This is a genomic window from Janthinobacterium sp. 67 (genome assembly GCF_002797895.1).
In the GTDB taxonomy this organism is placed as follows: Bacteria; Pseudomonadota; Gammaproteobacteria; order Burkholderiales; family Burkholderiaceae_D; genus Janthinobacterium.
On the sequence record NZ_PGES01000001.1, the window covers coordinates 1,821,364 to 1,935,568 of the forward strand.

A 114,205-nucleotide genomic window follows, 5' to 3' on the forward strand; every position below is an offset into this window, starting at 1 on the left:
ACAGATACATCAGCCAGGCATTTCCGCCATTGCGCAGCATGCACAGGGCCGGGCCCTGCTCCGCATCCGTGGCCATGGTCAGCCACAGCTCGCACTGGGCCAGCGCACGCGCTTCCAGCAACGCCTGTTCCAGCGCAGCGACGGTGTCAACAACACGCGCTTCGCCATGCAGATTCAATTCCATCGTCATGCTTTTTCTCCGCTCAGGTCATCCATGGCCAGCGCCGTGCTCAGGTACAGCTTGCCGCTCAGGTCGTGCAGCAGGCTGCTCTGGCGCAGGCGGTCCATCACGGGACCCTTTACTTCGGCCAGGTTCAGGCTGATGCCGCGCTTGGCCAGCGTGCTGTTGAGTTCGATCAAGCCCAGCAAGGCCGTGCTGTCGATCTGGTTGACGGCCGACAGCACCAGCACCAGGTGGCGCGCCGTCGGGTGTCCCCGCAGCTCGTCCTCCACCCTCTCCGTGACGGCTTCGACGTTGCCGAAGAACAGGCCCGCATCGATGCGCAGCAGCAAGACGTCCGGCAAGGTTTGCGCTTCATAGCGCTCCACGTTGCGGAAGTGCTCGCTGTTCGGAATACGCCCCAGCACGGCGATGTGCGGGCGGCTGGCGCGCCAGATCAGGGTGCCCATCGACAGCAGCACGCCGATCACGACGCCCGCTTCCACGCCCAGCACCAGCACGCCGGCCGTCGTCGCCAGCAGGGCCAGCGCATCGCTGCGGTCGTAGCGCCACGACAGTTTCAAGGTGTCCCAGTCCAGCAGGCTGCTGACGGCAAAGATGATGGTGGCCGCCAGCACGGGCAGCGGCAACAGGGCCAGCCAGCCCGTGGGCGCCACCAGCGCCAGCGCCAGTAGCCCCGCCGTGATGATGCTGGCCAGCGGCGTGTTGGCGCCCGCCTGGAAATTGACGGCCGAGCGCGAAATCGAGCCAGTGACGGGGAAGCCGCCCGACAGCGCACTGGCCACGTTGGCCGCGCCCAGGCCCAGCAGTTCGCGGTTCGTGTGCAGCTTTTCACCGCGCTTTTGCGCCAGGGTCTGGGCGGCGGACATGCTCATCAAGAAGATGATGAAGGCGATCAGCAGCGCCGGCGACAGCAAGGTGCGCCAGTGGGCGCTCGAGGTGGCCAGGTTCAGGCCGGGCAAGCCGCTGGGCACGTGACCCGTCGTCTGCACGCCCATCGCTTCCAGGCCTCCATAAGCGACCAGCGCGATGCCGGCCAGCACCAGCGCCATCGGCGCCAGGCGCGCGCCCACGTCGGCCGCCACCTTGCTCAGGCCGCAGCGTTGCAGCAGGCGCGACAGATAGCGCTTGGCCAGCCACAGGAACAGCAGGCCGGACAGTCCCAGCACGAGGCTGGGCGTATGCCAATGGGGCCAGGTGGCGCCCAGGAGCGGCGTGATCTGCCCCCAGATGATCAGGATCGCGGCGCCATTGCTGAAACCGCTGATCACGGGGCGTGATAAAAAACTGGCCATGAAGCCCAGGCGCAGCACGCCGCACAGCAGCAGGACGAGGCCGCTGATGAAGGCCAGCTGGGCGGCCAGCACGATGTACAGGGAGGAGCCGGGGTCGGCCAGCGGCGCCAGGGCGGCGGCCGTCATCAGCGAAACGATGGCCATCGGGCCCACCGATTGCGTCATGCTGCTGCCGAACAAGGCGTACAGCACGGGCGGCAGGATGCTGGCGTAGATGCCCACCACGGGCGGCAAACCCGCCACCAGGGCGTAGGCCATGCCTTGCGGCACCATCATCATGGCGACGACAATACCGGCAGTGATGTCTCCGGCCAACAGAGGACGCCGGTATTGCCTGAGCCAGAGCAGCATGGATGATCCCAAAATCTGAAAACCGAAGCCTATCATGCGACGAGGCCGGCTGACAGGGGGACGTGCTTACTCTTGCAGCAATTGCGCCTTCACGGCGTCGAGGATTTCCGCCGATAACACCTCGTCATCGACGCAGCGCGCCAGCACCATGGCGCCCACCATGGCGGCAAACGTCGAAATGGCCTGCTGACGTCGCGCTTCCGGTGCGCCTTCGGGCATCAAACCTTGCAGCAAGGCGAACTGCTGTTGCGTCGCCTTCGTAAACACGGGACGCGCGCCGGGCGACATGCGCGCCGCATCGACGCCCATGGCAGCCGCCGGGCAGCCGCCGCCGGGGTGGTCGCGGTGCCGGGTGGTCAGGTAGTTGTCGATAATCGCCGGCAGCGCCCGCTGCGGGTCGCTGGCGACTTTTGCCCGCCAGCCATCCAGGGATTTCTCCAGGGCATGCTGGCACGCCTCGATCATCAAGTCTTCCTTGGACGCGAAATGGCCATAGAAGCCGCCATGCGTGAGGCCCGCGTTTTTCATCAGGTCGGCCACGCCGATACCGTCGTAACCCTTTTCGCGGAACAATTTGGCCGCCACCTCCACGATGCGCTCGCGGTTCAGCGCCGCCTGCTCCCTGCTTACTTTCATGCTGCCCTCCTACATTTATGTCAACCATCATATAACTTTACGCCCGTTTGCGCCACTCTGTTAGCAAGCGCACCGTTTGATGCGCATGCCGCGCCGATACTGGACCTTCGTTTACAAGGAGGCCAGCATGAACGAGAACAAGGACCAGTCCGCCGGTAATTTGCAGCGCACCATCCAACATGAGCAGGATCAGCACGACAGGCAGCGCGACGCCGCCAAGCCAGGCAAGGAAAGCAAGCAGCCCGTGCAGACGGGCCGCGACAGCCAGCCTGTCCCGCCCCTGCCCGCCCAGCATCTGGACAAGCCGGGCATCGAAGGACAGATGCAGCTCAGACCCCGCTTCCTGGCGCCCGACTACTGCGGCAGCGGCAAGCTGGCCGGCATGGTGGCCGTCATCACGGGCGGCGATTCGGGCATCGGCCGCGCCGTGGCCGTGCTGTACGCGCGCGAAGGGGCCGATGTCGCCATCATTTACCTGAACGAGCATGAAGACGCCCACGAAACCCGCCGCTACGTGGAAGCGGAAGGCCAGAGCTGCCTGCTGATTCCCGGCGACGTGCGCGACCAGGGCTTTTGCCAGCAAGCCGTCAGCCAGGTGATGGCCAAGTTCAACCATATCGACGTGCTGGTGAACAATGCCGCCTTCCAGGAACACGCGGAGTCCTTGCTTGACCTGAGCGAGGAACGCTTCGACCTCACCATGAAAACCAATGTCTACGGTTACTTTCACATGGCCAAGGCCGTGCTGCCTCATTTGCAGCGCGGTGCGTCCATCATCAACACCGGTTCCGTGACGGGCTTGCAAGGCTCGAAGCATCTGCTCGACTATTCCACCACCAAGGGCGCCATCCATGCATTTACCATGGCGCTGGCCGGCAACTTGCTCGACAAGGGCATCCGCGTCAACGCCATCGCGCCCGGGCCCGTCTGGACGCCGCTCAATCCGGCCGACAAGTCGCCGGAGGAGATCGAGACATTCGGTCAGGACACGGACATGCGCCGCCCGGCCCAGCCGGAAGAGCTGTCGCCCGCCTACGTCTTCCTGGCCTCGCCCGCCTGTTCCAGCTACATCAGCGGGATCGTCCTGCCCGTCACCGGCAGCGTGGGGGAATAGACGATGGCGCGCGCGCTGTGGAAAGGCGCCATCAGCTTCGCCCTCGTGCACATCCCCGTCGAGCTGGTTTCGGCCAGCCTCGACCATGAACTGGACTTGTCCATGCTGGACCGGCGCGACTTCGCCCCCATCGGCTACAAGCGCTACAACAAGCAGACGGGCAAGGAAGTCGAGTGGGACGACATCATCAAGGGCTATGAATACAAGACGGACGAGTACGTGGTGCTGTCCGATGAGGATTTACGGCAAGCCAATGTGAAAGCCACACAAACCATCGACATAGACACCTTTGTCGACGCAGCCGAAGTACCGCTGACCTTTTACGAGCACCCGTACTATCTGCTGCCCGCCAAGGGCGGCGAGAAAGTCTATGCCCTGCTGCGCGAAACCTTGCGCAAGGCCAACAAGGTGGCCATCGCCAGCGTGGTCATGCGCACCAAGCAGCATCTGTGCGCGCTCGTATGCGTGGGCAACGCCATCGTCCTCAACACCCTGCGCTATGCCGATGAAATCCGCCCCACGGATGATTTGGACTTGCCGCCCAACACCATGAGGGCGGCAGGTATTTCCGACAAGGAACTCAAAATGGCCCTGTCGCTGGTCGAAGGCATGAGCGAGCCGTGGGAACCCGCGCAATACCACGACAGCTATCGCGAAGACGTGCTGGCGCTGGTCAAGAAGAAAATCAAGGCCAGGCAGACCAAGACCATCACGCCGCCCGCACCCGCGCCCGAAGAAGAGCAAGACAGCAACGTCATCGACCTGGTCGCCCTGCTGCAGCAAAGCCTGGGCAAGAAAGCGCCCGCCGCGCCGGCCCGCAAGCGCGCGGCCTCATCCAGCACGCGCAAATCGGCGCCCGCCAGGCGCAAGGCGGCCTGAACCACCGACGCGGTGCGGGAGAGTCTTCAATGATATAAATGCATTGACTTTGATCAAGCTTCTCGCTACGTTATGCACAGGCCTGCCAGCCGGCAAGCCCTGTCATGCGTGCGGAAAAAATGGATGCCGAGTTAGATCAGCTTATCCTCAGCGGCGCCCCGGGCGGCGTTGTCATCACGAACGAAGACCATGTCGTCGTGCGCTGGACGGTCGGGGCGCAGCGCATTTTCGGCTATGCCAGCGACGAAGCGCTGGGGCACACATTGTGGGAACTGATTTCTCTGCCGGGACAGGCCGAAGCGGCGCCGCTGATCGAGGAACAGCTGACCTTGCACGGCAGCTACGACCGCGAATCGCTGCGGCGGCGCAAGGATGGCGAACTCATCTACGTCGACGTGGCCTGCCAGACGGCACAGGCCGGGGCGGACGCTCCTCGCTACCTGATTTCCACCATGAAGGACACGACCTTGCTGAAGGCGGCGCGCGACGCCCAGTTCGTCGACGTGCGCTACCGCATGCTGTTCGAGTCGACGCCGGACAGTGTCATCATGGTCAATGCCACGGGCGCCATCGTGCTGGCCAACCAGCAGGCGCAGCGCCTGTTCGGCTACGCGGAAGGCGAATTGAATGGCAGGCAAATCGATAGCCTGCTGCCGCAACGGCTGCGCCATTCGCACGTGGCGCACCGTTCGCGCTATTTCGACCAGCCGCGCACGCGCACCATGGGCGCCGACCTGGAATTGCTGGGCTTGCGCAAGGACAACATCGAGTTCCCTGTGGAAATCAGCCTGTCGCCGATCCAGACGGAGATCGGCACCTTCGTCATCAGCGCCATCCGCGACGTCAGCGACCGCCGCCGTGCCGAGCAGAAGTTCCGCGGCCTGCTCGAATCGGCGCCGGACGCCATCGTCATCGTCAACGGCGATGGCGAGATCGTGCTCGTGAACTCGCAAACGGAACGCCTGTTCGGCTACTCGCGCGCGGAACTGCTCGGGCGCAACGTGGAAGTGCTGATCCCGGCCCGCTATGCACATGATCACCCGCGCCACCGCCAGTCCTTTTCCACGGCGCCGCGCGCCCGCTCCATGGGCGCCGGGCTGGAACTGTACGGCTTGCGCCGCGACGGCACCGAGTTTCCCGTCGAAATCAGCCTGTCGCCGCTGGAAACGGACGAAGGCGTGCTGGTCTCGTCGGCCATCCGCGACATCACGGAGCGCAAGCGCATCGAACGCACGCTCAACGAACAGAAGATCGAACTCGAGCGGGCCAGCCAGGCGAAGGACCGCTTTCTCACCAGCATGTCGCACGAGCTGCGCACGCCGCTGAACGCCATCCTCGGCTTTGCCCAGCTGCTGGCCAACGAATCCTTGCCCGCCACCGTGCCGCAAAAGCGCGCCTTCGTGCAAAACATCGTCACCTCGGGGCGCCACCTGCTCACCCTGATCAATGAAATCCTCGACCTGGCGAAGATCGAATCAGGCAGCCTGAGCCTGTCGATGGAAGCGGTGACGCTGCCCGCGCTGATCGAGGAAGTGCGCGTGATGGTGGAAGAGCAGGCGCAGCAGCGCCAGATCCACCTGGTCTTTCCCGCCTGCGAGCCGCTGACCATCAGGGCCGACCATACGCGCCTCAAGCAAGTGCTGCTGAACCTGCTGTCTAACGCCATCAAGTACAACCGCCCGGCCGGCAAGGTGGAGCTGGAAATCTCGCAGCCCGATGCGCAGCGCGTACGCATCGCCATCCGCGATACGGGCAAGGGACTGGACGAGGCGCAGATGGCCGAACTGTTCCAGCCGTTTAACCGCCTGGGACAGGAGGCGGGCAGCGAGGAAGGCACGGGCATCGGCCTGGTCGTCACCAAGCGCCTGGTCGAACTGATGGGCGGCTGCATGGGCGTGCACAGCTGTCTGGGCGTGGGCAGCGTGTTCTGGATCGAACTGGGCACCACGGCCGCGCCGCCCGCCAGCCGGCTACCGGAAACGGAATACCTGCCCGAGCCCGCCGGCGACGCGGACGACGATGGCGGCGGCCAGGCACTGCTGCTGTACGTGGAAGACAATCCGGCCAGCCTGCGCCTGGTGGAAGACATCGTCAGCTTCCTGCCCCACCTGCGCATGATCTCGGCCACCGACGCGCGCCAGGGCATCGCGCTGGCGCTGGAACGCCATCCCGATGTCATCCTGATGGATATCAACCTCCCCGGCATGAATGGCAACCAGGCGCAGCGCATCCTGCGCAACGATACGCGCACGGCGCACATCCCCGTCATCGCCCTGACGGCCAACGCCATGAAGGGCGATATCCGGCATGGCCTGGCCGCCGGCTTTTTCCGCTACCTGACCAAGCCCGTCGAGATTCCCCAGCTCAACGCCGCCATCGAGGAAGCCCTGCAGCTGGCGCGCGCCACCCTGCAGCTCAGGCCGGAGGAGTAAAGCCCAGCTTTTTCATCGCAGAGTCGAGGCCTTTCGCGCTGCGCGCATAGCCGTCCCACGGCGTATTGCCCACGTCGAGCCGGTCGTGCACATTGGCCACGTTCCACTGGTCGCCCGCCGTCAACTCGTCGAGTTCCTCCCAGGCCAGCGGCACGGAAATGCCCAGCCCGGAACGCGTGCGGGCCGACCATGCGCACACGGTGGTGGCGCCCCGGCCGTTGCGCAAATAATCGATGAAAATCTTGCCGACGCGGTTGGCCGGACCACTCTTGACGACAAAACGCGCCGGGATGTGCTGCGCCATGTGGGCCACGATGGCTTGCGAAAACGCCTTTACCGTGTCCCAGTCATGTTTCGGACGGATCGGCACGACCACGTGCAAGCCCTTGCCACCACTCGTTTTCAGCCAGGCGGGCAAACCCAGCTCCGTCAGGAAGGCGCGCAGCAGCACGGCCGCTTCGCGGATGGCGGGCCAGGCCACGCCCTTGCCCGGGTCCAGGTCGAACACCAGGCGGTTCGGCGTGTCGTAGGCGCTGGCCAGCGCATTTTGCGTATGAAATTCCACCACGTTCCACTGCGCCGCCGACAACAAGCCCTGCAAGCTGGCCACTTCCAGCATGGGCGGATGTTCCGGGTCCAGCCGTGCATCGAGCTGTTTGACACCGGGCATGGTCGACGTATCGGCATGTTTTTGGAAAAACAGCTCGCCACCGACGCCGGCGGGCGCGCGTACGAGCGACACGGGCCGTCCGCGCAGGTGCGCGAGCATCAGCTTGCCCACCAGCGCGTAATAACAGACCAGGTCGATCTTCCTGGCGCCACTGTCCTTGTCGATCACGCGATCAGCATGGCTGACCTTGAAACTGGCCGGCAAGACGCTGTCCGGCATGGGTTTGCTCTCCATCCTCTTCTCCTTCTCGATTCGCCGCGCCCGCTCGCGCACGATGGCGGCCGGCTTTTTATCTTCGCGCAAGCCGTGAAACACGGCGTGGCGCACGGCGCCGCCGCTGGTCCATTGCGCAAAACTCACTTCGGCCACCAGCTGCGGCTGGACCCAGATGGGCCTGCGCACGCCGCCCGCCTTGCCCGCGAACGGACTCGTATCGGCAAGCAGTGCGTCGAGCCGGCGCCGCAAGTCGCGCAGGCTGGCGTCATCGAAGCCGCTGCCCACATTGCCCGCATAATGCAGCTTGCCCTGGGCATCATGCACGCCCAGCAAGAGCGAACCGATGCCCTCGCGCGCGCCCTGCGGCGCCGTATAGCCGCCGATGACGAATTCCTGGCGCAGCCCGCACTTGAGCTTGATCCAGTCGCCCGAACGCCGCGTGACGTAGGGTGAACCGCGCCGCTTGCCGATCACCCCTTCCAGCCCCAGGCGGCAGGCGTGGGCCAGCAGTTGCTGCGGCGCGGCATCGAGCGCGTCGCTGAAGCGCACCAGGGGCGACGCGGGCAAGCTCTGCAGCAGCTCTTGCAGCAGCGCCCTGCGCGCCTCGACGGGTTGGCCGCGCAGATCATGGCCATCGAAGTACGGCACGTCGAACAGGTAATACGCGATCTCGCTGCTTGTTTGCGCGTCGAACGCGCGCTGCAAGGCGCCAAAATCCGGGTGGCCGCTGGCGTCGTTGACGACGATTTCACCGTCGTACCAGCCCGGCGGCAAGCCCAGCTTTTCCAGCGCTTGCCGCAGCTTCGGCAATTTCGCCGTCCAGTCGTTGCCATTGCGCGTCATCAGGGCGACATGTTCGCCATCGCAACGGGCGAGGATGCGGTAGCCGTCGAATTTCACCTCGAAAATCCAGTCTTGCGCGTCCGGCGGCGGCGCATCGACGAGGGTGGCCAGCTGCGGCGACAGGGTAGCGGGCAACTCGGCGGCCGGCGCTGCGGAGCCGTCCGCCCTCTTCTTGCGCTTGGGCAGGGCCTTGTTGCTGACGCTGTCGGGGAACTCGTCGACCACAGAAAATTCCGCTGCCGGCCGCGCATACTCGTCTTTTTCCTTGATCAGCAGCCAGGCCGGCTGCTTTTCGCTGCGTTTGTCTGCCCGGCCTTTCATGCGCACCAGCACCCACTTGCCATGCATCTTGTGGCCATGCAGCGTGAATTTCAGCTCGCCGGCCGCCAGCGCCTTGCGCGCATCGGGCGTGGCGGGCTGCGGCTGCCACGTCCCCTTGTCCCAGATGATGACCTTGCCCGCGCCATACTGTTTTTCGGGGATCGTGCCTTCAAAACTGGCATACGCAATGGGATGGTCTTCCACCTGCACGGCCATGCGCTTGTCGCGCGGATCGTAGCTGGGCCCTTTCGGCACGGCCCAGCTTTTCATCGTGCCGTCCAGTTCCAGCCGGAAGTCATAGTGCAAACGGCTGGCCCAGTGCTTCTGGATGACGAAGGTGAGCGCATCGTTCGCGTCCTCGTCGCCACCCGCAGGCTCGGGCGTAACGGCGAAATTGCGTTTGGACCGGTAGGTTTTCAGGTCGGCTTTCATGGTGAACCCAGGCAATATGGATGACTTCGAGTCTAGGCCGCAGCGGACCCTGGCGCGGTACGCCAGCTAACAGAGCGCCTGCCCCGGCAAATGTAAGTGTTTGTAATTCGCAAAAAACGTGTCAACGGTATTGCCGTACGGCGCGTTTTTGGCTCAGTGACAGGGGATTGATCTCCTGAACTACAACCCCACTTCTCGAGGAACTGCACCATGAAAAAAGTAATCGCTACTCTGATCGCCGGCTTGTTCGCTACCGCAGCCTTTGCTCAAACGCCAGCCGCGCCTGCCAAGGCCGAAGCCAAGCACACCAAGGAAGTGGCAAAAGCGGAAGCCAAGGAAACCAAGGCTGTCGTCAAAGCCGATGCCAAGGAAGCGGCCGTCGTCGCCGATGCGAAAGCCGACGTAGCCAGCGCCAAGGCCGACGCCAAAGTCACCAAGGCAAAAGCCCATCACAAAGCGAAAAAAGCCAAGGCCAAGGCTGACGAAGCCAAAACTGAAGCGACCGCGGCAGCAGCCAAATAATTCGCTCCGCGCGTTTCATGCGCCACGCAAAAAGACAGCTTCGGCTGTCTTTTTGCATTTTCGCGCCGCTTTCTTCAATTAACATCGCTTAAATCAGTCGATTGTAAGAAAGTGTAAACAAGGTCAACCGCAAGCTTCCGGACCGCGTTTTCTGCTCAGTGACACGGGAATCATCCCGGCACCAACAGACATACCAGACAAACCACCACTGAGGACTGCACCATGAAAAAAGCAATTGTTACCCTGATCGCCGGCCTGTTCGCAACTGCAGCCTTCGCCCAAACGCCGGCAGCACCTGCCGCCGCTCCGGCAGCTTCGGTTCCCGCGAAAGTGGAAGCGGCCCACACCAAGGCAGTCGTCAAGGCTGACGCCAAGGAAGCGCAAGCCGTCGTGAAAGCCGATGCCAAAGAAGCGAAAGCCGTCGTCGCCGCGAAAACGGAAGTCGCCAGCGCCAAAGCGGAAGCGGCCACCACCAAAGCCAAGGCACACCACAAAGCCAAGCACACGAAAGCCAAGGCTGATGCAAAACTGGCTTCGGCCACCGCTGAAGCAGCGCCAGCAGCAGCCAAGTAATCCCTCACACAATCGCTTGTCACTCGCCAGGAAAATACAATGAAAAAAGTTATCGCCACCCTCATCGCCGGCCTGTTCGCTACCGCTGCCTTCGCCCAAACTCCTGCCGCTCCGGCAGCATCGGTTCCCGCCAAGGCGGAAGCGGCCCACACGAAAGCCGTGGCCAAGGCTGAAGCCAAGGAAACCAAGGCTGTCGTGAAAGCCGATGCGAAAGAAGCGGTAGTCGCCGCCGACGCGAAAGCCGACGTGGCCAGCGCCAAGGCCGACGCCAAAGCCAGCAAGGCAAAAGCCCATCACAAGGCGACCAAGGCCAAAGTGAAAGCGGATGCGGCCAAAGCGGCAGAAGCGGTTCCAGCAACGCCAGCCAAGTAATCGATCGCATTTCCAGAAAAGACAGCTTCGGCTGTCTTTTTTGCATTGCGGGGCAACACAACTGAAAAGCATCGCCCGCCCTCCGCCGGCATCCACGTAAATCCATGTAAAGACAGGAAAAACGGCGCTTTCCAGTCACAAAGTATTTGCTATTCTGGCCATCGCTCAAATAGAATTGCGAATTATTCTCATTCTCATTCAAATTTCCAGGAGCCGTTTCATGCCAGGTCGCCCCCATTCATCTTCCCGCCCCACGCTGTCGCTGCACCCGCTGGCCCTGGCTATTTCGCTGGCGCTGGGCGCCGGCATGGCGCATGCCGCCGATGGCGCTGCCGCCGACGTGCCGGTGATGCAAACCATTACGGTTACGGGCAGCAGCGACGCCATCGCGTACACGACGCGCAAGAGCGCCTCGGCCAGCAAGTTCGACCTGTCGCTGCGCGATACGCCGCAAGCCGTCTCTGTTGTCACGCGCGCGCAGATGGATGATTTCAAGCTCGATAACGCCAGCAAGGTGCTGGCGCAAACCACGGGCGTGACGGTGGAGGCGGTGGAAACGGACCGCACCTATTACACGGCGCGCGGCTACGACGTCACCAATTTCCAGTTCGACGGCGTGGGCCTTCCTTTCGTCTTCGGCAACGTGATGGGCGACCTCGATACGGCGCTGTTCGAACGCGTCGACATCGTGCGCGGCGCGAACGGCCTGATTTCCTCCACCGGCAATCCATCGGCCACCGTCAACTTCGTGCGCAAGCGCCCTGGCGCCGGCCTGGCCGCTTCCGCCGGCGTCACCCTCGGTTCCTGGAACACGCGCCGCCTCGATGCGGACGTCTCCGCGCCGCTCAGCGCCGATGGCAAGGTGGCCGCGCGCTTCGTCGTCGCGCATGAAGAAGGCGATTCCCACCTGGACCGCTACGCGCCGCGCAAGGATGTCGCCTACGCCATCGTCGAAGCGCAACTCACGCCGGACACCAGCCTGACCGTGGGCCACAGCTACCAGAACAACCTGGCCAAGGGCGGCATGTGGGGCGCCCTGCCCATCGCCTACACGGACGGCACGCCGACCAACTACCCGATTTCCACCTCGACCTCGGCCGACTGGTCGCGCTGGAGCATCCTCAACAACAGCACCTTCGCCGAACTGGCGCACCAGTTCAATGCCGACTGGCGCGTGAGCGCCACCGCCACCTACAACCGCTCCACCTCCGACTCGAAGCTGTTCTACGTCTACGGCACGCCGGACAAGGCCACGGGCGACGGCCTGTTCAGCTATCCGTCGCGCTATGGCTCGACCAACAAGCAGCGCCTGCTCGATGTCGCCGCCACGGGAAAATTCATGCTCGCCGGGCGCCGGCATGACCTCAGCATGGGACTGGCGTGGTCGAAATCCACGCTCGACGACGTGTCCTACTATGGCCGCGGCATCGGCACGGCCCTGCCCGATGGCACGGCGTTCGACGGTTCCTACCCCGAACCGGCCTTTGATGCCTCGACCGACGGCAGCGCCTACAAGGATGAACGCAAGAACGCCTACCTGGCCGCCCGCTTCAACCTGGCCGACAACGCCAAGCTGCTGGCGGGCGTGAACACCGTCAAGGCCGACAGCACGGGCAGCGCATATGGCGTCAGCCAGGCCAAGTCGCAAAGCGACACCACGCCGTACGTCGGGCTGGTGTACGACATCGGCCGCCATGTGTCGGCCTACGGCAGCTACACGGAGATTTTCAACCCGCAAAGCAGCATCGACGGCACGGGCCAGACCCTGGCGGCGGCCACCGGCAAGAGCCTGGAAGCGGGCCTGAAAAGCGAGTGGTTCGACGGCCGCCTGAACCTGTCCGGCGCGCTGTTCAAGACGCGCCAGAAGAACGTGGCGGAAGCGGCCGGCACCACGCCCGACCTCAAGACCTTCTACAAGGGCGTCGATTCGGAATCACAGGGCTTCGAACTCGATGCATCGGGCGAGCTGACGAAGGGCTGGCAGGCGAACGCCGGCTATGCGCAGCTGCGCATCAAGGGCAACGATGGCAAGGATGCGCGCACCTTCATCCCGCGCAAGCAATTCCACCTGGCCACCACCTGCCATGTGCCGGCCATGCCTGCGCTGAAAGTGGGCGCCAGCCTGAACTGGCAGGACGCCATCTACAACCGGATCGACGACACGACCACCCTGCACCAGGGCGCGTATGCGCAGCTGGGCCTGATGGCCAGCTACGCCATCAGCCGCAACGTCAGCCTGGCGCTGAACCTGAACAATGTGACGGACAAGAAGCACCTGACCAGCTTGTACTGGACCCAGTCGCTGTACGCCGCCGGCCGCAATGGCAGCGCCACCCTGAGCTGGAAATATTAGGGAGCCGCCATGCGACTGCGTCCTTCGATGGTCGTCCTGCACCGCTGGTTCGGCCTGGCGGTAGCCCTCTTCCTGTTCGTCTCCGGCCTGACGGGCGCCGTCATCTCGTGGGATCACGAACTCGATGCCTGGCTCAATCCGCAGCTGTTCCACGCCGCCAGCGGCGCGGACGCGGGGCCGACAAAAACAGGCCTGGAACTGGCGCGCCAGCTCGAGGAGCAGGACCCGCGCCTGCGCGTCAACTACACGCTCACGGCGCTCGAACCCGGGCACGCGGCGCTGATCTCGGTGGAAGGCCGGCTGGACCCGGCCACCGGCAAGCCGTTTGAAACGGGCTTCAACCAGGTGGCCGTCGATCCCGCCACGGGCGCCATCCAGGGCACGCGCCAGTGGGGCGTCGTCTCGCTGACGCGCGAAAACCTGCTGCCCTTCCTGTACAAGCTGCATTACACCATGCACATCCCCGATGGCTGGGGCATCGAACTGGGCGTCTGGTTCATGGGCATCGTCGGCATCGTGTGGCTGTTCGATTGCGGCATCGCGCTGTACCTGTCGTTCCCGAACTGGCGCAGCTGGCGCAAATCGCTGGCCTTCCGCTGGCGCGAAGGCGGCCACAAGCTGAACTTCGACCTGCACCGCTCGGGCGGCGTGTGGGTCTGGCTGTTGCTGCTGGTGCTGGCCATCACCTCCGTGTCGATGAATCTGCAAACCCAGGTGATGCGTCCCCTCGTGGCGAAGTTGTCCACCCTCAGCACGAACGCCTTCGACAGCCGCTCGCCGCGGCCGCCCGACCACCCCATCGAACCGTTGCTGACGCGCGAACAGGCGGTGGCGCTGGCCAGGACGGAAGCGGCAAGGCGCGGCTGGGCGCTGCCGGCCGGCGGCGTGTTTTACTCGTCGAGCTACGGCCTGTATGGCGTGGGTTTCTTCGAGGCGGACAATGACCATGGCGACGGGGGCCTGGGCAACGCGTGGCTCTACTTCGATGGCCGCGACGGCAAGCCGGCTGGCGGCGTGGTGCCCGGCACGGGCAGCGCGGGCGATATCTTCCTGCAGGCGCAATTCCCGCTGCATTCCGGCCGCATCCTCGGCCTGCCCGGTCGCATCCTGATTTCCGCCATGGGCCTGGTGGTGGCGATGCTGAGCGCGACTGGACTGGTCATCTGGCTGCGCAAGCGCGGCGCGCGGGTGCGGCAAGCCGGCAAGGCTGCCCATGAAGCACACCAGCTTCATGCGACCTTCAGCAAATAGGCTCGGCAAACCGCCACAAGGCGGCGCAATTGGGCGACACTGGCCATCCGCCCATCGCCACGAAAGCCGTCCATGCGCCATCTGCTGCTGATTACCACCTTGTATCTGCCCTTCGCCGCCGGTGCGCAAGACAACCCCGCCACCCTGGAACAAGTCCTGCAAGCCGAGGACGGCGACAGCCATGGCGACTTGCGCGCCGTCGTCGTGCTGCGCGACGGCGCCATCGTGGCCGAGCGCTATTACAACGGCGAGACGGCCGACACCCTGCACGACATCCGTTCGGCCGGCAAGAGCATCACCGCCTTGCTGGCAGGTGCGGCCGTGGCGCGCGGCCAGCTGGCGACGACAAAAACGGTGGGAGACTACTGGCCCGAAGTCGCCGGCAGCCCGGCGGGCAAGGTGATCCTCGACGACTTGCTGACCATGCGTTCTGGCCTGGCCGCCTTCGATGAGGACGAACAGTCGCCGGGCAATGAAGACAAGCTCGATGCGGCGCCCGACCCTGCCGCCTTCGTGCGCGGCGTGCCCGTCGCCACGGCACCGGGCAGCACGTACCGCTACAACTCGCTGGGAGCGTATATCGCGGGCAGAGTGGCGGAAAGCGCCAGCGGCGCCGACCTGGAAGATATCGCGGCCAAGGCGCTGTTCGCGCCGCTGGGCATCACGCGCTGGAGCTGGGGCCGCGACGTGGCCAACCATCCTAAAGGACAGGGCAATTTGTCGCTGCGCGCACGCGACACGGCAAAAATCGGCCAGATGGTGCTCGACGGCGGCGTAGTTGACGGCAAGAGGGTGATCGATACGAGCTGGCTGCAAGCCGCGCTGGCGCCGCGCGTGGCCATCGGCGCCGTCGACCGCTACGCCGACAGCTACGGCTATTTCTGGTACGCGAAGACGCAGGATATCGGGGGCCACAAGATCACCGTGCATTTCGCCTCGGGCAATGGCGGCAACAAGATCTACGTGATACCGGCGCGCCGCATGGTGGTGAGCATCGCATCCAGCGCGTATGGCAAGGGATATGGACAGCGCCGTTCGGAAGACATCCTGAAGGCCATCCTGAAGGCGGATGCAACGCAGATGTAAGCGTTTGTAATGACCGTCAACGGTAACGATCCGGGGCGCGTTTTATGCTCAGTGACACGGGAAACATCCCGGCACCAACAGACATACCAGACAAACCACCACTGAGGACTGCACCATGAAAAAAGCAATTGTTACCCTGATCGCCGGCCTGTTCGCAACTGCAGCCTTCGCCCAAACCCCGGCAGCACCTGCAGCCGCTCCGGCAGCTTCGGTACCGGCGAAAGTGGAAGCGGCCCACACCAAGGCCGTCGTGAAAGCGGACGCCAAGGAAGCGCAAACGGCCGTGAAAGCCGATGCGAAAGAAGCCAAGGCAGTCGTCGCCGCGAAAACGGAAGTCGCCAGCGCCAAAGCGGAAGCGGCTACCACGAAAGCCAAGGCACACCACAAGGCCAAGAAAACCAAGGCCAAGGCCGACGAAAAGCTGGCATCGGCCACCGCCGAAGCAGCACCGGTAACGGCACCTGCAGCAGCCAAGTAATTCCGACACACTTTACCGACCACACATACCAAGGATTTCATCATGAAAAAAGTTATCGCCACCCTGATCGCCAGCCTGTTCGCCACCGCCGCTTTCGCCCAGGCGCCAGCGGCTCCTGCCGCCACCCCGGCCGCTCCTGCAGTGGCAGCCGCACCGGCAGCCAAGGCCGAAGCCCCGGCAGCCGCCGTCAAGCCGGCGACGCACAAGAAAGCCAAGCATCACAAGGCCAAGAAAGCCGCTCCAGCCGACAAGGCAGCACCGGCGGCGCCAGCAGCTTCCGCACCGGTAGCTTCCGCGCCAGCAGCAACGCCAGCCAAGTAATCGCGGCGGCATAAATGAAAAGACAGGGTGCGCCCTGTCTTTTTTTTCGTCCGCTTATTTGGGCATCAGCACCGTGTCGATGACATTGATCACGCCATTCGACTGGTACACGTCATAGGTGCTGATGTTGGCGCTGTTGCCGCCTTCATCCATCACCACGATGTTGTGCATGCCGTTCATGGCGAACATCAGCTTGCCGCCGCTGGCCGTGGCCAAAGTGGCCTTGCCGTCATGCGTCTTGATTTCGTGGGCCAGCGCCTTGAAGTCGTATTTGCCGGGTACCACGTGATAGGTGAGGATTTTCGTCAGGGTCGCCTTGTTTTCCGGCTTGACCAGGGTATCGACGGTGCCGGCCGGCAGCTTGCCGAAGGCCGCATTCGTCGGCGCGAACACGGTAAATGGCCCCTTGCCTTTCAATGTATCGACCAGGCCGGCGGCCTTGACGGCGGCGACCAGGGTCGTGTGGTCGGCTGAATTGACGGCGTTGTCGACGATGTCCTTGGACGGATACATGCTCTGGCCACCGACCATGGTCGCCATGTCGGCGGCAAACGGGGCGCTGGCGGCCAGCATGGAAGCGAGGAACAGTGCTGCGGGAACGAAGGTGCGCATGATGGTATCTCCTGGATGACTGCGTTTGCGTGATTGCAGGAGTATTTACGCGGTGGGTCGGAGATTGGATTCAATTTATTTTTTTGGTCTGGCCTTGATTGGGGGCGCGGGTGGTGTCGGCTTGCGCGCCATGCGCTAAGCCGACCTGCCGCGCCTCGCGCCACCAACGCCACCCCATAAAAAAACGGCGCCGTGCAAAGCACGACGCCGTTCTTGACAGGCTTGTCGCCGCGGATGGGGAACTAGTTGGCCGCGACCTGCGGCTCCGTCTCGCCCCAGCCGCCGCCCAGGGCGCGGATCAGCGCCACCGTGGTGACGGCGCGGTTGCCGCGCAATTGCACGGCGTTGCGCTCGATGGCCGCCAGGTTGCGCTGCGCGTCGAGCAAGTCCAGGTAGCTGGAACGGCCCGCGTCGTACAGCTTTTGCGCCAGGTCGGCCGAACGGCGCGCCGAGACGACGGCTTCGTCGATCTGCTGCGTCTGGCCCGACAGGATGCGCAGGCCGGCCAGGTTGTCTTCCACTTCGGCGAAGGCCACCAGCACGCTCTGGCGATACGTCGCCACCGACTCTTCCAGCTGCGCTTCGCTGCGGCTCACGGCAGCTTTATTACGTCCACCGTCGATGATCGGCATCGACATCAGGGCGCCCAGCAGCCAGGAACGGCTGCTCCACTTGAAGATGTCAGAGAACGTATCGGAGGCACCGCCGCCGGAAGCGTTCAAGGTCAAGGCCGGGAACATGGCCGATTTCGCCACGCCGATGCGCGCATTCGACGCTTCCATGGTGCGCTGCGCCGACGCGATGTCGGGACGGCGCTCCAGCAGCGAGGACGGCATGCCGGCCGGGATCACGGGCAGGAAACCGCTATCCTGCAGCGGGTTGACGGTCGCCGTGAAGCTGGCGGCCGGTTTGCCCAGCAGGACGGCCAGCGCATGTTCGCTGGTGGCGCGCTGGCGCTGCAGGCCGATGGCTTCGGCGCGCGTCGTCGACAGCTCCGTGCGGGCACGGGACAGGTCGAATTCGCCGATGTCGCCCAGGTCATAGCGGCGCTGGTTCACATGCACGCTTTCCTCGCGCAGGCGCACCGTCTGTTCCAGGGTCGCCAGTTCGGCGTCCGTGGCGCGCAGCTGGAAGTAGGTCTGCGCCACGTCGGCCTGCAAGGACAGCAGCACCGAGCGGTAAGTCGCTTCCACGGCCAGCGCATCGCTGCGCGAGGCGCTGACGTTGGACGCCACGCGGCCGAACAGATCGACTTCATAGCTGGCCGTCAGGTTGGCCTGATAGACATTCGTGGCCGCCACCGGCGCGCCATTCGGCAAGCCGAGCGACACGGCGGAAGCCCGGCTGCGCTGGCCGCCCACGTTCACGCCCACTTGCGGGATGCGGTCCGCTTCGGCGATGCCGGCAATCGCCCTCGCCTGCTTGACGCGGGCGGCGGCGACGGCCAGGTTGGCATTGGCCTGCGTGGCTTCGTTGATCAGGCTCGTCAAAGCCGGATCATTGAAGGCCAGCCACCACTCGCCGCGCGCCTGGCGCTCGGCCGGCACGCCCTGCTTCCAGCGCGTGCCGTCGGCCGCCGTCTGCACGGCAGGCACTTGCGCTTCCTTGAAGGCCACCGGCGTCTCGATCTGCGGCTGCTTGAACTCCGGCGCCGCGCACGCGGCCAGCAATACGGCCGCTGCCATGGCGGTCAGCACGGGCTTGACGCGCCAGATGATTTCCTTGGTTTTCAATATATATCTCCTTCCAGGTCCAGCGCTGGCGCGGCGACAGGCTTGGCGGCAACGGCGGCAGGTTTTTTCTCAAAACGCTGCGCCAGGGTGCGCAGCAGTACGTAGAACACGGGCGTCAGGAACAGGCCGAAGAAGGTCACGCCCAGCATGCCGGCGAACACCGCCACGCCCATGGCATGGCGCATTTCCGAACCGGCGCCGTGCGAGAACACGAGGGGCACCACGCCCATGATGAAGGCGATCGACGTCATCAGGATAGGACGCAGACGCAGACGGCACGCTTCCAGCGCCGCTTGCACCACGGTGCGGCCATGCTCTTCCAGTTCGCGGGCAAATTCCACGATCAGGATCGCATTCTTCGACGCCAGTCCCACCAGCACGAACAGCGCGATCTGGGTAAACACGTTGTTGTCGCCACCGGTCAGCTTCACGCCCAACAGCGCGCACAGGATGGACATCGGCACGATCAGGATCACGGCCAGCGGCAAAGTCCAGCTTTCGTACTGGGCGGCCAGCACGAGGAACACCAGCAGCACGCACAGCGGGAAGACATAGATCATCGTATTGCCGGACAAGATGTCCTGGTAGGTCAGCTCCGTCCATTCATACGAAATCCCCTGCGGCAGCACTTCCTTGGCGATGCGTTCCAGCGCCGCTTGTGCCTGGCCGCTCGATACGCCAGGAGCTGCGCCGCCGTTGAAGTCGGCCGCCGAGTAGGCGTTGTAGCGCTGCACGCGGTCCGGGCCATAGGTATCCTTGACGCGCATCAGCGACGACAGTGGAATCATCTCGCCCTTGTCGCTGCGTACCTTCAGCTGCGCGATATCCTGCGCATGCGAACGGAAGGAAGCATCGGCCTGCACGCGCACCTGGTAGGTGCGGCCAAACTGGTTGAAGTCATTCACGTACAGCGAACCGAGATTGATCTGCAAGGTCTGGTAAATCGTTTGCAGCTGCACGCCCATCTGCTTGGCTTTCACGCGGTCCACGTCGGCAAACAGCTGCGGCACGTTGATCTGGTAGCCCGAGAACACGCCCGCCAGTTCCGGCGTCTGGTAAGCCTTGCCGGCCAGCGCCTGCGTGGCGTTGTACAGCGCGTCGTAACCGAGGTTGCCGCGGTCTTCGATCATCATCTTGAAGCCGCCGATGGTACCGAGGCCGTTGACCGGCGGTGGCGGGAAGACCATGATGAAGGCGTCCTGGATGCCGCCCAGGCGCTTGTTGATCTCGGCCGCGATGGCGCCGCCCGACAGTTCCTTGCTGGTGCGTTCGTCGAACGGTTTCAAGGTGGCGAAGACGATGCCGGAGTTCGGCGCATTGGTGAAGTCGTTGATCGACAGGCCCGGGAAGGCGATGGTCGATTCGACGCCAGGCACCGACTTGATCACGTCCGACATGCGGCGCACGACATCTTCCGTGCGGTCCAGCGAGGCGGCGTCAGGCAATTGGGCAAAACCCACCAGGTACTGCTTGTCCTGCGCTGGCACGAAGCCGGCCGGCACGGCCTTGAAGGTGAAGATGGCGGCAACGACCAGCAGCGCATACACGCCCAGCGAAGCGCTCTTGCGGCCCAATACCCCTTTCACGCCCGCTTCATAACGGTGCGAAGCGCGGCCGAAGAAGCGGTTGAACCAGGCGAAGAAGCGGCCGAAGACCATGTCCATGCCACGCGTCAGCGCGTCTTTCGGCGCATCGTGCGGTTTGAGCAGCGCGGCCGACAGGGCTGGCGCCAAGGTCAACGAGCTGAATGCGGAAATCACGGTCGAAATGGCGATGGTCAGCGCGAACTGGCGGTAGAACTCGCCCGACAAACCAGGCACGAAGGCGATCGGCACGAACACGGCGCACAGCACCAGGGCGATGGCGACGATAGGACCGCTGACCTCTTTCATGGCCTGGATGGTGGCGTCGCGCGGCGACAGGCCTTCCTCGATGTTGCGCTCGACGTTTTCCACCACGACGATGGCGTCATCGACGACGATACCGATGGCCAGCACGAGGCCGAACAGCGACAGGGTGTTGATCGAGAAGCCAAAGCCCAGCATCACGGCAAAGGTGCCGACGATGGAGACGGGTACGGCCAGCAGCGGAATGATCGATGCGCGCCAGGTTTGCAGGAAGATGATCACCACCAGCACCACCAGGGCGATCGCTTCGAGCAAGGTATGGATCACGGCTTCGATGGACGAGCGCACGAACTGCGTGGGGTCGTACTCGATCCGGTATTCCACGCCTTGCGGGAAGTCTTTTTTCAGTTCTTCCATCTTGGCGCGCACGTCGGAAGACAGTTGCAGCGCGTTGGCGTTCGGCGCTTCGAAAATACCCATGCCGACGGCCGGATTATTGTTCAGCAGCGAACGCAGCGAGTAGCTGTTGGCGCCCATTTCCACGCGCGCCACGTCCTTCAGTTGCGTCACGGCGCCGTCGGCATTCGTGCGCACGATGATGGCGCCGAATTCCTCGGGCGTCTGCAGACGGCCCTGGGTGTTGACGGTCAGCTGGAAGTCCGAGTTCTTCGCTGGCGAGGCGCCGATCACGCCGGCGGCCACCTGCACGTTTTGCTCGCGGATCGCGTCGACGACGTCATTGGCCGTCATGCCGCGTGCCGCTACTTTCTGCGGGTCGAGCCAGATGCGCATGGCGTAGTCGCCGGCGCCGAAGATCTGGATGTCGCCCATGCCGGGCAAACGTGCCAGCTGGTCCTTGACGTTCAGCACCGCGTAATTACGCAGGTACATATCGTCATAGCGCTTGTTCGGCGAAACCAGATGCACCACCATGGTCAGGTTGGGCGACGACTTGACGGTCGTCACGCCGATCTGGCGCACTTCCTCTGGCAGGCGCGGCAAGGCGCGCTGCACGCGGTTCTGCACCTGCGTTTCAGCCTGCTCGACGTTGGTGCCGATCTTGAAGGTCACGGTCAGCATCATCGCGCCATCGGACGTGTTTTGCGAGGACATGTAGAGCATGTTCTCGACGCCGTTGATCTGCTCTTCGAGCGGCGCGGCCACGGTTTCGGCGATCACTTTCGGGTTGGCGCCCGGGTATTGCGCGCGCACCACCACGGATGGCGGCACGACGTCGGGATATTCGGAGATGGGCAGGCCGAAAATCGACAGCAGCCCGGCCACGAATATGACGATCGACAGCACCGCCGCGAAAATCGGCTTGTCGATGAAAAAGCGGGAAAAGTTCATGTTTATTCCTTGGAAGTCGATGCTGCTTTCGCGGCGATCTTGGCATCTTTTGCTTCAGGTTTTGCAGGAGCGACAGGCGCGGTCGGATCGAAATCCATGGCCACGATCTGCGGCGTCACGGGGGCGCCGGGGCGCACGCGCTGCAAGCCGTTGACGACGATTTTCTCGCCCGCCTTCAAGCCTTCGCGCACCACGCGCAAGCCGTCCGAGGTCGGGCCCAGCTTGACGGCGCGGTATTCGGCCTTGTTATCCGAACCCACCACGTAGACGTATTTGCGGCTTTGATCCGTGCCGACGGCGCGGTCACTGATCAACAGGGCCGTGCTTTGCGCCTGCGGGCCGTTGCCGCCGTCGAGCTGGATGCGCGCGAACAGGCCGGGCACCAGCTGGCGCTCGGCGTTGGCAAAGGTGGCGCGCATGCGCACGCTGCCCGTGGCCGGGTCGAGCTGGTTGTCGACGAATTCCAGCTTGCCTTCGTGCGGGAAGCCCGTTTCGTTGGCCAGGCCTACCTTGACGGTGACGGGCGTGCCCTTTTGCGCCGTGCCGGCCACGCGCAGATACGTATCTTCATCGCCGTCGAAGCTGGCGTAGATACGGTCCGTCGACACCACCGAGGTGAGGATGGCGGAAGCGTCGATCAGGTTGCCGACGGTGATTTCCGCCTTGCTGACGCGGCCGCTGATCGGCGCCTGCACCTGCGTGTACGACAGGTTCAGTTTCGCCGCTTCATACGCGGCTTGCGCCGAGCGGACATTCGCGTCCAGCTCTTTCAGGCCCGAAGCCTTTTCATCGAATTCGCGCTGGGCGATGGCTTTTTCGGCCAGCAGCTTTTCAGCGCGCGACAGTTCCAGCTTGGCCAGTTCCGCCTTGGCGCGGGCCGAGGCTGCCGTGCCTTCGGCGCGCGACACTTCGGCCTGGAACGGGCGCGGATCGATGATGAACAGCACGTCGCCCTTTTTCACTTCGCTGCCCGGCTTGAAATTGACGGCCGTGATGAAGCCGCCGACGCGCGAGCGGATTTCCACGCGCTCGATCGCTTCCAGGCGGCCCGAGAATTCCTGCGTTTCCGTGATCTGTTTTTCAACGACGGCGGCGGCCGAGACGGGCGGGCCGCCGGCCGCTGGCGCGTCGGGCACCTTGCTATTGGCCGAATCGCAGCCGGCCAGGCTCACGGCCACCAGTCCTGCCAGCGCGAGCGAGGCAGCCAGGGGCTTGAGCAGAGTGGAAAATTGTTGAACGTTTTTCATTTTATTTCCCTGTTTTATGAAAATTTCTAATGATATGGGCGGCAGGAAGCAACCCAACTGAAAAAGTGAATGGTGGTGCCATGGCGCCCGACGGCGCTCGATCAAAGATAAACAGGCCGCCAGCCTGGTAAAAGCGGACGGGGACGACGAAGCTGGCTGTGCGAACGCACAACTCAGGCAAGATGGGAACTACACTGCATAGTGTAGCAACCGAAACTCAAAAAGTAAACTGATTAGTGTAAGTTTTTTTGCGGTACTGCGGATGGCGGCGTCATGACTCGGGCTCCTGCCCCAGTCCAGCGACAAAGCTGGCGATTTCACTCAATACCTGCACCTTGCAGGCACACTCATTGCGGGCGCCAGCATCTTGCAGCGGCGCGGCGGCCATGCGCCGCACGGTGGTCTTGATGCCGCAGGCGATCAATTTGCTGCCGTATTGTTCAGCCTCGTCGCGCAATGGGTCGTCTTCGCTGGACAGGATGAGCGCCGGCGGCAGGTTCTTCAATCGGCTCGACTGCAATGGCGACGCGTACGGATGAGTACGATCAGCGGCATTCGGCAGGTAGCCACGGTAGGCGGCGGCGCATTGGTCGGCCACTTCCGCCAGGTCCGGGCAGGTCGGCAAGTTGCGCATCGAGCAGGTCGACAGGCCGGGGTCGAGCATGGGCATGATCAGCACCTGGCCCGCGAGGGGCGGTCCGCCCCGGTCGCGCGACATCATGGCGCACACGGCGGCCAGATTGGCGCCCGCTTCGATGCCCGACACCAGCATCTGCTTGCCCGTCCAGCCCAGCTTGGACTTGTTCTTTTTTGCCCACAGCAGCACGGCATGCGCGTCTTCCACGGCGGCGGGGAATGGCCGCACCTTCGCCAGGGTGTAGTTTGCCGCCAGCACCACGTGGTCGGGGTTGCTCAGCACGAGGCAGCGCAGGAAGTCGTCCGCGTCGTCGAGGTCGCCGTCAACGAAACCGCCGCCATGGAAGAAGACGATCAGGCTGGCCTGCTTGGCGCCCGGCACACCGGCCGTGTAGACGCGCGCGCCGAGCGCATCCTGCGCGCCCTGCACCTGGATGTCGCGTATCTTCAGCGCCTGGCCAGGTGCCAGTTCGGCCACGGTGCCGGCAACGCTCATTGCGCCACCACCGGCTGCACCGCAGCATCGAGTACCGTGTCGTTCAGGCACAACAGGGCGATGCCGCCCACTTCATGGGTCAGGGCGCTATAAGCACTGGCTTCGCTTTGCGCCGCCAGTGAATACGCATCCGTCGATACCATCGCGGCCAGAGCGAGCGAGCTCATAGCGAGAGCGAGCACTGCAAAGATTCCATTCCGATGACCCATGATATTTCTCCTGTGAACTTCCTGCGGCAATCACATTTATGCTGCAGTACAACAACTATAGACTTGATCTACAATCTGATAAAGAGTGCAATGACGAATTGATTGTTCAGGATTCTGAATAATCGCGTCTAAAATGATAGGAATTCAAGTGAACAAGCTGCAAGCAATGGAAGTTTTCATTCAAGTCGTCGATGCCGGCGGCTTTACGCGCGCGGCGGAAAACATGCAGCTGCCGAAAGCCACCGTATCGACCCTGATCCAGTCGCTGGAAGCGAGCCTGTCGGTCAAGTTGCTCAACCGCACCACGCGCCACGTCAGCATCACGTCCGACGGTGCCGCCTATTACGAACGCTGCGTGCGCATCCTGTCGGACGTGCGCGAAGCCGAGGAATCGCTGTCGCGCACGCGATTGAGCCCCAGCGGGCGGCTGCGCGTGGATGCGCCCACGGCCCTGGCAAGCGAACTGATCATCCCTGCCCTGCCCGACTTTTTCGCCCGCTACCCGGACATCTCGCTGGAACTCGGTTGCAGCGACCGCCCCGTCGACCTGATCGAGGAAGGCGTCGACTGCGCCGTGCGCGGCGGCGAACTGGGCGACCTGAACCTGATCGCGCGCCGGGTCGGCGTGCTGCACTTCATGACGTGCGCCTCGCCTGGCTATCTGGCGCACCACGGCACGCCGCTGCATCCGAACGACTTGCCGCGCCACCGGGGCGTGAATTTTTTCTCCGCCAAGACCGGTAAAACATTTGAATGGGATTTTACCCGCGCCGGCGAACGCATCCAGGTCGCCATGCCCAGCCATATCGCCCTGAACGATTCGAACGCCTACACGGCCGCCGGCCTGGCGGGCCTGGGCATCGTGCAAATGACGCATTTCATGCTTGCGCCGCTGCTGGAACAGGGCAAAATGGTGGAATTGCTCAGTGAATGGGAATCCGACCCGCTGCCCATCCACGTGATCTATCCGCCGAACCGCCATCTGTCCGCCAAGGTGCGCGTATTTGTCGAATGGGTCGCCGACATGTTTACCAATCACCCGGCCACGCAACTGAAGGGCAAGAGCAGCCTGCCCAGCGCGCGCGCCACCCAGACCGAGGCCCAGCCATGACCGTAGCAGCAAGCATATCGCCGCACCCGCACCGCATCGTCTTTCTCGACCGCGACAGCCTGATCGCCACCGTGCGCCCGCCCGCCTTCGCGCACAGCTGGCAAGAGCATGCGCACACCAGGGGCAGTGAACAGACGGTATCCCGCCTGCAAGGCGCCACGATCGCCATCACGAACAAAGTGCCGCTGCGCGCGGCCGAGCTGGCGCAGCTGCCCGGGCTGAAGATGATTGCCGTGGCCGCTACCGGCACGGATATCATCGACCTGGCCGCCTGCCGCGAACGGGGCATCGTCGTGGCCAACATCCGCGACTATGCGCGCGCCACCGTGCCCGAACACACCTTGGCCCTGATGCTGGCCCTGCGCCGTCAATTGATCGCCTACCGTGCCGACGTGGAAGCGGGCCTGTGGCAGGCATCGGACCGCTTCTGCCTGTTCGGCCACCCCATCCGCGACCTGGCCGGCAGCCGCCTGGGCTTGCTCGGCTACGGCGCGCTGGGCAAGTCCGTGGCGCAGCTGGGCCGCGCCTTCGGCATGCAAGTCATCGTACATAACCGCTCGCCCATCAAGGACGACGGCGTGACGCAAGTGAGCTTCGACGACTTGCTGGCCACCTCCGACGTGCTGAGCCTGCACCTGCCGCTGACGGAGGCCACGCGCAACATCATCGGCGCGGCAGAACTGGCGCGCATGCAGCCAACGTCCCTCCTGATCAACACGGCACGTGGCGGCCTCGTCGATGAAGCGGCGCTGGCCGATGCATTGACAAACGGCGTGATCGCCGGCGCCGGTTTCGACGTGCTATCGAAGGAACCGCCGCTGCCCGATAATCCGCTGTTGAACTTGCGCCTGCCCAACTTCATCCTCACGCCGCACACGGCCTGGGCCAGTGGCGAAGCCATGCAAAAGCTGGCCGACATCCTGATCGGCAACGTGGAAGCATTCGAGCGGGGTGCGCCCACGAACGTGGTGGCATGAGCGTCTTGCACGAACTGGACGAACTGCTGTGCGGCGACGACGAGGAATACGACCGCCTCGACCTGTTTCACGAGGCGGGCGAGTTGATCGGGCAACTGCGGGCGGCCGACGTGCCGGCGCTGCTTGCCCTGTGGCAAGCGCGCAGCCTGTGCTGGCAACAGCGCTACACGCAAGCGAGCGGCTCCATCGACGGCGCCGTCCTGCGCACCCTGCTGTCCGGTTTGCTGCAGATCAAGGAGACGCCTCACGGCGTGTTCGAATTGATGACTCGCCTGCCTGCGACAGCCGACGCCTCCCCGCTCAGCGACGCCTTGCTCGATTACGCCGAGCAAGCCTGGCATGCGAATCCGGCACGGCAACGGCAAATCCAGATCAGTTGCTGGAGCTGCGGGCTGTCGGGCCGGCTGCTGAAACGGCTGGGGTTTTCCGCCTGGAAGGAAGCGGGACTGTAGTTCTTACGACGCGGCCGGCGTTTCGAATGAAAATCCCGGCGCATACGCATGATAGCCGTCGAAATCGCCCTTGCCGATGGCCGCGCCGGCGCTGCGCGCAATCGCATACGCCATGCCGAAGTGAAAATAGAAATTCGGCAGGATGTACAAATTCAGGTAGTCACCGGCCGGCAGCGCGATGTCGGCAAAGCCGGCGCGGTCGCGGCAGATGCGTTCGGGCGGCCCGTCAAAACGCTCCACAGGTATGTCCTTGAGATAGAGCATGGTCTGCGCGATCTGTTCCTGCAGGCTGGCGGCGGCGCTGAAATCAACCACGTCCAGCCCCGCCAGCGGGCAGCAGCCGCGCAGGGAAAAGCTCACGGCCGCGCGCACCTGCTGGGCGAATGGCAGCATGTCCGGGTGCAAGCGCGCCGCCAGCATGGGCGGCGCGGTGCCGGTCTTGTCGAGCATGGCGGAGAGCTGCGCCAGCGAGCGGCAAAAGATGGTGACGGGACTGATCTGCATGAGGTTCTCTTCCAGTTGAAAATGCTGTGCAAAACCTTGGCTCATGGCACGCCGGCAATGCGCGCATACAGCCAGAAATTGCCGGACCTTCCGCGAATTTGCCGGTAGCAGCGCAGATAACCTTCGCGCTCGAAACCGCAGCGTTCGAGCACGCGGATCGAACGTTCATTGCTCTCCAGCACAGTGGCCTGGATGCGCAGGAAGCCCAGGCGCTGGAAGCCCCAGTCCACGGCCGACGCGGCGATGGACGTGGCCACGCCCTGCCCCCATACGGCGGGAGACAGATCGTAGGCGATTTCCGCCGTGCGATGTTGCGGGGAAATGGCATTGAAGCCGATCGTGCCCACCAGCTGGCCGCCCGCGCGCAGCACGACGGCCAGGCGGATGGACGACGCTGCCTGGGCCGATGCGTAGTCATCGAAGTTGCCCTGCAGATCGTCGATGCAACGCAAATCCCAGCTCGTGTGCTCCACGACAACCGGGTCGGACAGATAGGCATACCAGGCGGATGCGTCGCCGGGTTCCAGGTGGCGAAAAGCTACCAGTGGATGGGCTGAAACGGGTAAGTCGGCAGTCATCATCGCTTGGCATGCTCCTCAATCCAGCGGGCAATCGGCGGCCAGCCAGGATGTAAAGTCATCGGCAAGCCGCTCGAAATCGTCGCGTTGCATGGAACCATGCCCGACCAGGTACACGGCGCGGTCGCCATCATCGAGTGCCAGCATGACGGCGCGCCCGCCGCTGTCGTCGCCGATGGTGATGTAAGCGGGGCAGGATTGCAGCGTGTCATATATCTCGTTGCGTTCGATCAGACTGTCTGCGCCGTACAGCAATACCTGTTCACCGCGCATGCCTTCTTGCCAGTCCTGCAGAAAACGCAGGTAGTGCGCCGGCAAGGCGCGGCCCAGCCAGCGCTCGAGCGCTTCGGTTTCCTGCTGGCTCACGCGGCGCCCTTGCGCCGTGCTTCCCACGTACGCCGCAGCAAGCCGTACAGGGCCGTATCGCTGACGTGGCCCCCGACGATCCAGCGTTCCGGCAAGAAACCTTCCTTGTTGAAACCCTGGCGTTCCAAGGCGCTGGCCGACGCCGTGTTGAGTGGGTCGATATCGGCTTCCAGGCGGTTCAGGTCGCGCTCGATGAACGCGTATTCCAGCAATGCCGACAAGGCTTCCTGCATATAGCCCTTGCCCCAATGCGGGCGCGCCAGCGCATAGCCGATTTCGGCACGGCGGTTCTGGCGGTGCTCGGAAAACAGGCTGCAGCTGCCCATGTATTCGCCCGTCGCCTTCAGCGTGACGGCGAAGCGGAAGAATTCCTCGCTCTCGAAAGCGGCGATGTCCTCGGCAAGCTTGCGCGCGGCGATGCTGGCATCCTGCCATGGCGGCTCGCTGAAATAGCGCATCACTTCGGGATCGGCATGCATGGCGAAGAAGTCCGCTTCATCCGATGGTTGCGGTTTGCGCAGGATCAGGCGTTCAGTGGTGATGGTTTTCGTGTAGGCCATGCGACTCCAATCAAAGGTTCAAAGGGCAATGCTTATTATTCCATGCAACTATAACGATGTGGCAACTTTGTGACTTTGCTTTTTAATGTAGTATGGCAATATTTCACCATATCATAGATGCAACTTCATGATCCGCCTATGCACGCCGTAAAAGAAGCAGCACATACCGACGCCGTCCCGGTGCAGCCGGAGATCTCGAGCAAGCACAAGCGGCCAGTGATCGTCTGGGCCAGCATCGCCTTCTTTGGCATGTGCGCCATGCTGCTTGGCATGACCTTCTGGATCGTCTGGTCTTCGCGCGAAGTGCGCTTGCACGAAGCGCAGGCGACGACGGAACACATGGCGCGCACCCTGGCGACCCAAGCGTACATGGAACTGGAAGTGGCCGATGTGATGCTGGAAGATATCGTCGAGCATATCCGCAACGAAGGCAATAATGACGCTACCGGCGAGCGGCTGCAATCGCATCTGCAGCAGTTGTCGAAAAATATCGTGGAAATTGCCGGCGTCTTCATTTTCGACAGCCGCGGAGACTGGCTGGCCAGCTCGTCCGGCGCCGGGCAGGACGGCAACAATGCGGACCGCGACTACTTTACTTATCACAAGACGCATGCGCAGCTGGGCAGCCGCATCAGCGCGCCCGTGCGCAGCAAATCCAGCGGGCAATGGGTCTTGCCCGTATCGCGCCGAGTGGAATTGGCGGACGGCTCGTTTGCCGGCGTGGTGCTGGTCACCCTGGGGCTTGCCTCCTTCGAACGCATCTACGATAGCCTCAACCTTGGCAATACGGGCACGGCCTTCTTTGCCCTCGATGACGGCACCTTGATCTACCGTCGGCCATTCCAGACCAATGTCATCGGCATGGATATTTCGTCGGGCGCAGTCCTGCGCGCCTACCGCGAAAAAGGGCCGGTCGGCACGGCCATGATGACGGCGAAGGTGGACGAGATCGAACGGCTGTACAGCTATCGCCACCTGCAGCGCTTTCCCGTCATCGTGGCGGCGGGGCTATCGGAGGAAGATATTTTCGCCGAATGGCAACGCTTGAGCATGCAAATCGTGCTGGCGTCGCTGGCGGCAGGCGCGGCGCTGATCTATCTGTTCCGCAAGCTGATGCGGCAAATTGCCATACGCGACCGTATCGAGGCCAGCCTGCGCCTGGCCAGTACGCAATTGCAGCGCGCCAATGCGGACCTGGCGGCGCGGGCGTCGCAAGACGGCTTGACGGGACTGGCCAACCGCCGCTGTTTCGACGAAACCCTGGCGCATGAACTCAAGCGCGCCCAGCGCGACGGACACGCAGTGTCGCTGATCATGCTGGACGTGGATTTCTTCAAGAAATTCAACGACCAGTATGGTCACGTGGCGGGCGACGCCTGCCTGCAGGCAGTTTCCGGCGCCGTGGCGCGCAGCGTCGGCCGGGCCGAAGACCTGGCGGCGCGCTATGGCGGCGAAGAATTCGCCGTGATCATGCCCGGCACGGGCGCGGCTGGCGCCCTGGAAGTCGCGGAAACCATCCGCTCGGCAGTGGAAGCGCTGCAGATACCCCACGCGGCCAGCGCAAACGGCATCGTGACCGTCAGCCTGGGCGCAGCCACAGTCCAGTCCAGCCAGGTACATTGCACGGATAGCAGCGAACTGATACGCCAGGCAGATACCTTGCTTTACCAGTCGAAAAACACGGGCCGCAACCGCGTCAGCGGCGGCGGACCTGCAACATGAAGCCGCCCATGTCCGGAAAAAGAATCGCCCTCACCATGCCGCTGTCCCTCATCGCGCTGGCCGTCTGGCTTGGCTTGAGCATGGGCGGCCGCTGGCTGGAAGCCGCCGGCTACGCCTTGCCGGGCGCAGCCGTCACCGGCCGTATCGGCCTGTCTTGGGCGCTGGCCGCCCTGTTCGCGCTGGCGCTGCTACTGGCGTCAAGCGGACGCCGCGAAGCGGGCCTGGGCGCGCCGCAGCCCTGGAAATCGCTGTGGCTCGTCTGCCCTCCCCTGCTGTATGCGCTGCTGATGCTGTTGCTGGCCTGGGCCGGCGGCTGGCCGCAGCCGCGCGTGCTGCTGATCGTCGCCTGCAATGCGGCGCTGGTGGCCATCTCGGAAGAACTGATGTTCCGCGCCATCTTGCTGCAAGGCATGCTGAACCGCTACGCCGTCTGGCCGGCCGTATTGATGTCATCGGCGCTGTTCGGCCTGGCCCATACGGCCAACGGCCTGGCCACGGGCGACGTCAGCGGCGCCTTGTGGCAAGCCTTGGCCGCCGCCTTGCAGGGCGTCGGCTATGCGGCCATCCGCCTGCGCACCCGCTCGGTATGGCCCATGATCGTCGTGCATGGCCTGTGGGACTACGCGCTGGTGACGGCCACCTTGCCCAACCCGGCCGAAGACGGCGCATCGATCCTGCCGTACATCGCCCTGCTGGCCGTGCTGCCCCTGTGCCTGTACGGTGCCTACCTGCTGCGCCCCAGCCAGCGCGCGGCCATCTTGCAAGCATAAGGAATCCGCATGGCGTTTTTTTCACGTGACTACGAAGTATTCCTGCTGCTGGCCGCGCCCGATGCGGCGCCGCCGTGGCAGGCGGCGCAATGGACGCGCATCGAATTGACGCCACACCTATCCTGATCGGACTCCCATGCGACACCTGCTTTGCGCCACCCTGCTCTGCTTCAGCAACCATGCGGGCGCCTTCGAACTGAGCGGCGCCATCCGCAGCAACGGCGCGCCGCTGCCGCCCGCCATCAGCATCATTGCCGAGCGCATGCACGGCGAGCCGCAGATACATGGCACGGTCGAGAACGGCCGTTACCGCATCGACGTGCCGGAAAACACCTTGCTGGCGCTGGTCGTGCGGGCGCCGCAATGGGAGGCGGAACCGAGACTCATCCACGACGCTGCCACGGCAGGCGCGCCGGATATCCTGCTGTATCGGACGGCGGTGCCGGAAGCGGCGCTGGCGCAGGAATTGCTGGCCATGGAAAAGGAAGACGTGGCCGCACGCACGGATTGGCCGGCGACAGGTGTCGACCTGCAGGCACGGCAGCGCATGCGCGAGACGGATGCGAGGAACGAAGCGCGGCTGCGCCACATCATCGCCAGCAAGGGATGGCCCACGCAAACAATGGTCGGTTACAAGGCGGCGGCCAGCGCATGGCTGATCGCCCAGCATGGATCAAGTGCCTTCCTCAAAAGCAGCCTGGTGCTGATGCGCACGGCGGCCGCGCAAGGTGAAATCACGCCGTCCAGGCTGGCCCTGACGATCGACCGCGACTTGACCAATGACAAACTGCCGCAGCTGTACGGCAGCCAGTTCCAGACGGGCAGCGACGGCAAGAGCGTCGCTTTCCCCATCGCCGATCCGCAGCATCTGGAGCAGCGCCGCGCCAGCGTGGGACTGGAGCCGTTTGCACAGTACCGGCAATTCTTCGAATAGGCACCGGCATTGACAAGGCCGCCCATCGCATGGCATCGTAACGCCATGCAATCGCCATTCCCTCCCCTGCCCACCATTATTGCCGCCATTCCAACGATGGTGGCTTAGCAGCAGTGTGATTGCCAAAGCCGCCTGCAAGGCGGCTTTGATGTGCAATCACTGGTCAAACCGTCTCGCAGGCTTCATTTCTTTTTTAGCGAGCGACCATGACCCCGACTTCCAGCACCGACGCTGCCCCCACCCTGCACCTCGTCTGCGGCAAGATAGCCTCCGGAAAATCCACTTTGACCAGCCAGCTTGCGCACGCGCCGCACACGGTGCGCATCAGCGAAGACACTTTATTGGCGCAGCTGTATCCGGGCCAGATCGCCAGCCTGGCCGATTACGTGGCGTGCGCGGCGCGGCTGCGCGCGGCCATCGCCCCCTTGGCCCTGCAGATGCTGTGGGCGGGCGTGTCCGTCGTGCTCGACTTCCCGGCAAATACGCCGGCCAGCCGCGCCTGGATGCGCGCACTGTTCCAGCAGGCGGGCACGCCGCATGTGCTCCATTACCTCGACGTTTCGGACGAAGAATGCAAGGCGCGCTTGCGCCAGCGCAATGAAAGCGGGCTGCACCCGTTCTCCACCAGCGACGCGCAATTTGATGACATCACGCGCCACTTCGTGCCGCCCGACTCTTCGGAAGGCTTTCACATCGTGCGGATTGCCGCTTAAAACGTGCCCGGCAGCAGGATCTTTTTATCCACCTGCTGCAAGTCGCGCAAGCCGCAGAACGCCATCGTCAAGTCGAGCTCGTTGCGGATGATGTCCAGGCATTTGCTCACGCCCGGCCCGCCCATGGCGCCCAGGCCGTATAAAAACGGGCGGCCGATGTACACGCCTTTCGCGCCCAGGGCCACGGCCTTGATCACGTCCTGGCCCGAGCGGATGCCGCCGTCCATGTGCACTTCGATCTGGCTGCCGACGGCGTCGACGATGGCGGGCAAGGCTTCGATCGACGATTGCGCGCCGTCGAGCTGGCGCCCGCCGTGGTTCGAGACGATCAGCGCGTCGGCGCCGCTTGCCACGGCCAGGCGCGCGTCTTCCGGGTCCATGATGCCCTTGATGATCAGTTTCCCGCCCCAGCGCCGCTTGATCCATTCCACGTCGGCCCACGACAGGCTCAGGTCGAACTGCTGCTGCGTCCAGGCCGACAGCGACGACATGTCGGAGACGGACGTGGCGTGGCCGACGATGTTGCCAAAACCGCGGCGCTTCGTGCCCAGCATGCCCGCCACCCAGCGCGGCTTGGTGGCCATGTTGAGGATGTTGGGAATGGTGAGTTTGGGCGGCGCCGACAGGCCGTTGCGCAAGTCCTTGTGGCGCTGGCCCAGCACCTGCAAGTCCAGGGTCAATACCAGCGCGCCGCACTTGGCCGCCTTGGCGCGGTCGATCAGGCGGTTGATGAATTCGCGGTCCTTCATCACGTACAACTGGAACCAGAACGGTTTCGTCGTGTTCGCCGCCACGTCCTCGATCGAGCAGATACTCATGGTCGACAGAGTGAATGGCACGCCGAATTTTTCTGCCGCCTGGGCCGCGAGGATTTCGCCATCGGCATGCTGCATGCCCGTCAAGCCCGTGGGCGACAGGGCTACCGGCATCGATACGTGCTGGCCCACCATGGTCGAAGCCAGGCTGCGGTTTTCCAGGTTGACGGCCACGCGCTGGCGGAATTTGATCTTCGCGAAATCGCTATTGTTGGCACGGTACGTCGATTCCGTCCAGGAGCCGGAATCGGCGTAGTCGTAAAACATGCGCGGCACCCGTTTCTGGGCCAGCACGCGCAAGTCTTCGATGCTGGTGATGATACTCATGCGTTTCCTCGGTCGATGGCAAGTCAAGCCATGATCGTGCATTTGCCTGTAATTGTCTATCCGGCAGGCAATGCCACGCTTACCAGGCGCGCGCGCCGAGGATCTTCTCGCCCAGTTCCGTCAACTGCGCCTGCGGATAGCGCAGTTTTTCCTTTTCCTCGGGGTCGCCGGGAAACGCATAGCCTTGCGGCGCGCTGCGCTCGCGCCAGCTTTGCACGCGCCAGTCGCGCAGCGACTGATTGTCTTCCTGCGCCGGCGTAAAGGAGATGTATTGCGCCAGGCGCACCTGGTCCGTCGACGTGTTCGGGCGGATGCCGTGCGCCAGCAGGCTGTTGAAAATCAGCAGCTCTCCTTTCTTCATGGCGATGAATTCCATCGGATACGGCACCGTCGCCAGGTCCGGCTGCCATGGATTGCGGTCCGCCGGCACGGTCTTGCGCCACGCCAGCAAGTTGTTGAACAGTTCCGGGTAGCATTGAAAACCGCCGCTCTCGGGCGAGGTATCGGACAGGGCCAGCACGCCTTGCACGTTGACGGGCAGCGGGTCGAGCGTCGTGTCGGCATCCCAGTGGATGAAGCCGCCAAACTTGCGCTTGCCATTGTTGGGCGTGTTCAGGTTGGCGCGGTCAATCGTCACCCACAAATCCTGACGGTCCCAGATGTCGACAAAGGCATCGTAGACGCGCCGGGTCTGGCGGTTATCCCACAGGGTCTGGTTGTGATAGGCCTCGACCATGCCGGAACCGTTGAGTTCCTTCATCGCGTGGTCGCGCAGCTGGTCCCGGTTCCAGGTGGAAGCATCTTGCTGGTCGAGTCCCTGAAATTCCCACAGGAAATCGGTCGTGCGGCGCACCTGCTCTGGCGAGACGGCATCCTTGACGATGACGTAGCCGTAGGTTTGCCAGTGCAAGAAATCGCTGTCGGACAGCACGCGCAGCGGCAGCTGTTTCCGGATGTCGCGCAACTGGGTTTGTTCCGTGTAGGCCACGGACGGGTTGCCGGGACGGTCTTCGCCGTACTGATATCGGTCTTGCATCGCTGTCTCCTGTGTTGGTGTGAGACAGATTGTGCTACGCCGGTGCCGTGTAAAATGCGTGCGCAGCGACCAATACTGATACTATCCTGACTATCCATCATCTTAAAACGTCACGATGACGCCTTTATTCGAACAAGTCACGATCCCGACGGGCCACTCCTGGGGCTTGCTGTGGCGCGAACTCGATGCCATTCCCTTCATCTGGCATTACCACCCGCAATTCGAGCTGACCCTGACCGTGAATGCGCGGGGACAGCGCTACATCGGCGACCATCTGGGCGACTTCGAACCGGGCGACCTGGTGCTGCTGGGGCCGAATTTGCCGCACACGTGGTCGGCCAGCGAGCGCATCGACAGCGCGCAACCGATGCTGGCCGTCGTCGTGTGGTTTTCGCTCGAGTGGGTGGAACAGCTGGCCGCCTGTTTTCCGGAATTGCACAGCGTGCGGCAGCTGGCGGCCCGCGCCGGCCCGGCCCTGCATTTTTCAGCGGACACGAGCGCACGCTGCGCCCATCAACTGCTGCAGCTGAATGCCCTGCCCGTGCCGCAGCGCCTGCCGCTGCTGCTCGACGTGCTGCTGGACCTGGCGGGCGATGGCGCCGCGCGGCCGTTGGCCTCGACAGCGCAGGCGCCGGTGCATGCCGATGGGCAGCAAAAGCGCATGGCAATCGTGTTTGACTTCATGCACGCACATTTCCGGGAAGAGATCGCACTGGAAACCCTGGCGCAGCGGGCGGCCCTGTCGCTGGGCGCGTTTCACCGCTGTTTCAAGCGCCACGCGCATTGCACGCCGGGCGAGTATCTGGCGCGGCTGCGCATCGGGCGCGCCTGCCAGCAGCTGATCGAGAGCAATCTCGCCATTGCCGTCATCGCGCAAGAGGCGGGCTACCGCAACCTCGCGCATTTCAACCGCCAGTTCCGTGCCGCCAAGCACGTGACGCCGCGCGCGTTTCGCCTGCAATACCGGCGCGGTCCCAACGACCTGTCGTAAAGCCGTTCGGAAACGAAAAAGGGGATCAGATTTTACAATCTGACCCCCAATATTCTGGTGCGGCTGGCAGGAATTGAACCCACGACCCCTTGGTTCGTAGCCAAGTACTCTATCCAGCTGAGCTACAGCCGCCTAAGACAAGATTATAGCAGGGCTTCGCAGAATGGCAAAGGGCGTCGTGCGGATATTTCACAATTGCCCAGACTGCCAGCGTGGTCGCTGCCAAGGCACCGTCAGGACGAAAAAAAACCCGGAAAGCGAACTTTCCGGGTTTTTTCACTACTGCTGATACTGGTGCGGCTGGCAGGAATTGAACCCACGACCCCTTGGTTCGTAGCCAAGTACTCTATCCAGCTGAGCTACAGCCGCAAACTCTGACACACTTCGCCGGACGGCGCGAAGCTTGAAACTTTCATCAAGACGAAGCAAACTTCATCTTGGCAATACTGGTGCGGCTGGCAGGAATTGAACCCACGACCCCTTGGTTCGTAGCCAAGTACTCTATCCAGCTGAGCTACAGCCGCAAAACTTCTACAACATTCCATTAACAACATGGAGGTGAAACTTGTTACAACAAAACCAGGCAAAGTCTGATTTTCAGTATTCTGGTGCGGCTGGCAGGAATTGAACCCACGACCCCTTGGTTCGTAGCCAAGTACTCTATCCAGCTGAGCTACAGCCGCGCAGGCAAACATTATAGCGTATTCATTTCGCTTTGAAAAGTTCGATTTTTCAATCGCTTAGCTGATTTTGCAGAATACCGCCCCGCATGATCGACTACCTTTTCACTGCCAAAAAGCTTGCGCCTTTTTATCGGTGGACACTTCCGCTTTCACGGTGACGCCCAGCGAATCGAGAAGTTGCTGTCTCGAAAGAAGCGGGATTATAGGGACTGCTTTCCCGCCTGTCCAGTGCTATCTGCAGGCGGCGCGCAAGCGTGCGGTGGCGGTACGCCGCTTGGGGCTACAATACCAGCCAGACGGGGGCGCTTGTGCCCCCCCCTGATGCATGACGGCGGGCACTTCCATCATGACCCATTTAACTGAGCTTAGCGGCGGCGGCCCGGCGGGGCAAGAGCCCGTGCGGCAGACTCACTGTTGCAGGATTTCCGATGGCCAAGCATGACCGCAAGCAATATCTGCTGCCTCCATCAGCGCCGCTGAGCCTGTCTGACGAGCGCCTGGCCAACTTGTTGGACAGCATTACCGACGGCTTTTGCCTGCTCGACCGCGACTGGACCATCCGCTACCTCAATCCGCGCGGCGCCGACATGCTGGCGCCGCAGCACCCGTCCGGCGTCAGCCTGGCGGGCAAGAACCTGTGGCAAGCCTGCCCCGAACTGCCGGGCACGGACCTGGAAACGCAGTGCCGGCGCGCCATGGCGCAGCAGCAAAGCTGCAGTTTCGAGCTGCTGCATCCGCCGCTGGGGCGCTGGCTGGAAGTACGCATCTTTCCTTCCAGCGACGGCTTGACCACGTATATCCAGGACATCACCCAGCGCAAGGCGGACGAGGAAAGCTTGCGCCACAGCGAAGAAGACTTGCGCGCGCTGGCCAATTCCATCCCGCAACTGGCCTGGATCGCCAGTTTCGACGGCACCATAGCCTGGTACAACCAGCGCTGGCACGACTACACGGGCACCAGTTCCGAACAGATGGCGGGCGATGGCTGGAGCATCGCCTATGACGTGCGGCATTTGCCGTCCATGCTGCAAGCGTGGAAAACCGCCCTGCACGACGGCACGCCTTTCGAAATGGAGTTCCCCATCCGTGGCGCCGACGGCCAGTACCGCTGGTTCCTGACGCGCGCCAATCCCGTGCGCGACCGGGGCGGCCAGCTGCTGCGCTGGTTTGGCACGAGCACCGACGTCGACCAGGTCAAGCGCGCGCAGGAAGCCTTGCGCGACGAGACGCGCGTGCTCGAATTGCTCAACAATACGGGCGCGGCCCTGGCCGGCACGCTCGACTTGCCGGCTCTGCTGCAGGAAACCGTCGATGCGGCCACGCGCATCAGCGGCGCGCGCTTCGGCGCCTTTTATTATGACGATGCGGGCGAGGTCCACGACAGCGTCGCCCCCCTGCCATCGGCACGCGCCGTCAACGGCATCAGCCTGCGCCAGGCCGACGCCATCGCGGCGGAACTGCGCCAGGGACCGGCCATGCGCCAGAACGACTTGCTGGCCGCGCCCGATGCCAGCGCCGGCGGCGCGCCGCCGCTGCGCAGCTGCCTGAGCCTGCCCGTCAGCTCGCGCTCGGGCCTGTTGCTGGGACGCCTGCTGCTCGGCCATCCGCAGGCGGGCATGTTCAGCGCGCGCAGCGAACGCATCGTGTCGGCCATCGCGGCGCAGGCCGCCGTCGCGCTCGACAATACGCGCCTGTACGCGGCCGCCACGCGCGCCGCCGAAGAGCGCAAGGTGCTGCTTGACAGCGAACGCGAAGCGCGCGCCGAGGCCGAGCGCACGAACCAGCTGAAAGACGATTTCCTCACCACCCTGTCGCACGAACTGCGCACGCCGCTGTCGGCCATCCTGGGCTGGGCGCAGGTGCTGCGGCGCGGCACGCGCGACCAGGCAGACCTGCACCGCGGCCTGCAAAGCATCGAACGCAATGCGCGGGCGCAGGCGCAACTGATCGAGGACCTGCTCGACATGAGCCGCATCACTTCCGACAAGGTGCTGCTGGACCTGCAAACCATCGTGCCTGCCAGCATCATCGCCTCGGCCATCGAAACCCTGCGCCCGGCGGCCGACGCCAAGCACATCGCCGTTCACAGCGACATCGCCAGCGATGCGGGCACCATCACGGGCGACCCCAGCCGCATCCAGCAAGTGATCTGGAACCTGCTGTCGAATGCCCTGAAATTCACGCCGCAAGGGGGACGGGTCGACATCGGCGTGCGCCGCGAGGCGAGCCGGCTGGCCATCACGGTGGCCGACAACGGCGTCGGCATCAGGAAAGACTTCCTGCCCCACGTGTTCGACCGCTTCCGCCAGGCCGACGCCTCCACCACGCGCCGGCATGGCGGCCTGGGGCTGGGACTGGCGATCGTCAAGCACCTGGTGGAGCAGCATGGCGGCACGGTCACGGCCAGCAGCGCCGGCGACATGCAGGGCGCGAGCTTTACCGTGCGCCTGCCCCTGGGAACGCGGTCCGCGCCGGCGCGCCCCAAAGGTGGCGACCTGTCCGCCGGCCATGACTTGCGCGGCGTCACCGTGCTGCTGGTCGATGACGAGGCCGATGCGCGCGAACTGACGGCGCGCATCCTGCGCGACCACCACGCCGAAGTGCATGGCGCCGGCAGCGTGGCGCAAGCGCTGCAACTGCTGGAGCAAGTAAGCCCGCACGTGCTGGTCAGCGACATCGGCATGCCCGACGCCGACGGTTTCGACTTGCTGGCGCGCATACGCGCGCACGCTTCCCCCGATGCGGCCAGTCTGCCCGCGCTGGCGCTGACGGCGTTCGCGCAACCGCAGGACCGCCAGCGGGCGCTGGCCAGCGGCTTCCAGGCCTGGGTCTCGAAACCGCTGGACCCGGCCGAACTGCTGGCGGCCGTGGCGCAGCTGGCTGCCCCGCGCCATGACCCCGGCCGCAAGGCAGTTCCCTGAAAAGATGATGCAAAGAAATAAATAGTGCAGTACAAAATGACTATTTTCATGGGTTAGCCTTCCTACTTGCAGACGCGGCACTGTCCTACAAGCAACTAAGCTGAAGTTTGCTACACTGAAATGAAGAAGCACACCTGCAAGGCATGCTGGAGACGGCGGCCCTGCCCGACGAGATGCAAAAATCAAGCTCATGCGCTGTTGTGCGCCCTATCTTGTTGCAAGGCGCTACACTCGCTCCGATCACCGTCAGCCCATCATCTGCGGTAGAAGCCAGCGTTGCATAGACCGTATAACCGAGACCCTACATGCCCAGCCAAGATGAGATTTTGAAAGCCAAAATTTTGGTCGTTGACGATTCCCCCGACAATGTTGACCTGATGCTGGAAATCCTGCGCGATGCAGGCTATACCAACGTCACGGCCACCATGCGTCCGGCCCAGGTCTGCCCCCTGCACCGGGAACATTGCTACGACCTGATCTTGCTGGATCTGCAAATGCCGGAGCTCAATGGTTTCCAGGTCATGAAAGGCTTGAAGGAAATCGAGCATGGCGGCTACCTGCCCGTGCTGGCCCTGACGGCACAGCCGAGTTTCAAGATCGCCGCCTTGGAAGCAGGCGCGCGCGACTTCATCAGCAAACCGTTCGACCTGATGGAAGTGCACAAGCGCATCCACAACATGCTGGAAGTGCGCCTGCTGTACAAGGAGCTGGCCCAATACAGCAAGCAGCAGCAGGAACTGGCCTTGCACGACCCGCTGACGGGCTTGCCGAACCGGCGCCTGCTGGAAGACCGCATCGAGCATACCCTGCAGCAATCGGCCCGCAGCCGCGGCAAGTCGGCCATCCTGTACCTGGACCTGGACGGTTTCAAGGCCATCAACGACAGTTACGGCCACGGCTATGGCGATGAAATCCTGAAAATGGTGGCGGCCCGCCTGGTGGGCGCCTCGCGCAAGGAAGACACGGTGGCGCGCATCGGCGGCGACGAATTCGTCATCGTGCTGGGCAACCTGGCCGGCAAGGGCGACGCGCGCGAGCCGGCCGCCAAGCTGATCGAAGTCATTTCCGAGCCGTATTTCATCAACGACCTGACCCTGCGCCTGTCGACCAGCATCGGCATCGCCATCTATCCGGACGATGCCAGCACCGTCGAATCGCTGCTGGGCTCGGCCGACACGGCCCTGTACGAAGCCAAGCGCGCCGGCAAGAACCGCTTTTGCTGCATTCCGCACGAGGTGATCGCTTCGCAGGTCAACGTGCAGAAAAGCAGCATCCCGTCGATCGCCTGATTTTTACGCCGCGCGGCGCATAAAAAAAACCGGCAAGCCGGTTTTTTTTGCATGGGCCATCTTATTTCTTGCCAGTGGCCGCCTCATGCTGGCCCGCATGCTGGTGGTCCGTTTGCGCATCGACCGTTTCGGGCGGCACCTCGATGCGCGTGATGCCGGCATCGACGGAAATCGGATCGCTGGCGGGGAAGGTCATTTCCACGGCGTCATCGAGCAATTCCTCCTTCGCCCGCTCTTCGCCGCTCATGCCCTCTTCATCGGCCAGGATGGCCAGCGCGCTGGCCCATTTGACGAAATTGAGATTGGCCAATTCGCGCACGGTGTGCACGCCAAACGCCTGCTGCAAGGCCTTGGCGTCCTTCGGGCTAACGCCGCGCAGGGCGCTGATGGGCGCATTGACGATGTCGCGGAAGCTTTTGTCGGCGTATTCCTGGTCGACGATGGTATCGATATTCATGGCATGTCCTTTCGTTTCGGTAAGCGGGCCTGTACTGCATGGAGAAATGCATGACGCCACTATGGCAGCGTGCGGCGCCCCGGTATGTGCGCAGCCGTACGTAACGACGGGAACGGGGCTTGCTGGCGCAAACGATAATATTGCCTGGCATATAAAAAATGATGGAAGGAGATTAAAATTGCCGAAAAGACAGAAATTTTCCATCCATGCGCCCCGCGATGAAATCATCATGTATGATCCACAACTTGAATTTGGTCCACCTTTCACCATTCACGGGGCGCTATGTCCGCACAAACAGATCCGAACAAGGAAACGGCCCAGGCCGATGCGGAACGCGCCGCCGACCTCAGCGAGTTGCTCGGTCACGTCAACACCAGCTGGGACAATGAACGGCGCGCCCTGTCGCGCCAGCTGCACGACAGCCTCGGCTCGTCGCTGACGGCGCTGACCATGCATTTGTCGCTGCTGACGCAAAAAATGCCGCAGGAAGCGGCCCTGCTCGACCGCGCGGCGACCATGAAGCAATTGCTGCTCAATGTGATCGAAACCAACCGCCAGATGCAGATGAAGCTGTGGAACGACAAGCTCGAGTTTCTCGGCGTCAATGTCGCGCTGGGCGAACTGGCCACGCAATTTGCCGAACAGCACAAGATCACCGTGCGCTGCAGCCTGCCCGAAGATGAATTGATTTGCCCCCGCAACGTGGGCGTGGCCTTGCTGCGCACCCTGGAAGAAGCGCTCGGCAACATCGCCGCGCACGCGCACGCCACGCAGGTGGACATCATCATCGACGACAATGACGAAGCGCTGATGATGACCGTCAAGGATGACGGCGTGGGCTTGCCGGCGAGCGAACCCGTCGAAATGAGCAAGCACGGCCTGCGCGCCGTGCGCGAGCGCGTGCACTACCTGGGCGGCACCCTGAACCTGGCGGCCAATCCGCAAGGCGGCACGGCCCTGACCGTCGTCTTGCCGCGTATTGCCCCGAAAGAATAATCTTTGCCCGGCCGGGGCGCCCCGAACCGCCGAACGATCCGACGACAGGAGACCGCATGCGAGGACTGATTCCCACCCTGCTGGCAGCGTTGCTGGCCATGGGCGCCGCCAGGGCCGCCGACAAGACCGTGCCGCCGCCGGAAACCGTGGACAAGCTGGCCTGGCTGGCCGGCTGCTGGAACGTCGACGGCGCCGAACCCGGTTCCGGAGAACAATGGAGCACGGCCGCCGGCGGTACCCTCCTCGGCACCAGCCGCACCGTCAAGGGCGGCAAGACGACGGCCTTTGAATTCGTGCAGATCCGCCTCACCGAGCCGGGCCAGCTGGCCTACATGGTGCAGCCGTCGGGCGAGCCGCCCGTGATCTTCAACCTGCTGCGCCAGGACAAGCCGAATGAGTTCATCTTCGCCAACCTGGACAATGACTTTCCCAGCCGCATCATCTACCGCCACGACAGCGAGCGCATCTTGCACGCCAGCATTACCGGCACCTTGAAGGGCAAGCTCACCACCATCGCCTTCCCCATGACGCGGGGCCGCTGCGAAGCGGCGCCAATTACGCGCAACAAATAACAACCGGCGTCAAGGCAGGAACCAGGGCCGCATCTTGCTGCCTTTCTTGCGTCAAGGCTGCAAGCGAATGCCCGCACCCGCAGGAGGAAGCATGGTGAAGGCGGCGGCCATGCCCAGCCAGCCAGCGAACCAGGCAATGAAAGCCGCCACGTGGCCATACTCCCAGCGGGCACGCAGGCGCGCATAGGCTGCGGCGAACTCCGCCTGGCTCACGTCGGCGCTACTCCCCCACTCCCCATTGACGGGGGCGACAAGGAAAGCCCACAGCAGCAAGGAGGCAAGCAGTGCGGCTGCCGACGCGGCCAGCAGGCGGCCCTGGGGCAGGCGCCTGGAGCGAAAAGCCAGCACGGCCACGGTCACCATGGCGGCCATTTGCACGGCGCCCCCTACCGGGCCAAACAGGGCATACAGCGTGCTTGTCACCTGCGCATACAGCGCTGGCGGATACGCCAGCTTGACGGGCAGTTCCAGCAGATGTGCGGCACCCGGCGCGAGCCCCAGGGCCGTCAAGGTCAGGGCAATGACTTGCAGTAAGCGTGATGGCATGCCTGCCTCCCCTCATCAAGCTGTCCGCTCATGGCGCGTGTGCTTGCCCTTGTTATGACCGCGGGACGGCGCTGCGGTTCCCGGCCCACGCCACTCGCGCAATGCGTACGCTGCCATAAAAAACGGGGCCTTGCGGCCCCGTTGGATTTCCTTACTTACCACACATCAATGCAGCTTGACCTGCGGCGTGCTGCGCTTGATCAGGAAACGGCCCATGGCCATGACGGCCGTGCGCACGCTGCCCAGCACGGCGTTGTGGTGCATCAGGTGCAGGCTGACATACATCATGCGCGCGACAAAGCCTTCGACGAACCAGCTCAGGCCCTTCAGCGAACCCATCAGGGTACCGACCGAGGTAGTGCGGCCGAACGACACGAGCGAACCGTAGTCCAGGTATTCGTACGGCTTGGTCTGCGGCGGCTTGCCCTTCACTTGCAACAGGAAGGTTTTCAGCAGGTAATCGGCTTGCTGGTGGGCCGCCTGGGCGCGCGGCGGCACCAGCTTGCCGTCCGGCCCCGTGCAGGCGGCACAATCGCCCAGCGCGTAGATATTCGCATGGCCCTGCACGTTGAGCATGCCCGTCACTTCCAGCTGGCCGGCGCGGTTGGTCGGCAAGCCCAAGGTGGCGAGGAATTCCGGCGCGCGGATGCCGGCGGCCCACACGCAGATGTCGGCCGCATAGCTGGTGCCGCTGGCGACCGTCACCTTGTCCGCCTCGATCGAGGTGACGCGCGTCTCGGTCACCACGGTGATGCCATGCTGGTGCAGCAGTTTCGAGGCGGCGATCGAGACGCGCTCGGGCAGCGGCGCCAAAATGCGCGGCGCCCCTTCGAGCAGGGTGATGCGCACATCCTTGATGGCGTTGAGATTCTGGAAACCATACGCGGCATACACGCCGCTCGCTTCGCGCAATTCCGCCGCCAGCTCCACGCCCGTGGCACCGCCGCCGATGATGACGATGTCGACGCCGGGATGGCCCGCGTCGCCCTGGCGCTGCTCGGCCATGGCCAGCAGTTTCAGCAGGGTCAGACGGAAACGTTCGGCGTCTTCCGTGGCGTTCAGGGAAATCGTGTTTTCCTGGGCGCCGGGCACGCCGAAGTAATTCGACGTGCTGCCCACGGCCAGCACCAGCTGGTCGTAACGGACAGTGCGCTGCGGCAAGAGCTGTTCATCCTTGTCCGTGGCGATGGCGCCCACGGTAAGGCTGTTCGACGCGGCGTCGAGCGCGATCAAGGGGCCATAGACATAGGTAAAACCATTGTCATGCGCCAACATCTGGTACGACAGGCCCTCTTGATGAATGTCCAGGGTGCCGGCCGCCACTTCATGCAGCGACGGCTTCCAGATATGGTACAGACGGCTGTCGACCAAGGTGACCTGGCCGGGGCCGAGCTTGCGGCTGAGTTTGCAGGCCAGCTCCAGGCCGCCTGCACCTCCTCCTACGATAACGATTTTACTGTGCAAAGATCCTCCTGCTTGTTAATCCCTGTGCCCGTTGCCGTTGCCATTCCCGCGACCATTGCCATGGCCCTTGCCCGGATGGTCATCATGCTTGTCGCGCTTGCCTTCATGCTTGTCGCGCCTGTCATCATGGCGGTCGTCATGACGGCCGCGGTCGCCGTAATCGGGCCGGCCATGGTCGCCATGCTGCTGGCGGTAACGGGGCACATATTGGTTGTTATACCAATTATCTTGAACGAAATATACCTCTTGGTTACAGGCATTATACTTGCGGCAGTGCTTGGACCAGTGTTTGGCATGGCCGGGCGGTACGCGCAGGTAGATCGGGGCGGCCGAATAGTACTGGGGGCGTTGCACGATGACGGGCTGGGCATAGATCAATTGCGGCGCGGGATAGTCGCCGATGTCGAGGCGTCCGTAAAAGCCTGGCTGGCCGACGGTAACGGAGACGCCGACCTGGGCGACGGCGGCGGTGGCTGCCGACAGCAAGGCGGCAGCAAGAATCAGGGTTTTCATGGTGACACTCCTTTAGTTATGCCGTCATTGTAGACCTTGTGTGACCAACTGTTTGTTCGCAAGGACACATAAGGAATGGCGTCGCAATCTCACCACAGTTTGCCCAATGGCACGACCAAGCCGCTGAACAGCGACCAGTCCGGGGACGCCGCCGTCAAGCCGCGCGCCATGCCGATGTCGATGGCCAGTCGTGGCGTGGGACTGTAGGTGGCCGCCAGCAGCAATTGCGCCGTGGCCGGTGCGCCGCGCAGGCGCGTGCCCGACACTTCCGCCGTGGCGCCCCAGCGCTCGCTGACGGGCGTGGAAAAGGAGGTCGCCCAGCCCGTCTGCACCCTGCCCGTATTCGGGTCGGAGGCCCCCAGGCGCGTGGCGTTCAGGTTGGCATCCATGTGCACGGCGCCCACGTCGCGGCTGAAAATCCCGTTCAGCGATACGTCGCTCTTGCCGCTGCCGATGCTGTCCTTGGCAGTCGGCAACTTCCAGCCCAGTTCCAGGCCCAGCGCCGTCGCGCTGTCGAGCAAGAATGCGCGCTTGAGCACGACCGTCGTGTCGCCCACGCCCGTTTCGCGCCGCCCCGTGTCATCGCGGGCGCGCACAACACCCTCGCCCTCGAGCAGCACGCCCCATTCGGGCGTGAACGCCAGTTTGAAGGTATATGGCAGGCTGGCGCGGCGCGTGCCGTCCGTTTTCGACAGCAGGCCGCCGGCCTCGAATTCCAGCTGGCCCGGCACGGGCAGCTGGGCGGGACTGGCCACCGAAGGACGGTAAGGCAGGACGGGATCGCTATCCTGCGCCTGCGCCAGGGGGGCCAGCGACAGCAACAGCAGGGATAAGCAAAGCAAGCGGGGAGACGGCATGAAAGACCCGGAAGTGATAAACGCGCAATAGCGACAGCCTACCACCGCCGCGCCGATTGCGCTCGGTCAAACCGCTTTCAGGCCAGGCGCCGCACGCCCTGCCTGGCGGCCGGCACTGGGCGGCGCAGCGGCGTGACGTTGCTGGATGCTGGCACGGCCAGCCCTTGCTCCTGGGCATGCAGACGGAACACGCCCACCAGTTCCGTCAGGGTCTGGGCCTGGTCTTGCAGCGATTCGGCGGCCGCCGCCGCCTCTTCCACGAGGGCCGCGTTTTGCTGCGTCACCTGGTCCATCTGCAGCACGGCCTGGTTGACTTGCTCGATGCCGGCGCTTTGCTCGGCGCTGGCGGCCGTGATTTCCTGCATGATGTCGGCCACCTGGCGCACGCTGGTCACCACTTCATCCATCGTCTTGCCCGCGTCATGCACGAGTCTGGAACCGATTTCCACCTGCTCGACGGAGTCGCCGATCAGGGTCTTGATTTCCTTGGCGGCGCTGGCGGAACGTTGCGCCAGGTTGCGCACTTCGGACGCCACGACGGCGAAACCGCGTCCCTCTTCGCCCGCCCTGGCCGCTTCCACGGCCGCGTTCAAGGCCAGGATATTCGTCTGGAAGGCGATGCTGTCGATGACGCTGATGATGTCGACGATCTTGCGCGAGGACGCATTGATCGATTCCATCGTCCGCACCACCTGCCCCACCACGGCGCCGCCCTTGCCCGCCACGTCGGACGCGGCGCCGGCCAGGGCATTGGCCTGGCGCGCATTGTCCGCGTTCTGCCGCACGGCCGACGTCAGCTGTTCCATCGACGACGCCGTTTCTTCCAGCGAACTGGCCTGCTCTTCCGTGCGCGACGACAAGTCGAGGTTGCCCTGGGCGATTTCGCCCGAGGCCGTATTGATGGTGTCCGTGCCCGAACGCACCTGGCTGACGATGCCCACCAGCTTGTCGCGCATGGTCTTCATGGCAAACAGCAGGCTGGTGCTGTCGTGGCCGGCCGTGCGGATTTCCACGGTGAGGTCGCCCTCGGCGATGGCGCCGGCGATCTTGACGGCATATGCGGGCTCGCCGCCCAGCTGGCGCGTCAATCCGCGCGTGATCAGCGCCCCCAGCGCCAGGCCGGCCGCCATGCTGCCCAGCACAAGCGCGATCATGAAGCTGCGGCTGGCCTGGTACACGCCGGATGCCTGCTCGGCCGCCGCCTTGGCCCGCGCTTCCTTCTGCAATGACAATTTATCGAGCACGCCGTCGAGCTCATCGGCATGCAGGCGCGTCTTGTTGAGCAGTTCAACCAGCTGCACGCTGCGCTGGGCCAGCGGTTCGGCCGCCGCCAGGATCAGCGCCTGCTGCATGGTGGCAACGTACTCGGCTTCGACAGCGGCGAAGCGGGCAAACAGTTCCTTGGCGGCCGGCGTGACGAACAGCGGCCGGGCCTTGTCCAGGTTGCTCTTGTTCTCTTCCAGGTATTTGCCGATATCGGCCTGGCGCCCCGCGCGCTCTTCGCTGGTGGTCGCCAGCAGAAAATTGCTGCGCGCGCGGCCCACCTTGATCAGGGCGATATTGGCTTCCTTGATGTACGACAGCCCCAGCAATTCATGGTTATACATCTGCCCTGCCATGGTATCGATCTTGCCCATGTTGAAGATGCCGATGCCGGCCACGATGGCGCCGAGCAGCGCCACGCAAAAGAAGGCCGCGAGCAGGCGCGTCCCCACTTTCATTTGATTCAACATGTTTCCTCCCAGACAAGACGGTAGCCAATAATTTAAGCTATGACTTGAATATAAGGAAAAAACAGTCACTAAAATGCTCGAATTGTCACTAACCAACAATTCCTTGATTCAAAGCAACATATCCCGGGACTTGCCATGCTGGCAAGTCCCGGGGGCATCAATGGCCGCTGTGCGCGCCCGGCTTGCGCACCGTCATCTCCACGCCGCTTTTTACCGCCGGCTTGCCCGCGCCCTGGCCGCGCACCGGTTCCGGCACGGCGCCCGTCCACTCATAGGCCAGCGTGCCGGCCGGGTGTTTATACCAGCCCGGGTCGCGGTAGTCGCCCGGTTTCTGGTCCTTGCGCACTTTGACCGTGGTAAACATGCCGCCCATGCCGATGGCGCCGAACGGGCCGTCGCCCGCCATCATCGGCAGGGTATTGTCGGGGATAGGCATCTGCATCTCGCCCATGTCGGCCATGCCTCGCTCGCCCATCACCATGTAGCCGGGCACGAGCTGGTTGATCTTCGCGGCCACGCCCTGGTGGTCGACGCCGATCATGGTCGGTACGTCATGCCCCATGGCATTCATCGTGTGGTGCGACTTGTGGCAGTGGAAAGCCCAGTCGCCCAGGTCCGTGGCGGTAAACTCCACCGCGCGCATCTGCCCCACGGCAATATCGGTCGTCACTTCGGGCCAGCGCGATTCGGGGCGCGTCCAGCCGCCATCGGTGCCCGTCACCTCGAATTCGTGGCCATGCATGTGGATCGGGTGGTTCGTCATGGTCAGGTTGCCCACGCGCACGCGCACCTTGTCGCCCTGGCGCACGACCATGGGGTCGATGCCGGGGAAGACGCGGCTGTTGAAGGTGAACAGATTGAAGTCCGTCATGGTCATGATCTTCGGCGTGTAGCTGCCCGGATCGATGTCATAGTTGCTGAGTAAGAAGACGAAATCGCGGTCCACCTTCATGAAGTTCGGGTCTTTCGGATGCGTGACCCAGAAACCCATCATGCCCATGGCCATCTGCGTCATTTCATCGGCATGCGGGTGGTACATGAAAGTGCCGGGTCGCTTGGCGACGAATTCATAGACAAAGGTCTTGCCAGGAGGAATCCCCGGCTGGGTCAGGCCCGTGACGCCATCCATGCCGTTGGGCAAGCGCTGGCCATGCCAGTGCACGCTCGTGTGTTCCGGCAATTTATTGGTGACAAAGATACGCACGCGGTCGCCCTCCACCACTTCAATCGTGGGACCGGGCGACTGGCCGTTGTAGCCCCACAGGTTCGCTTGCATGCCGGGCGCCAGTTCGCGCACGACGGGCTCGGCCACCAGATGGAATTCCTTGACGTTGTTGTTCATGCGCCAGGGCAAGGACCAGCCGTTCAGGGTGACGACGGGATTGTACGGGCGCCCGTTCGGCGGCGGTGGCGGTGCTTTCGTATCGGCGCCAGCCATGCTGACGGCTTCCGGCAACGACGCCGCACCGACTCGGCTGACGGCGGCGGCACTGAGGGCGACGGCGCCCGCATTCATGAAAAAGTTTCTACGTGTAATCATCATTATTCCTTGTTGGCGGGGCCGCTGCCATTGATGGCGCCTTGCAGTTCGGTTTGCGCGATCCAGAAATCGCGCTGGGTTTCGATGGCGCTGTTGACGCTGGCGACCTGTTCGCGCGCGTCGGCCAGCAGTTCGAAGACGCTGGCCAGCATGCCGTTGTAGCGCAACAGCACCTCGTGCGAGATCGTCTTGCGCAGCGGCACGACTTCATCGCGATAGTGGCGCGCCAGGTCGTAGGCCGTGCGGTAGCTGGAATACGCCTCGCGCACTTCCGAGCGGGCTTTGACGGCCGTGCCCGCCGTGCGCTGCAGCGACTGCTCATACAGGGCTTGCGCCTTCGCATTGCGCGCCGAACCCCAGTCGAACAGCGGCAGTTCCAGCGACACTTCATAGCCGTTTTCGCGCGGCGCTACGCTCGTGCTCTTGTTGGTATAGCCCACGTCGAGCACATTGATGAAGCCCGTCACCTTGGCCAGACCCAGCGCATCGGCCGTCGCGTGCGCGTCGAGTTTCGCTCTTTGCACGTCGAGGCGCTGCTCCATCGCTTGCGCCTCGATATTGCCCGCGTCCGCCGCCTGGGCCGGCAAGTCGGGCAAGCGCGATGGCAAAGTAAAGCTGGTTTGCTTGCCCCACAGGCCCAGCAAGCGCGTCAGGTGCTCGCGCGTCACCAATGCCTGGTGGCGGGCGCGCGCCAGGTCGCCGACGGCGTCCGCATAAAACACTTGCTGGCGCGCCTGGTCGAGGCGGCTCCAGTTGCCCGCCCGCTGCAGGCGCGTGGCCAGTTCGGCGCCCGCCTCGGCCGACAGCAGCGCGCGCTGCATGAACGCTTCCGTCTGCACGGCGGCCACGGCATTGAAATAGGCCCTGCGCGTATCAAGCGCCAGTTGCACGGCGCTGCTGGCGGCCTGCAGCTTGGCTTGCTCGAAACGGCCCCGCTCGATGTTCACGCGCATCGGCATGGTCAGCAAGCCGGCCAGGTCGAAGCTGACGCCACGGTCGATTTCATTGCCATGGCTGCCGTGCGAACGGCCGAACGACAGGCCGGGATTGCGCAAGCGCCCCGCTTGCACGAGGTCCGCCTCGGACGCGCCCAGTTCGGCCAGCGCCATTTTCATGCCGTGGTTGTTCATCAGAGCGATGCGCACGGCGCTGTCGGCGTCCAGGGGCTGGGCCAGCAAGGCAGCCAATTTGTCCTCGCCGCCCGTGTCCGTCAGCGCCGCGGGCGCGCCCGTGCGGGCGTCGGCCAGCGCGGAGACCGCCTGCATGCCGCCATCCTGGCTGAAGCTGGCGCAGCCGCCGAGCAGCAGGACGGCCGCCAGGGCCAGCGGCGTGAGGCAATACGATTTCTTGAGACGCGTCATGTCAGTGTCCTTCATGCTGGTGGTGCTGGTGTTGCTGATGTTGCGGGGCAGGCTGGGCATCGGGCTTGGGAATGGGCTGAGCCATCGGCATCTTGTGCCCTTCCATCTTGTGGCCGTCCATTTTCATCATGCCCATGTGGCCGCCGGCCTTGCCGACTTTCTCGTTGACGGCGCGCCACGTCTGGTCGGGCGTGGCCTCGTCCTCGGCGGCGGGTCGGTAGCCGGCAAAGGCGGAGCGGTAGGTGGTGGCCGGCACGGATGCTTGCGCCTCTTGCGGGGAGTACGGGGACGGCGACGGGGATTGCGCTGCGGCGGCCAGCGGCAGCACAGCCAGCGCAAGGCTGAACAGATATTTCATGGTATTCCTTGAATGACAGGGTATGGCGCGGCGGGCGCGCGACTGGAACGCTGGCGCGGCCGGTGCAAGGCTCAGGATGCCGGGACGTGCGACGGCGGCACCGCCAGGTTCAACGGGCGGTCAGGCGGAGCGCGTGCTTCTCGGGGGACGTTCGGGACCAGGCGGGATATGCCCGGCGAACGGGGAATCGGGCGCCAGCGCCGGAGGCGGCGCGCGCAGGGTCAGGGCGTGCAAGGCGGGCATGCCCGGCGGCGCCGTGGCGCCCACGGTGCACGCGCCGTGGTTGCTGCAATCGTGGCCGTGGTGCGTGGCGCCGCCATCGTCCATGGCCATTTTCATGGGCTGGTCCGCCATCTGCATGTCCGCCATGTCGTGGCACGGGGGCGCCTGCATTGCCTCGACGGTGACCGTGGCAACTACCGCCAGCTCATCCACGCAGCAGCTGCGCATGGCCGACGCAAATCCCTGCAGGGGCAGCGTGACGGCCAGCAGCCAGAGCAGCGAGCGGGCGAGAAAGCGGAAAAAGGCACGGTTCATGGCACAACTATAAACCTTCCCACACGAGGAAGGTCAAGCCCCTATTTGCGCCCGTAGCCGTGCGTCAGCCAGATCACGTAGACGCCGTAGTAGCCCTGCCCTTCGAAGATGGCGTAGCCATCGGCAAAGGAGACTGTCTCCACTTCATTGACGATGAAATACGCGCGGTTGTCCGCCGCCTCCACGTCGCCCCAGTAGCGTGGAACCCGGCTCCGGTAGCCGCTGGCCCGCCCGATCGCATCCATTAAATCGCTGATCATGAAGTCATACAGCATTTCGGCCAGCAGCGGCCGGTGGCCTGCCAGCATGGCCGTGATGTCGGGGTAGCCAGCGTCCTTAAGCGCGGGCAAGTCGCTTTCCTCGTCCTGCAGGTCGTCTTCGCGGCAAGTCTGGATAAAACTGTTGAACGGTTCGTCGAGCAGGGGCGCCAGCGCCGCTTCCGGCACGCTCAGGCGGAACGGATGCAGCGGCAGCACGCTGTGCTGGCCATAGTTGAGTCCGCGGCAGCCGAGGTAGGCCAGGGGGTGAAGCTGGCCGTCGACTTCGCAACGGATGCCATGTGCTTGCTCAAACGTCATCGATATCCATCCCCGCCATGCCCGCCATCCTCGTTGTACCTGATCAGGGTCACATGGTAAGCGCTGGCGGGCAAACGGGACAGGCTCAGATGCAACAGAAAACAGCGGATCAGTTTCTCAGGCAGGCTCCGTGATGCCCACGCAATTGCGGCCGCTTTCCTTGGCCACGTACAGGGCCGCGTCGGCGGCCAGCAGCACGGCGTCCGCGCCGCCAACCTTGCCCGCCTCCTGTTCCGACGACACGACGCCCAGCGACACCGTGATGGCGCCCGCGCCGGGAATCACGGCGGCGCCCACCTTGGCCCGCAGGCGCTCGGCCACCTGCAGGGCCACGTCCAGGTCGGCGTCGGGCAAGAGCATGATGAATTCATCGCCGCCATTGCGGCACAGCACGTCGGCACCGCGCGAACAGGCGCGCATCAGTTGCGCCAGGCGCAGGATGACTTCATCACCCACGGCATGGCCCCACTGGTCGTTGACTTGCTTGAAATGGTCGATGTCGATGGCGATGACGGAAAACGGCCGTGCCTGCGCCTGCCAGGCGCCCAGCGCCGCCGCCATGCCGCGCCGGTTCGACAGGCCCGTCAGCGGGTCCGTCTCCACGTCGGACTTCAACTTGCCGATCTTGTTCTGCAACAAGGCCAGGCCCTTCAGCAGGGCTTTCTTGATCTGCGCCGCCTCCACGTACCAGGCGCGGATGGCGCCGATATGCTCGGCCGTGCCGGCCGCATCCATGCGCCGCGCACCGTCGGCCAGCTGCATCAGGGGCCGCGAAATCAGGCTGGCCAGCCACCAGATGAATGGCAGGCTCAGCAAGGCGATCGGCAGCGAATGCCATACCGTGTTGGCCATCAGCTGTTTCAGCGGGGCCAGGGTCATGGCCGTCGGACGCTGCGCCACGATGCCCCAGCCCGTCGATGGCATGACGGCGTAGCCGGCCAGCATGTCCACGCCCAGGCTGTTGCGCATGCGCCGGTTGCCGCCGCCCTGCTGCGCGATGATGGTATCGATGACGTCATTGCTGCCGGCCACTTCGCCCAGGCGTTCGGGATTCGGGTGGTACAGCAGGCGCCGGTTCTGGTCCACCACGTACAGGTAGGAACCGTCACGGTAATAATGCTGGCCCAGCATGGTGTACAGGATGTTTTTCTGTTTCAGGTAGATACTGCCGCCCACATAGCCGAGGTAACGGCCATCCTTGCCAACGATGGGGTGCGAAATGAAGACCACCAGGTTGCCGGCCGAGGAGACGTAAGGCTGCGTCACCAGCGGGCGCCGTTCGCGCAGCGCCTGGATGGCGCCGGCCGAATCGAGCGTGCGGTTTTTCAGGGCCAGCGTTTCGGGCGACACGCCCAGCACCTTGCCGTCCGCATTGACGATGAGCACGGAATTGAAGCTGTTCGTTTGCAAACGCAGCCGCTGCGCCTCGTCCGTCAGCCACTGCTCGTCACCCATGCGCGACGGCAGGCTGCCGGCGCTGTAGGCCAGCTGCTGGCGCGCCGACTGGAGGAAATCCTCGGCCGTGCTGGCCAGCTTGCTCGCATACGCGTGGTTCGCTTCCAGGGTGGTGTCGATCAGCAACTGGCGCTGCACGCTGTAGCTGGCATAGAAGGTATTGGCCAGGGACACCAGGGCGCTGGCAAAAGCCACGAGCACGATCAAACGGCGCAGATTCATGCGCGGAACAGGTTTAGTCCACATGGGGTTGGCAAGATCTGGAAAGTATTGCGCTAAAGAAAGAGCGCATTATACCGAGACCCCCGTGCCAATATTGAAATATTGGCATCCATGGTCAAAGAAAGCGTACAAGCGGCAACGCAAAACGCTGCCGCTTTGATCTGCATCAAGCGTGGATCGCGTGCTTGCGGACCCAGTCCGCGTAGCGCTGCATCCAGCCCTGGAAGAAACCGAGGCTGGCCGGACCGATGCCGCCATGTTCGTCAAACAGACCATCCTTGGCCTGGATAAACATTTCCGGTTGTCCCAGCAGCGGCACGTCCAGGTAGGACAGTATATTGCGCAAATGCTGCTGCGCCAGCGCCGTGCCCGTGGCGCCGACGGACACGCCAAGCACGGCGCCCGGCTTGCCGCCCCACACGCTCTGGCCATACGGACGCGAGCCGTGGTCGAGGGCGTTTTTCAGCACGCCGGGGATCGAGCGATTGTATTCGGGGGTGAGGAAGAGCAAGGCTTGTGATGCGGAAATGTCGGATTTGAGGCGCAGCACCTGCTCGGCCTGGGCGCCGTCATCGTCCTGGTCGTACAGCGGCAAGTCGCCAATTTCGATGTGCTTGAAAGAAAACTCGGGCGGCGCCAGCTTGATGAGGGCATCGGCCAGCTTGCGGTTGAAGGAATCCTTGCGCAGGCTGCCGACGATGATAGCAACGTTATATTGGCTCATATATATCCCCGATGATGGTAAAAGAATAGCCCTGGAGTGAAGCTCACTACAGGGCTATCTTGCCACACAATCATGGGTTTCGCGCTGCTTAACGTGCGCCGGCAAGCCCTTGATACTCGCGGTAGTAGCGCCCGCCCAGGTTCGTCAATACCTCATAGCCGATGGTATTGGCCATGGCCGCGACGGCGTCGACCGGGTGTTCGGCGCAGATCAGGTCAACCAGGCTGCCCGGCGCCACGCGTTCTTCGGCGATGGCGCTTACGTCAAGCGTGATGGAATCCATCGAGATGGCGCCGATCTGCGGCACTTTCACGCCGTCGACGATGGCCAGGCCCTGGTTGCTCATGCTGCGCAGCCAGCCATCGGCATAGCCGACGGACACCGTGGCCACCTGGCGCGGCTCGCTGGCCGTGTAGCGGCGGCTGTAGCCCACGTGGTCGCCGGCGGCAATCGTGCGCGTCTGCAGCACCTTGCCTTGCAGGCGCACGACCGAGCGCAAGGGATTCGGTTCGCCCCCCTGCGGCCCGATGCCGTACAGGGCAGCGCCCGGGCGCACCAGGTCGAAGTGATAATCGGGCGACAAGAAGATGCCCGAGGAATTGGCCAGGCTGGCGCGGTATTGCGGCAAACGGGCGCGGATGGCGATGAAACGGGCCAGCTGCTCGCCATTCATGGGGTTGCTGCGCTCATCGGCGCACGCCAGGTGGCTCATGACGTAGCGCACCTTGATGCCGTCGAGGAAGTGTTCATCCGCCAGCCAACCATCGATTTCCTGCGGCGACAGGCCCATGCGCGACATGCCCGTGTCCACCTGCACGATGGCGTCCAGGGTGGTGTCCAAGGCCTTTGCGTGCTGGCGCCAGCCCGCCACCTGCGGCTCGCTGTTGAGCACGGGAATCAGGCCGTGGGCCGTGAATTCACCTTCCGTGCCGACGGGCGGACCGTGCAACACGAAGATGGCCGCGTCGGGCGCCACGTGTGGACGCAGGCTGATGCCCTCTTCCAGGTGCGCCACGAAGAAATGGCGGCACCCTTCTTCATACAGGGCTGCGCCCACTTGCGCGGCGCCCAGGCCATACGCGTCGGATTTGACGACGGCCGAGCAGGCGGCCGGGTGCGCCTTGTCGCGCAGCAAGCGGTAGTTGGCGCGCACGGCGTCCAGGTCCACCGTCAGGATGGCGCCGCTACGTTCCTTTGGAGGCATGCTGGCCGCCATCTCAGGCCGCCGCGTGTTGCAGTTTGCCATGGCCCTGCGCGCCGCTGTAGCGGCTGACGGACAGGTCATCGGCCAGGATGGCCGGCTTTTTCGACGACATCAGGTCGGCCAGCAATTGCGCCGAACCGCAGGACATGGTCCAGCCCAGGGTGCCGTGGCCCGTGTTCAGGAACAGGTTGCGCAGCGGCGTGCGGCCGACGATAGGCGTGCCGTCCGGCGTCATCGGCCGCAAGCCCGTCCAGAATGTCGCTTCGGCCGTGTTGCCGCCGCCGGGGAACAGGTCGTTGACGACCATTTCCAGGGTTTCGCGGCGGCGCGGGTTCAGGTTCAGGTTGTAGCCGGCGATTTCCGCCATGCCGCCCACGCGGATGCGGTCGTCGAAACGGGTGACGGCAATTTTGTAGGTTTCATCGAGGATGGTCGACACGGGCGCCTTGGCCGCGTTGACGATAGGCACGGTGATCGAATAACCCTTCAATGGATACACGGGAATGTCGAGCAGCGGCTTCATGAAGCCCGTCGAGTAGGAACCGAGGGCCACCACATAGGAATCGGCCTTGACGATTTCCGCGCCGCATTGCACGCCGGCGATTTCATCGCCCTGCGTCAGCAAGGCGTCGATGGACACGCCGTAGCGGAACTTCACGCCCAGCGCCTCGGCCATCTCGGACAGGCGGGTGGTAAACAGCTGGCAATCGCCCGTTTCATCGTTGGGCAGGCGCAAGCCGCCGAACAGTTTCTCCTTGACGGCTTCCAGGGCCGGCTCGGCGCGCGACAGCTCGTTGCGCTGCAGCACTTCATACGGCACACCTGCTTCTTTCAATACTTCGATATCCTTGGCGGCGTCGTTGTATTGCTTTTCGGTACGGAACAATTGCATCGTGCCTTGCTGGCGGCCTTCATAGGTGATGCCCGCCTCGGCGCGCAGCACCTTGAAGCAGTCGCGGCTGTATTCGGCCAGACGCACCATGCGTTCCTTGTTCACGGCATATGCTTCCGGTGTGCAATTACGCAACATCTGCCACATCCATTTGAGCTGGGCGGCGCTGCCGTCGAGCGAAATGGCCAGGGGCGCGTGGCGCTGCATCATCCACTTCACGGCTTTCAGGGGAATGCCGGGCGCGGCCCATGGCGAAGCGTAGCCGGGCGAGATTTGCCCCGCATTCGCGAAGCTGGTTTCCAGTGCCGGGCCCGGCTGGCGGTCGATGACGGTCACCTCATGTCCTGCCTTGGCCAGATAGTAAGCACTGGTGACGCCGATGACGCCGCTACCCAGAATCACGATACGCATAGTTTCCTCATTATATTTTTTAGGCTGACGCCAGATTAACCGCTATCATATTGGGAAAGAGCCAGTATTTGTTCACGTATAAATCGAGATATTCAGCAATAAATCATGAGAATCCTTAAAGAATCGGCACGTGGCCTCGACAAGCTGGACCGCCACATCCTGCGCATCCTGCAACAGGATGGCCGCATCTCGATGAAAGACCTCGGTGAACAGGTGGGCCTGTCCATCACGCCCTGCATCGAGCGGGTCAAGCGCATGGAACGCGACGGCGTCATCACGGGCTATCACGCCAAGGTGAACCCGGCCGCGCTGGGCGCCAAGCTGCTCGTCTTTGTAGAGATTACGCTCAATCAAAAATCCGCGTCCGCCTTCGAGCAATTCCGCCGCGAAGTGCTGCAGATTCCCGAGGTGCAGGAATGCCATCTGGTGTCGGGCGATTTCGATTACCTGATCAAGGCGCGCATCCATGAAATGGCCGAGTACCGCAAGCTGCTGGGCGACATGCTGCTGCAACTGCCGGGCGCCGCGCAATCGAAAAGCTATGTGGTGATGGAAGAAATCAAGGAAACCCTGGCGCTGTCGACCGACGTGCTGCAGAACCGCTAAAAGTATCGCCTGGCGACACCAACGGCACCGGATTGTGCGCCTTTGTATAATCTGGTAGCACATTGCGTGGTTCGCAAGCACACTCCTGCTCAGACATCACGCCCGTCCCCTCTGAGATTGGAAGCAGTGATGCACACTGGGAGTCCCTATGAACACATTGATCAAACTGGCAGTTTCCTGCCTCGCGGGCCTGGCCGTGGCCATGTGCACCGCCAGTGAATACAAGGTCAACCGCGCGCCGGACAATGGCGCCATCTATCAGAACATCAAGGTCGGCAAGACCACCCGCCTCGACCTCGACGCGGCCCTGGGCAACGCCACCGTCGTCAGCTTCGATCCCGGCTATGAAGTATGGGTCTACAAGAACCAGCTGCAAGCGCCGAAGGTAACGCGGCTGATCCCCCTGCTCGGCGAAAAAGGCACGCGCGAAGTGGCCGTGATGTTCGACCAGGCGGGCATCGTCAGGAAATTCCGGATACACGAGCCGCGCAACTAGGCGGCCGGTGCGCCGCGGCGCACGCCAGCACGCCCGCCAGCAGCAGGATCGTCGCCGCCGCTTCCGCAGGCGTGGGCAAGCGCTGCTCCCACAAGTAGCCGTACAGCAAGGCAAACAGGAACTCAAAGACGATCATCTGTCCCATCATGGTCAGCGGCAGGACGCGGCTGGCCTGGTTCCACAAGCCGTTGCCGACGACAGAACACAGCAGCGCGACACCGGTCACGACGCCGGCAAATTGCAGCCAGGCCGTGCCGCCATGCTTACCAGGCGCGGCCAGCGCGACGGGAATGGCCAGCAGCAGCGCGGCAGCGCCCGTGACCACGCCCGTCAACAGATTCCACTCCTGCGCCGAGACCGAACGCAGCCGTCCCAGCCAGCGGCTGTTGCCGACCGCATACACCGTCCACGACAGCAGCGCCGCCAGCGCGCACAGCAGCCCCAGCAGGGACGCATGGCGGGGGCTGGCCAGCGACTGCCAGCTGATGCAGGCTAGCCCGCCCGCGCTCAGCAGCAAGGAAGGCATCAATTTGCGCAGCGGCACGGCATGGCGGTCGCGGCTGCCGACGAGCGTGACGACCAGCGGCAGCAAGCCGATCACCATCGACGTCATGGCCACCCCGCCCGTCTGCACGGCGCTGGCCAGCAGCACGTAATACACGATATTGCCGGTCAGGCTGAGCCAGACCAGGCCGCGCCATTCGCGCCAGCCCAAGGTGCGCAGCAGGCGCCGCCACGACGGCGCGACGAGCACGGCCGCGATCAGGCCATACGCGAGGTAGCGGCCCACGGACAATTCCAGCGGCTGGAAGGCGGGGATCAGCGCGGGCGCCAGGAATACCAGCCCCCATAGCGCGCCCGCGGCGATGCCGGCAAGCATACCCCGCCGGCTCTTGTTTTCCTGATGCATGGTCAATCTCCTGAAAAGGAGATTGTGGCAAGTCTGCCGCGTCCATTCTTGGCGCCAGCTACTGCCTTGTTGACCATTTCTCCCATTTATCGCGACATGCGCGCCGGTAGGCCGCCGGCGTGACATCCATGCCGTCGCGCATGGCGCGCGTCAATGCGCTCTGTTCGGAAAAGCCGGCCGCCAGCGCGATCTCGGCCAGGCTGGCATCGCCGGCGGCAAGCAAGTCGCAAGCGCGCGCCATGCGCTGCTGCCGCAGCCAGGCATGCGGACTGATATCCATTTCCTCTCGGAACAGCGCATGCAAACGGCTGACGCTGAGATTGGCAAAGTGCGCCATCGACGCCGTCGACCACGGCAAGCCCGGCTCGGCTTGCACACGAGCAAGCAACGCGCCAAGACGCGAACGGGGCTGCGGCTCTCCCAGCAACAAGGTATCGAGCAACAGCGGCGTCCAGCCCGTGACAACGGCCGGCGTCAGCGCCCGCTGCTGCGCCATGACACCCAGGTATTCAATCAGCTTGCGGGCGCCCGGCCCGATCGCCGTGTAGGAGCCGTCCAGCAGGCGCTGCCAGCCGCTGCGCGCCACGACGGCCGCGTCCACGTCGACGATGATGGAGTGATTGGCCACCTGGCTATGCTGGGCATGCCAGGCGTGCGCCGGGATCACCACGCCCAGCTGCGTATCGACTTTCCCCTGCTTGCCGTCGATTTCCAGCAACAGCTGTCCGCTGAGGGGCAGCACCAGCTGCACGAAATCGTGGCGGTCCGGCGCGCCGATGTGCGCATAGCTGCGAAAGCTGAGGTCGATGGCAGAGTGTGATGAACTGGACATGGCGAGACCGCCCGGGCGAAGAAGTCTCCATTTTATCAGTTCGGTTATTCCTTGCCGATGCGCCGATGCGGGCGCCTTGCGCCGCCGTCTTGCCCTACACTGGCGTTTTCTCCTCCGGTGCTTCCATGCAATTACCCGCAAGCCTCGCCCACATCTCGGCGGAACAAGACTGGCAACACTCGACAGCGTATCCACCGCTCGGCTTCACCCCGTTTGCCGAAGGCGCGCTGGGCAATGGTGACAGTTTCGGCCTGTACTGGCCCATCGGCCGCGAAGCGAGCGAGCCCATCGTCGTCGAAACGTGGCACGATGAATGGCGCATCCAGCCGCACTTTTCCAGCCTGGCGGCGTTCCTGCAAGCCCACGCTGCAGCGGAAGACGAGTATGTCGGCACGCCAACGCTGGACGACGACCCCGCCTCGCCGCGCGCCGCCTTCCTGTCGGCCAAGGAATTGATCGCGCAGCGCAAGCCGGACGCGGCCATCGCCCTGCTGGAAGCGGCGCTGGCCATCATTCCCGAATATACGGACGCCCTGGCCTTGCTGCACGGCCTGTACGTGCGCGCGGGAAGAACCGCTGACGCCGCCAGGGTGGCCATCCAGGCCATCATCTCGCCGCCCTCGTTTGGCGGCCCGCCCCTGAAAGCCCTGCAATGGCTGCGCACGCAGCCGGTGCCGGATGGCGAACCTGACCCCATCTGGCGCGCCTGCGGGCAGCTGTCGTTCCACTTTGGCGGCAGCAAGGACAATGGGGATTATCGCGTGCTGCTGGCCGCCATCGACGACTACCTGGCCCAGGGCGACTCGATACGCGCCTCGACCCTGATGCAAACCTACGCCGAACTGATGAGCGCCGAAACCGTCTCGTTCCAGGAACGCTACGCCTTCGATCCAACCGCCTTCATCGCGCGGCAAATCGCCGTCAGCGCGGGGCTGCCGCAGGGAAGCCGGGATCCCGCCATGCTATGGTCAGGCGACCTGGCCTAGCTGCTGCCGGAACAGCTTGCGATACGCCGATGGCGACGTCTGCAAGCTGGCCCGGAAATGCTGGCGCAGCGACAGGGCCGTGCCGAAGCCGGCCTCTTGCGCCACGACGTCGATCGAGGCCGCGCTCTTTTCCAGCAAGCCTTGCGCATGCGCCAGGCGCTGGTTCAGCAGCCACTGCTTGAACGAAGTGCCCATGGCCTGGCGGAAGTGGCGCGTGAAATTGCGCCGGCTCATGGCGGCCTGTTCGGCCAGCGCGTCGATGCTGTGCGCCTTGCCCAGGCTGGCCGTCACGCTGGCCAGCACGTCGGCAAAGCGCCCTTCGCTGCCGGACACGGGCAGCGGACGCTCGATGAATTGCGCCTGCCCGCCCTGGCGGTGCGGCGCCACCAACAGGCGGCGCGCCACCCGGTTGGCCACCTCGGCGCCCGCCAATTGGCGCAGCAGATACAGGCAGCAATCGAGGCCGGCCGCCACGCCGGCCGATGTCAGCACGGCGCCATCGTCCACGTACAGCACTTCCCGGTCCACCCTGACCTTGGGATAACGGGCAGCCAGCCAGTCCGCCATGCCCCAGTGCGTGGCTGCGCTCTTGCCGTCCAACAAGCCCGCCTGTGCCAAAGGAAATGCGCCCAGGCACAGGCCCACCATGCGTGCGCCGCGCCGGCTGGCCGCCTGCAGCGCCGCGACCAGGGGCGCCGCCGCGTCGCGGCAATCATCGTGCCAGGCCGGCATGATGACGATATCGGCCCCGCCCAATCCTTCCAGGCCGAACTCGGGCGTGATGCCGAAGCCGGCCGCCGTGCGCATGGGCACGGGATCGGCGGCGCATACGCGCACGTGGAAAGACGGCAGATCGGCCTCGTCCGTCTGGGCGCCAAACACGAGGCAAGGCACGGACAAGTGGAATGGCGTCATGCCGTCGAAGGCAATCACGGCCACCGTCAACGGAGCGACAAGGGCAAGAGTAGTAGTCATGGCCCGATTTTATCGCAGATAGTCCTTCGGGCCACTTTTAATTTGCGGCCCGCAGCCTGAAAATGGCTGTATCGAGGAGCCGTTTCCTCTTTCAACCACTCAAGGAGAAGCCATGTCCACCACCCCGCGCCGCGCCCTGCTCGTCATCGACGTACAAAATGAATACTTCACGGGCGACATGCCCATCGAATATCCATCCGTCGACATTTCCCTGCCGAACATCGTCCAGGCCATGGCCGCCGCCCGCGCCGCCGGCGTGCCCGTGATCGTCGTCCAGCACGATGCGCCGGAAGCCTCGCCCATTTTCGCCAAGGGCAGCGACGGCTGGCAGCTGCATCCGCAAGTGGCCGCCTTTGCCGCCGACCACCGCATCAACAAGACCATGGGCAGCGCGTTTGCGGGCACGGACTTGCGCGAATGGCTGGCCGACCACGGCATCGACACCCTGAGCGTGATCGGCTACATGACGCACAACTGCGACGCGGCCACCATCTACCACGCCGCGCACGACGGCTTGCAAGTGGAATTCCTGCAGGACGCCACCGGCACCCTGCCCTACGCCAACGCGGGCGGCACGGCCAGCGCCGAGGAAATCCACCGCGTCTTCAGCGCCGTATTCCACTCGAATTTCGCCGCCGTGTCCAGCACGCAGGATTGGCTCAAGGCCGTAAGCGAAGGCAAGCCGCTGGCAATGGACAATATTTATCTGTCGAACCAGCGCGCGCGCAAGGCGCAGGCGAACTGACACCAGTAGGAATGGACGGGTATCATGCGTCCATTCCCTATTTGATGATGAACGATGCGAAAAATAACTGTGCTCGGTTCAAGCGCTGTTGGCGTATTCCTGCTGGCCACCGCCGCCCTGATGCTGGCGGGCCTGAACGACAAACTGGCTCCCGCCGATGTGATCGTCGTGCCGGGCAATACGATTGCGCCCGACGGCACGCCCAGCCCCCGGCTGCAGGCGCGGCTCGACGTGGCGCTGAAACAGTTTCAGGAACACAGGGCGCCGCGCATTCTCGTCAGCGGGGCGACGGGCAAGGAAGGGTTTGACGAGGCCGCGGCTATGGCCCGCTACCTGCAGTCGCGCGGCGTGCCGGCCGGCGCCATCATCGAAGATAACCAGGGCTGGACGACGGACGCCACGGCGCGCAATGCGGCCGTTCTGATGCGCACGCATGGCTGGAAGACGGCCATGGTCGCCACACAATATTTCCATGTGCCCCGCTTCCGGCTGGCGCTGGAGCGCAGCGGCATCGCCGTCAGCGGCAACGTGCACGCGCCCTATTTCGAGCTGCGCGACCTGTATTCCGTGCCGCGCGAAACGGTGGGCTATGCCGTGTATTTCATGCGCAATTGATCCTGGCTTATTCCCTAACTCACTCGCTCCAGTCGCGCGACCGCTCCACGGCCCGCTGCCATTTGTGCAGCCGCGTCAACCGTTCATCGGCGGCCATCTTCGGCTCGAAACGGCGTCCCACCTGCCACTGGGCGGCGATTTCTTCCTGCGATTCCCAGAAACCCACGGCCAGGCCCGCCAGGTAGGCGGCGCCCAGGGCCGTCGTTTCCGTCACCACGGGACGCACCACGGGCACATTCAAGATGTCGGCCTGGAACTGCATCAGCATGTCGTTGCGGGCCGCGCCGCCGTCCACGCGCAATTCCGATAGCGCGATGCCCGCGTCGTCCTGCATGGCGGACAGGACGTCCACGTTCTGGTAAGCCACGCCTTCCAATGCCGCGCGCGCGATGTGCGCCTTGCCCGTGCCGCGCGTGATGCCGATCAGGGTGCCGCGCGCATACGGGTCCCAGTATGGCGCACCGAGGCCAGCGAACGCGGGCACGAAGACGAGGCCGCCCGAATCGGGCACGCTGGTGGCCAGCGCTTCCACTTCGGACGAGTCGCGGATGATGCCGATGCCGTCGCGCATCCATTGCACGGCCGCACCCGCGATGAAGGCGCTGCCTTCGAGCAGGTAATCGGTCTTGTCGCTGCCGGCGCCCAGGCTCCAGCCCACCGTCGTCAGCAGCCGGTTTTTCGATGGCAAGGGGCGCTTGCCCACGTTCATCAGCATGAAGCAGCCCGTGCCGTAGGTATTCTTGGCCATGCCCGGCTTCAAACAAGCCTGGCCGAAGGTGGCGGCCTGCTGGTCGCCCGCGATGCCGGCGATCGGCACGGACACGCCCAGCAAGGCCGCATGCGTGTGCGCGGCCACGCCGCTCGAGGGCACGACGTCGGGCAGCAGGGAGGCGGGAATGCCGAGCAGCGCCAGCAAGTCCGTGTCCCATTGCAGGGTGTGGATATTGAACAGCATGGTGCGCGCCGCGTTGCTCGTGTCCGTCAAGTGGGCGCCGCTCATCTTGTAGATCAGCCAGCTGTCGACGGTGCCGAAGGCCAGCTCGCCCCGTTCGGCGCGCGCGCGGGCGCCGGGAACGTTGTCGAGCAGCCATTTGAGCTTGGTGGCGGAAAAATAGGCGTCCAGCACCAGGCCCGTCTTTTGCTGGATCAAGTCCGCCTTGCCCTGCTCGACCAGTTGCTCGCAATAGGCCGCATTTCTGCGGTCTTGCCAGACGATGGCGTTGGCGACGGGCTCGCCCGTAACGCGGTCCCACAGCACCGTCGTTTCGCGCTGGTTGGTCACGCCGATGGCGGCCACGTCGGAAGCGGCCACGCCGCTGTCGCACAGCACCTGCTGCAATACGCCCTCTTGCGAGGCCCAGATTTCGTTCGCGTCATGCTCGACCCAGCCCGGCTGGGGAAAAATCTGGCGGAACTCGCGCTGCGCGCTGGCGTGCGGCCGGCCCGCATGGTCGAACAGGATGGCGCGCGAGCTGGTGGTGCCCTGGTCTAAAGCAAGTATGTATGTGGTCATTGTCTGGTGGTGCAAATCGGGTAAAAACAGGCACGGAGCCATCAAGCTCCGTGCCCTCAGCACTGCGGCGGCAGTTTACCTTACCTTGCCTTCTTTCCAGGCTTGCAGCAGCTTGTCGTAGGCTATCGTTTCACCCTTCGGTTTTTCATTCGCCAGCTTTTTCCATGGAGCGTGCTGGTCCGACAGATACTGGTTCGGATCGCCCTTCGGATTGAGCTTGGGCGCGCACGCCTTCATGCCGGCCCGCTGCAGGCGCGCCATGACCTGGTCCATTTCCTCGGCCAGGTTATCCATGGCCGCTTGCGGCGTTTTTTCCGCCGTGATGGCCGTTGCCACGTTCTTCCACCACAGCTGCGCCAGCTTCGGATAGTCGGGCACGTTGTTGCCGGTCGGCGTCCACGCCACGCGGGCGGGGCTGCGGTAGAACTCGATCAAGCCGCCGTACTCGTTCGCGTGTTTCGTGAAGTAATCGTGACGGATGTCGGAGTCGCGGATGAAGGTCAGGCCGACGATCGATTTCTTCAGCGACACGGTTTTCGACGTGACGAATTGCGCGTACAGCCAGGCGGCGGCCTTGCGGTCATCGGGCGTGGACTTGAACAGGAACCAGGAACCGACGTCCTGGTAGCCGTTCTGCATGCCCTCTTTCCAGTACGGGCCGTGCGGCGACGGCGCCATGCGCCATTTCGGCGTGCCGTCCTTGTTCACCACTGGCAAGCCCGGCTTCGTCATGCCGGCTGTAAACGCCGTGTACCAGAAGATTTGCTGGGCGATTTCACCCTGCGCCGGCACGGGGCCCGATTCCGAGAAATTCATGCCGTTCGCCTGCGGCGGCGCGTATTTCTTCATCCAGTCGATGTATTTCGTCAGCGCAAAGACGGCCGCCGGCGAATTGGTGGCGCCGCCGCGCGACATCGAGGCGCCCACGGGCGTGCACTTGTCAGCCGCCACCTTGATGCCCCATTCGTCGACAGGCATGCCGTTCGGAATGCCCTTGTCGGCCGCGCCAGCCATCGACAGCCACGCATCGGTAAAGCGCCAGCCCAGCGACGGATCTTTCTTGCCGTAGTCCATGTGGCCATACACTTTCTTGCCGTCCAGTTCCTTCACGTCATTCGTGAAGAAGTCGGCGATGTCTTCATAGGCGGACCAGTTCTGCGGCACGCCCAGCTCGTAGCCATACTTGGCCTTGAACTTGGCTTGCAGATCCTTGCGCGCGAACCAGTCGGCGCGGAACCAGTACAGGTTGGCAAATTGCTGGTCGGGCAGTTGATAGACCTTGCCATCGGGCGCCGTCGTGAAACTGATGCCGATGAAATCTTTCAAGTCCAGGCCGGGATTGGTAAATTCCTTGCCCTTGGCGGCCATGTAGTCGGACAGCGGCTCGACGGCGCCATAGCGGTAGTGGGTGCCGATCAGGTCGGAATCGGAAATCCAGCCGTCATAGATGCTCTTGCCGGACTGCATGGAGGTCTGCAGCTTTTCCACCACGTCGCCTTCCTGGATGATGTCGTGGCGCACCTTGATGCCCGTGATTTCCTCGAAGGCCTTGGCCAGGGTCTTCGATTCGTAGACATGGGTGTCGATGGTTTCCGAGACGACGGAAATTTCCTTGATGCCCTTGGCTTTCAGCTTGGCCGCCGCATCGATGAACCATTTCATTTCAGCAAGCTGTTGCTCCTTGCTCAGGCTGGAAGGCTGGAATTCCTTGTCGATCCAGGTTTGCGCCTGCTTGGCGTCGGCCAGGGCCGCATTCGACACGAGCATGGCCGCAGCCGCGAAGACCGTGAACTTCAATTTCATCGTGAATCTCCTTTTATAGTTTTTACCGGCCGCCTGCTGGCGGTACGGCATCCATCAACACCGGCAAGCCGGTTATCCCCAACGCATGACAATCAACAACAACACAAAACTGATGGCAGCCCCGATGGCCTGCTGCATTTCCGTAAACCCCGCCCACGCCAGATTCACATACGCCGCCGTGAGCAAGCCGATGAACAGCCGGTCGCCGCGCGTCGTCGGCATGGGCAAAAAACCCTTGCGCTCGATGCTGGGCGAGCGGATTTGCCACACCGTCATGCCGGCCAGCATCAGGCCGATGCAAATGAAGAAGATGGCCACTTCCGGCGTCCACGCCATCCAGCCGAACAGGCTGGCCGTGCTATCGGTATTTTCCATGTCACACCCTCCCCATCGCGAAACCCTTGGCAATGTAATGCCGCACGAACCAGATCACCAGCGCGCCGGGCACGATGGTCAGCACACCCGCCGCCGCCAGCACGCCCCAGTCCATGCCGGCCGCCGACACGGTGCGCGTCATGGTGGCGGCGATCGGCTTGGCGTTGACGGACGTCAAAGTACGCGCCAGCAGCAATTCCACCCAGCTGAACATGAAGCAGAAGAAGGCCGTCACGCCCACGCCCGACTTGATCATCGGCAAGAAGATGCGGATGAAGAAACGCGGGAAACTGTAGCCGTCGATATATGCCGTCTCGTCGATTTCCTTCGGCACGCCGGACATGAAGCCTTCCAGTATCCACACGGCCAGCGGCACGTTGAAGACCATGTGCGCCAGCGCCACGGCCAGGTGCGTATCCATCAGGCCCACCGTCGAATACAGCTGGAAGAAGGGCACGAGGAAGACCGCGGGCGGCGTCATGCGGTTGGTCAGCAGCCAGAAGAACAAATGCTTGTCGCCCACGAAGTTGTAGCGCGAGAAAGCATAGGCGGCCGGCAAGGCGACCGTGACCGACATGACCATGTTCAAGGCCACGTAGATCATGGAATTGATGTAGCCGCTGTACCAGGACCGGTCGGTAAAAATCGTGTGGTAGTTGGCGAACGTCAGTTGCTGCGGCCACAGACTCAAGACCCCGACGATTTCCTCGTTGGTCTTGAGCGACATATTGAGCATCCAGTAGATGGGCAACAGCGAACCCAGCAAAAAGACGACGAGGATGGTGCTGCTCATTTTCTTGTGCATCATTTCTGGTCTCCCGTGCCAACGCGCTGCATCCACGTGTACAGCACAAAGCAGAACAGCAGGATGATGAGGAAATAGATCAGGGAAAACGCGGACGCCGGCCCCAGGTCGAACTGGCCCACGGCCTTTTGCGTCAGGTATTGCGACAGGAACGTGGTGGCATTGCCCGGCCCGCCGCCCGTCAGCACGAACGGTTCCGTGTAGATCATGAAACTGTCCATGAAGCGCAGCAAGACGGCGATCATCAGCACATTGCGCAGTTTCGGCAGCTGGATGTAGCGGAACACGGCCAGGCGCGAGGCGCCGTCGATGCGCGCCGCTTGGTAATACGCGTCGGGAATGGCGCGCAAGCCCGCATAGCACAGCAGCACGACGAGAGGCGTCCAGTGCCAGATATCCATCACCATCACCGTCAGCCACGCGTCGAGCGAATTGCCGTTGTAGTTGTAGTCAAAGCCCAGCTGGTTCAGGGTGTAGCCCATCAGGCCGATGTCGCCGCGGCCAAAGATTTGCCAGATGGTGCCCACCACGTTCCAGGGTATCAAGAGGGGCAGCGCGATCAGCACCAGGGCGAGGGACGCCTTCCAGCCATCGGCCGGCATGCACAGGGCAATCAAAATACCCAGCGGAATCTGGATGGCCAGCACGGAGCCGGAAAACAGCAGCTGGCGCAGCAAGGCGCTGTGCAGATCGCCGTCCAGCATGACCATGCGGAACCACTCGGTGCCCACGAAAACCTTTTGTGTGGGGCTCAGAATATCCTGCACGGAATAGTTCACCACCGTCATCAGGGGCAGGATGGCGGAAAAGGCCACGCACAGCAGCACGGGCAGGATCAATAGCCAGGCGCGGCGGTTGTTATCGGTTTTACCGTTATGTATCATCAGGCCACCCGCTTATCGTTGACATAGAAAAGGGTGCGTTGCGGCGGAAAGCGCAGCCGCACAGACTGGCCTAACTGCGCCCCGGCGACGGCGTCGATGGCGCGCAGCTTGGCCGCCACCTTCGCGCCGCCCAGCTGGAATTCCGCCAGGTAATGCGTGCCCATATTGCGCACGGCCGTGACCGTGGCGTCCAGGCAATGGTCGCCACCTTCGCCACCCTCGCCCGCCTGCACGCATTCGACGAATTCCGGCCGCACGCCCAGCGTGATCTTGCCTTGCGCGCCAGAGAGCGCCGCGCGGGCGGCAGCGGACACGGCCAATAGCTGTCCCGCCACGCGCACGCCACCGTCGTCCAGGGTGCAACCGAGCAAGTTCATGCCCGGGTTGCCGATGAAATAGCCGACAAACGTGTGCTCGGGCTCCTCGAACAGCGCTTGCGCACTGCCCGTCTGCACCACTTCGCCCTGCGTCATGACGACCACCTGGTCGGCAAAGGTCAGCGCTTCCACCTGGTCGTGCGTGACGTAGATCAGGGACAATTTCAGTTCGTGGTGGATCTCCTTCAATTTTCTGCGCAACAGCCATTTCAGGTGCGGGTCGATCACCGTCAGCGGTTCGTCGAACAGCACGGCCGCCACGTCAGGGCGCACGAGGCCGCGGCCCAGCGAAATCTTTTGCTTGGCGTCCACTGACAAGCCGCTGGCGCGCAGCTTCAAGTCGCCCGTCAATTCCAGCATCTGCGCCACTTGCTGCACGCGCTTTTTCACCTCGATCTCTTTCCAGCCGCGATTACGCAGCGGAAACGCGAGATTGTCGTGCACGGTCATGGTGTCGTAGATGACGGGAAACTGGAACACTTGCGCGATATTGCGCGCCTCGGTCGGCAGCTGCGTGACGTCCTTGCCGTCGAACAGCACCTTGCCATGCGACGGCTTGACCAGGCCGGAGATAATGTTGAGCAAGGTCGTCTTGCCGCAGCCGGACGGCCCCAGCAAGGCGTAGGCGCCGCCGTCATGCCACGCCATGCTCATGGGCCGCAGCGCATAGTCGGCGGGGGCCGTCGGGTTCGGTTTGTAGGCGTGGGCCAGGTCGACCAGTTCGATGCGCGCCATGTCACACCCCTCCTTGCGCAGGAGCAAACAGCAGGCCGCCATCGCTGGCGAAGATCAGCAAGGCGTGCGGCTGGCAATACACGGTGCAGGCGCTGCCGATCTCCAGGTTGTGCACGCCTCCCAGTTGCGCCACCAGGGCCAGGTCGCCACGGCGCGCATGCACATAGGTTTCCGAGCCGCTGATTTCCGCCAGATCCACCGTAGCTGCGATGGCCACGTCGCCCTCGGACTGCGGCGACAGATGCAGGCTGTGCGCGCGCACGCCGAGGATCACCGCCGTGCTGTCGCCCAGACGGGCGCGCTGCGCGCCGCTCAAGTGTATCGACAGGCCGTCGGCCGCCTGCGCCACGCCGTGCGCATCCACGCGGGCGGGGATCAGGTTGATGGGCGGGTCGCTGAAGGTGCGCGCCACGTCGATGGAGTTGGGGGCGTTGAAGACGTCCAGGGTCGGACCTTGCTGCAGCAAACGTCCCTCGTGCAGCACGGCCACGTGGCCGCCCAGCTGCAGCGCTTCCAGCGGTTCCGTGGTCGCGTACACGACCGTCGTGCTGCCGCTGGAAAACAGTTCCGTCAATTCGCGGCGCAATTCCTCGCGCAGCTTGTAGTCGAGATTGACCAACGGCTCGTCGAGCAGCAGCAAGGACGCATCCTTGATCAGCGCGCGCCCCAGCGCCGTGCGCTGCTGCTGGCCGCCCGACAATTCTCCGGGCGTGCGCTGCAGGTAGGGCGTGATGTGCAGGCGTTCGGCCAGCGCCAGCACTTTCGTGCGTATCTGCTCCTCGGGCACCTTGCGCAGGCGCAAGGGCGAAGCGATATTGTCATAGACGGTGAAGGCCGGATAGTTGATGAATTGCTGGTACACCATGGCCAGGTTGCGTTTGCTGACGGGCACGCCCGTCACGTCGACGCCATCGGCCGTCACCGTGCCCCCGCTGGGCTTGTCCAGGCCCGCCATCACGCGCATCAGGGTCGTCTTGCCGGCACGCGTGGTGCCCAGCAAGACGTTGATGGCGCCCGGCACGAGGGCCAGCGACATCGGATATAAAAAGTCGTCAGCCCCCTGCTTCCTGCTGATCTTGTCCAGTACCAGTTGCACGCGCTTCTCCTCCAGTGATGGTTTCTTATTCTTCGCCGCAACCTCTGCGGGGCGCGGTCGGCAACGTTTTGTGCTTATGGCAAAGGGTGCTGCAACAGCCAGGCGTCGAGCGTGCCCGCCGTCTCGCGCGGCAGGTGCAAGCCCAGCTTGGAGCGCCGCCACAGGATGTCGGCCGCGCTGACGGCCCATTCATGGCGCCGCACATAGTCCACTTCCGCCGCGTACAGGCCGGCGGCAATTTCCTCGCCCATGGCCGCCACGTCCGCCCTGCCCTCGAGCAGCATGTGGATGCGCGTGCCGTAGGCGCGTGCATAGCGCGCCACCAGCGCCGCCGGCAGCCACGCATACTCGCGCTGCAAGCCTTGCACGAACTGGCCGAACTCGCGCACGGCCCGGTTCTGCGGCACGGCGCCATACACGTCGCCGCCGGGCAGGCAAGCCCGCTCCGTCCAGGCCGGCAGCGTATTGCCCAGCAAGGGCGCCAGCAGGTCCATGGCTTCCTCGGCCAGCTTGCGGAAGGTGGTGATCTTGCCGCCGAAAATACTCAGCAGCGGCGCACCTTCCCGGTCCAGCTCGAAACGGTAATCGCGCGTGACGGCCTTGGCGTCGGCCGCCGCGTCTTCCACCAGCGGGCGCACGCCCGCATACGTCCACACCACGTCGGCCGGCACGATCGGCTTGCTGAAATAGTAACTGGAAAGCTCGCACAAGTAACGAATTTCCTCGTCATCGATTTCCACCTTGCCACGGTCGCCTTGGTAGTCGAGGTCGGTGGTGCCGATCAGGGTGAAATCGTGCTCATACGGAATGGCAAACACGATGCGCCCGTCCGGATGCTGGAAGATATAGGCGTGATCATGGTCGAACAGGCGCTTGACGACGATATGGCTGCCCTTGATCAGGCGCAAATGCCGGCCCTGCCCGCCGGGCGCCGCCTGCTGCAGGAACTCGGCCGTCCACGGCCCGGCCGCATTGACGACACTGCGCGCGCGCACGGACAGCTCACGCCCGTCGCCTTGCTGCAGAGTAGCCTGCCAAGTAGCGTCCGCACCCGCTCCATCGCGCCGCAGGGCCGTGCAGCGCGTGCGCGTCAGCACGTGCGCGCCCTTGTCGGCCGCGTCGATGGCATTGAGCACCACGAGGCGCGCATCGTCGACCCAGCCGTCGGAATACACGAAGCCGCGCTTGAACTGGGGTTTTAACGGTGTGCCGGCCGCATGGCGCGTCAGGTCGATGCCGCTGGAGGCCGGCAGGATTTCCCGCTTCGCCAGCATGTCGTAGAGGAACAGGCCGGCGCGTATCAGCCAAGCCGGGCGCTGGCCCTTGGCGTGCGGCATGACGAAGCGCAGCGGCCACATGATGTGCGGCGCCGAGCGCAGCAACACTTCGCGCTCGATCAGCGCCTTGCGCACGAGGCCGAATTCATAGTATTCGAGGTAGCGCAGGCCGCCGTGTATCAGCTTGGTGGAGGCGGACGAGGTGTGGGAAGCCAGGTCGTCCTTTTCGCACAGCACCACGGACAAGCCCCGTCCGGCCGCGTCGCGCGCGATGCCGGCGCCATTGATGCCGCCGCCGACCACCAGCACGTCGCATTTGATCGCTGTCTCCACACCCTGCTGTGCTGCGGCCATCGGGACTCCATGTCTGTCGGGGACACGCCGGCGAGGAAAGACTAGGCATCGCCAGCGACTGTCGTTAAGATCACCATTTCGTAATACACATGCAATATGGATAAGGTTACGCCAGAATACGAACCCATAGCAACATATTTTTAGTACTATTTGTTCGTTTTTGTTCGTTTGTGATTTTTAAAGAGAGCACCATGATCTTGAATCCCCGCCAGCGCCGCCTGCTTGAAGTGGTGCGCCAGAAGGTCACCATGTCCGTCGAAGAGCTGGCCCAGCAGCTGGACGTGACGCCGCAAACCGTGCGCCGCGACGTCAAGCAGATGGAAGAAGCCCGGCTGCTGGCCCGCTACCACGGCGGCGTGGGCTTGCCCTCGTCCGTGGAAAACATCGATTACAGCCAGCGCCAGGTGTTCAACAGCGACGCCAAGCGGCGCATCGCGGCCGCCGTCGCCGCGCAAGTGCCGCACGGCTGTTCGCTGCTGATCAATATCGGCACGACGACCGAGGAAGTGGCGCGCGCGCTGGGCCGGCACACGGGCTTGCACGTGGTGACGAACAACCTCAACGTGGCCGCCATCCTGGCCGACAACGCGGCCTGCGAAGTCATCGTGGCCGGCGGCGTGGTGCGCGGCCGCGACCGCGGCATCGTTGGCGAAGCCACCATCGACTTCATCCGCCAGTTCAAGGTCGACATCGGCATCATCGGCATTTCCAGCATCGACGAAGACGGCAGCCTGCGCGACTTCGACGCGCGCGAAGTGAAGGTGGCGCAAGCGATCATCGAGCAGTCGCGCGAAGTGTGGCTGGTGGCCGACCAGCATAAATTCGGCCGCAAGGCGCTCGTGCGCCTGGCCGACCTGGCGCAAATCGACGTCCTGTTTACGGATGCGCCACCGCCGCCCCGCTTTGCCGAAGTGCTGCGCGAGGCGGGCGTGAAGGTGGTGCTGGCCTGAGCGGACTGCATTTCTGCGGGAAAACCTCACCCTGTCGCGTGGGCAATACGTCTTGTGTGGGCCAGCATACAGAATGATATGAAATATTTATCAATTCGGCAAAAATGCTGTTACCATTGATGCAACATGAGTTATTTTTTTAATCTTCCTCGCTCACAATACGATTATTTGCTTGATATTGCTTTTTATTTATCTAGAGTAAGGAAAAAGGAAAAAACTCTTTGTCGCTAAGTGATTTCCTGTGAAAACAATGTTAGAAATACCTCAAGCACGACGATTGTTCCCAAACAAACCACTCGACAGCAAGCGTGAAGGCCTTAACCATGCCGGCAACGCCGCCCAGTGAAGGAAGAGAAATGAGCCACAATTTTGAATCGGCCGCCATGCCGCAAGCCGCCCATCCCAACAGCGTCCCCGTCAGCGAGCTCGAAGCCCACCTCGGTTACTGGCTGCGTTTCGTTTCCAACCACGTCTCCCACAGCTTCCAGAAGAAGGCCGAAGCCAATGGCGTGACCGTGTCCGAATGGGTGGTGCTGCGCGAAATGTTCCGCCTGGGCTGCACCTCGCCCACGGTGCTGGCGCAAGTGTCCGGCATGAGCAAGGGCGCCGTCTCGAAACTGATCGACCGCCTGGAAAGCAAGGGCATGGTCAGCAAGTCCATCCTGCTGGCCGACCGCCGCCAGCACTCGATCGAACTGACGACGGAAGGCGAAGCGCTGGTGCCCGTGCTGGCCGAGATGGCCGACCAGAACGACGAGGAATTCTTCGGCAAGCTGCCGCGCCAGCTGCGCGACGACCTGCTCGAAGCGATGAAGGAAGTGGCGCGCACGCACCAGCTCAAGAGCGCCCCGCTGAACTAAGCCAATCCCGGCAAGGGTGACGCGGCGGCGCGCGTGCTTCGGCTATGATGCTGGCCTGACTGTTTACCAGGAACACGCATGGCCCTGCACATCGAAACCCCCTTGCTCAACTCGCGCGCCCTGAGCCTGCACAGCGAGCGCGCCATCTGGCTCAAGCTCGAAGCCTTGCAGCCACCCGGCTCCTTCAAGATCCGCGGCATCGGCCTCGCCTGCGAAGAATACGCGCGGCGCGGCGCCAGCCGTTTCATCTCTTCTTCCGGCGGCAATGCCGGCATCGCCGTCGCCTATGCGGGCCGCCAGCTGGGCATTCCCGTCATCGTCGTCGTGCCGGAAACGACGAGCGAACGGGCCAAGGCCCTGATCGCGCAGGAAGGTGCCGAAGTCATCGTGCACGGCGCCGCCTGGCAGGAAGCCAATGCGCTGGCGCAGTCGATGCTCACGCCGCAAGACGCCTTTTTGCACCCGTTCGACGACCCGCTGCTGTGGCAGGGCCATGCCGGCATGATCGATGAAGTGGCCCGCGCTGGCCTGAAACCGGACGCCGTGGTGCTGTCGGTGGGCGGCGGCGGCCTGCTGGCCGGCGTGGCCGAAGGCTTGCAGCGCAACGGCTGGGATGACGTGGCCATCGTGGCCGTGGAAACGCAAGGCGCCGCCTCGCTGGCGGCGGCCGTGGCCGCGCGCGAACACGTGGCCCTGCCAGCGGTCACCAGCATCGCCACCTCGCTGGCCGCGCGCCAGGTGTGCGCGCAGGCATACGCCATCAGCCAGACGCGCCTGCTGCACAGCGTCGTGGTGTCCGACCGGGCCGCCGTCGACGCCTGCCAGCGGTTTATCAACGACCAGCGCCTGGTGGTGGAACCGGCCTGCGGCGCGGCGCTGGCGGCCGTCTACGGCAAGGCGCCGGAACTGGCGCCCTACCGCAAGGTGCTCGTCATCGTCTGCGGGGGCGTGACGGCCACCACGCAGCAGCTCGACCACTGGAGCGCCACCCTGTAGCCGCTACGGCGCCGCCTCGAGCAGCGCCACGCCATCGCGGCCCTGCCCTTTCGCGGCATACAGGGCCTGGTCGGCCAGGTCCAGCAGCTGCGCCGGCGTCAGCGCGCCTTCGCGGAAGATGGCGATGCCGATGCTGGTCGTCACCGGCAGCGGGCCGCTGGCCAGCTCGAAGGGCTGGCGGATGGCGTCGACGATCTTGGCGCCGACCTGGCGCACTTCGGCCGCGCCGTTCACTCCTTGGAGAATGATCACGAATTCATCGCCGGCCAGGCGCGCCACCAGGTCGCTGGCGCGCACGCTGCGCACCAGGCGCGAAGCGAATTCCTTCAGTACCTCGTCGCCCGCCTTGTGTCCCAGGCTGTCGTTGATCGCCTTGAAACGGTCGATGTCGAGATAGGCGAGCGCCATCGGCGCGCGCGCGGCCCGCGTGCGCTGCATGCTTTGCGCCAGCTGCTCGTCGAAGCGGCGCCGGTTGGCGATGCCCGTCAGGGTGTCGGTGGCGGCCGCGAACTGCAGCGCCGTGTGCATCGCCTTGGTCTTGGTGATTTCGTGGATCAGCCCATATACGCCTTCCACCGCGCCGCGCTCGCCCACGTCGGGCACGTAGCTGGTATGGAAGGTGCGCTCTCCCGCCTCGTTGTCGACCGTGAATTCATAGTCGACCTCCTCGCCCGCGAAGGCGCGCAGCAGGTGCTGCTCGCGCAGCTGGTAGGCCTGCTCGCCCAGCACCTCGCGCATGGAATGCATCAGGCTCTCCCTGGCCGAGACGCCGAACCACTTTTCAAACGTCGCATTGATGAACTGGTAGCGGTGTTCGCGGTCGATATACACGATCACCACGGGCACGTGGTCCGTCAGCAGTTTCAGGCGCCGCTCGCTGTCGCGCGTCTGCGCCTCGGCGATTTCACGCTCGGCCACCAGCGAATAAAAATCGCGGCTCAAGTCGCCGATCTCGTCGCGCCGGCCGATTTGCAGCACGTCGATACCGAGGCGATGGCGGCGGATCTCATGCACCTGGTGGCGCAAGCGCGCCAAAGGCTGCAACAGGCGCAGCACGATGCGCCAGCCGGCCAGGCCCGCCAGCGCCGCCAGCAGCACGGCGGCCAGCAATATCTTGCTGCGGATGGCGTGCAGCGGCGCGAAGGCCTCGCTCATCGGATATACGGACGCCAGTATCCAGCCCGTCGAAGCGATGCGGTGGTAGGCGAACAGGGCATCGACGCCTTGCGTGGTGGTGCCCGTCATCCAGCCCTCGTAGCCCTGCATGGCGCGCCGCGTGGGCACGCTGATGGGGCCATGGGCTTCGATATGCTGCATGATGCGCGACTTGTCCGGATGCTCGACGATGACGCCTTCGCTGGTCATGATGTACAGGTAGCCGCCCGGGCCAGGCTTGAGGGCGCCCAGACGGCCGAGGAAATCGGGCTGGCGCAGGTTGACGCTGGCCGCCAGCACATAGCGCACGCCGCCGTGCGCATCGAACACGGGCTGCGTCACCACCACGATGGGCATGCCGGAAATGCTGCCGTTGAGCGGCGACGAAATCACGGAACGCCGGGTCGCCAGCGTCCGTTCAAAGTAAGGGCGGCCCTTCACGTTCAGCCCCGCCTGCGGCTTGAAGGGACTCACGCTGGCCAGGACAATGCCGTCGGCGCCGACCACGCCGGCCGAATAAAACTCCTTGCCCAGCACCGTTTGCGCGGCCAGGAAACGCTGCAGGCTGGCGCCGTCGTGCGCACCGCCGGCCGCCAGGCTGTCCGCGATCGCGCGCAGCACATTGCGCTTCGCATCGAGTTCCTCGTCGATGAAGACGGCGGCGCTGGCCAGCGATACGTATTGCTGGCGCCCCATCACGTCGCGCATGCCGCGCTCGGCCACGGCCAGGGTGGCCAGCGCCAGCGAGGCGACCGCGCCCAGCACGAGCAGGAAGACGACCACGCTCATGCGCGCCTTCAGGCTGGCGGGCAGGCGACGGCGCAGCTGTTTTCGCCAGTTCGTCACGGACGCTGCTGAAGGTAGTGGCACAGGCGTTCGACCGACTCGTGCAGCGCCAGGGTGTCCGTGTCCAGGGTCAGCGCGGCCGCCAGCGGCGCTTCATACGGCGCCGAGATGCCCGTGAATTGCGCAAGCTGCCCCGCGCGCGCCTTGGCATACAGGCCCTTGGGATCGCGCGCCTCGCACACGGCCAGCGACGTGCTGACGTGGACTTCGACGAAATGCGCCGCGCCGATGATGGCGGCGGCCATGGCCCGGTCGGCGCGGCAGGGCGAGATGAAGGCAGCGATGACGACCAGGCCCGCCCCGTTCATCAGGCGCGCCACTTCGGCCGCGCGGCGGATGTTTTCATGCCGGTCTTCGGGCGTAAAACCGAGGTCGCGGTTCAAGCCGTGGCGCAACTGGTCGCCGTCGAGCACCGCCACGGCGCGGCCCTGCGCCTTGAGCTGGCGCGCCAGCGCGCCGGCGATGCTGGACTTGCCGGCGCCGCTCAAGCCCGTCAGCCAGACCGTGTCGTGTTGTCCTGCTGTCATCACACTGCCTCTCTCCTTGTAGAGCTGGCAATATAACAAAGCCGCGCGGGAAAGGACAGATGATCAGGCAGCGCTGCGCGCCTCAAGCAGCAACTGTCGTATCTCCGGCACGCAGGAGCCGCAATTGCCGCCCGCCTTGACGCAAGCCGTCACCTGCGCCGTCGTCGTCAGTTTTTGCTCCACAATGGCCGCGCAAATGGTGTTGCGCCCCACGCCAAAGCACGAGCACACGATGGGACCGGCATCGACGCCCTTGCCGATGGGCTGGCCCAGCAGCACACCGGCGCGGTCCGCCGCATCCATCTGCGCGTGCGCAAACAGGCCCGCCAGCCAGCTGCGCGACGGCAGGTCGGGCCGCGGCGAGACATACACGCATTGCGCGATGCGCCCGTCTTCCAGGTGCACGGCGCGGTACACGCCGGCGCTGGCGTCCGCATAATCGAGCCAGTCGGCGTTGTCGTCCGTGACGCCGAGCAGCGCGCGCGCCCAGGCGCCGAGATCATCGATGCGCTGGCGGCCGGCCAGTTCGTAGCGCAGGAATTGCTCGCCCTGGATGCGCGTCCAATGCGCCACGCCGTCCAGGTCCAAGGGCGTGCGGCTCAACACGAATGCATGCCAGTGCACGCGGAACTGCTCGATGCGCACGGGCGTGTGCTTGAATTCGGGTTCGCCCGAGACGGGGTCGACGACGGGGTTGACGACGGCGCCCACGCGCGCGTCCGACGCATTCGCGTCGCTCCAGTGGATCGGCACGAAGACCTGGCCGCGCGCGATGCCGCCGCCATGCACGACCCGCGCCACCATCGCGCCCCAGGCGCTGGACACGCGCGCCAGCTCGCCTTCGCGCACGCTGTACAGCAGCGCATCCTGCGGGTGGATATCGATGAACGCTTCGGCGACGTGGCCCGACAGCTTGGCCGCCTTGCCCGTGCGCGTCATCGTATGCCACTGGTCGCGCACCCGGCCCGTATTCAGGATGAGCGGATAGTCTTCGTCGGGCATGTTGCGCGGCGCGCGCGGCGCCGTCGGCACGAAGCGCGCGCGGCCATCGGCATGCGCGAAGCGGCCGTCGCCGAACAGGCGCGCCTGGCCCTGCGGCCACTGCTGCGGCGCCAGGGCGTCGTAGCGCGCCGCATCCAGGCCCGCCAGGTGGCCCAGGTTGAACAGACGCTTTGTGGCCCCGTCATTGCGGAAGGCGGACAGGCGCGCGTGTTCATCGAAGATGGCTTGCGGCGCCGTGAAATCGAAGCCGGCATACCCCATGCGGCGCGCCACGTCGCACAGCACGTCCCAGTCGGCGCGCGCTTCGCCGGGCGCCGGCAAGAAGGCGCGCTGGCGCGAGATGCGGCGCTCGGAATTGGTCACCGTGCCATTCTTTTCGCCCCAGCCCAGGGCCGGCAGCAGCACGTCGGCATGGGTGTTCGTGTCCGATCCGGCGCTGATGTCGGACACCACCACCAGCTCGCACTTGGCCAGCGCCCGGCGCACCTGGTCGGCATCCGGCATGCTGACCAGCGGATTGGTGGCGATGATCCACACCGCCTTGACCTTGCCCGCCTCGATGGCGTGGAACAGCTCCACCGCCTTCAGGCCAGGCTTGTCGGCCATGCGCGGCGCATCCCAGAAGGTTTGCACGGCTTCGCGGTGCGCCGGCTTGTCGAGATCCAGATGCGCCGCCAGCATATTGGCCAGGCCGCCCACTTCGCGCCCGCCCATGGCGTTCGGCTGGCCCGTGAGGGAAAACGGTCCCATGCCGGGCTGGCCGATGCGCCCCGTCGCCAGGTGGCAGTTGATGATGCTGTTGACCTTGTCCGTGCCGGAAGACGACTGGTTGACGCCCTGCGAAAAGGCCGTGACGACCTTGCGCGTGGCGGCGAACGCCTGGTAGAACGCCAGCAAGGCTTGCGGGTCGACCTTGCAGATTTTCGCCACCCGCAAGGGATCGGAACAGTCGACATGGGCGGCCGCCAGCGCCTCATCGAGGCCGCTGCTGTGCCGCGTCACAAAATCATCGGCGATCACCCCTTCCCGCGCCAGATAGCACAATAGACCGTTGAACAGCCACACGTCGGTGCCCGGTTTCACGGGCAGGTGCAGGTCGGCCAGCTCGCAGGTGGCCGTGCGGCGCGGGTCGATCACCACCAGTTTCATCTCCGGCCGGGTTTCGCGGATGCGGGCGATGCGCTGGAACAGGATGGGGTGGCACCAGGCCGTGTTCGAGCCCACCAGCACCACCATGTCGGCCAGTTCCAGGTCTTCATAGCAGCCCGGCACGATATCCTCGCCGAACGCCCGCTTGTGACCGGCCACGGCCGACGACATGCACAGGCGTGAATTGGTGTCGATATTCGCGCTGCCCACATAGCCCTTCATGAATTTGTTGGCGATGTAATAGTCTTCCGTCAGCAGCTGGCCCGAGACGTACAAGGCGACGGCGTCGGGGCTGTGCTTGTCGATGATGGCGCGCAGGCCGCCCGCCACCTGGTCCAGCGCGGCATCCCAGGAGGACGGCTGCAGGACGCCATCGACGCGTACCTGTGGTTGCAGCAAACGGTTCTCCAGGTCCAGGGTGTCGCCGAGGGCAGAGCCTTTCACGCACAGCTTGCCTTGGTTGGCCGGGTGCGCAATGTCGCCGGCGATGCGGATGGCGCCGTCGGGCAGGCGTGTCGCTTCCACGCCGCAGCCGACGCCGCAATATGGGCAAGTGGTTTTCACGGGCGTGCAAGTGGTCATGGGGGTCCTGTTGGTCGCTGTCAGGCGGCCTGGGCGCACAGCGCCTGGCCAAACAATAAATGGGCGCGCAGCTTGCTGATGTCGCGGCGCTGCTGGATCAGGTCGAAATACCAGGGACCGTCCTGCACGTCGCCATACAGCACGGCGCCGGCCAGGCGGCTGCCCTGCACCACCAGGCGCTTGTAGACGCCACGGCGCGGATCGCGCAGCACCAGGTCTTCACTGCCCTCGCCGCCGATGATGTCGCCGGCCGAATACAGGTCGATGCCCGTCACTTTCAATTTGGTGGCGCTGGCCTGCTGCACGTAGCGGCGATGCCCCGCGCCGGCCAGGTGGGCGCCGCACACGCGCGCCTGCTCCCAGATGGGTGCGACCAGGCCGAAGGTAGCGCGCCGGTGCTGCACGCATTCGCCCACGGCGTACACGCGCGGGTCGTAGCTTTGCAGGCAGTCGTCGACGACGATGGCCCGTTCGCAATGCAGGCCGGCCGCTTGCGCCAGCGCGATATTCGGGCGCACGCCGGCCGTCATCACCACCAGGTCAGCGGGGATGCTGCTGCCGTCCGCAAACTGCACGCCTTCCACGCGGGTGTTGCCGATGATGGCGGATGTCTGCGCGTGCATCAAAAAACGCAGGCCGCGCGCTTCCAGCGCCGATTTCAACAGCATCGACGCGGGCGCGTCCAGTTGCTGGTTCATCAGGGCGCCGCTCATGTGCACGACCGTGACATCCATGCCCTGGCGCTGCAAGCCGTTGGCCGCTTCCAGTCCCAGCAAGCCGCCGCCGATGACCACCGCGTGGCGGTGCTGGCGCGCCGCCTGCAGCATGGTATCGACGTCGCTGATATCACGAAAACCGATCACGCCGGGCAGGTCGTGGCCCGGCACGGGCACGATGAAGGGCGTCGATCCCGTGGCCAGCAGCAGGCGGTCGTATCCGACCGTGATGCCGGACAGCGATTGCACGGTGCGCGCCTGGCGGTCGATGCGCACGACGGGGTCGCCCGCATGCAGGGTGATGCCGTGCTGCGCGTACCAGTCGCGCGTGTGCAGCATGATGTCGTCGACCGACTTTTCGCCGGCCAGCACGGGCGACAGCAAAATGCGGTTGTAATTGCCGTGCGGTTCGGCGCCGAACACGGTGATGTCGTACAGGTCGGGCGCCAGTTTCAACAGTTCCTCGACCGTGCGCATGCCGGCCATGCCGTTGCCGACGACAACGAGCGAGGGGCGCGCAGCGGCCTTGACTGGCGGATTCACAGGGCCACCCACACCATGTCGGCAAACACGCGCGCCGGCCAGGCGGCGACGGAGTGCTCGGGCGCTTCGATGCATTCGCCGCTGGCCAGGTCGAAATGCTGCTTGTAGATGGGCGAGGCGACGACGACGCGCTCGCCGATGCTGCCGACCAGGCCCCGCGACAACACGGAAGCGCCCGCGTTCGGGTCGATATTGTCGATGGCGTACACGCGCGGCGCGGCATCGCCGACGCGGAACACGGCCACGTGGCGGCCACCCAGCAGCGCGCACACGCCCGTGTCGGGCACGATATCGGTCAAGGGACAGATCGCCACCCAGTTGTCGGCGGTGGCGCCGGAAAGTTCATTCATCGCATTCATGGCTCAAGCCTCCACGGCAAGGATGGGGATCACGGTGCTGCGGCGTTCCAGTTCGGTGGCGGGCCGGATCTGGCCCCGCTCTTCGACGAACACCACGTTTTCATCGCTCTTCTCGCTGTTGACGAAATGGCGGAAGCGCTGGCGCACGGCGGGGTTGGAAATGGCTTCCTTCCACTCGCAGGCATAGGTGTCGACCACGTGCTGCATGTCCGCTTCCAGCTCGTGGGCGATGCCCAGGCTGTCGTCGATGATGACGCGCTTGAGGTAATCGAGGCCCCCTTCCAGGTTGTCGCGCCACACGCTGGTGCGCTGCAGGCGGTCGGCCGTGCGCACGTAAAACATCAGGAAGCGGTCGACATAGCGCACCAGGGTCGCTTCATCGAGATCGGAGGCGATCAGTTCCGCATGGCGCGGCTTCATGCCGCCATTGCCGCACACGTACAGGTTCCAGCCCTTTTCCGTGGCGATCAGGCCGATGTCCTTGCCCTGCGCCTCGGCGCATTCGCGCGTGCAGCCGGAAACGCCGAACTTGATCTTGTGCGGCGTGCGCAAGCCCTTGTAGCGGTTTTCCAGCTCGATGGCAAAGCCCACGCTGTCGGCCACGCCGTAGCGGCACCAGGTGGAGCCGACGCACGATTTCACCGTGCGCAGCGACTTGCCATAGGCGTGGCCCGACTCGAAGCCGGCCGCGATCAATTCTTCCCAGATGGCCGGCAACTGGTCGACTCTTGCACCGAACAGGTCGACCCGCTGGCCGCCCGTGATTTTCGTATAGAGACCGTATTTTTTCGCCACCATGCCCACGGCGATCAGGCCGTCTGCCGTCACTTCGCCGCCCGGCATGCGCGGCACGACGGAATACGTGCCATCCTTCTGGATATTGCCGAGAAAGTAGTCATTGCTGTCCTGCAGGCTGGCATGCACGGGAGAGAGCACGAAATCGTTCCAGCACGAGGCGAGGATATTCGCCGCCACGGGTTTGCACACGTCGCAACCGAGGCCCTGGCCATGGGCCGACAGCAGCGCGCCGAAGCTGCGGATTTTGCCGACGCGGACCAGGTGGTGCAGTTCCTGGCGCGAGTAGGCAAAGTGTTCGCACACGTGGTTGTTCACCATCAGGCCCTGCTTCTGCATTTCCGCCTTCATGATCTGCGTGACCAGCGGCACGCAGCCGCCGCACGCGGTGCCGGCCTTGGTGCAGCTTTTCAGGGCGGCTATGGTGGTGGCGCCCTCGGCGACGGCCGCGCACAGCGCGCCTTTCGACACGTCGTTGCACGAGCAGATTTGCGCCGACTCGGGCAAGGCGTCCACGCCCAGGCCCACCTTTTGCTGGCCATCGGCCTGCGGCAGGATCAGGAATTCGGGCGATGCCGGCAACTCGATTTTATTGAGCATCATCTGCAAGAGCGTGCCGTATTCGCTGGCGTCGCCCACCATCACGCCGCCCAGCAGGTATTTGCCGCAATCGGAGACGACGATCTTCTTGTAGATCTGCTTGCGTTCATCCATGAACTGGTAGGAGCGGCTGCCCGGCGCATTGCCGTGCGGGTCGCCAAGGCTGGCCACGTCCACGCCCATCAGTTTGAGCTTGGTGCTCATGTCGGCGCCCTTGAACGACGCTTCGCCCTCCTCCTGCAGCACATGGCGCGCCGCGATGCGGGCCATTTCGTAGCCGGGCGCCACCAGGCCGAACACCAGGCCGCCCCATAGCGCGCATTCGCCGATCGCATAGATGTCCGGGTCGGACGTGACGCAGCTGTCGTCGATGGCGATGCCGCCGCGTGGTCCCACGTCCAGGCCGCAGGCGCGCGCCAGTTCGTCGCGCGGACGGATGCCGGCCGAGAAGACGATCATGTCCGCTTCCAGGTGGCTGCCGTCGGCGAACTGCATGCGGTGCGTGGCCGATTCGCCGTCGACGATGGCCAGGGTGTTCTTTTGCGTGTGCACGGTCACGCCCAGTTCCTCGATCTTGCGGCGCAGGACGCGCGCGCCGCCCTCGTCCACCTGCACGGCCATCAGGCGCGGCGCAAATTCCACCACGTGGGTGTCCAGCTTCAAATCGCGCAAGGCTTTCGCGCATTCGAGGCCCAACAGTCCGCCGCCGATCACCACGCCCGTCTTCGACTTTCCGCCCCAGGCCAGCATGGCTTCCAGGTCGTCGATGGTACGGTAGACGAAGCAGCCTTCTCTCTCCTTGCCGGGCAGCGGCGGCACGAACGGCGTCGAGCCGGTGGCGAACACCAGCTTGTCGTAGGCCAGCACTTCACCCGTGCTGGCCGTGACGGTTTTGGCCACGCGGTCGATGGACACGGCGCGTGCATTGAGTTTCAGGACGACGTTGCCCTTGTCGAAAAAGCCGGGCGCCACCAGGGACAGGTCCTCGGCCGATTTGCCGCTGAAAAATTCGGACAGGTGCACCCTGTCGTAGGCGGGGCGCGGCTCTTCGCACAAGACCGTCACGGACAGGCGCGTATTGTTTTCCAGCGCCAGCCGTTCGAGGAATTTATGCCCGACCATGCCATGACCAAGGACGACGATATTCAGGGGGTGGTTCATGCTTGTCTCCTCAGGCCGCGGCCATGTTCGGTTCGGCCGCCAAGCCCGTGAAGCGGGCGGCGATGGCGCACAGGGCCGAGATCACCACCAGCGCGCTGAGGATGATCAGGGTCTGGCGGATGTCGCCCGTGCCTTTCATCAGGAAACCGGCCGCCACGGCGCCCACGTTGCCGCCCGCGCCGATGATGCCGGCCACGCCGCCCAGCGCGCGGCTGTCGATGAAGGGCACCAGCGCATAAGTGGCGCCGCAAGCCATGTGGGTGAACAGGCCGAAGACCAGCATGGCGATGACGGCCCAGGTGACGCTGTCGACTTTTGCAAACCACAGCAGGCCCACGCCTTCGCCTATCATCAGCATGAACAGCAAGGTCACGCGGCTGTTCAGGTTGCCGCGCAGGGCCAGCTTGTCGGACATCCAGCCGCCCAGGGCGCGGGCAAACAGGGCCAGCAAGCCGAAGCTGCCGGCGGCCAGGCCGGCCGATTTCAGGGACAGGCCGAAATGGTCGACGTAGTACACGGCGGCGATATTGTGGATGAAAATCTCGATGCCGAAGCAGGCGCCGTAGGTGACGAACAGCAGCCACACGCGGTAGTTGGAGCTGGCCGCCTTGAAGCTGGCCCAGCCACCCTTTTTACCACCTTCAATGGCCACGCCGGCGGCGCGCAAGTCCGAGTAATTACCTTCAGGGCAATCCTGCGTATAGCGCCAGTAGAGAACGGCCATCACCAGCATCAGCACGCCCGGCACCAGCAGAGCCACGCGCCAGCCCAGCGACTCGGACACACCCAGCATCAGCACGGCACCGAGCAGCAAGGGCATCAGCGCCTGCGCCGCGCCGCCGCCCGCATTGCCCCAGCCGGCGGCGGCGGCATTGGCCGTACCCACCACCCGAGGCGCGAACATCACGGAGGTGTGATATTGCGTGATGACAAAACTGGCGCCGACGGCACCGATGCCCAGGCGGAAGAACAGAAAGCTTTCATAGCTTTGCGACGCGGCCACGCCCAGCACGGGAATGGCGCCCAGCAGCAGCAAGCCCGTGTAGGTCTTGCGCGGGCCGTAGCGGTCGCACAAGGGACCCACGATCAGGCGCACGAGGATGGTGATGGCGACGGCCGCGATATTGATGTTCGCCACTTGCGCCAGGGACAGGCCGAACTCGCCCTTGATGACGGGCATCAGGGGGGCGCAGGCGAACCAGGCGAAGAAACACACGAAAAATGCCATCCACGTCAGGTGGAATGCACGCATGGGCGGCGTGGCGAGGGAGAAGAGCGCGATGCGCGTTGCTTTTTGGCTGGCCATGATAGGTTCCCGAAGTATCCCGTTATAAAACAAAACGGCGCCCGCCCCCGCCGATGAAAAATCAGCCTGGGCGGACGCCGTTGTCCATGTGGTCCGTCGTTGGACCGTTGTGCGTTTATTCAGGGGATCGCCGTTGATCCGTATCTCCTTTGTAGCAAACGCCGTGCCAGCTTGCCGCAGGGGTAAATGCCCTTGTCGATACGAGGTTTGCGCCAGATCATGGCCAATCACGGTGCAAGCACGCCACTTGCTGGTGCATGCGGGAACCAGCAAGTGGCAACTCTTGTCTAACTACCATCTGAAGCAGTAGCGGGAGGCCACGATGGTCAAGACACTGCGGCGTCGCTTGCGACCGCCATGGCTGGCATGTGCGTGCGCCGGACTGTTGCTGATGGCATGGAGCAACACTGCGGCCGCGCAAGAGACTAAGGAGCACAGCGAACTCGATGCCACCGTTGTCGCGCCCTTCCGCGCCGCGCGCGGCGAGCGGGTCACGCAGGCGCGCACCTTTCTTGTTCGCCTTACCTATCCCGACGAGGGGCGCGCACATGCCGTGCGCTGGACCTTGACCTTGTCCGGCCCCGGCCCGCAAGGCCCCGTGCTGCGGCGCTGGTCGGGCACGGAACAGGTGGGGGCCAACGGCAAGAACGTGAACCTGCCCTGGGATGGCCGCGCCGATGCCGATGCCCGCGAACGGCGCGTGCTGGCGCCGGACGGCTTGTACGAACTGCGCTTGCTGGCCGTGGCCGATGCGGGCTCGCCGCAGGAAGCGCAGGTGGAACAGCAGTGGCCCGTCCAGGTGCAGCGGGGCGCAAGCACGGCGCCCACGGTACCCGCCTTCCAGGCCGGCCTGCGACAGCTGACCAGCCTGGAAGGCCAGCCCGGCTACCGCGTCGTCTACGCCAACCTGCACAGCCAGACGCGCCACAGCGACGGCGGCGCCCCGCTCGACGCCTGCCATGGCGCGCAAGACCCGCAAACAGGGGCCTACGGCCCCATCGATGCCTATAAATATGCGCAAGACCACGGACTCGACGCCCTGCTGACGTCCGAGCACAACCATATGTATGACGGCTCCGACGGCACCAACAGTGCTGCGGTCGCAGCGGAAGCCAAAGCGCTGTACCAGACGGGACTGGCCGAAGCGGCCGCGTATTCGGCCGCCCATCCCGGTTTCCTGGCCCTGTACGGCATGGAATGGGGCGTCATCAACAAGGGCGGCCACCTGAATATCTTCAATAGCGAACAGTTGCTGGGCTGGGAAAAAAATGCCCAGGGTGAATTGCTGGCCGATATCGAGACGCCGAAGGGCGATTACGCGGCCCTGTACGCGCTGATGCGCGAGCGGGGCTGGATAGGCCAGTTCAACCATCCTGCCTATGCGGGCCAGTTCCTCGTCAACGGCCAGCCGCTCGGCTACACGGCGGATGGCGACGCGGCCATGGTGCTGTGCGAAGTGATGAATACGTCCGCCTTTTCCACGAACGACGAGGAAACGGAAACCCGGCGCAGCAATTACGAGGCGGCATGCAACCGGGCCCTGGCGGCCGGCTACCACGTGGCTTTCAGCAGCAACCAGGACAACCACTGCGCCAACTGGGGCGCCTCGTATGGCAACCGCACGGCCGTGCTGGTGACAAACAAGGCTGCCGATACATCATTGTCGCGCGACAGCTTGCTCGAAGCGCTGCGCGCGCGCCGCGTGTTTGCCACCATGGACAAGCATGCGCAACTGCTGTTCACGGCCAACGGCAAGCTGATGGGCGAGCGTTTCGACAACCACGGTCCCTTGCACCTGGCCACCAGTTTCAGCAACGGCGCCGGGCGGCAGGCGGCCGCCGTCGCCATCTTCCACGGCGTGCCGGGCGGCAATGGCTCCGTGACACCCATCACGGACCAGGCAGATGTCACCGTCACGCCCGCGCCCGGCCCCCATTTCTATTACGCGCGGCTGACGCAGGACGATGGCAATATCGTCTGGTCGGCACCCGTGTGGGTCAATCAACTGCCGTGAATGCCGCGTATCAGGGAACGGCAACCGCGACGGAATCCATTCTTCTTCGCAGGTGTTGTGTTGCTATACTCATGCAATAAAAACGCTGAGTCCCGATTTTACTTTCATGCATTCCATTAAATTCATTCTGGCATTCATCGCGCTTCTCGCCCCCCTTGCGGGCTGCCATGAAAAAGCGGAACAGTATCAAGGATTGGCCGAACGCGCAGTGACCAGCCCTGCGACTGTCAATGGTACGGCATGCCAAAATCATGGCTCGGTATCTTATTCCTATGTAATCGATGGAAAAAGATATTACGGCTGGACTTCTAGCTCAGAATTATCGGTTTCTTCGTGTTCGGATATCAGGCCTGGCCATGCTTTTTCCATTTATTATGCCCCCCTGCATCCATCGGTCAATTCGATCAAGGAACCCTGGGAAGAATATGAAAGCAGGCGGGGCTACCATATCCCTGGATGGCTGATCTATTTCCTGCCGCTTTTTATTCCCTTTTTCGTACTCGGCATTGAAATACTGAAAGACAAACAAAACGACACGAGCGCGCCTGCGCATGGCGATCACTAGCCAAGCGTGTGCTGCACGCAAACAATATTGGAAAAGTAATTATTTTTTAAGCAGCCGTCCATAGACACTGGTTCCCCAAAGCAATCCATGGCACCATGGCTACGCCGTTTTGCCTGCAACGCGGCCTCCATCGGACCAACCAGGAACCCTCTATGTCGTCATATCGCATTCTCGCCGGCAGCATGCTGCTCGGTCTGGCCACCGCGGGCATCGCCCATGCACAAGCCCCCGCCCCTGCCGCCGCCAACGCCGATCCCCATTTGTGGCTGGAAGAAGTCCTCGGCGACAAGCCGCTGGCCTGGGTCAAGCAGCACAATGCCGTCACCACCAGGGAACTGGAAGCCCAGCCCGGCTTCCCCGCCCTGCAGGCGCGCCTGAAAACCATCCTCAATTCGAAGGAGCGCATTCCCTACGTCAGCAAGGAAGGCGAGTTTTACTATAATTTCTGGCGCGACGCCCAGCACGTGCGCGGCATCTGGCGCCGCACCACCCTGGCGCAATACCAGCTGGCCGAACCCGTCTGGGAAACCGTGATCGACCTCGACCAGTTGGCCACCGGCGAGAGTGAAAACTGGGTCTGGGGCGGCGCGTCCTGCCTGTATCCGAAGGGCGAACGCTGCCTCATTTCCCTGTCGCGCGGAGGCGGCGACGCCAAGGTGGTGCGCGAATACGACGTGGCCAAGCGCGCCTTTGTCGATGGCGGTTTTACCTTGCCCGAAGCGAAGGGCAGCGCCAGCTGGATCGACCAGGATACCCTGTTCGTCTCCACCGATTTCGGCCCCGGCTCGATGACCAGTTCGGGCTACCCGCGCATCATCAAGCAGTGGCAGCGCGGCACGCCGCTGGCGCAGGCGCAAACCTTGTACGAAGCCAAACCCGACGACCTGAGCGCCGGCGCCTACAAGGATTTCACGCCCGGCTACGAACATCAATTTATCGAACGGCAGATCGATTTCTACAGCGGCGAAACCTTTTTGCGCGATGGCGCCGAGTTGAAGAAGGTGCCGAAGCCGGACGACGCCACGGCCTTCACCGTACGCGACCAATTGATCATCACCCTGCGCTCGGACTGGAAAGTGAACGGCAAGACCTACCTGCAAGGCTCCTTGCTGGCCACCGACTTCAAGGCCTTCATGCAGGGCAAGCAGGACCTGGAAGTGCTGTACGCGCCCACGGCCACGTCGTCGCTGGACAATGTCACGGCGACCAGGTCCGCCATCCTCGTCACCACCCTGGACAAGGTCAAGAACCGCCTGACGGAACTGCGCCACGTGAACGGCAAGTGGCAGCGCCGCGCCGTCGATGCGCCCAAGCTGGGCACCCTGGCCGTCAGCGCGCTCGACCCGGTCGACTCGGACCAGTACTTCCTGACGGTGACCGACTTCCTCAACCCGACCACCTTGTACCTGGCCACGGCGGGCAGCGACCAGCGCACGAAGATCAAGTCGCTGCCCGCCTACTACGACGCCACGCCGTACAAGGTCGAGCAGTTCGAATCGACGTCGAAGGATGGCACGAAAGTGCCGTATTTCGCCATCATGGGCAAGCAGACGAAGTTCGACGGCAGCAACCCCACCGTGCTGTATGGCTATGGCGGCTTCGAAGTGTCGCTCAAACCCAGCTACAGCGGCACCACGGGCGTGGCGTGGCTGGAAAAGGGCGGCGTGTACGTGCTGGCGAATATCCGCGGCGGCGGCGAGTTCGGTCCCCGCTGGCACCAGGCGGCGCTGAAGGAAAACCGCCAGCGCGCGTATGACGATTTCATCTCGGTGGCGCAGGACCTGATCAAGCGCAAGGTCACCAGCCCGCGCCACCTGGGCATCATGGGCGGCAGCAATGGCGGCCTGCTGACGGGCGCCGTGCTGGTGCAGCGTCCCGATTTGTTCAACGCCGTCGTCAGCCAGGTGCCGCTGCTCGACATGCGCCGCTATAACAAGATGCTGGCGGGCGCTTCGTGGATGGGAGAGTACGGCGACCCGGACGTGCCGGAACAATGGGCTTACATCAGCAAGTACTCGCCGTATCAGAACGTCTTCAAGGACAAGAAATATCCGCGCGTGCTGTTTACCACCTCGACGCGCGACGACCGGGTCCACCCCGGCCATGCGCGCAAGATGGTGGCGAAGATGGAAGAGCAAGGCCACGACGTGCTGTACTGGGAAAACACGGAAGGCGGCCATGCTGGCGCGGCCAACAACGACCAGCAGGCGCTGATGTGGGCGCTGACCTATACCTTCCTGTGGGAGCAGCTGAAATAATGTGGTGGTGTCGGATTACGCGCTCACGCGCTAATCCGACCTACCGGGCTGTCGGTAGACGTAGGCCGGCGTAGGTCGGCGTAGGTCGGCGTAGGTCGGCTTAGCCCAACGGGCGTAAGCCGACAACATTGTTGGCCCGCCCGCGATGATGTTGGATTACGCGTTCCGCTAATCCAACCTACCGGGCGTAGGTCGGGTTAGCCCACCGGGCGTAACCCGACAAACATTGTTGACATGGGCCGGTGGTAAAATATCCTTACTTCGCCTGCGCGCTGGGGCGTTCGGCGATGCGGTCGCGGTAGGCCTGCAGGTTGGCCAAGCCTTCCGCGCCGGGCCGGTACTTCATCAGGCCGCGCGCGAATTCCAGCGCGCAGAAGGCCGTGATGTCGGCAATCGTGAAGCGGTCGCCGGCGATGTAGGGCTGGTGGGCCAATACCTGGTCCAGCCATTGCGCCGTCTCGCGCAGCTTGCCCGCCTGCGCCGTGGCGAAGTCGGGGAACTGCGGGTTTTCCAGCGCCACCAGGGCCGGATGGCCGTGGCGCACCCAGTTGGCGGCGGCGCTGAACAAATGCAGTTCCACGCGGCGGTCGGCCATCTCGATAAACGCGCGCTCCTCGTAACCCTCTCCCATCAGGTTCGGCTGCGGCTGCAAGCCTTCCAGGTAGGTGCAGATGGCGCGCGTCTCGGTCAGCACGCGCCCATCGTCCAGCTCCAACACGGGCACGCGGCCCAGCGGGTTTTTCGCCAGGAAGGCGGGATCGCGATGATGGCCCGCCATCAGGTCGAGCGCCACTTCCTCGATGCCGGTGATGCCCTTCTCGGCGATGAACATGGTGACGCGGCGCGGATTGGGCGTACGGGGGCTGATAGTCAGTTTCATGTGCTTGGGTCTCGTCTTGTTATGTTAGTGGACGCGGCTGCGGGACTGGCCTGCGGCAGCATGGTCACGCGTCCATCATACCAGCGCACCGCCATGGTGCGGCGCCCCTGGCGCGTTGACTTTGCCCCCGTTTCGCCTTAGATTGCTGTACGGGAACGCTGGCCGCCAGTTCCAGCGATGTCCCCCACACGTCATCAACGCCCGCAGCCTACCCGGCTGTCGGGCGTTTTATCCATGAAACTAGGGCATACCATGCATCGCACACCGACTCCGCGCTTCCGGCGCAGCCAACTGGCCGCCGCCGTCCTGGCACTGGCTTCCATCACCGCGGCCCATGCGGGCCACGCCGCCGCAGCGCCAAAGTACGCCTCGGCCAGCCACGCCGCCACGACCACCACGCAGCTGCCGCGCGGCGTCACGCCCTTGCACTATATCGTGTCGATCACGCCGGACGCCGCCGCCTCCACCTTCAAGGGCGCAGTCGCCATCAAGGTGGCCGTCGACAAGCCAACGGCCAGCATCACCTTCAACGCCTTGAACCTGGCGTTTTCGGCAGCCGCCATCGAAGGCGCGGGCGGCGGCAAGCAGGTGACGCGCAAGATCGATTTCGATGCGGACAAGCAGACGGCCACCGTGCATTTCGCCGAGCCGCTGGACAAGGGCGAATACCTGCTGCGCATCGATTACACCGGCAAGATCGGCACGCAGGCCACTGGCCTGTTCTCGCTCGACTACGACACGCCCGAAGGCCACCAGCGCGCGCTGTACACGCAGTTCGAGAACTCGGACGCGCGCAGCATGCTGCCATCGTGGGACGAACCGGATTACAAGGCCACCTTCGATCTCGACGTGGTCGTGCCAAGCGGCCAGATAGCTGTCGGCAACATGCCGATTACCCGCAGCGAGGAGATGGGCCATGGCATGAAGCACGTGTACTTCGCCACCACGCCGCGCATGTCGACGTACCTGCTGTTCTTCGGCCTGGGCGACTTCGAGCGGGCCACGGCCATGAGCGAAGGCACGGAAATAGGCGTCATCACGAAGCGGGGCGCGCTGGCGCAAAGCCGCTTCGCGCTCGACGAGTCGGCCGCCCTGCTGCGCGAATACAACGATTATTTCGGCGTGCGCTACCCGCTGCCCAAGCTCGACAACATCGCCGCGCCGGGCCGCAGCCAGTTCTTCGGCGCCATGGAAAACTGGGGCGCCGTGTTCACCTTCGAGTACGGCCTGCTGCTCGATCCGGCCATCTCGACCCAGGCCGACAAGGAAAACATCTACACCACCCTGTCGCATGAAATGGCGCACCAGTGGTTCGGCGACCTGGTCACCATGCGCTGGTGGGACGACCTGTGGCTCAACGAAGGTTTCGCCTCGTGGATGGAAAGCCGCACGACGGAGCGTTTGCACCCGGAATGGAACACCGCCCTGTCCAGCGTGGCCGGGCGCGAGTCGGCCATGAGCCAGGATGCGCTGCGCACCACGCACCCCGTGGTGCAGCGCATCGCCACCGTGGAGCAGGCAAGCCAGGCCTTCGATGGCATCACCTATCAAAAAGGCGAAGCCGTGATCCGCATGCTCGAAGCGTATGTGGGCGCCGATACGTGGCGCACGGCCGTGCGCAACTACATGCGCAAGCATGCGTATGGCAATACGGTGTCCGACGACCTGTGGCGCGAAGTCGATGCGGCCGCCGGCAAGCCTGTCAGCGCCATCGCCCACGATTTCACCCTGCAGCCGGGCGTGCCGATGATCACGGTAGATAACGCCGTGTGCAGAAACGGCAATACGCGCGTGCGCCTGACGCAGACGGAATTTTCCAAGGACCAGCCGAACAAGAAACCGCTGTCGTGGAAAGTGCCGGTGATCGCCTCGACGGTCGGCAACGGCAAGCTGGCCACGGTGCTGGTCAAGAATGGCAAGGCGACCTTGAACGTGCCAGGCTGCGGCACCCTGCTGGTGAACGCGGGCCAGAGCGGCTATTACCGCACCGTGTACGCGCCGGCCAACACGCGCGCGCTGGCGGGCAGCTTCGCGCGCCTGGCGCCGATCGACCAATTGGGCTTGCTGGCGGACAGCCAGTCGCTGGGCCTGGCCGGTGCGCAAAACCTGGCCGACTTCCTGGAACTGGTGAAGGCGACGCCGCTGTCGGCCGATCCGCAGGTGCTGGGCAAGGTGGCCAGCTCACTGGGCAGCCTGTACGAACAGTATGCCGGCGACAGCGCGGAAAGCAAAGCGCGCCAGCAGGCCTTCGGCCGCTTTGCCGTGGCGCGCCTGGCGCCGATGATGGCGCAGACGGGCTGGGAAGCGCGCGCGGGCGAAGCATCGAGCGTGGCGACCTTGCGCGGACAACTGATCGCCATCCTCGGCGACATGGGCGAACCGGGCGTGATCGCCGAGGCGCGCCGCCGTTACGCGGCCAGCGAACAGGCCGGTGAGCAGGCCGCCATGCCCGCGCCATTGCGCCGCACCATCCTGGGCGTGGTGGCGCAGCATGCGGACGAGAGCACCTGGGAGCAGCTGCACGCCAGGGCGCGACAGGAGCAGACGCCGCTGGTCAAGAACCAGCTGTACGACCTGCTGGCCTCGAGCGACGATCCCGCCCTGGCGCAGCGCGCGCTGGCCCTGGCGATGACGGACGAACCGGGCGTAACGAATAGTCCGGCCATGATCTCGCGCGTGTCCCGCACGCATCCGGAACTGGCCTTCGACTTCGCCCTGGCCCACCTGGAGCAAGTCAATGCGCGCATCGACGCCAGCTCGCGCAGCCGCTACTTCCCCCGCCTGGCCGCCGGTTCGGCGCAGCCGGACATGATCGCCAAGCTGGAAGCGTACGCGCAAGCGCACCTGCCGGCCGGCGCGCGCGGCGACGCCGACAGTTCCGTGGCCGGCATCAAGTACCGCATCAAGCTGCGCGCCGAACGGCTGCCGGCCGTCGATGCGTGGCTGGCGAAACAGGCGGGCTAAGTGATTGGCTTCCCGGCACCGCGGCGCTGCGGCGCCGGGAGCTGAGGAAAACGCAGGCAAAAAAAACCGGCTTCGCAAGGTGCGGTAGCCGGTTGAAACGCTGTTTCAGAGCGCAGGGATAAAACGGGAATACATGAAAAACACATGAAAAAGTGGAAATCGTGCCGGTCATTGAGGTGTCCGGCAACCTTGCGCCCGGGGTTTCCGTGCGCCATGTATCCACTATGCCAGCCCTTCATGAAGACAGGCTTAGGACTTCATTAAATCCCCGCCCGATTCCCGTATTTCCCCTGCCCCACCCTGCAATCATTACTACAAAACAAGTTTTACGTGTCTGGTGCCGATGGTTGAGCTCACCGGCTAAGCTGTTGAGTCATGCCTGCATCCTATCGCTCCCGGAGCGTAGTGATCTGCGCATCGCATGCTGTGTGCCAACAAAAGCATCATAACAGCGTCATATGACCGCCATATGACGTAGCTCTAACATTGCACGCGCACCAATGCGCGGATCGCGTACTATTCCCCCATCACCCATCCCCTTGTTCCATCTATTCCATCCGCCCCATGTTCAGCCAGAATCTTCGTACCGTTTTTCTGCTTGCCTGCGCCGTGCTGGCCGCTTGCACGCCCTTGCCGCCCGCACCAGCTCCTGCACCGGCCGCCGCTGCCTCCATGCCGGCACCGCCGTGGCAGCGGCCCGGCGTGCAGCTGCTGCACATCGCGCCCGACGAATCGCTGCTGACCATCACCGTGCGCCGCGGCGGTGCGCTGGCGCGGCTCGGGCATGACCACGTGGTGGCCAGCCATACCCTGCAGGGCGTCGTGGCGCCCGCGCCGGGACGCGCGCAGTTCCGTTTCCGGCTCGACGAGATGACTGTGGACGAAGCAAGCCTGCGCCAGGCGGCCGGTTTGACGACGACGCCGTCGGCCGACGCCATCGCCGGCACGCGCCACAATATGCTGGTGCGCGTGCTCGAGGCGGAACGCTATCCGTGGGTCGGCATCGACGCACGGCGCACGGGCGACAAGCAGGTGTTCGACGCCGACATCACCCTGCATGGCGTGACGCGCACGGTACAGCTGCCGGTGCGCATTGAAGAAACGGCCGGTGGACGCCGCCTGCAGGCCAGCGGCAGCCTGCTATTGAAACAGAGCGACTTCGGCATCGTGCCTTTCGCCATCCTGGGCGGCGCCATGGCCGTGCAGGATCAGATGGAACTGGCGTTTCGCATTACCGCTCGGCAAGACGTCAGCGCGCCAGGATCAATCGCAAGCCCAGGCCGATGAAAATCGTGCCGGCCACCCGGTCCAGCCACAGGCCCGCACGCGGACGGCGATTCAGCCACAGGCCGACGGCGCCGGAAAAATAGCCGAGCAGACCGAACAGCACGCAGGCCTGCGCCGTGAAGACAAGGCCCAGCTGTGCCGTCTGCCAGCTGGCGCTGCCCTGGCCCGCGACGATGAACTGCGGCAGGAACGACAGGAAAAACAGCACGACTTTCGGATTGATACTGTTGGCGAACAATCCCTTGCCAAAAAGACGCAGCAGGGATTCATCGGGCAAGGCCGCCGCGCCATCGACTCTGGCGCCGCCACGGCTACGCAAGGCGCCGATACCCAGCCACACAAGATACAGCCCGCCGGCCACTTTCAGCATGGTAAATGCCGTGGGCGAGGCGGCCAGCAGGGCCGACACGCCGATGGTCGCCAGCACCGTGTGCGTGAGGCAGCCGAGGGCGCAACCGAGGCCGAAGGCCATGCCCTGGCGGCGCCCGCGCGACATGCCCACGCCCAGCACCATCAGGTTGTCGGGGCCGGGGCTGGCGGTGATCAACACGGCGGCGGCCAGAAAGGCCAGAAACTGGTCGGGACTGAGCATGAGTATCTCGCGGGCAAAGGCGCCATGATACCGGAGCGGGCGCCAGGCGGACAGGACATGAAATTGCCCGTGTGTCACCAAGAGTCGATTAAAATGGGCATTCCATAGCACACGGCGCTGCCGCCGGTTCCCGCGCGATCATCACCATATCCATCGATGCCAGCCCACCCGCCCCCCTCCCGCCACCGCGCGCCCAGCTTCCGCGTCAGCGCCTGGCTATGCGGCTGGCCGCTCCTGCTCAGCCTGCTGTTCGGCTTGCTGGGCCTGGCGGGTGCGGCGCAGGCCGCTCCCATTCCCCTGAGCAAGCAAGGCATCCATCACCTGGGCGATGGCGGGCAACTGTTTCTCGCCGACAATGAAGCCGCGCCTGCCGACGCCACCGCCCTGCCCGCCTGGCTGGCGCGCCAGCGCCCTGCCGACCAGGTCGACCTGTTCGGCGGCGCCTACTGGCTGCATGCGCAGGTGCGCAACGACAGCAGCGAAGCGGCCTGGGTCATCGACCCGAACGACACGCTGATCGACCTGGTGGACGTGTACGTGTACGGCCCCGGGCCGCACACGGCGCCGCAGATCTTGCTGACCGGTTACCAGCGGCCGCACGAGTATTTGCTGCACTACGGCGGGAACGTGCAGCTGGCGCCGGGCGCCACATATGACATCCTGATCCGCTTTTCCAGCCCGTATTACGCGCGCGCGCCCATGTTCGGCGTCAAGACGCAGCAGGATTACCGCAAGCTGGTGGGCAAGGAAAATTTCCTGATGGTGGCGTCCATCGGCGCCCTGCTGGCGCTGGGCCTGTTCAATTTCTTCATCTTTTCCATCACCCTGGAAAAAGCCTCGGCCTATTACGCGCTGTATGTGCTGACGTACGGGCTGGCCTGGGCCATGACCTTCCACGTCTTTGCCGACCTGTTCGACTGGCACCAGCTGCAGCTCCATTACGTGCCGTTTTTCCTGCTGCCCGTCTTCAGCACCCTGTTCTACATGCATTTCCTGCGCCTGCGCGACTACTCGCCCCGTCTGCACGGCATCAGCAAGATCAACCTGGTGCTGCCCCTGCTGCTGCTGCCGAGCTGCTTCTTCGCCCTGTCGTATGCGCACACCCTGGCCACCATCGCCATCAGCATCTGGATGCTGCTGGCGCTCATCTGCGGCATCGTCGTCTGGCGCCGCGGCTACCAGCCGGCGCGCTTCTTCGTGCTGGCCTTCGTCGCCCTGATGCTGCCCGGTTTCCTGATCCTGCCGGCCAACCTGGGCCTGATGCCGGCCATGGTCGCCAACGCCCAGCTGGTGACCTTGCTGGGCGGCACCTTTGACGGCTTGCTGCTGGCCTTTGCCCTGGCCGACCAGATCCGATTGCTGCGCAATAACCTGGAACAGCGCGTGCAGGAACGCACCCTGGCGCTCACCCTCAGCAACGACGCGCTGCTGAAGGCCAAGGAGCACGCGGAAGTGGTCAGCCGCCACCGCATCGATTTTCTGTCCGCCATGAGCCACGACATCCGCACGCCGCTGGCCGGCGTGATCGGCATGCTGAAATTCGCGCTGCGCGACCAGTCCGTGCGCGGCCGCACGCAGGAATACCTGCGCATCGGTCTGCACAATGGCGTGTCGCTGCTGACCATCCTCAATGACATCCTCGATTTCTCGAAGATCGACGCGGGCAAACTGACCCTGGAAACCGTGGACTTCGACCTGCTGGCGCTGATCGGCGACGCGGCCGGCATCGTGCAGGGCCAGGCCGACGCCAAGAGCCTGCTGCTGCGCCGCGAACTGGCGCTGGACCTGCCGCGCTACGTGCGCGCCGACCCCACGCGGCTGCGGCAAATTCTCATCAATCTGCTGGGGAACGCGCTGAAATTCACGGCCAATGGCGAAGTACTGCTGGAAGTGCGGCGCGCCCGCACGCCGCCGCGCCAGGACGGGCGCAGCGCCATTGAATTCATCATCAGCGATACAGGCCCCGGCATCGACGCGGACACCTTGCCGCGTTTGTTCCAGAAATTCGAGCAGGCCGACCATTCCACCACGCGCCGCTACGGGGGCACGGGCCTGGGCCTGGCCATCTGCAAGGAGCTGGTCGAACTGATGAACGGCACAATAGGCGTGGAAAGCCGGGTCGGCATCGGTTCGCGCTTCCATTTCACCTTGCCGCTGGAAGACGGCAGCGCGCCGGCGGCCGACGCGCGCCGGCCCGCACGCCACGCGCGCCACGCCTGCCGCCTGCGCATCCTGTGCGCCGAAGACGTGCGCACTAACCAGATCATCATCGGCACCCTGCTCGAAAGCATGGGTCACGAGGTCACCATCGTGGAAAACGGCGAGCAGGCGCTGCGCGCGCTGGGCACGAGCGCCTACGATTGCGTACTGATGGATGGCCGCATGCCGGAGATGGATGGCGAACAGGCCGCGCGCCTGATCCGCGCAGGCGGCAACGCGCAATTCCCGATCCCCGACGCGCAGATTCCCATCCTTGCGCTGACGGCCAACGCCAGCGAACATGACCGGCAGCGCTACCTGGCGTCCGGCATGGACGACTTCCTCAGCAAACCCGTCGACGAAGCGCTGCTGTTCGAAAAGATCGACGCCATCATCGACCTGCTGCTGGCGCGCGGCCACGCGCTGCCGCCTGCCGCGCCCACCGCAGACGATACCCTGGCGCGCCAGTTCGGCCTGGACGACGCCGCCGAACCAGCCGCGCCGGCCGATCCCATGACGGCGCCCGTGCACATTCTGCCGCTGGCGGGACTGTCGCCGCAGCACTTGCAGCGCATCGCGCAAGCGTTCCTGACGGAAGCGCCGCGGCGCCTGGACCTGGCTTGCCACGCCGTGCGCGATGGGAACGCCAGCGCGGCCGCGGCCGCCTTCCACGCCTTGAAGGGCAGCGCCGGCTACCTGAGCCGCCCCACCCTGCACAGCCTGTGCCACCAGATGGAAACCCTGGCCTCGAACGGCCAGCTCGATAACGTGGAACAGTTTTTGCCGCAATTGCAGACGGCGCTGGACGCGGCGCGGCGGGACCTGGAAACTCAGCCCGCAGGCTGAGGCATCCAGCCATGCGCTTGCAGCCACGCCAGCAAAAGCCGTGGCCACGCGGCCGGCTCGCTGCCTGGCTTGCCCAGGCCCCAGCCATGTCCTCCGCTCTGGAACTGGTGCAGCTCGACGGGCACGCCTGCGCGGCGCAGGGCGGCGGTCATCAATGTACTGTTATCGGGCGGTGAAATCGGATCGTCGAGCGCCTGCGCGATGAAGGTGGGCGGCGTGCGCGCATCGACGTGCAATTCCACCGACAAGGCGTCGCGCGCGGCCTGCGCGGGATGGGCGCCCAGCAGCTGTTTCTTCGCATGCGTCGTGTCGAATGGCCGCTGCATGGTCAGCACCGGGTACAGCAGCACGGCAAAGTCGGGCCGCGCGGAGACGCCATCCATCGCATCGATGGGCGCATAGCGGGCGGCATCGGGCTGCACGGCCGTCATGCCGGCCAGGTGCGCGCCGGCGGAAAACCCCAGCATGCCGATGCGCGCCGGGTCGATATGCCACTCGGCGGCGCGCGCACGGATCACGCGCATGGCGCGCTGGCCATCCTGGAATGGCGCGACCACCCCGCCGCCTTCCTGCGGCAAGCGGTACACGAGTTCAAACGCCGTGACGCCCTGCGTTTGCAGCCAGTTGGCGGTGGGGCCGCTCTCCTTGCCCGCCTCGATATGCGCATAACCGCCGCCGCTGACCAGCAGAATGGCGATGCCGTTCGGCTGCGCCGGGCGGTGCACGATCAGGTAAGGCTGCTTGACCTGCGTGATGGAACCCTTGGCGCTGTCGCGCTGCGGGCCCGGCGCCGCGCCACCGGGCGGCGCGCCCGGCCACAGCACGATCGCGCCGGGCGGCGCCGCGCCCGCGTGCAAGTGGAACAGGACTAGACACGACAGCATCAGGCGCCGCATGGCTAGAAATCCTTCTCGCCCTGGATCACGGCCGGATAGCCCGTCATGGCGCGCGACGTCTGCATCCCCGCCATCACGGCCGCCTCGACGCAGCCCGCGTTGAGGCCCGTCCTGATCCAGTCGCCCGTGAGGAACAGGTTGCTGAACCCTGACTGGTCGGTGGCCAGCCGGTACTGCGTGCTGCCCACCACCGACATCACGTAGCGCTCGGACGGGTCGACGTTGGCGCGCCAGTACTGGCTGTCGAAGCGCGCCGGTCCCGCCCCCTCCTGCGCATCGACCAGCCATTGCCATGGAAACGCGCCCGGCGCGCCCGCCTCCGACCACAGCGCGCCGATCTCGCGCTCGAGCTGGTGCAGCGCGCCCTGCTTCGCCCTGGCCGCGCAGCGGGCCGGGAAATCCGTGTCGGTGACGGGCGGGTAGCTGTCGACGGGGAAGGCGCTGCAAAAATACGAGACGTTTTTCGGCTCCAGCCCCGCCGGCCAGTCTTCACGCGCCAATAACTGATCCATCGGCGCCCACGTGTCGTATGGCTCAGTAAAAGCCGACAGCACCGGCTGCTGGCCTTGCGGCTGCGTGGTCCAGCCCATCTGCGCCAGATTCTTGTTGAGCCACACCTGGTAAGCCTGCGTGGCCACGGTTTGTACCTTGTCGGCCGCCAGTTGCAGGGCCGGGCTTTGCGCCAGCAATTGCGGGCACAAGGCTTGCAGCGAGCCGATGGAAATGCCGAACACCACCTTGTCGAAGTCCACGCCCTTCTTCAATACCGTGGCGGGCAGCGCGCGGCCGAACGTCTGCCGGTACTGCTGCGGCCAAGCGCTCCAGTACGATTCCAGGTTGACGTCCTGCGCCTGCAGCAGCGCGGCCTCGGCCGGTTCGATCTGCGCATAGTCGGGCGCGCTGGGCCAGCAATCGAGGCCCTTGACATCCACCAGCGGCGCGTAGCCGGCGGCCGGATCCTTCAATTGCACCTGCTGCGTGATGCGGATGCTGTCGATGTCGCCCGCGCCCGGCACCAGCTCTTCCACGCGCTGGAAGAACTTGAATTCCACGCCCCTTTTCTTCAGCACTTCGTACATCGGCGTGAAAATCGTGTCGCCCATGCCGGCCTGCATCTTGAACATGATGCCGCCCTTGTAGGCCAGGCCGATGCGCGCCATCGAGCGCAAGAGCGTCCCCGCCTCGATGTTCGGCCTGGAAAAATCGCCGCCTTCGTAGGCAAACACCAGGTCGTAGAAACCGCGCACGGGCGCCGAGTTGACGCTGAACTGCTCGTCGCCGCCATGTTTTCTCAGCCAGGCACGGAAATCGATATCGTTGATGACGTCAAAGCCGTTCTTGAACACGCCGTCCTCGAACATGCCCTTCATGACCGTGATGCCCAGGTCCAGGCAGGTGAACAGGCGGCGCAATTCATCGTCGCCATCGATCAGGGCGCGGTAGCGCAGGCGCAGCCACGCGCGGATGCCGTTCAGGGTGCTGGCCAGCAGCTGGTGGCGGGCCTGGTCGTGGCGCGTGGAATCGGGCGCCAGGTCGGCCACCAGCGCCACCATCGCGCCGACGGACAGGCCCACGTCCAGCCCCAGTTCATCGGCCTGCCCCACCACTTCATCGGCCAGGCGGCGCAGCCAGCCCGGCCACACGCCCTCTCCCTGCGAGGCGCTGGCGCGCACGATGCGCGCATCGGCATCGGCCACTTGCCGGATCTGGCGTATCCACTGCTCGATCCAGCCCACCATCGCGATGGCCATCTGCCACAGCGTGATGTCTTCGCCGCCCTCGCCCGGCTCGCCCGGCAAGGTGGGAAAGACGATGGACCAGTTGCGCCACTGCCCCTTGACGTCTTCCGACAGGGCCACGTAATCGTGCTGCTTGAAGGCGTCGCGCCAGGTGGCCAGCGGCGCGCCGGGCGGACGCTCCAGGCTCGCATATGCTTCCTTGATCATCTTGAAGGCGTTCGCGTAGAAGCCGAACCAGATGTGCAGGCCGTGCTCCTCGATGCGCTGGCCTGCTTGCGCATTGCGCCCGCTGGCGCCCTTGCCGCCCAGGCGCCAGCCCAGCTGGTAGACGGTGATGGCATGCCGGTTTTGCCAGCCCGGCTGGTTCGTCAAATAATACGCGGTGGTCATGGCCGCCACGCCGCCGCCCAGGATGGCGATCTTTTCCGGCGCGATGCGGGAATTGTCGACCAGCTCCTCGCCCGGCATGGCCGTGAAATCGAAGTTCACATTGAAGGGCAAGATAGCCGCCTGCGGTCCCAGCCGCAAGCCCAGGGTCTGGTCCAGCGGAAAGCTGTCAAACGCATGCACCGTGCATTCATATTCATAGCCGAGCAGGCGCGCGCTGTGCAAACGGTTGATCTCGGCCGGCGCGGCCACGAGGGCCTGGTACACGGCTTTCACGCCCGCGCTGTCGGGGAATTGCTTGAGGAAAATCTGGTCGATGCGCGGATTGCGCAGCAAGGACAGAATATCGGCCCAGCCGGCCTGGTCCATGTCGAAGAAATCGGGAATGGAGAGGAAAATCTGGAACGCCTGCTCGATGAGTTCCAGGAAACTGTTGACGGGCTTGTGCGGCCCCGTCTGGACGGTGGCGTTGACTTCCAGCAGCGGGTGCAGGGCCAGTTTCGTTTCCGGCGAAAAATGCTGGAAGCCCTTGGCGGCCACGGAACAGCGCAGCGGCTCGCTGCCGGCGGCGGGAATCTCGTAGTCACACAGGTATTTCGGATAACCGAACAGTTCGCGCCCGTTGATCAGGGCCATCGCGTCATCGACGAAAATATGGCACGGGTACCAATAGATATGCGCGAGTTTGCCCTGCTCATCCATCTGGCCGACCATGATCCAGGTGACGATGTCGACTTCCGTGATCCAGCCCTTGGCCTGGTCGACGGGGTTGGCGGAATCCGCATGGTTGACGCGCGTAAACGTCAGCATCACATACGGCGACAGGGCCTTCAGTGTCATCTTGCTGCCCGCCACCTGGTTCAGGGTGGTATTCACGGTCGCTTGCAGCTTGGCCAGGTCGCCCCTGACGAAATAGCCATACATTTCCGACTGTTTCAATTGCAGCGGCGAGTGCATCATCACCGAACCGCCCTGATAGATATACGAAGGTCTTGCCGAAGGTTGCGCCGTCATTGCCCTGCCCCCAATTAAAGTTTCAGACAAACAAGATTGCTACAGTGTATTTCAGAAACAGCATTGCATGATATGAAATAAATTAAAGGATTTGCCAAGATGCATAGCGTAGGCTTGCGCACGGCAGCCGGGGCAAGCCCATGCCATCGGGTGTACGATGAAGCATCTTGACCGTTCCGAGCAGCATGCCATGGCAATGATTACCACCGACTACGTTTCCACTTATTCAGGCAACCGTTTTTATCCCTTGCGCCCGCATATCGACAAGGTCGCCATCGAGGACATCGCCCACGGCCTCGCCTACCAGTGCCGCTTCAATGGACAGACGCAAGTGTTTTACTCGGTCGCCCAGCACAGCCTGATCGTCGCCGAACTGGTGCCGCCGCCCCTGCGCCTGGCCGCCCTGCTGCACGATGCGGCCGAAGCCTATCTGGGCGACATGGTGAAACCCTTGAAAGTGTTGTTGCCGGAATTTGCCGTGCTGGAAGACAAGGTCAGCGCCATCATCGCCGCCACCTATGGCCTGGATTTTTCCGATTACGCGCCCATCAAGCGGGCCGACCTGATCGCGCTGGCCACGGAAAAGCGCGACCTGATGCCGCACTCGGCCGAACGCTGGGCTTACCTTGACGGCATCGCACCCTTGCCCGGTATAATCGAAGCCATGGGTCCGGCAGAAGCCAAGCAGCGCTTCCTGCATGCATTCGCCCAGCTGGGCGGGCTTGAGCTTGCCGTATGAATGCTGGCACCTTGCCTCACAAACGGGGGCTAAGCTCCGGTTTTTGCACGGCTTTTTTAGATATCCACAGCAACTGTGGATAAAGTTGTTGATAAGCCCCTCTTGACAAGCCGCAACACCAGTATTGATGCGGGTTTCAACAATTTGCTGATTTCACAGGCAATTTTTTACCCCAATGAAATCAATGACTTGCAATCACGAATTTGCACCTGAGCAAAGTTACTTCACCACAATGAAAATATATTTTTCTGTGCATAAGCAGATCCGGCGCCAGACCGTCTTGTCTGAACAGCATTGTTTTGACAAACCCCGCAGACTGGCATAGTGTGGAGTAGCAAGCACGATCAACGGTGGATGGACGCATGAATATGGATAGCGATAGCGCCGCCAAGGGGGCGGACGAACCGGACTGGCTGGTCGACGAGCCGCTGGAACGGGCAGGCGCAGCGGCGGAATCTGCCACCGCGGCGCCATGGCGCGTGCTGATCGTCGATGACGATGTCGATGTGCACGTGGTGACCAAGTTCGCCCTCAGCCAGGCCAGCTTCCAGGGCCGCAGGCTGAGCTTTTTGCACGCGTATTCGGGCGCCGAGGCGCTGGCCTTGCTGCGCAGCACACCCGATATCGCCGTCGTGCTGCTCGATGTGATCATGGAAACCCAGGATGCGGGGCTGCAAGTGGCCCGCCAGATCCGCGAGGAGCTGCACAACAGCGCCGTGCGCATCATCCTGCGCACGGGCCAGCCCGGCCAGGCGCTCGAGCACCGCATCATCATCGATTACGACATCAACGATTTCTGGTGCAAGACCGACCTGACCACGCGCAAGTTGTTTACCACCGTGATCGCCTCGCTGCGCACCTATGCCACCTTGCGCGAAGCGGAGCAGCAAGTCGCCGAACTGGCCGCCGCCCTGGCCCAGTGCGGCGATACGCCACCGAAGCCGGCCGGCGGTACGCCCTGAACACGGCCACTACTTTCAGTCATAAAAACACGAGCACTGGATAGGCATACAGGCTTCCCGGATGCCCCATTTTGGCCCGTTTTGCCCGCCGCTTGCACTCGCTGGCCGACCCCGATTTCCTAAGTGGCGGATTGTTAAGCGCTTTTTCAGATATCCACACGGACTGTGGATATCTTTGTGGATAAGGCCCTATTGACAGCCTTCAAAGCCACAGCCGGTGCGGCTTTCAATAAACTGCTCAATCAAACAGCAAAAATAAAATCCATTAAAATCAAACACTTAGAAACTCACACATAATCACAGGAAAATTATTTCGCCAATTTCGTTAACCCATCATTTGTGCATAACTGAGCAGTAATGATCAATCCGACAACGCCGGCTTAACGCTGCCGGCAACACAATTGCCGTGTGGATATTCAATGCACGGTCTGGCGGCGCTGCTCCGGATGCAGCAGCACGCGCTCGATCAGCTCCGGGGCGACATTGTATGACTTCAGGTATTCCAGCGCGCACAAGGTGCTGAAGGCAGCCTGCACGGCGATGCCCAGATTGACGATATCGCACATCTTCTGGTCGACGCGGGCGTGCAGCGCCACTGGCTTGACGGGCATGTGCAAGGTTTCTTGGGAACTCAGCATGATGAATGACTCCTGCGGAAGACAGACGTGGCGGGAAATGGCGGCGGAAAACGGTGCCGCGCCGGATGGCAGCGCGGAAGAGTGACAGCGAAAGTATTGCCGAAAAACGCGCGATGTCAATGCCAGCCAGTTATTCCCATGCAGTTTTTTTCTGATACACAAGGCCGCACGCCTAAGACAGATCAAATACGGTGCCTGTCGCCAGCCTAGTATGGACTGGCTGCCATCGCGCGGCATGGACGAGGAGAGACGACATGAATACAACACCCGAACCAGCGAAAAATCCCGGCGACGTGGCCCCTCCAGGCACGCCCGGTACCGGTGAAAACGTCTGCACGCATTGCCAGGGCCGGGGCGCCATGGCCGATGGCCTGCCCTGCCCCATGTGCGGGGGCACGGGCCTAGTCATCGCCGGCATCGGCGGGGGCTGAACCATGCCTGGACACGGGCAAGGGAAATAAGTACGGACATAAGCATGGACAAGGCGAAGCAGGCACGGCGATAATCAGCCATGCCCGCACCTTCCACCTTTCCGCCCGACCTGCCCCGTCCGCAACCAGCTTCGCTTGCCGACCTGTTCTTCTCGTTCACCTGGCTGGCCCTGCAGGGCTTTGGCGGCGTGCTGGCCGTGATCCAGCGCGAAATGGTCGAGCGCAAGCGCTGGCTGACGCAGGAGGAATTCCTCGAAGACTGGGCCGTTGCGCAAATCATGCCCGGGCCGAACGTCGTCAACCTGTCCCTGATGGTGGGCGGGCGCTATTTCGGCTTGAAAGGCGCGCTGACGGCGCTGGCCGGCATGCTGACCGCCCCGCTCGTCATCGTCCTCGTGCTGGGCGTGCTGTACACGCGCTTTGGTGACAATCCGCACATGGCGGGCGCCCTGCGCGGCATGGCGGCCGTCTCGGCCGGCATGATCGCCGCCACGGGCGTGAAACTGGCGACGGCGCTGACCAAGCATCCGCTGCCCTTGTGGCTGACCTTGTCCATCACCGTGCTGGGCGTGCTGATGGTGGCCGTGCTGCGCTGGCCCCTGCTGTACATCCTGCTGGGCCTGGGCGGCATCGGCTGCCTGCTCACGTATCGAAAGCTGTCCACATGAATCCGCCCCTGCAACTGGTGCTGAGCGCGGGCGACTGGCTGAACCTGTTCGGCCACTACCTGATGCTGTCGCTGATGTCGATCGGCGGCGCCATTTCGACCACTTCCGAAATGCACCGCTTCCTCGTCGAGCAGCACGGCTGGCTGACGCAGGCGCAATTCAACGAATCGATTGCCATCGCCCAGGCCGCGCCCGGCCCGAACGTGCTGTTCGTCGCCCTGATGGGCTGGAACGTGGGCATGAACGCGGGCAGCTACACGGCCGCCTACCTGGGCGTGTTCATCACCATGGTGGGCATCATGCTGCCCAGCACCACCCTGACCTACGTGGCGGCCCAGTGGGGCTACCGCAACCGCGACCTGCTCCCCGTGCGCGCCTTCAAGCAAGGCATGGCGCCCATCGTCGTCGCCCTCCTGATTTCCACGGGCATGATTTTGGGCGGCGCCAACCACGACATCCGCACGGACTGGCCCCTGTGGAGCCTGTCCATCATCACCGGCCTCTTCATCTGGCGCACGAAGATCCATTTGTTGTGGCTGCTGGCGGCGGGCGCCGTGCTGGGCTGGTTCCAGCTCGTCTGACCTCACACGGCCAGGTGGCGCTTCACGTCCTCGCCATCCATCTGCGCCGCCTTGCCGCCGGCCACCACGCTGCCGCGCGACAGCACGATGAATTCGTCGGCCAGTTCGCGGGCAAAGTCGAAATACTGTTCGCACAGCACGATGGCCATGTCGCCGCGCTGTTTCAACAATGAAATGACCCTGCCGATATCCTTGATGACGGAGGGCTGTATGCCTTCCGTCGGCTCGTCAAAGATGATCAAATGCGGCTCGGCCAGCAGGGCGCGGGCGATGGCCAGTTGCTGCTGTTGTCCGCCGGACAAATCGCCGCCGCGCCGCTGCAGCATCTCTTTGAGCACTGGAAACAGCTCATACACGTGGGGATCGATGCGCGACGCCTGCCTGCCCCGCTTCACCGCCATGCCCATCAGCAAGTTTTCCTCGACCGTCAGGCGCGCAAAGATGTCGCGCCCCTGCGGCACGTAAGCGATGCCCAGCTTGGCCCGCGCATGCGGCGTCAGCTTCGTGATATCGCGCCCCTGGAACACCACCTTGCCCTGCGCCACGGGCAGCACGCCCATCAGGCATTTGAGCAAGGTCGTCTTGCCCACGCCATTGCGCCCAAGCAAGGCGAGACATTCGCCCTTGCGCGCCGACAAACTGATGCCGCGCAAGGTGTGCGAGGAGCCATAGTATTGATTCAATTGCTCGACTTCCAGCATAGTTACCTTCCCAGATAGACTTCGATGACGCGCTCGTCGGCCTGCACTTCGTCCATGCGGCCCTGCGCCAGCACGGAACCTTCATGCAGCACGGTGACGATGCCTTGCTGGGCAATGTCCGTCACAAAACCCATGTCGTGTTCGACCACCATGATCGAATGCTTGCCGCGCAACTCATTGAGCAATTCCGCCGTGCGCGCCGTTTCCGCGTCCGACATGCCGGCCACGGGTTCATCGAGCAAGATCAGCTGCGGCTCCTGCATCAGCAGCATGCCGATTTCCAGCCACTGCTTTTGCCCATGCGACAGCAAACCGGCCGGCCGCGCCTCGTGGCCGTTGAGGCGGATCAGGCGCAAGATGGCTTCGATCCTGTCCGCCTGCTCGGACGTCAAACGGGCAAACAGGGTGGGCGCCACGCGCTTGTCCATCTTCATCGCCAGTTCCAAATTATCGAACACCGTGTGCTGCTCGAACACGGTGGGACGCTGGAACTTGCGCCCGATGCCCGCGTGGGCGATCTGCGCCTCCGTCATGGTGGCCAGATTCATGGTCTGGCCAAACCAGGCCGTGCCGGAGGTGGGCCGCGTCTTGCCGGTGATCACATCCATCATCGTCGTCTTGCCCGCGCCATTCGGACCGATGATGCAGCGCAATTCGCCCACGGAAATATCGAGACTGAGCTTGTTGATGGCCTTGAAGCCGTCGAAGGACACGCTGATGTCTTCCAGGTACAAAATCGCGCCATGCCTCGTGTCGACGCCCTCGCCTTTGACGCGCGAATAGCTGGCGCCCGTTTCCGTGCCGGCCATGCCGGGCAACATGCGGATACTCATGCGGCCTCCTCTGCCACGACGGCCGTTTTCCTGCGTTTGAGCTTGCTCAACACACCGAGCATGCCTTGCTGCATGAACAGGGTGACGACGATGAACAGCAGGCCCAGCGCGAACAGCCACAGTTCCGGCAAGGCGGCCGTGAACCAGCTTTTCAAGCCGTTGACGGTAAAAGCGCCCAGGATGGGACCGATCAAGGTGCCGCGTCCGCCGACGGCCACCCACACGACCATTTCGATGGAGTTCGCCGGCGACATTTCGGACGGGTTGATGATGCCCACCTGCGGCACGTACAGGGCGCCGGCGATGCCGCACAGCACGGCCGACAAGGTCCATACGAACAGCTTGAACCACAGCGGGTTGTAGCCGAGGAACATCAAGCGCGCTTCGCTGTCGCGTACGCCCTGCAGCACCCTGCCCAGTTTCGAGCGGACGATGGCGCGTGCGCCGATCAAGGCCGCCAGCAGGAAGGCCAGGGTCAGCAGGAACAGCACGGCCCGGGTGGCGGGCGCCGTGATGTCGTGGCCAAGGATGGTCTTGAAGTCCGTGAAACCGTTGTTGCCGCCAAAGCCAGTGTCATTGCGGAAAAACAGCAGCATGAAGGCATACGTCATCGCCTGCGTGATGATGGAAAAATACACGCCCTTGATGCGCGAGCGAAACGCAAAGTAACCGAAGACAAAGGCCAGCACGCCCGGCACCAGCACGACGAGCGCCATGCAGTACCAGAAATGTTCCGTGAAAGCCCAGTACCAGGGGTAGGTTTTCCAGTCGAGAAAGACCATGAAATCGGGCAAGCTGCTGTGATACTGGCCCTGGTCGCCGATGGCGCGCATCAGATACATGCCGTGCGCATACGCGCCCAAGGCAAAGAACACGCCGTGGCCCAGGGACAGGATGCCCGTGTAGCCCCAGACGAGGTCCAGCGCCAGCGCGGCCAGCGCATAGCACATGAACTTGCCCACCAGCGCCACCGTATAGGCGGACACGTGCAGCGCATGGCCTTCGGCAAACGCCAGATTAAAAGTCGGCAACAGCGCCGCCAGCAGCGTGCATGCGGCAATGGCCAGCCAGACGGGCCGCGTGAACAGGCCCTGCTTGGATTGATAGGAGGAAGTCATTCGACGCTGCGTCCCTTCATGGCAAACAGGCCCTGCGGCCGGCGCTGGATGAAAATGATGATGAACACGAGAATGGCGATCTTCGCCAGCACGGCACCCGCCACCGGTTCGAGGAATTTGTTCACTTCGCCCAGCCCCAGCGCGGCGATCACGGTGCCGGCCAGCTGGCCCACGCCACCGAGCACCACCACCATGAAGGAATCGACGATGTAGCTTTGGCCCAGGTCCGGCCCCACATTGCCCAGCTGCGACAGGGCCACGCCACCGAGCCCGGCGATGCCGGAGCCGAGGCCGAAGGTCAGCATGTCGACCTTGCCCGTGGCCACGCCCACGCAATCGGCCATGCGGCGGTTTTGCGTCACGGCCCGCACGAACAGGCCCAGCCGTGTCTTGTTGAGAATCAGCCACACGGCCATGACGACGACAAAGGCAAAGCCGATGATGGCCAGCCGGTTGTACGGCAGCACGAGGCCGCCCAGCACCGTGAGGCCGCCCGACATCCACGCGGGATTGGCCACTTCCACGTTTTGCGCGCCGAAGATCGTGCGCACCGTCTGCATGAGGATGAGGCTGATGCCCCAGGTGGCCAGCAGGGTTTCCAGCGGCCGCCCGTACAGCCAGCGGATGACCGTGCGCTCAAGCGCCACGCCCACCAGTCCCGCGACGAAAAAGGCGGCCGGCAAGGCGGCCAGCAGATAGGCATCCTGCAGGCCAGGCAGATAGGTGCGGAAGAACAGCTGGCACAGATACGTCGTGTACGCGCCTATCATCAGCAATTCGCCATGCGCCATATTGATGATGCCCATCAAGCCGAAGGTGATGGCCAGCCCCAAGGCGGCCAGCAGCAGCACGCTGCCCAGAGAAATGCCGTAGAACACGTTGCCGGCGAATTCCATGCGCGCCACTCGTCCCTTGATCTGACCCATGGTGTCGATGGCGGCCAGCTGCACTTCTTCGTCCGGTTCACCGCCTTTCTCCAGCATGGCTTGCAGCACGGGCAGCAGTCGGGCATCGCTGCTGCCCGCCAGATCTTGCACGGCCTGCTTGCGCGTGGCGGCGTCTGGCGCGTGCAGGTTGGCGCTGGCGATCAGCACTTGCAATATCTGGTGGATCTCGGCATCGCTCTCTTGCGCCAGCGCCTTGTGGATCAGGGGCAACTGCGCCGGATCGACGGATTGCTGCAGCGCCTGCGCAGCGGCCAGCCGCGTGGCCCGCTCGGGCGCCAGCAGTTTCAGCCCAGACAAAGCGCCCGCCACGGCCGAGCGCAAGCGGTTGTTGACCATGATGCCGTCGATGCCCTCGGGCAGCGGCACGCTCTTGCTGGTCGACGGGTCATACGCCTGCTCGCCGTCGACGATGTAGACCTTGCCGTCGGGTGCGGCATATAGCTGATCGTCCTGCAAGGCTTGCAGTACCCTGGCCGCCTCGGGCGTGGCCAGGGCGGCGATCTGCGCGACGGCGGCGACCCTGGTATCGGGGTCGTCGCCGGATAGGGGTTTGAGCAGGTCGGGGGAAATGGCTGCCTGCGCCAATGGGGAGAACAGCAGGCAGGCGAGGACCAGCAGTTTGGGGATGAACCTCATTGTAAGTTCCATGGAAAAACTGCACGGGGCGAGTTCGCTTACCCCAAAGGCGAGGACTGGGGTCGGATGGGGACGCCTAGTCCCTCAGGGTCCGACCCCGGCATTTGCTGGTGGGTAATAGCGCCCTATAACTTCTGCTTGCCCTCATTCCCCTTGATAAACGGGCTCCACGGCTGGGCGCGTATCGGTTCCTTGGTTTTCCACACGACATTGAATTGCCCATCAGCCTTGATCTCGCCGATCATCACGGGCTTGTGCAGGTGGTGATTCGTCGCATCCATGGTCAGGGTGAAGCCGGACGGCGCCTTGACGCTCTGGCCGGCCATGGCGGCGATCACCTTGTCCGTGTCCGTCGACTTGGCCTTTTCCACGGCTTGCGCCCACATGTGGATGCCGACATAGGTCGCTTCCATCGGGTCGTTCGTCACGACCGAACCCGCGTTCGGCAGTTTTTGCGCCACGGCATAGGCCTTCCACTGCTTGATGAACGCGGCATTCACGGGGTTCTTGACGGATTCAAAGTAATTCCACGCCGCCAGGTGGCCGAGCAGCGGCTTGGTATCGATGCCGCGCAACTCTTCCTCTCCCACGGAAAACGCGACGACAGGCACATCCGTGGCTTTCAAGCCCGCATTGCCCAGTTCCTTGTAGAACGGCACGTTCGAGTCGCCATTGATGGTGGAAATGACGGCCGTCTTGCCGCCCGTGGAAAACTTCTTGATGTTGGCGACGATGGTTTGATAGTCGGCATGGCCGAACGGCGTGTAGACCTCGCTGATATCGCTATCCTTGACGCCCTTGCTTTTCAGGAAGGCGCGCAGGATCTTGTTGGTGGTGCGCGGATACACATAATCCGTGCCCAGCAGCACGAAGCGCTTGGCGCCGCCGCCATCCTTGCTCATCAGGTATTCCACGGCGGGAATGGCCTGCTGGTTCGGCGCGGCGCCCGTATAAAACACGTTCTTTTCCAGTTCCTCGCCTTCGTATTGCACCGGGTAAAACAGCAGGCTGTTGAGTTCCTTGAACACAGGCAAGACGGATTTGCGCGACACGGATGTCCAGCAGCCGAACACGACGGCAACCTTGTCCTGCGCCACCAGCTGGCGCGCTTTTTCCGCGAACAAAGGCCAGTTCGACGCCGGGTCGACGACGACAGGCTCGAGCTTCTTGCCCAGCACGCCGCCCTTGGCATTGATCTCGGCAATCGTCATCAAGGCCACGTCTTTCAGCGACGTTTCGGAAATGGCCATGGTGCCCGACAGCGAGTGCAAAATGCCCACCTTGATCGTATCGGCGGCCAGGGCTGCCTGCATATAGGTGGACGTGGCCAGGGCCAGTGCGCCGGCGGCGGCCGCTTTCAGGATGATGCGTCGTGACATGGGGACTCCTGTGATGGGTTCGTGAGGGTCGAGCTGGGCATACGATGTTGTTAAAGCAGAATGCATGCCAGGTACATTGCCCTGCAGTGGAGAGCACTGGGAGACAGGGTGGCGCGCGGCCCACCGTTTTGGTGCAGCAGCGCCACTTCCTGGGGAATCCGGAATTATCTAAAAACTAATTGAGCTTTCTTGATAAGCGCACTAAGATATGACTCTCTTGCGTCGCATTGCCTGGCGGCGTAAGTAAACATGAAATCAGCGCGGTACTTGCTTCTTTCCCTTTACTTCACTCACTTAGGTAGTTCACTCATGAAAAATATGATCGCGGGCGCGTGCGCCCTGTTGCTGTTGAGCGCATGCGCCGCACCTACGGCC

102 protein-coding genes and 4 tRNA genes (2 of these 106 running past the window's edge) are annotated in these 114,205 nt (G+C 63.9%); 43 read left to right on the plus strand and 63 right to left on the minus strand.

Annotation, left to right across the window (positions count from 1 at the left end; translation table 11 throughout):
• The 3 genes from CLU90_RS08140 to CLU90_RS08150 all read right to left on the minus strand — a co-directional run.
• On the minus strand, window positions 1–190 hold the start of the coding sequence (locus tag CLU90_RS08140; RefSeq protein WP_092714473.1) for an Imm1 family immunity protein. It extends 200 nt beyond the left edge of the window; only the first 190 of its 390 coding nucleotides appear in the window; it begins with the start codon at window positions 188–190; its stop codon lies off the left edge, out of view.
• A complete protein-coding gene (locus CLU90_RS08145; protein ID WP_100427650.1) occupies window positions 187–1,827 on the minus strand; it encodes a SulP family inorganic anion transporter in 1,641 nt (546 codons plus the stop codon). The genes CLU90_RS08140 and CLU90_RS08145 overlap by 4 nt, the downstream gene beginning before the upstream one ends.
• Window positions 1,828–1,893: 66 nt before the next feature.
• Window positions 1,894–2,463 carry a TetR/AcrR family transcriptional regulator gene (locus tag CLU90_RS08150; protein WP_092714468.1) on the minus strand — a complete coding sequence of 190 codons (570 nt, stop codon included), beginning with the start codon at window positions 2,461–2,463 and terminating at the stop codon, window positions 1,894–1,896.
• Window positions 2,464–2,590: 127 nt separating this feature from the next.
• Here CLU90_RS08150 and CLU90_RS08155 point away from each other — a divergent pair, with 127 nt between their 5' ends.
• The 3 genes from CLU90_RS08155 to CLU90_RS08165 all read left to right on the plus strand — a co-directional run bounded on the left by CLU90_RS08155 (window position 2,591) and on the right by CLU90_RS08165 (window position 6,888).
• Window positions 2,591–3,577, plus strand: coding sequence for an SDR family oxidoreductase (locus tag CLU90_RS08155; RefSeq protein ID WP_092714730.1), 987 nt, complete (start codon window positions 2,591–2,593; stop codon window positions 3,575–3,577).
• A gap of 3 nt (window positions 3,578–3,580) precedes the next feature.
• Window positions 3,581–4,456, plus strand: coding sequence for a non-homologous end joining protein Ku (gene ku / locus CLU90_RS08160; protein ID WP_092714466.1), 876 nt, complete (start codon window positions 3,581–3,583; stop codon window positions 4,454–4,456).
• 104 nt (window positions 4,457–4,560) lie between these two features.
• Window positions 4,561–6,888, plus strand: coding sequence for a PAS domain S-box protein (locus CLU90_RS08165; RefSeq protein WP_157808777.1), 2,328 nt, complete (start codon window positions 4,561–4,563; stop codon window positions 6,886–6,888).
• On the opposite strand, the gene ligD is transcribed toward CLU90_RS08165, so the two are convergent.
• Window positions 6,872–9,370: a DNA ligase D gene (ligD, locus tag CLU90_RS08170; RefSeq protein ID WP_100427651.1), complete on the minus strand. Its 2,499-nt coding sequence runs from the start codon at window positions 9,368–9,370 to the stop codon at window positions 6,872–6,874. The two genes, CLU90_RS08165 and ligD, sit on opposite strands and share 17 nt — an antisense overlap.
• A 210-nt stretch (window positions 9,371–9,580) precedes the next feature.
• Between ligD and CLU90_RS08175 the strand changes: the two genes are divergently transcribed.
• The 8 genes from CLU90_RS08175 to CLU90_RS08210 all read left to right on the plus strand — a co-directional run bounded on the left by CLU90_RS08175 (window position 9,581) and on the right by CLU90_RS08210 (window position 16,326).
• A complete protein-coding gene (locus tag CLU90_RS08175; protein ID WP_092714459.1) occupies window positions 9,581–9,892 on the plus strand; it encodes a hypothetical protein in 312 nt (103 codons plus the stop codon).
• A gap of 222 nt (window positions 9,893–10,114) precedes the next feature.
• A complete protein-coding gene (locus CLU90_RS08180; protein WP_100427652.1) occupies window positions 10,115–10,465 on the plus strand; it encodes a hypothetical protein in 351 nt (116 codons plus the stop codon).
• A gap of 39 nt (window positions 10,466–10,504) precedes the next feature.
• On the plus strand, window positions 10,505–10,837 hold the full coding sequence (locus tag CLU90_RS08185; protein WP_092714455.1) for a hypothetical protein: 333 nt from the start codon (window positions 10,505–10,507) through the stop codon (window positions 10,835–10,837).
• A gap of 220 nt (window positions 10,838–11,057) precedes the next feature.
• Window positions 11,058–13,190 carry a TonB-dependent siderophore receptor gene (locus CLU90_RS08190; RefSeq protein ID WP_100427653.1) on the plus strand — a complete coding sequence of 711 codons (2,133 nt, stop codon included), beginning with the start codon at window positions 11,058–11,060 and terminating at the stop codon, window positions 13,188–13,190.
• Window positions 13,191–13,205: 15 nt separating this feature from the next.
• On the plus strand, window positions 13,206–14,441 hold the full coding sequence (locus CLU90_RS08195) for a PepSY-associated TM helix domain-containing protein (RefSeq protein WP_198511303.1): 1,236 nt from the start codon (window positions 13,206–13,208) through the stop codon (window positions 14,439–14,441).
• 72 nt (window positions 14,442–14,513) lie between these two features.
• Complete coding sequence (locus CLU90_RS08200; RefSeq protein ID WP_100427655.1) at window positions 14,514–15,527, plus strand: serine hydrolase domain-containing protein; 1,014 nt, start codon at window positions 14,514–14,516, stop codon at window positions 15,525–15,527.
• Window positions 15,528–15,642: 115 nt separating this feature from the next.
• Window positions 15,643–16,005: a hypothetical protein gene (locus CLU90_RS08205; protein WP_100427656.1), complete on the plus strand. Its 363-nt coding sequence runs from the start codon at window positions 15,643–15,645 to the stop codon at window positions 16,003–16,005.
• A gap of 42 nt (window positions 16,006–16,047) precedes the next feature.
• Window positions 16,048–16,326, plus strand: a complete 279-nt coding sequence (locus tag CLU90_RS08210) for a hypothetical protein (protein WP_092714447.1) — start codon at window positions 16,048–16,050, stop codon at window positions 16,324–16,326.
• A gap of 54 nt (window positions 16,327–16,380) precedes the next feature.
• Here CLU90_RS08210 and CLU90_RS08215 read toward each other — a convergent pair whose 3' ends face one another.
• The 6 genes from CLU90_RS08215 to CLU90_RS29195 all read right to left on the minus strand — a co-directional run bounded on the left by CLU90_RS08215 (window position 16,381) and on the right by CLU90_RS29195 (window position 24,414).
• Window positions 16,381–16,938 carry a fasciclin domain-containing protein gene (locus CLU90_RS08215; RefSeq protein WP_198511173.1) on the minus strand — a complete coding sequence of 186 codons (558 nt, stop codon included), beginning with the start codon at window positions 16,936–16,938 and terminating at the stop codon, window positions 16,381–16,383.
• Window positions 16,939–17,180: 242 nt separating this feature from the next.
• Entirely contained in the window at window positions 17,181–18,623 is a 1,443-nt protein-coding gene (locus CLU90_RS08220) for an efflux transporter outer membrane subunit (RefSeq protein ID WP_100429403.1), read from the minus strand.
• 44 nt (window positions 18,624–18,667) lie between these two features.
• Entirely contained in the window at window positions 18,668–21,868 is a 3,201-nt protein-coding gene (locus CLU90_RS08225; protein ID WP_100427657.1) for an efflux RND transporter permease subunit, read from the minus strand.
• Between the two features lie 2 nt (window positions 21,869–21,870).
• Window positions 21,871–23,115, minus strand: a complete 1,245-nt coding sequence (locus CLU90_RS08230) for an efflux RND transporter periplasmic adaptor subunit (protein ID WP_100427658.1) — start codon at window positions 23,113–23,115, stop codon at window positions 21,871–21,873.
• Window positions 23,116–23,386: 271 nt separating this feature from the next.
• Entirely contained in the window at window positions 23,387–24,247 is an 861-nt protein-coding gene (locus CLU90_RS08235; protein WP_092714441.1) for an alpha/beta hydrolase, read from the minus strand.
• On the minus strand, window positions 24,244–24,414 hold the full coding sequence (locus tag CLU90_RS29195) for a hypothetical protein (protein WP_157808778.1): 171 nt from the start codon (window positions 24,412–24,414) through the stop codon (window positions 24,244–24,246). The genes CLU90_RS08235 and CLU90_RS29195 overlap by 4 nt, the downstream gene beginning before the upstream one ends.
• 190 nt (window positions 24,415–24,604) lie before the next feature.
• On the opposite strand from CLU90_RS29195, the gene CLU90_RS08240 reads away from it, so the two are divergent.
• Genes CLU90_RS08240 through CLU90_RS08250 form a run of 3 tightly spaced genes read left to right on the plus strand, consistent with a single transcriptional unit; the run spans window position 24,605 to window position 26,996 of the window.
• Window positions 24,605–25,567, plus strand: coding sequence for a LysR family transcriptional regulator (locus CLU90_RS08240; RefSeq protein ID WP_100427659.1), 963 nt, complete (start codon window positions 24,605–24,607; stop codon window positions 25,565–25,567).
• On the plus strand, window positions 25,564–26,544 hold the full coding sequence (locus CLU90_RS08245) for a D-2-hydroxyacid dehydrogenase (protein WP_100427660.1): 981 nt from the start codon (window positions 25,564–25,566) through the stop codon (window positions 26,542–26,544). The genes CLU90_RS08240 and CLU90_RS08245 overlap by 4 nt, the downstream gene beginning before the upstream one ends.
• The gene (locus CLU90_RS08250; RefSeq protein ID WP_100427661.1) at window positions 26,541–26,996 is read left to right on the plus strand and encodes a hypothetical protein; all 456 of its coding nucleotides are present in this window, start codon (window positions 26,541–26,543) and stop codon (window positions 26,994–26,996) included. Before CLU90_RS08245 ends, CLU90_RS08250 begins: the two co-directional genes overlap by 4 nt.
• Window positions 26,997–26,999: 3 nt before the next feature.
• Here CLU90_RS08250 and CLU90_RS08255 read toward each other — a convergent pair whose 3' ends face one another.
• The 4 genes from CLU90_RS08255 to CLU90_RS08270 are packed head-to-tail and all read right to left on the minus strand — an operon-like array spanning window position 27,000 to window position 29,004.
• Window positions 27,000–27,545 (minus strand): DUF1993 domain-containing protein, encoded by a 546-nt coding sequence (locus CLU90_RS08255; RefSeq protein ID WP_232731124.1) that lies wholly within the window; start codon window positions 27,543–27,545, stop codon window positions 27,000–27,002.
• On the minus strand, window positions 27,542–28,081 hold the full coding sequence (locus tag CLU90_RS08260) for a GNAT family N-acetyltransferase (protein ID WP_092714433.1): 540 nt from the start codon (window positions 28,079–28,081) through the stop codon (window positions 27,542–27,544). Before CLU90_RS08260 ends, CLU90_RS08255 begins: the two co-directional genes overlap by 4 nt.
• Before the next feature lie 15 nt (window positions 28,082–28,096).
• A complete protein-coding gene (locus CLU90_RS08265; RefSeq protein WP_100427662.1) occupies window positions 28,097–28,444 on the minus strand; it encodes an SMI1/KNR4 family protein in 348 nt (115 codons plus the stop codon).
• Entirely contained in the window at window positions 28,441–29,004 is a 564-nt protein-coding gene (locus CLU90_RS08270; protein ID WP_092714429.1) for a GNAT family N-acetyltransferase, read from the minus strand. The genes CLU90_RS08265 and CLU90_RS08270 overlap by 4 nt, the downstream gene beginning before the upstream one ends.
• A gap of 138 nt (window positions 29,005–29,142) precedes the next feature.
• Between CLU90_RS08270 and CLU90_RS08275 the strand changes: the two genes are divergently transcribed.
• The 4 genes from CLU90_RS08275 to CLU90_RS08290 all read left to right on the plus strand — a co-directional run bounded on the left by CLU90_RS08275 (window position 29,143) and on the right by CLU90_RS08290 (window position 33,143).
• The gene (locus tag CLU90_RS08275; protein ID WP_198511174.1) at window positions 29,143–30,726 is read left to right on the plus strand and encodes a sensor domain-containing diguanylate cyclase; all 1,584 of its coding nucleotides are present in this window, start codon (window positions 29,143–29,145) and stop codon (window positions 30,724–30,726) included.
• Window positions 30,727–30,734: 8 nt separating this feature from the next.
• The gene (locus CLU90_RS08280; RefSeq protein WP_157808779.1) at window positions 30,735–31,496 is read left to right on the plus strand and encodes a CPBP family intramembrane glutamic endopeptidase; all 762 of its coding nucleotides are present in this window, start codon (window positions 30,735–30,737) and stop codon (window positions 31,494–31,496) included.
• A 136-nt stretch (window positions 31,497–31,632) separates the two neighbouring features.
• On the plus strand, window positions 31,633–32,430 hold the full coding sequence (locus CLU90_RS08285) for a DUF6624 domain-containing protein (protein WP_100427665.1): 798 nt from the start codon (window positions 31,633–31,635) through the stop codon (window positions 32,428–32,430).
• A gap of 206 nt (window positions 32,431–32,636) precedes the next feature.
• Window positions 32,637–33,143: an AAA family ATPase gene (locus CLU90_RS08290; protein WP_100427666.1), complete on the plus strand. Its 507-nt coding sequence runs from the start codon at window positions 32,637–32,639 to the stop codon at window positions 33,141–33,143.
• Here the strand turns inward: CLU90_RS08290 and CLU90_RS08295 are convergent.
• Both CLU90_RS08295 and CLU90_RS08300 read right to left on the minus strand, forming a co-directional pair.
• Complete coding sequence (locus CLU90_RS08295) at window positions 33,140–34,285, minus strand: alpha-hydroxy acid oxidase (RefSeq protein WP_100427667.1); 1,146 nt, start codon at window positions 34,283–34,285, stop codon at window positions 33,140–33,142. The two genes, CLU90_RS08290 and CLU90_RS08295, sit on opposite strands and share 4 nt — an antisense overlap.
• A 79-nt stretch (window positions 34,286–34,364) precedes the next feature.
• Entirely contained in the window at window positions 34,365–35,321 is a 957-nt protein-coding gene (locus tag CLU90_RS08300; RefSeq protein ID WP_100427668.1) for a phytanoyl-CoA dioxygenase family protein, read from the minus strand.
• A gap of 115 nt (window positions 35,322–35,436) precedes the next feature.
• Between CLU90_RS08300 and CLU90_RS08305 the strand changes: the two genes are divergently transcribed.
• A complete protein-coding gene (locus CLU90_RS08305) occupies window positions 35,437–36,312 on the plus strand; it encodes a helix-turn-helix domain-containing protein (protein ID WP_092714414.1) in 876 nt (291 codons plus the stop codon).
• A 55-nt stretch (window positions 36,313–36,367) separates the two neighbouring features.
• On the opposite strand, the gene CLU90_RS08310 is transcribed toward CLU90_RS08305, so the two are convergent.
• From CLU90_RS08310 to CLU90_RS08325, 4 genes are all read right to left on the minus strand, one after another.
• Window positions 36,368–36,444: transfer RNA gene (locus CLU90_RS08310), tRNA-Arg, on the minus strand.
• 160 nt (window positions 36,445–36,604) lie between these two features.
• Window positions 36,605–36,681, minus strand: a tRNA-Arg gene (locus CLU90_RS08315).
• A 78-nt stretch (window positions 36,682–36,759) separates the two neighbouring features.
• Window positions 36,760–36,836: transfer RNA gene (locus CLU90_RS08320), tRNA-Arg, on the minus strand.
• A gap of 82 nt (window positions 36,837–36,918) precedes the next feature.
• Window positions 36,919–36,995 (minus strand) — tRNA-Arg (locus CLU90_RS08325).
• A gap of 428 nt (window positions 36,996–37,423) precedes the next feature.
• Between CLU90_RS08325 and CLU90_RS08330 the strand changes: the two genes are divergently transcribed.
• Together CLU90_RS08330 and CLU90_RS08335 are read left to right on the plus strand one after the other, a co-directional pair.
• Window positions 37,424–39,916 carry a hybrid sensor histidine kinase/response regulator gene (locus tag CLU90_RS08330; RefSeq protein WP_100427669.1) on the plus strand — a complete coding sequence of 831 codons (2,493 nt, stop codon included), beginning with the start codon at window positions 37,424–37,426 and terminating at the stop codon, window positions 39,914–39,916.
• A gap of 305 nt (window positions 39,917–40,221) precedes the next feature.
• On the plus strand, window positions 40,222–41,205 hold the full coding sequence (locus tag CLU90_RS08335) for a GGDEF domain-containing response regulator (RefSeq protein ID WP_092714410.1): 984 nt from the start codon (window positions 40,222–40,224) through the stop codon (window positions 41,203–41,205).
• 61 nt (window positions 41,206–41,266) lie between these two features.
• Here CLU90_RS08335 and CLU90_RS08340 read toward each other — a convergent pair whose 3' ends face one another.
• The gene (locus CLU90_RS08340) at window positions 41,267–41,662 is read right to left on the minus strand and encodes a hypothetical protein (protein WP_092714408.1); all 396 of its coding nucleotides are present in this window, start codon (window positions 41,660–41,662) and stop codon (window positions 41,267–41,269) included.
• Window positions 41,663–41,944: 282 nt separating this feature from the next.
• Here CLU90_RS08340 and CLU90_RS08345 point away from each other — a divergent pair, with 282 nt between their 5' ends.
• Entirely contained in the window at window positions 41,945–42,658 is a 714-nt protein-coding gene (locus tag CLU90_RS08345; protein ID WP_092714406.1) for a sensor histidine kinase, read from the plus strand.
• Between the two features lie 56 nt (window positions 42,659–42,714).
• Window positions 42,715–43,230, plus strand: coding sequence for a DUF6265 family protein (locus tag CLU90_RS08350; RefSeq protein ID WP_100427670.1), 516 nt, complete (start codon window positions 42,715–42,717; stop codon window positions 43,228–43,230).
• 51 nt (window positions 43,231–43,281) lie between these two features.
• Here CLU90_RS08350 and CLU90_RS08355 read toward each other — a convergent pair whose 3' ends face one another.
• The 14 genes from CLU90_RS08355 to CLU90_RS08420 all read right to left on the minus strand — a co-directional run bounded on the left by CLU90_RS08355 (window position 43,282) and on the right by CLU90_RS08420 (window position 57,625).
• Complete coding sequence (locus tag CLU90_RS08355; RefSeq protein WP_100427671.1) at window positions 43,282–43,776, minus strand: hypothetical protein; 495 nt, start codon at window positions 43,774–43,776, stop codon at window positions 43,282–43,284.
• Window positions 43,777–43,941: 165 nt separating this feature from the next.
• Complete coding sequence (locus tag CLU90_RS08360) at window positions 43,942–45,240, minus strand: NAD(P)/FAD-dependent oxidoreductase (protein WP_100427672.1); 1,299 nt, start codon at window positions 45,238–45,240, stop codon at window positions 43,942–43,944.
• 15 nt (window positions 45,241–45,255) lie between these two features.
• Window positions 45,256–45,753 carry a hypothetical protein gene (locus CLU90_RS08365; RefSeq protein WP_092714398.1) on the minus strand — a complete coding sequence of 166 codons (498 nt, stop codon included), beginning with the start codon at window positions 45,751–45,753 and terminating at the stop codon, window positions 45,256–45,258.
• 89 nt (window positions 45,754–45,842) lie between these two features.
• Entirely contained in the window at window positions 45,843–46,595 is a 753-nt protein-coding gene (locus CLU90_RS08370) for a transporter (protein ID WP_232731125.1), read from the minus strand.
• A gap of 92 nt (window positions 46,596–46,687) precedes the next feature.
• The gene (locus tag CLU90_RS30115) at window positions 46,688–48,343 is read right to left on the minus strand and encodes a methyl-accepting chemotaxis protein (protein ID WP_100427673.1); all 1,656 of its coding nucleotides are present in this window, start codon (window positions 48,341–48,343) and stop codon (window positions 46,688–46,690) included.
• Window positions 48,344–48,500: 157 nt separating this feature from the next.
• Window positions 48,501–49,883 carry a multicopper oxidase family protein gene (locus CLU90_RS08380; RefSeq protein WP_100427674.1) on the minus strand — a complete coding sequence of 461 codons (1,383 nt, stop codon included), beginning with the start codon at window positions 49,881–49,883 and terminating at the stop codon, window positions 48,501–48,503.
• Between the two features lie 2 nt (window positions 49,884–49,885).
• Window positions 49,886–51,244, minus strand: coding sequence for a TolC family protein (locus CLU90_RS08385; protein ID WP_232731126.1), 1,359 nt, complete (start codon window positions 51,242–51,244; stop codon window positions 49,886–49,888).
• A 1-nt stretch (window position 51,245) separates the two neighbouring features.
• Window positions 51,246–51,602 carry a hypothetical protein gene (locus CLU90_RS08390; RefSeq protein WP_100427675.1) on the minus strand — a complete coding sequence of 119 codons (357 nt, stop codon included), beginning with the start codon at window positions 51,600–51,602 and terminating at the stop codon, window positions 51,246–51,248.
• Window positions 51,603–51,722: 120 nt separating this feature from the next.
• Window positions 51,723–52,139, minus strand: coding sequence for a hypothetical protein (locus tag CLU90_RS08395; RefSeq protein WP_092714390.1), 417 nt, complete (start codon window positions 52,137–52,139; stop codon window positions 51,723–51,725).
• Between the two features lie 41 nt (window positions 52,140–52,180).
• Window positions 52,181–52,717, minus strand: coding sequence for a hypothetical protein (locus CLU90_RS08400; protein ID WP_092714388.1), 537 nt, complete (start codon window positions 52,715–52,717; stop codon window positions 52,181–52,183).
• Between the two features lie 117 nt (window positions 52,718–52,834).
• Window positions 52,835–54,418, minus strand: a complete 1,584-nt coding sequence (locus CLU90_RS08405) for a sensor domain-containing diguanylate cyclase (RefSeq protein ID WP_100427676.1) — start codon at window positions 54,416–54,418, stop codon at window positions 52,835–52,837.
• 142 nt (window positions 54,419–54,560) lie between these two features.
• Window positions 54,561–55,118, minus strand: coding sequence for an NADPH-dependent FMN reductase (locus tag CLU90_RS08410; protein WP_100427677.1), 558 nt, complete (start codon window positions 55,116–55,118; stop codon window positions 54,561–54,563).
• Window positions 55,119–55,206: 88 nt separating this feature from the next.
• A complete protein-coding gene (gene alr / locus CLU90_RS08415) occupies window positions 55,207–56,322 on the minus strand; it encodes an alanine racemase (protein WP_232731127.1) in 1,116 nt (371 codons plus the stop codon).
• Window positions 56,323–56,335: 13 nt separating this feature from the next.
• Complete coding sequence (locus CLU90_RS08420) at window positions 56,336–57,625, minus strand: D-amino acid dehydrogenase (RefSeq protein WP_092714380.1); 1,290 nt, start codon at window positions 57,623–57,625, stop codon at window positions 56,336–56,338.
• Between the two features lie 105 nt (window positions 57,626–57,730).
• On the opposite strand from CLU90_RS08420, the gene CLU90_RS08425 reads away from it, so the two are divergent.
• Together CLU90_RS08425 and CLU90_RS08430 are read left to right on the plus strand one after the other, a co-directional pair.
• Window positions 57,731–58,231 carry an Lrp/AsnC ligand binding domain-containing protein gene (locus CLU90_RS08425; RefSeq protein WP_070222192.1) on the plus strand — a complete coding sequence of 167 codons (501 nt, stop codon included), beginning with the start codon at window positions 57,731–57,733 and terminating at the stop codon, window positions 58,229–58,231.
• A gap of 148 nt (window positions 58,232–58,379) precedes the next feature.
• Window positions 58,380–58,727 (plus strand): hypothetical protein, encoded by a 348-nt coding sequence (locus CLU90_RS08430; RefSeq protein WP_092714377.1) that lies wholly within the window; start codon window positions 58,380–58,382, stop codon window positions 58,725–58,727.
• On the opposite strand, the gene CLU90_RS08435 is transcribed toward CLU90_RS08430, so the two are convergent.
• A complete protein-coding gene (locus CLU90_RS08435; RefSeq protein ID WP_100427678.1) occupies window positions 58,693–59,637 on the minus strand; it encodes a DMT family transporter in 945 nt (314 codons plus the stop codon). The genes CLU90_RS08430 and CLU90_RS08435 overlap by 35 nt on opposite strands.
• A 58-nt stretch (window positions 59,638–59,695) precedes the next feature.
• Entirely contained in the window at window positions 59,696–60,469 is a 774-nt protein-coding gene (locus CLU90_RS08440) for a helix-turn-helix transcriptional regulator (RefSeq protein WP_100427679.1), read from the minus strand.
• Window positions 60,470–60,594: 125 nt separating this feature from the next.
• Here CLU90_RS08440 and CLU90_RS08445 point away from each other — a divergent pair, with 125 nt between their 5' ends.
• Window positions 60,595–61,455, plus strand: a complete 861-nt coding sequence (locus tag CLU90_RS08445) for a tetratricopeptide repeat protein (protein ID WP_100427680.1) — start codon at window positions 60,595–60,597, stop codon at window positions 61,453–61,455.
• Here CLU90_RS08445 and CLU90_RS08450 read toward each other — a convergent pair.
• Complete coding sequence (locus CLU90_RS08450; RefSeq protein WP_100427681.1) at window positions 61,438–62,400, minus strand: helix-turn-helix domain-containing protein; 963 nt, start codon at window positions 62,398–62,400, stop codon at window positions 61,438–61,440. The genes CLU90_RS08445 and CLU90_RS08450 overlap by 18 nt on opposite strands.
• 142 nt (window positions 62,401–62,542) lie before the next feature.
• On the opposite strand from CLU90_RS08450, the gene CLU90_RS08455 reads away from it, so the two are divergent.
• Complete coding sequence (locus tag CLU90_RS08455) at window positions 62,543–63,175, plus strand: cysteine hydrolase family protein (protein WP_100427682.1); 633 nt, start codon at window positions 62,543–62,545, stop codon at window positions 63,173–63,175.
• Window positions 63,176–63,229: 54 nt separating this feature from the next.
• On the plus strand, window positions 63,230–63,790 hold the full coding sequence (locus tag CLU90_RS08460) for a YdcF family protein (RefSeq protein ID WP_100427683.1): 561 nt from the start codon (window positions 63,230–63,232) through the stop codon (window positions 63,788–63,790).
• Between the two features lie 19 nt (window positions 63,791–63,809).
• On the opposite strand, the gene glpK is transcribed toward CLU90_RS08460, so the two are convergent.
• The 8 genes from glpK to glpD all read right to left on the minus strand — a co-directional run bounded on the left by glpK (window position 63,810) and on the right by glpD (window position 73,009).
• The gene (glpK, locus tag CLU90_RS08465; RefSeq protein WP_100427684.1) at window positions 63,810–65,303 is read right to left on the minus strand and encodes a glycerol kinase GlpK; all 1,494 of its coding nucleotides are present in this window, start codon (window positions 65,301–65,303) and stop codon (window positions 63,810–63,812) included.
• Window positions 65,304–65,378: 75 nt separating this feature from the next.
• Complete coding sequence (locus tag CLU90_RS08470) at window positions 65,379–67,106, minus strand: ABC transporter substrate-binding protein (RefSeq protein ID WP_092714360.1); 1,728 nt, start codon at window positions 67,104–67,106, stop codon at window positions 65,379–65,381.
• Window positions 67,107–67,178: 72 nt separating this feature from the next.
• On the minus strand, window positions 67,179–67,454 hold the full coding sequence (locus CLU90_RS08475; RefSeq protein ID WP_034755012.1) for a DUF2160 domain-containing protein: 276 nt from the start codon (window positions 67,452–67,454) through the stop codon (window positions 67,179–67,181).
• Between the two features lie 28 nt (window positions 67,455–67,482).
• The gene (locus tag CLU90_RS08480; protein WP_070256602.1) at window positions 67,483–68,289 is read right to left on the minus strand and encodes a carbohydrate ABC transporter permease; all 807 of its coding nucleotides are present in this window, start codon (window positions 68,287–68,289) and stop codon (window positions 67,483–67,485) included.
• Complete coding sequence (locus CLU90_RS08485) at window positions 68,286–69,170, minus strand: carbohydrate ABC transporter permease (protein WP_034754965.1); 885 nt, start codon at window positions 69,168–69,170, stop codon at window positions 68,286–68,288. The genes CLU90_RS08480 and CLU90_RS08485 overlap by 4 nt, the downstream gene beginning before the upstream one ends.
• Window positions 69,170–70,282, minus strand: coding sequence for an ABC transporter ATP-binding protein (locus tag CLU90_RS08490; RefSeq protein WP_100427685.1), 1,113 nt, complete (start codon window positions 70,280–70,282; stop codon window positions 69,170–69,172). Before CLU90_RS08490 ends, CLU90_RS08485 begins: the two co-directional genes overlap by 1 nt.
• A gap of 1 nt (window position 70,283) precedes the next feature.
• The gene (locus CLU90_RS08495; protein ID WP_092714356.1) at window positions 70,284–71,378 is read right to left on the minus strand and encodes an ABC transporter ATP-binding protein; all 1,095 of its coding nucleotides are present in this window, start codon (window positions 71,376–71,378) and stop codon (window positions 70,284–70,286) included.
• A 74-nt stretch (window positions 71,379–71,452) separates the two neighbouring features.
• On the minus strand, window positions 71,453–73,009 hold the full coding sequence (glpD, locus tag CLU90_RS08500; RefSeq protein WP_100427686.1) for a glycerol-3-phosphate dehydrogenase: 1,557 nt from the start codon (window positions 73,007–73,009) through the stop codon (window positions 71,453–71,455).
• A gap of 170 nt (window positions 73,010–73,179) precedes the next feature.
• Between glpD and CLU90_RS08505 the strand changes: the two genes are divergently transcribed.
• The 3 genes from CLU90_RS08505 to CLU90_RS08515 all read left to right on the plus strand — a co-directional run bounded on the left by CLU90_RS08505 (window position 73,180) and on the right by CLU90_RS08515 (window position 75,815).
• Window positions 73,180–73,959 (plus strand): DeoR/GlpR family DNA-binding transcription regulator, encoded by a 780-nt coding sequence (locus CLU90_RS08505; RefSeq protein WP_442906679.1) that lies wholly within the window; start codon window positions 73,180–73,182, stop codon window positions 73,957–73,959.
• Window positions 73,960–74,315: 356 nt separating this feature from the next.
• Window positions 74,316–74,819 carry a MarR family winged helix-turn-helix transcriptional regulator gene (locus CLU90_RS08510; protein WP_046684031.1) on the plus strand — a complete coding sequence of 168 codons (504 nt, stop codon included), beginning with the start codon at window positions 74,316–74,318 and terminating at the stop codon, window positions 74,817–74,819.
• 78 nt (window positions 74,820–74,897) lie between these two features.
• Window positions 74,898–75,815, plus strand: coding sequence for a pyridoxal-phosphate dependent enzyme (locus CLU90_RS08515; RefSeq protein WP_092714349.1), 918 nt, complete (start codon window positions 74,898–74,900; stop codon window positions 75,813–75,815).
• 3 nt (window positions 75,816–75,818) lie between these two features.
• On the opposite strand, the gene CLU90_RS08520 is transcribed toward CLU90_RS08515, so the two are convergent.
• The 7 genes from CLU90_RS08520 to CLU90_RS08550 form a co-directional block, all read right to left on the minus strand.
• The gene (locus tag CLU90_RS08520) at window positions 75,819–77,816 is read right to left on the minus strand and encodes a diguanylate cyclase domain-containing protein (protein ID WP_092714347.1); all 1,998 of its coding nucleotides are present in this window, start codon (window positions 77,814–77,816) and stop codon (window positions 75,819–75,821) included.
• On the minus strand, window positions 77,813–78,343 hold the full coding sequence (gene cysC, locus CLU90_RS08525) for an adenylyl-sulfate kinase (protein WP_092714345.1): 531 nt from the start codon (window positions 78,341–78,343) through the stop codon (window positions 77,813–77,815). The genes CLU90_RS08520 and cysC overlap by 4 nt, the downstream gene beginning before the upstream one ends.
• Window positions 78,344–78,406: 63 nt before the next feature.
• Complete coding sequence (locus CLU90_RS08530; RefSeq protein ID WP_092714343.1) at window positions 78,407–81,076, minus strand: nitrate reductase; 2,670 nt, start codon at window positions 81,074–81,076, stop codon at window positions 78,407–78,409.
• 20 nt (window positions 81,077–81,096) lie between these two features.
• A complete protein-coding gene (locus CLU90_RS08535; RefSeq protein ID WP_232731130.1) occupies window positions 81,097–82,335 on the minus strand; it encodes an NAD(P)/FAD-dependent oxidoreductase in 1,239 nt (412 codons plus the stop codon).
• Window positions 82,332–82,685, minus strand: coding sequence for a nitrite reductase small subunit NirD (gene nirD / locus CLU90_RS08540; RefSeq protein WP_046684027.1), 354 nt, complete (start codon window positions 82,683–82,685; stop codon window positions 82,332–82,334). The genes CLU90_RS08535 and nirD overlap by 4 nt, the downstream gene beginning before the upstream one ends.
• A 12-nt stretch (window positions 82,686–82,697) precedes the next feature.
• Window positions 82,698–85,250, minus strand: coding sequence for a nitrite reductase large subunit NirB (gene nirB / locus CLU90_RS08545; RefSeq protein ID WP_100427687.1), 2,553 nt, complete (start codon window positions 85,248–85,250; stop codon window positions 82,698–82,700).
• Between the two features lie 10 nt (window positions 85,251–85,260).
• Entirely contained in the window at window positions 85,261–86,556 is a 1,296-nt protein-coding gene (locus CLU90_RS08550) for an MFS transporter (protein WP_092714337.1), read from the minus strand.
• A 391-nt stretch (window positions 86,557–86,947) separates the two neighbouring features.
• Here CLU90_RS08550 and CLU90_RS08555 point away from each other — a divergent pair, with 391 nt between their 5' ends.
• From CLU90_RS08555 to CLU90_RS08560, 3 genes are all read left to right on the plus strand, one after another.
• A complete protein-coding gene (locus tag CLU90_RS08555; RefSeq protein ID WP_232731131.1) occupies window positions 86,948–88,570 on the plus strand; it encodes a CehA/McbA family metallohydrolase in 1,623 nt (540 codons plus the stop codon).
• Window positions 88,571–88,676: 106 nt separating this feature from the next.
• Entirely contained in the window at window positions 88,677–89,135 is a 459-nt protein-coding gene (locus CLU90_RS29200) for a hypothetical protein (protein ID WP_157808780.1), read from the plus strand.
• A gap of 152 nt (window positions 89,136–89,287) precedes the next feature.
• The gene (locus tag CLU90_RS08560) at window positions 89,288–91,393 is read left to right on the plus strand and encodes a prolyl oligopeptidase family serine peptidase (RefSeq protein ID WP_232731132.1); all 2,106 of its coding nucleotides are present in this window, start codon (window positions 89,288–89,290) and stop codon (window positions 91,391–91,393) included.
• A gap of 256 nt (window positions 91,394–91,649) precedes the next feature.
• Here the strand turns inward: CLU90_RS08560 and CLU90_RS08565 are convergent, their stop codons facing one another.
• Window positions 91,650–92,273: a glutathione S-transferase family protein gene (locus CLU90_RS08565; RefSeq protein ID WP_100427690.1), complete on the minus strand. Its 624-nt coding sequence runs from the start codon at window positions 92,271–92,273 to the stop codon at window positions 91,650–91,652.
• 252 nt (window positions 92,274–92,525) lie between these two features.
• On the opposite strand from CLU90_RS08565, the gene CLU90_RS08570 reads away from it, so the two are divergent.
• Complete coding sequence (locus CLU90_RS08570; protein WP_100427691.1) at window positions 92,526–95,237, plus strand: M1 family metallopeptidase; 2,712 nt, start codon at window positions 92,526–92,528, stop codon at window positions 95,235–95,237.
• Window positions 95,238–95,801: 564 nt separating this feature from the next.
• Complete coding sequence (locus CLU90_RS08575) at window positions 95,802–96,524, plus strand: YceI family protein (protein ID WP_232731133.1); 723 nt, start codon at window positions 95,802–95,804, stop codon at window positions 96,522–96,524.
• On the opposite strand, the gene CLU90_RS08580 is transcribed toward CLU90_RS08575, so the two are convergent.
• Window positions 96,487–97,116 (minus strand): LysE family translocator, encoded by a 630-nt coding sequence (locus CLU90_RS08580; protein ID WP_092714327.1) that lies wholly within the window; start codon window positions 97,114–97,116, stop codon window positions 96,487–96,489. The genes CLU90_RS08575 and CLU90_RS08580 overlap by 38 nt on opposite strands.
• A gap of 156 nt (window positions 97,117–97,272) precedes the next feature.
• Here CLU90_RS08580 and CLU90_RS08585 point away from each other — a divergent pair, with 156 nt between their 5' ends.
• Window positions 97,273–100,161 carry a hybrid sensor histidine kinase/response regulator gene (locus CLU90_RS08585; RefSeq protein ID WP_232731134.1) on the plus strand — a complete coding sequence of 963 codons (2,889 nt, stop codon included), beginning with the start codon at window positions 97,273–97,275 and terminating at the stop codon, window positions 100,159–100,161.
• On the opposite strand, the gene CLU90_RS08590 is transcribed toward CLU90_RS08585, so the two are convergent.
• Together CLU90_RS08590 and CLU90_RS08595 are read right to left on the minus strand one after the other, a co-directional pair.
• Entirely contained in the window at window positions 100,146–101,057 is a 912-nt protein-coding gene (locus CLU90_RS08590) for an alpha/beta hydrolase (protein WP_100427692.1), read from the minus strand. The genes CLU90_RS08585 and CLU90_RS08590 overlap by 16 nt on opposite strands.
• A gap of 2 nt (window positions 101,058–101,059) precedes the next feature.
• Window positions 101,060–104,197: an NAD(P)-binding protein gene (locus tag CLU90_RS08595; RefSeq protein ID WP_232731135.1), complete on the minus strand. Its 3,138-nt coding sequence runs from the start codon at window positions 104,195–104,197 to the stop codon at window positions 101,060–101,062.
• 190 nt (window positions 104,198–104,387) lie between these two features.
• On the opposite strand from CLU90_RS08595, the gene CLU90_RS08600 reads away from it, so the two are divergent.
• Both CLU90_RS08600 and CLU90_RS08605 read left to right on the plus strand, forming a co-directional pair.
• On the plus strand, window positions 104,388–104,936 hold the full coding sequence (locus CLU90_RS08600) for a phosphohydrolase (RefSeq protein ID WP_100427693.1): 549 nt from the start codon (window positions 104,388–104,390) through the stop codon (window positions 104,934–104,936).
• 362 nt (window positions 104,937–105,298) lie between these two features.
• Entirely contained in the window at window positions 105,299–105,898 is a 600-nt protein-coding gene (locus CLU90_RS08605) for a response regulator (RefSeq protein WP_232731136.1), read from the plus strand.
• 416 nt (window positions 105,899–106,314) lie between these two features.
• On the opposite strand, the gene CLU90_RS08610 is transcribed toward CLU90_RS08605, so the two are convergent.
• On the minus strand, window positions 106,315–106,536 hold the full coding sequence (locus CLU90_RS08610) for a hypothetical protein (RefSeq protein ID WP_223278779.1): 222 nt from the start codon (window positions 106,534–106,536) through the stop codon (window positions 106,315–106,317).
• A gap of 254 nt (window positions 106,537–106,790) precedes the next feature.
• On the opposite strand from CLU90_RS08610, the gene CLU90_RS29675 reads away from it, so the two are divergent.
• The 3 genes from CLU90_RS29675 (at window position 106,791) to CLU90_RS08620 (ending at window position 108,216) form a co-directional block, all read left to right on the plus strand.
• Window positions 106,791–106,967, plus strand: coding sequence for a hypothetical protein (locus tag CLU90_RS29675; protein WP_198511176.1), 177 nt, complete (start codon window positions 106,791–106,793; stop codon window positions 106,965–106,967).
• An 80-nt stretch (window positions 106,968–107,047) separates the two neighbouring features.
• On the plus strand, window positions 107,048–107,635 hold the full coding sequence (locus CLU90_RS08615; RefSeq protein WP_092714323.1) for a chromate transporter: 588 nt from the start codon (window positions 107,048–107,050) through the stop codon (window positions 107,633–107,635).
• Window positions 107,632–108,216 carry a chromate transporter gene (locus tag CLU90_RS08620; protein WP_100427694.1) on the plus strand — a complete coding sequence of 195 codons (585 nt, stop codon included), beginning with the start codon at window positions 107,632–107,634 and terminating at the stop codon, window positions 108,214–108,216. Before CLU90_RS08615 ends, CLU90_RS08620 begins: the two co-directional genes overlap by 4 nt.
• A gap of 2 nt (window positions 108,217–108,218) precedes the next feature.
• Here CLU90_RS08620 and urtE read toward each other — a convergent pair whose 3' ends face one another.
• From urtE to urtA, 5 genes are all read right to left on the minus strand, one after another.
• A complete protein-coding gene (gene urtE, locus CLU90_RS08625) occupies window positions 108,219–108,917 on the minus strand; it encodes an urea ABC transporter ATP-binding subunit UrtE (protein WP_100427695.1) in 699 nt (232 codons plus the stop codon).
• Between the two features lie 2 nt (window positions 108,918–108,919).
• A complete protein-coding gene (gene urtD, locus CLU90_RS08630; protein ID WP_100427696.1) occupies window positions 108,920–109,750 on the minus strand; it encodes an urea ABC transporter ATP-binding protein UrtD in 831 nt (276 codons plus the stop codon).
• Entirely contained in the window at window positions 109,747–110,868 is a 1,122-nt protein-coding gene (urtC, locus tag CLU90_RS08635; protein ID WP_100427697.1) for an urea ABC transporter permease subunit UrtC, read from the minus strand. The genes urtD and urtC overlap by 4 nt, the downstream gene beginning before the upstream one ends.
• Window positions 110,865–112,451 carry an urea ABC transporter permease subunit UrtB gene (gene urtB, locus CLU90_RS08640; RefSeq protein WP_100427698.1) on the minus strand — a complete coding sequence of 529 codons (1,587 nt, stop codon included), beginning with the start codon at window positions 112,449–112,451 and terminating at the stop codon, window positions 110,865–110,867. The genes urtC and urtB overlap by 4 nt, the downstream gene beginning before the upstream one ends.
• 125 nt (window positions 112,452–112,576) lie before the next feature.
• On the minus strand, window positions 112,577–113,830 hold the full coding sequence (gene urtA / locus CLU90_RS08645) for an urea ABC transporter substrate-binding protein (RefSeq protein WP_092714311.1): 1,254 nt from the start codon (window positions 113,828–113,830) through the stop codon (window positions 112,577–112,579).
• A gap of 309 nt (window positions 113,831–114,139) precedes the next feature.
• Here urtA and CLU90_RS08650 point away from each other — a divergent pair, with 309 nt between their 5' ends.
• A protein-coding gene (locus tag CLU90_RS08650; RefSeq protein ID WP_139178297.1) for a hypothetical protein crosses the window boundary here: on the plus strand, window positions 114,140–114,205 show its beginning. It continues 129 nt past the right edge of the window; only the first 66 of its 195 coding nucleotides appear in the window; its start codon is at window positions 114,140–114,142; the stop codon falls past the right edge of the window.

Coding starts and splice junctions, on each gene's coding strand:
- CLU90_RS08230 (WP_100427658.1), bottom strand. CDS start 23,115: ATGAAAAACGTTCAACAATTTTCCACTCTGCTCAAGCCCCTGGCTGCC.
- CLU90_RS29200 (WP_157808780.1), top strand. CDS start 88,677: ATGCATTCCATTAAATTCATTCTGGCATTCATCGCGCTTCTCGCCCCC.
- CLU90_RS08255 (WP_232731124.1), bottom strand. CDS start 27,545: ATGAGCCAAGGTTTTGCACAGCATTTTCAACTGGAAGAGAACCTCATG.
- CLU90_RS08300 (WP_100427668.1), bottom strand. CDS start 35,321: ATGCAAGACCGATATCAGTACGGCGAAGACCGTCCCGGCAACCCGTCC.
- CLU90_RS08490 (WP_100427685.1), bottom strand. CDS start 70,282: ATGGCGCGCATCGAACTGGTCGACCTGGCCCACGCCTACAAACCGAAC.
- CLU90_RS08275 (WP_198511174.1), top strand. CDS start 29,143: ATGCACGCCGTAAAAGAAGCAGCACATACCGACGCCGTCCCGGTGCAG.
- CLU90_RS08215 (WP_198511173.1), bottom strand. CDS start 16,938: ATGCGCACCTTCGTTCCCGCAGCACTGTTCCTCGCTTCCATGCTGGCC.
- CLU90_RS08430 (WP_092714377.1), top strand. CDS start 58,380: ATGAACACATTGATCAAACTGGCAGTTTCCTGCCTCGCGGGCCTGGCC.
- CLU90_RS08470 (WP_092714360.1), bottom strand. CDS start 67,106: ATGAAATTGAAGTTCACGGTCTTCGCGGCTGCGGCCATGCTCGTGTCG.
- CLU90_RS08550 (WP_092714337.1), bottom strand. CDS start 86,556: ATGGCCAGCCAAAAAGCAACGCGCATCGCGCTCTTCTCCCTCGCCACG.
- CLU90_RS08225 (WP_100427657.1), bottom strand. CDS start 21,868: ATGAACTTTTCCCGCTTTTTCATCGACAAGCCGATTTTCGCGGCGGTG.
- CLU90_RS08180 (WP_100427652.1), top strand. CDS start 10,115: ATGAAAAAAGCAATTGTTACCCTGATCGCCGGCCTGTTCGCAACTGCA.
- CLU90_RS29675 (WP_198511176.1), top strand. CDS start 106,791: ATGAATACAACACCCGAACCAGCGAAAAATCCCGGCGACGTGGCCCCT.
- CLU90_RS08290 (WP_100427666.1), top strand. CDS start 32,637: ATGACCCCGACTTCCAGCACCGACGCTGCCCCCACCCTGCACCTCGTC.
- urtD (WP_100427696.1), bottom strand. CDS start 109,750: ATGAGTATCCGCATGTTGCCCGGCATGGCCGGCACGGAAACGGGCGCC.
- CLU90_RS08560 (WP_232731132.1), top strand. CDS start 89,288: ATGTCGTCATATCGCATTCTCGCCGGCAGCATGCTGCTCGGTCTGGCC.
- CLU90_RS08220 (WP_100429403.1), bottom strand. CDS start 18,623: ATGGCAGCGGCCGTATTGCTGGCCGCGTGCGCGGCGCCGGAGTTCAAG.
- CLU90_RS08210 (WP_092714447.1), top strand. CDS start 16,048: ATGAAAAAAGTTATCGCCACCCTGATCGCCAGCCTGTTCGCCACCGCC.
- CLU90_RS08280 (WP_157808779.1), top strand. CDS start 30,735: ATGTCCGGAAAAAGAATCGCCCTCACCATGCCGCTGTCCCTCATCGCG.
- CLU90_RS08285 (WP_100427665.1), top strand. CDS start 31,633: ATGCGACACCTGCTTTGCGCCACCCTGCTCTGCTTCAGCAACCATGCG.
- urtE (WP_100427695.1), bottom strand. CDS start 108,917: ATGCTGGAAGTCGAGCAATTGAATCAATACTATGGCTCCTCGCACACC.
- alr (WP_232731127.1), bottom strand. CDS start 56,322: ATGCCTCCAAAGGAACGTAGCGGCGCCATCCTGACGGTGGACCTGGAC.
- CLU90_RS08295 (WP_100427667.1), bottom strand. CDS start 34,285: ATGAGTATCATCACCAGCATCGAAGACTTGCGCGTGCTGGCCCAGAAA.
- CLU90_RS08260 (WP_092714433.1), bottom strand. CDS start 28,081: ATGATGACTGCCGACTTACCCGTTTCAGCCCATCCACTGGTAGCTTTT.
- CLU90_RS08155 (WP_092714730.1), top strand. CDS start 2,591: ATGAACGAGAACAAGGACCAGTCCGCCGGTAATTTGCAGCGCACCATC.
- CLU90_RS08335 (WP_092714410.1), top strand. CDS start 40,222: ATGCCCAGCCAAGATGAGATTTTGAAAGCCAAAATTTTGGTCGTTGAC.
- CLU90_RS08590 (WP_100427692.1), bottom strand. CDS start 101,057: ATGCGGCGCCTGATGCTGTCGTGTCTAGTCCTGTTCCACTTGCACGCG.
- CLU90_RS08570 (WP_100427691.1), top strand. CDS start 92,526: ATGCATCGCACACCGACTCCGCGCTTCCGGCGCAGCCAACTGGCCGCC.
- CLU90_RS08455 (WP_100427682.1), top strand. CDS start 62,543: ATGTCCACCACCCCGCGCCGCGCCCTGCTCGTCATCGACGTACAAAAT.
- CLU90_RS08390 (WP_100427675.1), bottom strand. CDS start 51,602: ATGAAATATCTGTTCAGCCTTGCGCTGGCTGTGCTGCCGCTGGCCGCC.
- nirB (WP_100427687.1), bottom strand. CDS start 85,250: ATGAACCACCCCCTGAATATCGTCGTCCTTGGTCATGGCATGGTCGGG.
- urtA (WP_092714311.1), bottom strand. CDS start 113,830: ATGTCACGACGCATCATCCTGAAAGCGGCCGCCGCCGGCGCACTGGCC.
- CLU90_RS08250 (WP_100427661.1), top strand. CDS start 26,541: ATGAGCGTCTTGCACGAACTGGACGAACTGCTGTGCGGCGACGACGAG.
- CLU90_RS08410 (WP_100427677.1), bottom strand. CDS start 55,118: ATGAGCCAATATAACGTTGCTATCATCGTCGGCAGCCTGCGCAAGGAT.
- CLU90_RS08565 (WP_100427690.1), bottom strand. CDS start 92,273: ATGAAACTGACTATCAGCCCCCGTACGCCCAATCCGCGCCGCGTCACC.
- nirD (WP_046684027.1), bottom strand. CDS start 82,685: ATGAATGAACTTTCCGGCGCCACCGCCGACAACTGGGTGGCGATCTGT.
- ligD (WP_100427651.1), bottom strand. CDS start 9,370: ATGAAAGCCGACCTGAAAACCTACCGGTCCAAACGCAATTTCGCCGTT.
- CLU90_RS08150 (WP_092714468.1), bottom strand. CDS start 2,463: ATGAAAGTAAGCAGGGAGCAGGCGGCGCTGAACCGCGAGCGCATCGTG.
- CLU90_RS08585 (WP_232731134.1), top strand. CDS start 97,273: ATGCCAGCCCACCCGCCCCCCTCCCGCCACCGCGCGCCCAGCTTCCGC.
- CLU90_RS08555 (WP_232731131.1), top strand. CDS start 86,948: ATGGCATGGAGCAACACTGCGGCCGCGCAAGAGACTAAGGAGCACAGC.
- CLU90_RS08420 (WP_092714380.1), bottom strand. CDS start 57,625: ATGCGTATCGTGATTCTGGGTAGCGGCGTCATCGGCGTCACCAGTGCT.
- CLU90_RS08615 (WP_092714323.1), top strand. CDS start 107,048: ATGCCCGCACCTTCCACCTTTCCGCCCGACCTGCCCCGTCCGCAACCA.
- CLU90_RS08340 (WP_092714408.1), bottom strand. CDS start 41,662: ATGAATATCGATACCATCGTCGACCAGGAATACGCCGACAAAAGCTTC.
- CLU90_RS08365 (WP_092714398.1), bottom strand. CDS start 45,753: ATGAAAACCCTGATTCTTGCTGCCGCCTTGCTGTCGGCAGCCACCGCC.
- CLU90_RS08425 (WP_070222192.1), top strand. CDS start 57,731: ATGAGAATCCTTAAAGAATCGGCACGTGGCCTCGACAAGCTGGACCGC.
- CLU90_RS29195 (WP_157808778.1), bottom strand. CDS start 24,414: ATGAGCTCGCTCGCTCTGGCCGCGATGGTATCGACGGATGCGTATTCA.
- CLU90_RS08205 (WP_100427656.1), top strand. CDS start 15,643: ATGAAAAAAGCAATTGTTACCCTGATCGCCGGCCTGTTCGCAACTGCA.
- CLU90_RS08485 (WP_034754965.1), bottom strand. CDS start 69,170: ATGATACATAACGGTAAAACCGATAACAACCGCCGCGCCTGGCTATTG.
- CLU90_RS08445 (WP_100427680.1), top strand. CDS start 60,595: ATGCAATTACCCGCAAGCCTCGCCCACATCTCGGCGGAACAAGACTGG.
- CLU90_RS08350 (WP_100427670.1), top strand. CDS start 42,715: ATGCGAGGACTGATTCCCACCCTGCTGGCAGCGTTGCTGGCCATGGGC.
- CLU90_RS08355 (WP_100427671.1), bottom strand. CDS start 43,776: ATGCCATCACGCTTACTGCAAGTCATTGCCCTGACCTTGACGGCCCTG.
- CLU90_RS08510 (WP_046684031.1), top strand. CDS start 74,316: ATGAGCCACAATTTTGAATCGGCCGCCATGCCGCAAGCCGCCCATCCC.
- CLU90_RS08185 (WP_092714455.1), top strand. CDS start 10,505: ATGAAAAAAGTTATCGCCACCCTCATCGCCGGCCTGTTCGCTACCGCT.
- cysC (WP_092714345.1), bottom strand. CDS start 78,343: ATGACAGCAGGACAACACGACACGGTCTGGCTGACGGGCTTGAGCGGC.
- CLU90_RS08245 (WP_100427660.1), top strand. CDS start 25,564: ATGACCGTAGCAGCAAGCATATCGCCGCACCCGCACCGCATCGTCTTT.
- CLU90_RS08580 (WP_092714327.1), bottom strand. CDS start 97,116: ATGCTCAGTCCCGACCAGTTTCTGGCCTTTCTGGCCGCCGCCGTGTTG.
- CLU90_RS08595 (WP_232731135.1), bottom strand. CDS start 104,197: ATGACGGCGCAACCTTCGGCAAGACCTTCGTATATCTATCAGGGCGGT.
- CLU90_RS08385 (WP_232731126.1), bottom strand. CDS start 51,244: ATGACGCGTCTCAAGAAATCGTATTGCCTCACGCCGCTGGCCCTGGCG.
- CLU90_RS08620 (WP_100427694.1), top strand. CDS start 107,632: ATGAATCCGCCCCTGCAACTGGTGCTGAGCGCGGGCGACTGGCTGAAC.
- CLU90_RS08380 (WP_100427674.1), bottom strand. CDS start 49,883: ATGATTACACGTAGAAACTTTTTCATGAATGCGGGCGCCGTCGCCCTC.
- CLU90_RS08400 (WP_092714388.1), bottom strand. CDS start 52,717: ATGACGTTTGAGCAAGCACATGGCATCCGTTGCGAAGTCGACGGCCAG.
- CLU90_RS08605 (WP_232731136.1), top strand. CDS start 105,299: ATGAATATGGATAGCGATAGCGCCGCCAAGGGGGCGGACGAACCGGAC.
- CLU90_RS08235 (WP_092714441.1), bottom strand. CDS start 24,247: ATGAGCGTTGCCGGCACCGTGGCCGAACTGGCACCTGGCCAGGCGCTG.
- CLU90_RS08460 (WP_100427683.1), top strand. CDS start 63,230: ATGCGAAAAATAACTGTGCTCGGTTCAAGCGCTGTTGGCGTATTCCTG.
- CLU90_RS08480 (WP_070256602.1), bottom strand. CDS start 68,289: ATGATGCACAAGAAAATGAGCAGCACCATCCTCGTCGTCTTTTTGCTG.
- glpD (WP_100427686.1), bottom strand. CDS start 73,009: ATGGCCGCAGCACAGCAGGGTGTGGAGACAGCGATCAAATGCGACGTG.
- CLU90_RS30115 (WP_100427673.1), bottom strand. CDS start 48,343: ATGTTGAATCAAATGAAAGTGGGGACGCGCCTGCTCGCGGCCTTCTTT.
- urtB (WP_100427698.1), bottom strand. CDS start 112,451: ATGAGGTTCATCCCCAAACTGCTGGTCCTCGCCTGCCTGCTGTTCTCC.
- CLU90_RS08440 (WP_100427679.1), bottom strand. CDS start 60,469: ATGTCCAGTTCATCACACTCTGCCATCGACCTCAGCTTTCGCAGCTAT.
- CLU90_RS08395 (WP_092714390.1), bottom strand. CDS start 52,139: ATGAACCGTGCCTTTTTCCGCTTTCTCGCCCGCTCGCTGCTCTGGCTG.
- CLU90_RS08145 (WP_100427650.1), bottom strand. CDS start 1,827: ATGCTGCTCTGGCTCAGGCAATACCGGCGTCCTCTGTTGGCCGGAGAC.
- CLU90_RS08530 (WP_092714343.1), bottom strand. CDS start 81,076: ATGACCACTTGCACGCCCGTGAAAACCACTTGCCCATATTGCGGCGTC.
- CLU90_RS08270 (WP_092714429.1), bottom strand. CDS start 29,004: ATGGCCTACACGAAAACCATCACCACTGAACGCCTGATCCTGCGCAAA.
- CLU90_RS08175 (WP_092714459.1), top strand. CDS start 9,581: ATGAAAAAAGTAATCGCTACTCTGATCGCCGGCTTGTTCGCTACCGCA.
- CLU90_RS08200 (WP_100427655.1), top strand. CDS start 14,514: ATGCGCCATCTGCTGCTGATTACCACCTTGTATCTGCCCTTCGCCGCC.
- CLU90_RS08405 (WP_100427676.1), bottom strand. CDS start 54,418: ATGTGGACTAAACCTGTTCCGCGCATGAATCTGCGCCGTTTGATCGTG.
- ku (WP_092714466.1), top strand. CDS start 3,581: ATGGCGCGCGCGCTGTGGAAAGGCGCCATCAGCTTCGCCCTCGTGCAC.
- CLU90_RS08165 (WP_157808777.1), top strand. CDS start 4,561: ATGCGTGCGGAAAAAATGGATGCCGAGTTAGATCAGCTTATCCTCAGC.
- CLU90_RS08190 (WP_100427653.1), top strand. CDS start 11,058: ATGCCAGGTCGCCCCCATTCATCTTCCCGCCCCACGCTGTCGCTGCAC.
- CLU90_RS08610 (WP_223278779.1), bottom strand. CDS start 106,536: ATGCTGAGTTCCCAAGAAACCTTGCACATGCCCGTCAAGCCAGTGGCG.
- CLU90_RS08435 (WP_100427678.1), bottom strand. CDS start 59,637: ATGCATCAGGAAAACAAGAGCCGGCGGGGTATGCTTGCCGGCATCGCC.
- glpK (WP_100427684.1), bottom strand. CDS start 65,303: ATGACCACATACATACTTGCTTTAGACCAGGGCACCACCAGCTCGCGC.
- CLU90_RS08305 (WP_092714414.1), top strand. CDS start 35,437: ATGACGCCTTTATTCGAACAAGTCACGATCCCGACGGGCCACTCCTGG.
- CLU90_RS08330 (WP_100427669.1), top strand. CDS start 37,424: ATGGCCAAGCATGACCGCAAGCAATATCTGCTGCCTCCATCAGCGCCG.
- CLU90_RS08515 (WP_092714349.1), top strand. CDS start 74,898: ATGGCCCTGCACATCGAAACCCCCTTGCTCAACTCGCGCGCCCTGAGC.
- CLU90_RS08600 (WP_100427693.1), top strand. CDS start 104,388: ATGGCAATGATTACCACCGACTACGTTTCCACTTATTCAGGCAACCGT.
- urtC (WP_100427697.1), bottom strand. CDS start 110,868: ATGACTTCCTCCTATCAATCCAAGCAGGGCCTGTTCACGCGGCCCGTC.
- CLU90_RS08575 (WP_232731133.1), top strand. CDS start 95,802: ATGTTCAGCCAGAATCTTCGTACCGTTTTTCTGCTTGCCTGCGCCGTG.
- CLU90_RS08345 (WP_092714406.1), top strand. CDS start 41,945: ATGTCCGCACAAACAGATCCGAACAAGGAAACGGCCCAGGCCGATGCG.